At 36.5% G+C, this 113191-nt stretch carries 135 protein-coding genes and 1 tRNA gene (2 of these 136 only partly in view); 30 read left to right on the top strand and 106 right to left on the bottom strand.

Annotated features, from left to right (window positions below):
* From WBG21_RS02895 to WBG21_RS02885, 3 genes are all read left to right on the top strand, one after another.
* Positions 1-512, top strand: the 3' end of a protein-coding gene (locus WBG21_RS02895) for a branched-chain amino acid aminotransferase (RefSeq protein ID WP_340074626.1). The gene continues 556 nt to the left of window position 1, outside the view; 512 of the gene's 1068 nt are visible here — the last part of the coding sequence; its start codon lies off the left edge, out of view; its stop codon occupies positions 510-512.
* 406 nt (positions 513-918) lie between these two features.
* Entirely contained in the window at positions 919-2685 is a 1767-nt protein-coding gene (locus WBG21_RS02890) for an ATP-dependent nuclease (RefSeq protein ID WP_340074624.1), read from the top strand.
* Positions 2686-2874: 189 nt separating this feature from the next.
* The gene (locus WBG21_RS02885) at positions 2875-3831 is read left to right on the top strand and encodes a Fic family protein (RefSeq protein WP_340074622.1); all 957 of its coding nucleotides are present in this window, start codon (positions 2875-2877) and stop codon (positions 3829-3831) included.
* A gap of 104 nt (positions 3832-3935) precedes the next feature.
* On the opposite strand, the gene WBG21_RS02880 is transcribed toward WBG21_RS02885, so the two are convergent.
* Positions 3936-7379: a methylmalonyl-CoA mutase family protein gene (locus WBG21_RS02880; RefSeq protein WP_340074620.1), complete on the bottom strand. Its 3444-nt coding sequence runs from the start codon at positions 7377-7379 to the stop codon at positions 3936-3938.
* Positions 7380-7517: 138 nt separating this feature from the next.
* On the opposite strand from WBG21_RS02880, the gene WBG21_RS02875 reads away from it, so the two are divergent.
* Positions 7518-8222: a DUF4197 domain-containing protein gene (locus WBG21_RS02875; RefSeq protein WP_340074618.1), complete on the top strand. Its 705-nt coding sequence runs from the start codon at positions 7518-7520 to the stop codon at positions 8220-8222.
* A gap of 66 nt (positions 8223-8288) precedes the next feature.
* On the opposite strand, the gene WBG21_RS02870 is transcribed toward WBG21_RS02875, so the two are convergent.
* Positions 8289-8789, bottom strand: coding sequence for a hypothetical protein (locus WBG21_RS02870; protein ID WP_340074616.1), 501 nt, complete (start codon positions 8787-8789; stop codon positions 8289-8291).
* A gap of 279 nt (positions 8790-9068) precedes the next feature.
* Between WBG21_RS02870 and WBG21_RS02865 the strand changes: the two genes are divergently transcribed.
* Together WBG21_RS02865 and WBG21_RS02860 are read left to right on the top strand one after the other, a co-directional pair.
* Positions 9069-12074 (top strand): SusC/RagA family TonB-linked outer membrane protein, encoded by a 3006-nt coding sequence (locus WBG21_RS02865; protein ID WP_340074614.1) that lies wholly within the window; start codon positions 9069-9071, stop codon positions 12072-12074.
* 12 nt (positions 12075-12086) lie between these two features.
* Positions 12087-13442 (top strand): RagB/SusD family nutrient uptake outer membrane protein, encoded by a 1356-nt coding sequence (locus tag WBG21_RS02860; protein ID WP_340074612.1) that lies wholly within the window; start codon positions 12087-12089, stop codon positions 13440-13442.
* Positions 13443-13618: 176 nt separating this feature from the next.
* On the opposite strand, the gene pyrF is transcribed toward WBG21_RS02860, so the two are convergent.
* The 11 genes from pyrF to WBG21_RS02805 form a co-directional block, all read right to left on the bottom strand.
* Positions 13619-14440 (bottom strand): orotidine-5'-phosphate decarboxylase, encoded by an 822-nt coding sequence (gene pyrF, locus WBG21_RS02855; RefSeq protein ID WP_340074610.1) that lies wholly within the window; start codon positions 14438-14440, stop codon positions 13619-13621.
* A gap of 55 nt (positions 14441-14495) precedes the next feature.
* A complete protein-coding gene (prfA, locus tag WBG21_RS02850) occupies positions 14496-15572 on the bottom strand; it encodes a peptide chain release factor 1 (RefSeq protein ID WP_340074608.1) in 1077 nt (358 codons plus the stop codon).
* Positions 15573-15654: 82 nt separating this feature from the next.
* Entirely contained in the window at positions 15655-16830 is a 1176-nt protein-coding gene (locus WBG21_RS02845) for an AIR synthase related protein (RefSeq protein ID WP_340074606.1), read from the bottom strand.
* Positions 16831-16883: 53 nt separating this feature from the next.
* Positions 16884-17372 carry a DUF3237 domain-containing protein gene (locus WBG21_RS02840; RefSeq protein WP_340074604.1) on the bottom strand — a complete coding sequence of 163 codons (489 nt, stop codon included), beginning with the start codon at positions 17370-17372 and terminating at the stop codon, positions 16884-16886.
* 1 nt (position 17373) lies between these two features.
* The gene (locus WBG21_RS02835) at positions 17374-18384 is read right to left on the bottom strand and encodes a hypothetical protein (RefSeq protein ID WP_340074602.1); all 1011 of its coding nucleotides are present in this window, start codon (positions 18382-18384) and stop codon (positions 17374-17376) included.
* Between the two features lie 10 nt (positions 18385-18394).
* Positions 18395-19141 (bottom strand): alpha/beta hydrolase family protein, encoded by a 747-nt coding sequence (locus WBG21_RS02830; RefSeq protein ID WP_340074600.1) that lies wholly within the window; start codon positions 19139-19141, stop codon positions 18395-18397.
* A 4-nt stretch (positions 19142-19145) separates the two neighbouring features.
* Positions 19146-19994 carry an alpha/beta hydrolase gene (locus WBG21_RS02825; RefSeq protein ID WP_340074598.1) on the bottom strand — a complete coding sequence of 283 codons (849 nt, stop codon included), beginning with the start codon at positions 19992-19994 and terminating at the stop codon, positions 19146-19148.
* An 85-nt stretch (positions 19995-20079) separates the two neighbouring features.
* Positions 20080-20502: a lysozyme inhibitor LprI family protein gene (locus WBG21_RS02820; RefSeq protein WP_340074596.1), complete on the bottom strand. Its 423-nt coding sequence runs from the start codon at positions 20500-20502 to the stop codon at positions 20080-20082.
* A 78-nt stretch (positions 20503-20580) separates the two neighbouring features.
* Positions 20581-20946 carry a hypothetical protein gene (locus WBG21_RS02815; protein WP_340074594.1) on the bottom strand — a complete coding sequence of 122 codons (366 nt, stop codon included), beginning with the start codon at positions 20944-20946 and terminating at the stop codon, positions 20581-20583.
* Positions 20947-21041: 95 nt separating this feature from the next.
* A complete protein-coding gene (locus WBG21_RS02810; RefSeq protein ID WP_340074592.1) occupies positions 21042-23228 on the bottom strand; it encodes a glutamine synthetase III family protein in 2187 nt (728 codons plus the stop codon).
* A 273-nt stretch (positions 23229-23501) separates the two neighbouring features.
* Positions 23502-24437 (bottom strand): calcium/sodium antiporter, encoded by a 936-nt coding sequence (locus WBG21_RS02805; RefSeq protein WP_340074590.1) that lies wholly within the window; start codon positions 24435-24437, stop codon positions 23502-23504.
* A 167-nt stretch (positions 24438-24604) separates the two neighbouring features.
* Between WBG21_RS02805 and WBG21_RS02800 the strand changes: the two genes are divergently transcribed.
* From WBG21_RS02800 to WBG21_RS02785, 4 genes are all read left to right on the top strand, one after another.
* Entirely contained in the window at positions 24605-25390 is a 786-nt protein-coding gene (locus tag WBG21_RS02800) for a TlpA family protein disulfide reductase (protein WP_340074588.1), read from the top strand.
* Between the two features lie 111 nt (positions 25391-25501).
* Positions 25502-25864, top strand: coding sequence for a BlaI/MecI/CopY family transcriptional regulator (locus WBG21_RS02795; RefSeq protein ID WP_340074586.1), 363 nt, complete (start codon positions 25502-25504; stop codon positions 25862-25864).
* Entirely contained in the window at positions 25864-27402 is a 1539-nt protein-coding gene (locus WBG21_RS02790) for a M56 family metallopeptidase (protein WP_340074584.1), read from the top strand. Before WBG21_RS02795 ends, WBG21_RS02790 begins: the two co-directional genes overlap by 1 nt.
* An 86-nt stretch (positions 27403-27488) precedes the next feature.
* The gene (locus WBG21_RS02785; RefSeq protein ID WP_340074582.1) at positions 27489-27641 is read left to right on the top strand and encodes an SsrA-binding protein; all 153 of its coding nucleotides are present in this window, start codon (positions 27489-27491) and stop codon (positions 27639-27641) included.
* Here the strand turns inward: WBG21_RS02785 and WBG21_RS02780 are convergent.
* Together WBG21_RS02780 and WBG21_RS02775 are read right to left on the bottom strand one after the other, a co-directional pair.
* Positions 27638-28150, bottom strand: a complete 513-nt coding sequence (locus WBG21_RS02780) for an adenine phosphoribosyltransferase (protein WP_340074580.1) — start codon at positions 28148-28150, stop codon at positions 27638-27640. The two genes, WBG21_RS02785 and WBG21_RS02780, sit on opposite strands and share 4 nt — an antisense overlap.
* 44 nt (positions 28151-28194) lie before the next feature.
* On the bottom strand, positions 28195-28548 hold the full coding sequence (locus tag WBG21_RS02775) for a hypothetical protein (RefSeq protein ID WP_340074578.1): 354 nt from the start codon (positions 28546-28548) through the stop codon (positions 28195-28197).
* Positions 28549-28669: 121 nt separating this feature from the next.
* Here WBG21_RS02775 and WBG21_RS02770 point away from each other — a divergent pair, with 121 nt between their 5' ends.
* The 3 genes from WBG21_RS02770 (at position 28670) to WBG21_RS02760 (ending at position 30405) form a co-directional block, all read left to right on the top strand.
* Positions 28670-28936 carry a hypothetical protein gene (locus tag WBG21_RS02770; protein WP_340074576.1) on the top strand — a complete coding sequence of 89 codons (267 nt, stop codon included), beginning with the start codon at positions 28670-28672 and terminating at the stop codon, positions 28934-28936.
* 92 nt (positions 28937-29028) lie between these two features.
* Positions 29029-29102 (top strand) — tRNA-Arg (locus tag WBG21_RS02765).
* Between the two features lie 100 nt (positions 29103-29202).
* Complete coding sequence (locus tag WBG21_RS02760) at positions 29203-30405, top strand: site-specific integrase (protein ID WP_340074574.1); 1203 nt, start codon at positions 29203-29205, stop codon at positions 30403-30405.
* Here the strand turns inward: WBG21_RS02760 and WBG21_RS02755 are convergent.
* The 17 genes from WBG21_RS02755 to WBG21_RS02675 form a co-directional block, all read right to left on the bottom strand.
* Positions 30402-32588, bottom strand: coding sequence for a PKD domain-containing protein (locus WBG21_RS02755; protein ID WP_340074572.1), 2187 nt, complete (start codon positions 32586-32588; stop codon positions 30402-30404). The genes WBG21_RS02760 and WBG21_RS02755 overlap by 4 nt on opposite strands.
* Positions 32560-33630 carry a hypothetical protein gene (locus tag WBG21_RS02750; protein ID WP_340074570.1) on the bottom strand — a complete coding sequence of 357 codons (1071 nt, stop codon included), beginning with the start codon at positions 33628-33630 and terminating at the stop codon, positions 32560-32562. The genes WBG21_RS02755 and WBG21_RS02750 overlap by 29 nt, the downstream gene beginning before the upstream one ends.
* Positions 33627-36392 carry a phage tail tape measure protein gene (locus WBG21_RS02745; protein WP_340074568.1) on the bottom strand — a complete coding sequence of 922 codons (2766 nt, stop codon included), beginning with the start codon at positions 36390-36392 and terminating at the stop codon, positions 33627-33629. The genes WBG21_RS02750 and WBG21_RS02745 overlap by 4 nt, the downstream gene beginning before the upstream one ends.
* Before the next feature lie 2 nt (positions 36393-36394).
* On the bottom strand, positions 36395-36769 hold the full coding sequence (locus tag WBG21_RS02740) for a hypothetical protein (protein WP_340074566.1): 375 nt from the start codon (positions 36767-36769) through the stop codon (positions 36395-36397).
* A 166-nt stretch (positions 36770-36935) separates the two neighbouring features.
* Entirely contained in the window at positions 36936-37835 is a 900-nt protein-coding gene (locus tag WBG21_RS02735) for a hypothetical protein (RefSeq protein ID WP_340074564.1), read from the bottom strand.
* A 66-nt stretch (positions 37836-37901) separates the two neighbouring features.
* Complete coding sequence (locus WBG21_RS02730) at positions 37902-38648, bottom strand: hypothetical protein (RefSeq protein ID WP_340074562.1); 747 nt, start codon at positions 38646-38648, stop codon at positions 37902-37904.
* A 200-nt stretch (positions 38649-38848) separates the two neighbouring features.
* The gene (locus WBG21_RS02725; protein WP_340074560.1) at positions 38849-39367 is read right to left on the bottom strand and encodes a hypothetical protein; all 519 of its coding nucleotides are present in this window, start codon (positions 39365-39367) and stop codon (positions 38849-38851) included.
* Positions 39360-40103 (bottom strand): hypothetical protein, encoded by a 744-nt coding sequence (locus WBG21_RS02720; RefSeq protein ID WP_340074558.1) that lies wholly within the window; start codon positions 40101-40103, stop codon positions 39360-39362. The genes WBG21_RS02725 and WBG21_RS02720 overlap by 8 nt, the downstream gene beginning before the upstream one ends.
* A complete protein-coding gene (locus tag WBG21_RS02715; RefSeq protein ID WP_340074556.1) occupies positions 40100-40717 on the bottom strand; it encodes a hypothetical protein in 618 nt (205 codons plus the stop codon). The genes WBG21_RS02720 and WBG21_RS02715 overlap by 4 nt, the downstream gene beginning before the upstream one ends.
* 9 nt (positions 40718-40726) lie before the next feature.
* Positions 40727-41293 (bottom strand): N-acetylmuramidase family protein, encoded by a 567-nt coding sequence (locus tag WBG21_RS02710; RefSeq protein ID WP_340074554.1) that lies wholly within the window; start codon positions 41291-41293, stop codon positions 40727-40729.
* Positions 41290-41607 carry a hypothetical protein gene (locus WBG21_RS02705; protein ID WP_340074552.1) on the bottom strand — a complete coding sequence of 106 codons (318 nt, stop codon included), beginning with the start codon at positions 41605-41607 and terminating at the stop codon, positions 41290-41292. The genes WBG21_RS02710 and WBG21_RS02705 overlap by 4 nt, the downstream gene beginning before the upstream one ends.
* A gap of 1 nt (position 41608) precedes the next feature.
* Positions 41609-42145, bottom strand: a complete 537-nt coding sequence (locus WBG21_RS02700) for a hypothetical protein (RefSeq protein ID WP_340074550.1) — start codon at positions 42143-42145, stop codon at positions 41609-41611.
* Positions 42142-42759 (bottom strand): hypothetical protein, encoded by a 618-nt coding sequence (locus tag WBG21_RS02695; protein ID WP_340074548.1) that lies wholly within the window; start codon positions 42757-42759, stop codon positions 42142-42144. Before WBG21_RS02695 ends, WBG21_RS02700 begins: the two co-directional genes overlap by 4 nt.
* Before the next feature lie 163 nt (positions 42760-42922).
* Complete coding sequence (locus WBG21_RS02690; protein WP_340074546.1) at positions 42923-43867, bottom strand: DUF6712 family protein; 945 nt, start codon at positions 43865-43867, stop codon at positions 42923-42925.
* Entirely contained in the window at positions 43864-45210 is a 1347-nt protein-coding gene (locus WBG21_RS02685) for a hypothetical protein (protein WP_340074544.1), read from the bottom strand. Before WBG21_RS02685 ends, WBG21_RS02690 begins: the two co-directional genes overlap by 4 nt.
* Positions 45210-45545, bottom strand: coding sequence for a hypothetical protein (locus WBG21_RS02680; RefSeq protein ID WP_340074542.1), 336 nt, complete (start codon positions 45543-45545; stop codon positions 45210-45212). The genes WBG21_RS02685 and WBG21_RS02680 overlap by 1 nt, the downstream gene beginning before the upstream one ends.
* A gap of 89 nt (positions 45546-45634) precedes the next feature.
* Positions 45635-45880, bottom strand: a complete 246-nt coding sequence (locus WBG21_RS02675) for a hypothetical protein (protein ID WP_340074541.1) — start codon at positions 45878-45880, stop codon at positions 45635-45637.
* A 189-nt stretch (positions 45881-46069) separates the two neighbouring features.
* On the opposite strand from WBG21_RS02675, the gene WBG21_RS02670 reads away from it, so the two are divergent.
* Positions 46070-46282 (top strand): helix-turn-helix transcriptional regulator, encoded by a 213-nt coding sequence (locus tag WBG21_RS02670; RefSeq protein WP_340074539.1) that lies wholly within the window; start codon positions 46070-46072, stop codon positions 46280-46282.
* A complete protein-coding gene (locus tag WBG21_RS02665; protein ID WP_340074537.1) occupies positions 46282-46422 on the top strand; it encodes a hypothetical protein in 141 nt (46 codons plus the stop codon). The genes WBG21_RS02670 and WBG21_RS02665 overlap by 1 nt, the downstream gene beginning before the upstream one ends.
* A 251-nt stretch (positions 46423-46673) precedes the next feature.
* Here the strand turns inward: WBG21_RS02665 and WBG21_RS02660 are convergent, their stop codons facing one another.
* The 24 genes from WBG21_RS02660 to WBG21_RS02545 form a co-directional block, all read right to left on the bottom strand.
* Positions 46674-48194, bottom strand: a complete 1521-nt coding sequence (locus WBG21_RS02660; protein WP_340074535.1) for a terminase large subunit domain-containing protein — start codon at positions 48192-48194, stop codon at positions 46674-46676.
* Positions 48187-48750: a hypothetical protein gene (locus WBG21_RS02655; RefSeq protein WP_340074533.1), complete on the bottom strand. Its 564-nt coding sequence runs from the start codon at positions 48748-48750 to the stop codon at positions 48187-48189. Before WBG21_RS02655 ends, WBG21_RS02660 begins: the two co-directional genes overlap by 8 nt.
* 51 nt (positions 48751-48801) lie before the next feature.
* Positions 48802-49080: a hypothetical protein gene (locus WBG21_RS02650; protein WP_340074531.1), complete on the bottom strand. Its 279-nt coding sequence runs from the start codon at positions 49078-49080 to the stop codon at positions 48802-48804.
* Positions 49081-49198: 118 nt separating this feature from the next.
* A complete protein-coding gene (locus tag WBG21_RS02645; protein WP_340074529.1) occupies positions 49199-50479 on the bottom strand; it encodes a DNA modification methylase in 1281 nt (426 codons plus the stop codon).
* Entirely contained in the window at positions 50476-51219 is a 744-nt protein-coding gene (locus WBG21_RS02640) for a hypothetical protein (RefSeq protein ID WP_340074527.1), read from the bottom strand. Before WBG21_RS02640 ends, WBG21_RS02645 begins: the two co-directional genes overlap by 4 nt.
* A 111-nt stretch (positions 51220-51330) precedes the next feature.
* Positions 51331-51891 (bottom strand): hypothetical protein, encoded by a 561-nt coding sequence (locus tag WBG21_RS02635; RefSeq protein ID WP_340074525.1) that lies wholly within the window; start codon positions 51889-51891, stop codon positions 51331-51333.
* 1 nt (position 51892) lies between these two features.
* Positions 51893-52264, bottom strand: a complete 372-nt coding sequence (locus tag WBG21_RS02630) for a hypothetical protein (protein ID WP_340074523.1) — start codon at positions 52262-52264, stop codon at positions 51893-51895.
* A gap of 19 nt (positions 52265-52283) precedes the next feature.
* Positions 52284-53231, bottom strand: coding sequence for a hypothetical protein (locus tag WBG21_RS02625; RefSeq protein WP_340074521.1), 948 nt, complete (start codon positions 53229-53231; stop codon positions 52284-52286).
* A gap of 18 nt (positions 53232-53249) precedes the next feature.
* Positions 53250-54371, bottom strand: a complete 1122-nt coding sequence (locus WBG21_RS02620; RefSeq protein ID WP_340074519.1) for a head maturation protease, ClpP-related — start codon at positions 54369-54371, stop codon at positions 53250-53252.
* Positions 54372-54447: 76 nt separating this feature from the next.
* Complete coding sequence (locus WBG21_RS02615) at positions 54448-54921, bottom strand: hypothetical protein (protein ID WP_340074517.1); 474 nt, start codon at positions 54919-54921, stop codon at positions 54448-54450.
* 61 nt (positions 54922-54982) lie between these two features.
* A complete protein-coding gene (locus tag WBG21_RS02610; protein ID WP_340074515.1) occupies positions 54983-55498 on the bottom strand; it encodes a hypothetical protein in 516 nt (171 codons plus the stop codon).
* A gap of 52 nt (positions 55499-55550) precedes the next feature.
* Positions 55551-55796 (bottom strand): hypothetical protein, encoded by a 246-nt coding sequence (locus WBG21_RS02605; RefSeq protein ID WP_340074513.1) that lies wholly within the window; start codon positions 55794-55796, stop codon positions 55551-55553.
* 416 nt (positions 55797-56212) lie between these two features.
* Positions 56213-56446, bottom strand: a complete 234-nt coding sequence (locus tag WBG21_RS02600; protein WP_340074511.1) for a hypothetical protein — start codon at positions 56444-56446, stop codon at positions 56213-56215.
* Positions 56447-56455: 9 nt separating this feature from the next.
* Positions 56456-59683: a DNA primase gene (gene dnaG / locus WBG21_RS02595; RefSeq protein ID WP_340074509.1), complete on the bottom strand. Its 3228-nt coding sequence runs from the start codon at positions 59681-59683 to the stop codon at positions 56456-56458.
* A gap of 20 nt (positions 59684-59703) precedes the next feature.
* Positions 59704-59889: a hypothetical protein gene (locus WBG21_RS02590; RefSeq protein WP_340074508.1), complete on the bottom strand. Its 186-nt coding sequence runs from the start codon at positions 59887-59889 to the stop codon at positions 59704-59706.
* A 116-nt stretch (positions 59890-60005) separates the two neighbouring features.
* Complete coding sequence (locus WBG21_RS02585) at positions 60006-60302, bottom strand: hypothetical protein (RefSeq protein WP_340074506.1); 297 nt, start codon at positions 60300-60302, stop codon at positions 60006-60008.
* Complete coding sequence (locus WBG21_RS02580; protein WP_340074504.1) at positions 60295-61251, bottom strand: RNA-directed DNA polymerase; 957 nt, start codon at positions 61249-61251, stop codon at positions 60295-60297. Before WBG21_RS02580 ends, WBG21_RS02585 begins: the two co-directional genes overlap by 8 nt.
* Positions 61252-61452: 201 nt before the next feature.
* A complete protein-coding gene (locus WBG21_RS02575) occupies positions 61453-61842 on the bottom strand; it encodes a hypothetical protein (RefSeq protein WP_340074502.1) in 390 nt (129 codons plus the stop codon).
* 14 nt (positions 61843-61856) lie between these two features.
* Positions 61857-62321 carry a hypothetical protein gene (locus WBG21_RS02570; RefSeq protein ID WP_340074500.1) on the bottom strand — a complete coding sequence of 155 codons (465 nt, stop codon included), beginning with the start codon at positions 62319-62321 and terminating at the stop codon, positions 61857-61859.
* A gap of 5 nt (positions 62322-62326) precedes the next feature.
* Positions 62327-62722, bottom strand: coding sequence for a nucleoside triphosphate pyrophosphohydrolase family protein (locus WBG21_RS02565; protein ID WP_340074498.1), 396 nt, complete (start codon positions 62720-62722; stop codon positions 62327-62329).
* 205 nt (positions 62723-62927) lie between these two features.
* Positions 62928-63344: a hypothetical protein gene (locus WBG21_RS02560; protein ID WP_340074496.1), complete on the bottom strand. Its 417-nt coding sequence runs from the start codon at positions 63342-63344 to the stop codon at positions 62928-62930.
* Positions 63344-63556, bottom strand: a complete 213-nt coding sequence (locus tag WBG21_RS02555) for a hypothetical protein (RefSeq protein ID WP_340074494.1) — start codon at positions 63554-63556, stop codon at positions 63344-63346. The genes WBG21_RS02560 and WBG21_RS02555 overlap by 1 nt, the downstream gene beginning before the upstream one ends.
* A 132-nt stretch (positions 63557-63688) precedes the next feature.
* The gene (locus WBG21_RS02550) at positions 63689-64276 is read right to left on the bottom strand and encodes a response regulator transcription factor (RefSeq protein ID WP_340074492.1); all 588 of its coding nucleotides are present in this window, start codon (positions 64274-64276) and stop codon (positions 63689-63691) included.
* Between the two features lie 28 nt (positions 64277-64304).
* A complete protein-coding gene (locus WBG21_RS02545) occupies positions 64305-64574 on the bottom strand; it encodes a hypothetical protein (RefSeq protein WP_340074490.1) in 270 nt (89 codons plus the stop codon).
* Positions 64575-64669: 95 nt separating this feature from the next.
* Here WBG21_RS02545 and WBG21_RS02540 point away from each other — a divergent pair, with 95 nt between their 5' ends.
* From WBG21_RS02540 to WBG21_RS02520, 5 genes are all read left to right on the top strand, one after another.
* Positions 64670-65344 carry a S24 family peptidase gene (locus WBG21_RS02540; protein ID WP_340074488.1) on the top strand — a complete coding sequence of 225 codons (675 nt, stop codon included), beginning with the start codon at positions 64670-64672 and terminating at the stop codon, positions 65342-65344.
* Positions 65345-65356: 12 nt separating this feature from the next.
* Entirely contained in the window at positions 65357-65995 is a 639-nt protein-coding gene (locus WBG21_RS02535) for a DUF4468 domain-containing protein (RefSeq protein ID WP_340074486.1), read from the top strand.
* Between the two features lie 293 nt (positions 65996-66288).
* On the top strand, positions 66289-67431 hold the full coding sequence (locus WBG21_RS02530) for a hypothetical protein (protein ID WP_340074484.1): 1143 nt from the start codon (positions 66289-66291) through the stop codon (positions 67429-67431).
* A gap of 60 nt (positions 67432-67491) precedes the next feature.
* Positions 67492-67968 (top strand): hypothetical protein, encoded by a 477-nt coding sequence (locus WBG21_RS02525; RefSeq protein WP_340074482.1) that lies wholly within the window; start codon positions 67492-67494, stop codon positions 67966-67968.
* A 116-nt stretch (positions 67969-68084) separates the two neighbouring features.
* Positions 68085-68315, top strand: coding sequence for a hypothetical protein (locus WBG21_RS02520; RefSeq protein WP_340074480.1), 231 nt, complete (start codon positions 68085-68087; stop codon positions 68313-68315).
* A 37-nt stretch (positions 68316-68352) separates the two neighbouring features.
* Here WBG21_RS02520 and WBG21_RS02515 read toward each other — a convergent pair whose 3' ends face one another.
* The 7 genes from WBG21_RS02515 to WBG21_RS02485 are packed head-to-tail and all read right to left on the bottom strand — an operon-like array spanning position 68353 to position 74016.
* Positions 68353-69024 carry a lycopene cyclase domain-containing protein gene (locus tag WBG21_RS02515; RefSeq protein WP_340074478.1) on the bottom strand — a complete coding sequence of 224 codons (672 nt, stop codon included), beginning with the start codon at positions 69022-69024 and terminating at the stop codon, positions 68353-68355.
* Between the two features lie 33 nt (positions 69025-69057).
* Positions 69058-69516, bottom strand: coding sequence for a sterol desaturase family protein (locus WBG21_RS02510; protein ID WP_340074476.1), 459 nt, complete (start codon positions 69514-69516; stop codon positions 69058-69060).
* 35 nt (positions 69517-69551) lie between these two features.
* Positions 69552-70064, bottom strand: a complete 513-nt coding sequence (locus WBG21_RS02505) for a hypothetical protein (RefSeq protein ID WP_340074474.1) — start codon at positions 70062-70064, stop codon at positions 69552-69554.
* A complete protein-coding gene (locus tag WBG21_RS02500; protein ID WP_340074472.1) occupies positions 70061-70900 on the bottom strand; it encodes a phytoene/squalene synthase family protein in 840 nt (279 codons plus the stop codon). Before WBG21_RS02500 ends, WBG21_RS02505 begins: the two co-directional genes overlap by 4 nt.
* Positions 70884-72371: a phytoene desaturase family protein gene (locus tag WBG21_RS02495; RefSeq protein ID WP_340074470.1), complete on the bottom strand. Its 1488-nt coding sequence runs from the start codon at positions 72369-72371 to the stop codon at positions 70884-70886. Before WBG21_RS02495 ends, WBG21_RS02500 begins: the two co-directional genes overlap by 17 nt.
* Before the next feature lie 45 nt (positions 72372-72416).
* Entirely contained in the window at positions 72417-73316 is a 900-nt protein-coding gene (locus WBG21_RS02490; RefSeq protein ID WP_340074468.1) for a MerR family transcriptional regulator, read from the bottom strand.
* Between the two features lie 40 nt (positions 73317-73356).
* Positions 73357-74016, bottom strand: coding sequence for a TrmH family RNA methyltransferase (locus WBG21_RS02485; protein ID WP_340074466.1), 660 nt, complete (start codon positions 74014-74016; stop codon positions 73357-73359).
* A 57-nt stretch (positions 74017-74073) separates the two neighbouring features.
* On the opposite strand from WBG21_RS02485, the gene WBG21_RS02480 reads away from it, so the two are divergent.
* A complete protein-coding gene (locus WBG21_RS02480) occupies positions 74074-74760 on the top strand; it encodes an SIR2 family NAD-dependent protein deacylase (protein WP_340074464.1) in 687 nt (228 codons plus the stop codon).
* Here WBG21_RS02480 and WBG21_RS02475 read toward each other — a convergent pair.
* On the bottom strand, positions 74735-75202 hold the full coding sequence (locus tag WBG21_RS02475; RefSeq protein ID WP_340074462.1) for a heme-binding domain-containing protein: 468 nt from the start codon (positions 75200-75202) through the stop codon (positions 74735-74737). The genes WBG21_RS02480 and WBG21_RS02475 overlap by 26 nt on opposite strands.
* 37 nt (positions 75203-75239) lie before the next feature.
* Here WBG21_RS02475 and WBG21_RS02470 point away from each other — a divergent pair, with 37 nt between their 5' ends.
* Together WBG21_RS02470 and purB are read left to right on the top strand one after the other, a co-directional pair.
* Positions 75240-75803, top strand: a complete 564-nt coding sequence (locus WBG21_RS02470) for an adenylosuccinate lyase (protein ID WP_340074460.1) — start codon at positions 75240-75242, stop codon at positions 75801-75803.
* Positions 75804-75868: 65 nt separating this feature from the next.
* Positions 75869-77212: an adenylosuccinate lyase gene (gene purB, locus WBG21_RS02465; RefSeq protein WP_340074459.1), complete on the top strand. Its 1344-nt coding sequence runs from the start codon at positions 75869-75871 to the stop codon at positions 77210-77212.
* Between the two features lie 56 nt (positions 77213-77268).
* Here the strand turns inward: purB and WBG21_RS02460 are convergent, their stop codons facing one another.
* The 4 genes from WBG21_RS02460 to WBG21_RS02445 all read right to left on the bottom strand — a co-directional run bounded on the left by WBG21_RS02460 (position 77269) and on the right by WBG21_RS02445 (position 79351).
* Positions 77269-77811 (bottom strand): DUF4252 domain-containing protein, encoded by a 543-nt coding sequence (locus WBG21_RS02460; protein ID WP_340074457.1) that lies wholly within the window; start codon positions 77809-77811, stop codon positions 77269-77271.
* A 66-nt stretch (positions 77812-77877) separates the two neighbouring features.
* Positions 77878-78414: a DUF4252 domain-containing protein gene (locus WBG21_RS02455; RefSeq protein WP_340074455.1), complete on the bottom strand. Its 537-nt coding sequence runs from the start codon at positions 78412-78414 to the stop codon at positions 77878-77880.
* A 15-nt stretch (positions 78415-78429) separates the two neighbouring features.
* Entirely contained in the window at positions 78430-78855 is a 426-nt protein-coding gene (locus tag WBG21_RS02450) for a hypothetical protein (RefSeq protein WP_340074453.1), read from the bottom strand.
* Positions 78842-79351, bottom strand: a complete 510-nt coding sequence (locus WBG21_RS02445) for an RNA polymerase sigma factor (protein WP_340074451.1) — start codon at positions 79349-79351, stop codon at positions 78842-78844. Before WBG21_RS02445 ends, WBG21_RS02450 begins: the two co-directional genes overlap by 14 nt.
* Positions 79352-79496: 145 nt before the next feature.
* Between WBG21_RS02445 and WBG21_RS02440 the strand changes: the two genes are divergently transcribed.
* The 3 genes from WBG21_RS02440 to WBG21_RS02430 all read left to right on the top strand — a co-directional run bounded on the left by WBG21_RS02440 (position 79497) and on the right by WBG21_RS02430 (position 83711).
* Positions 79497-80969 (top strand): S41 family peptidase, encoded by a 1473-nt coding sequence (locus WBG21_RS02440; RefSeq protein WP_340074449.1) that lies wholly within the window; start codon positions 79497-79499, stop codon positions 80967-80969.
* Positions 80970-81114: 145 nt separating this feature from the next.
* Positions 81115-82245, top strand: a complete 1131-nt coding sequence (locus WBG21_RS02435) for a vWA domain-containing protein (protein WP_340074447.1) — start codon at positions 81115-81117, stop codon at positions 82243-82245.
* A 2-nt stretch (positions 82246-82247) separates the two neighbouring features.
* Positions 82248-83711, top strand: a complete 1464-nt coding sequence (locus tag WBG21_RS02430; RefSeq protein ID WP_340074445.1) for a magnesium chelatase — start codon at positions 82248-82250, stop codon at positions 83709-83711.
* On the opposite strand, the gene ctlX is transcribed toward WBG21_RS02430, so the two are convergent.
* A complete protein-coding gene (ctlX, locus tag WBG21_RS02425; protein WP_340074443.1) occupies positions 83712-84665 on the bottom strand; it encodes a citrulline utilization hydrolase CtlX in 954 nt (317 codons plus the stop codon).
* 93 nt (positions 84666-84758) lie between these two features.
* Here ctlX and WBG21_RS02420 point away from each other — a divergent pair, with 93 nt between their 5' ends.
* Together WBG21_RS02420 and WBG21_RS02415 are read left to right on the top strand one after the other, a co-directional pair.
* Positions 84759-85244, top strand: coding sequence for a DoxX family protein (locus WBG21_RS02420; protein WP_340074441.1), 486 nt, complete (start codon positions 84759-84761; stop codon positions 85242-85244).
* Positions 85245-85394: 150 nt separating this feature from the next.
* Positions 85395-85736 carry a hypothetical protein gene (locus tag WBG21_RS02415; RefSeq protein ID WP_340074439.1) on the top strand — a complete coding sequence of 114 codons (342 nt, stop codon included), beginning with the start codon at positions 85395-85397 and terminating at the stop codon, positions 85734-85736.
* Positions 85737-85739: 3 nt separating this feature from the next.
* Here WBG21_RS02415 and WBG21_RS02410 read toward each other — a convergent pair whose 3' ends face one another.
* The 37 genes from WBG21_RS02410 to rpsL all read right to left on the bottom strand — a co-directional run bounded on the left by WBG21_RS02410 (position 85740) and on the right by rpsL (position 108611).
* Positions 85740-86657 carry a dimethylarginine dimethylaminohydrolase family protein gene (locus WBG21_RS02410; protein ID WP_340075101.1) on the bottom strand — a complete coding sequence of 306 codons (918 nt, stop codon included), beginning with the start codon at positions 86655-86657 and terminating at the stop codon, positions 85740-85742.
* 56 nt (positions 86658-86713) lie between these two features.
* On the bottom strand, positions 86714-87997 hold the full coding sequence (locus tag WBG21_RS02405; RefSeq protein ID WP_340074437.1) for a citrate synthase: 1284 nt from the start codon (positions 87995-87997) through the stop codon (positions 86714-86716).
* Positions 87998-88162: 165 nt separating this feature from the next.
* Positions 88163-89452 carry a phosphopyruvate hydratase gene (gene eno, locus WBG21_RS02400; protein WP_340074435.1) on the bottom strand — a complete coding sequence of 430 codons (1290 nt, stop codon included), beginning with the start codon at positions 89450-89452 and terminating at the stop codon, positions 88163-88165.
* A complete protein-coding gene (gene carA, locus WBG21_RS02395) occupies positions 89449-90576 on the bottom strand; it encodes a glutamine-hydrolyzing carbamoyl-phosphate synthase small subunit (protein WP_340074433.1) in 1128 nt (375 codons plus the stop codon). Before carA ends, eno begins: the two co-directional genes overlap by 4 nt.
* A gap of 100 nt (positions 90577-90676) precedes the next feature.
* The gene (locus WBG21_RS02390; protein WP_340074431.1) at positions 90677-91393 is read right to left on the bottom strand and encodes a hypothetical protein; all 717 of its coding nucleotides are present in this window, start codon (positions 91391-91393) and stop codon (positions 90677-90679) included.
* A 114-nt stretch (positions 91394-91507) separates the two neighbouring features.
* Complete coding sequence (rplQ, locus tag WBG21_RS02385; protein WP_340074429.1) at positions 91508-92026, bottom strand: 50S ribosomal protein L17; 519 nt, start codon at positions 92024-92026, stop codon at positions 91508-91510.
* A gap of 41 nt (positions 92027-92067) precedes the next feature.
* Positions 92068-93060 carry a DNA-directed RNA polymerase subunit alpha gene (locus tag WBG21_RS02380; RefSeq protein WP_340074428.1) on the bottom strand — a complete coding sequence of 331 codons (993 nt, stop codon included), beginning with the start codon at positions 93058-93060 and terminating at the stop codon, positions 92068-92070.
* Between the two features lie 24 nt (positions 93061-93084).
* Positions 93085-93690 carry a 30S ribosomal protein S4 gene (gene rpsD, locus WBG21_RS02375; RefSeq protein WP_340074426.1) on the bottom strand — a complete coding sequence of 202 codons (606 nt, stop codon included), beginning with the start codon at positions 93688-93690 and terminating at the stop codon, positions 93085-93087.
* A 91-nt stretch (positions 93691-93781) separates the two neighbouring features.
* Complete coding sequence (rpsK, locus tag WBG21_RS02370) at positions 93782-94174, bottom strand: 30S ribosomal protein S11 (protein ID WP_340074424.1); 393 nt, start codon at positions 94172-94174, stop codon at positions 93782-93784.
* 94 nt (positions 94175-94268) lie between these two features.
* Complete coding sequence (rpsM, locus tag WBG21_RS02365; RefSeq protein ID WP_340074422.1) at positions 94269-94643, bottom strand: 30S ribosomal protein S13; 375 nt, start codon at positions 94641-94643, stop codon at positions 94269-94271.
* Positions 94644-94645: 2 nt separating this feature from the next.
* A complete protein-coding gene (ykgO, locus tag WBG21_RS02360; protein ID WP_008992256.1) occupies positions 94646-94762 on the bottom strand; it encodes a type B 50S ribosomal protein L36 in 117 nt (38 codons plus the stop codon).
* Positions 94763-94774: 12 nt separating this feature from the next.
* Positions 94775-94990 (bottom strand): translation initiation factor IF-1, encoded by a 216-nt coding sequence (infA, locus tag WBG21_RS02355; protein WP_014031991.1) that lies wholly within the window; start codon positions 94988-94990, stop codon positions 94775-94777.
* A gap of 4 nt (positions 94991-94994) precedes the next feature.
* Positions 94995-96341 carry a preprotein translocase subunit SecY gene (gene secY / locus WBG21_RS02350; RefSeq protein ID WP_340074419.1) on the bottom strand — a complete coding sequence of 449 codons (1347 nt, stop codon included), beginning with the start codon at positions 96339-96341 and terminating at the stop codon, positions 94995-94997.
* 9 nt (positions 96342-96350) lie between these two features.
* Positions 96351-96803, bottom strand: coding sequence for a 50S ribosomal protein L15 (gene rplO, locus WBG21_RS02345; RefSeq protein WP_340074417.1), 453 nt, complete (start codon positions 96801-96803; stop codon positions 96351-96353).
* 14 nt (positions 96804-96817) lie between these two features.
* Complete coding sequence (gene rpmD, locus WBG21_RS02340) at positions 96818-96997, bottom strand: 50S ribosomal protein L30 (RefSeq protein ID WP_340074415.1); 180 nt, start codon at positions 96995-96997, stop codon at positions 96818-96820.
* 21 nt (positions 96998-97018) lie between these two features.
* Complete coding sequence (gene rpsE / locus WBG21_RS02335; RefSeq protein WP_340074413.1) at positions 97019-97543, bottom strand: 30S ribosomal protein S5; 525 nt, start codon at positions 97541-97543, stop codon at positions 97019-97021.
* Between the two features lie 6 nt (positions 97544-97549).
* Positions 97550-97906, bottom strand: coding sequence for a 50S ribosomal protein L18 (gene rplR, locus WBG21_RS02330; protein WP_340074411.1), 357 nt, complete (start codon positions 97904-97906; stop codon positions 97550-97552).
* Between the two features lie 12 nt (positions 97907-97918).
* On the bottom strand, positions 97919-98461 hold the full coding sequence (rplF, locus tag WBG21_RS02325; RefSeq protein ID WP_340074409.1) for a 50S ribosomal protein L6: 543 nt from the start codon (positions 98459-98461) through the stop codon (positions 97919-97921).
* A gap of 19 nt (positions 98462-98480) precedes the next feature.
* The gene (rpsH, locus tag WBG21_RS02320; protein WP_340074407.1) at positions 98481-98879 is read right to left on the bottom strand and encodes a 30S ribosomal protein S8; all 399 of its coding nucleotides are present in this window, start codon (positions 98877-98879) and stop codon (positions 98481-98483) included.
* A 16-nt stretch (positions 98880-98895) separates the two neighbouring features.
* Positions 98896-99165, bottom strand: coding sequence for a 30S ribosomal protein S14 (gene rpsN / locus WBG21_RS02315; protein ID WP_340074405.1), 270 nt, complete (start codon positions 99163-99165; stop codon positions 98896-98898).
* Between the two features lie 3 nt (positions 99166-99168).
* A complete protein-coding gene (gene rplE, locus WBG21_RS02310; RefSeq protein ID WP_340074403.1) occupies positions 99169-99720 on the bottom strand; it encodes a 50S ribosomal protein L5 in 552 nt (183 codons plus the stop codon).
* 2 nt (positions 99721-99722) lie between these two features.
* Positions 99723-100037 carry a 50S ribosomal protein L24 gene (rplX, locus tag WBG21_RS02305; protein WP_340074401.1) on the bottom strand — a complete coding sequence of 105 codons (315 nt, stop codon included), beginning with the start codon at positions 100035-100037 and terminating at the stop codon, positions 99723-99725.
* A gap of 11 nt (positions 100038-100048) precedes the next feature.
* The gene (rplN, locus tag WBG21_RS02300) at positions 100049-100417 is read right to left on the bottom strand and encodes a 50S ribosomal protein L14 (protein WP_340074399.1); all 369 of its coding nucleotides are present in this window, start codon (positions 100415-100417) and stop codon (positions 100049-100051) included.
* Positions 100418-100419: 2 nt separating this feature from the next.
* Complete coding sequence (rpsQ, locus tag WBG21_RS02295; RefSeq protein ID WP_340074397.1) at positions 100420-100677, bottom strand: 30S ribosomal protein S17; 258 nt, start codon at positions 100675-100677, stop codon at positions 100420-100422.
* Between the two features lie 16 nt (positions 100678-100693).
* Positions 100694-100885: a 50S ribosomal protein L29 gene (rpmC, locus tag WBG21_RS02290; protein WP_340074395.1), complete on the bottom strand. Its 192-nt coding sequence runs from the start codon at positions 100883-100885 to the stop codon at positions 100694-100696.
* Positions 100886-100890: 5 nt separating this feature from the next.
* The gene (gene rplP / locus WBG21_RS02285; RefSeq protein ID WP_340074393.1) at positions 100891-101310 is read right to left on the bottom strand and encodes a 50S ribosomal protein L16; all 420 of its coding nucleotides are present in this window, start codon (positions 101308-101310) and stop codon (positions 100891-100893) included.
* Between the two features lie 20 nt (positions 101311-101330).
* Complete coding sequence (gene rpsC, locus WBG21_RS02280) at positions 101331-102050, bottom strand: 30S ribosomal protein S3 (protein WP_340074391.1); 720 nt, start codon at positions 102048-102050, stop codon at positions 101331-101333.
* A 7-nt stretch (positions 102051-102057) separates the two neighbouring features.
* Complete coding sequence (gene rplV / locus WBG21_RS02275; protein ID WP_340074389.1) at positions 102058-102465, bottom strand: 50S ribosomal protein L22; 408 nt, start codon at positions 102463-102465, stop codon at positions 102058-102060.
* A 9-nt stretch (positions 102466-102474) separates the two neighbouring features.
* Positions 102475-102753, bottom strand: coding sequence for a 30S ribosomal protein S19 (gene rpsS, locus WBG21_RS02270; RefSeq protein ID WP_340074387.1), 279 nt, complete (start codon positions 102751-102753; stop codon positions 102475-102477).
* Positions 102754-102764: 11 nt separating this feature from the next.
* Entirely contained in the window at positions 102765-103589 is an 825-nt protein-coding gene (rplB, locus tag WBG21_RS02265) for a 50S ribosomal protein L2 (RefSeq protein ID WP_340074385.1), read from the bottom strand.
* 12 nt (positions 103590-103601) lie between these two features.
* Positions 103602-103892, bottom strand: a complete 291-nt coding sequence (gene rplW / locus WBG21_RS02260; protein ID WP_340074383.1) for a 50S ribosomal protein L23 — start codon at positions 103890-103892, stop codon at positions 103602-103604.
* A gap of 10 nt (positions 103893-103902) precedes the next feature.
* Positions 103903-104529, bottom strand: a complete 627-nt coding sequence (rplD, locus tag WBG21_RS02255) for a 50S ribosomal protein L4 (RefSeq protein WP_340074381.1) — start codon at positions 104527-104529, stop codon at positions 103903-103905.
* The gene (rplC, locus tag WBG21_RS02250) at positions 104529-105146 is read right to left on the bottom strand and encodes a 50S ribosomal protein L3 (RefSeq protein WP_340074379.1); all 618 of its coding nucleotides are present in this window, start codon (positions 105144-105146) and stop codon (positions 104529-104531) included. Before rplC ends, rplD begins: the two co-directional genes overlap by 1 nt.
* Before the next feature lie 133 nt (positions 105147-105279).
* Positions 105280-105585 (bottom strand): 30S ribosomal protein S10, encoded by a 306-nt coding sequence (gene rpsJ / locus WBG21_RS02245; RefSeq protein WP_265769619.1) that lies wholly within the window; start codon positions 105583-105585, stop codon positions 105280-105282.
* Positions 105586-105596: 11 nt separating this feature from the next.
* Positions 105597-107723, bottom strand: coding sequence for an elongation factor G (gene fusA / locus WBG21_RS02240; protein WP_340074374.1), 2127 nt, complete (start codon positions 107721-107723; stop codon positions 105597-105599).
* Positions 107724-107738: 15 nt separating this feature from the next.
* Entirely contained in the window at positions 107739-108215 is a 477-nt protein-coding gene (rpsG, locus tag WBG21_RS02235) for a 30S ribosomal protein S7 (RefSeq protein ID WP_340074372.1), read from the bottom strand.
* A 21-nt stretch (positions 108216-108236) separates the two neighbouring features.
* Positions 108237-108611: a 30S ribosomal protein S12 gene (gene rpsL, locus WBG21_RS02230; protein ID WP_340074370.1), complete on the bottom strand. Its 375-nt coding sequence runs from the start codon at positions 108609-108611 to the stop codon at positions 108237-108239.
* Between the two features lie 261 nt (positions 108612-108872).
* On the opposite strand from rpsL, the gene WBG21_RS02225 reads away from it, so the two are divergent.
* Positions 108873-110495, top strand: coding sequence for a BamA/TamA family outer membrane protein (locus tag WBG21_RS02225; protein ID WP_340074368.1), 1623 nt, complete (start codon positions 108873-108875; stop codon positions 110493-110495).
* A gap of 121 nt (positions 110496-110616) precedes the next feature.
* Positions 110617-113191, top strand: partial view of a SusC/RagA family TonB-linked outer membrane protein gene (locus tag WBG21_RS02220; protein ID WP_340074366.1) — the 5' portion only. 374 nt of this gene lie beyond the right edge of the window; only the first 2575 of its 2949 coding nucleotides appear in the window; its start codon is at positions 110617-110619; its stop codon lies beyond the right edge, outside the window.

The raw sequence follows: 113191 nt of genomic DNA, 5'->3' as shown, positions 1-113191 counted from the left end.
GCCGTGCTGCCGATGGTGGTGTGGGTTTTGCCAAAGCAGCAGGAAATTATGCCGCACAGTTCTACCCTACGAGCGTGGCCAACCAAGAAGGGTTTCAACAAATGATCTGGACAGATGCCAATACACACGAGTACTTGGAAGAAGCAGGCACTATGAACGTTTTCTTCCGGGTGGGCGATACCTTGCTTACCGCTCCCAACAACGACCGCATTCTGGATGGCGTGACCCGTAAGAGTGTCATTGCCATTGCAGAAGCTAACGGAATTCAAGTAGAAGTACGGCGGGTACCCGTGGCAGAGATCATAGATGCTGCTGAAGCCGGCACACTAAAAGAAATTTTTGGTAGTGGTACCGCCGCTGTTATCAACCCGATTGCCGGGTTTGGCTATAAAGGTAAAACGTATGAGTTGCCAAAAATGGAAGACTCCTACGCCGCTTTCCTTAAAAAAGCCTTGATGGACATCCAGTACAACAAAGCCGAAGACCCTTATGGGTGGAGGTATAAGGTGTAGGTAATCCTCTTATTGGCATTTTTCCTGCTAACAATTGTCATTCCTTTAAATGATTTGTCATTCCGCATTTATTGTGGAGTCCATTGGTATTTATGCTTTGGATTCCGTGCTTAGCATGGAATGACAAAACCTCTTTCATAAAAAATTCAGGTCATTTCGATCCCGATGCGTATCGGGAGAGAAATCTCATTAAAGGAGCCAATAATATATACAGATTTCTCACCCTCGCTATTTGCAAGGGATTCAAAATAACGTTTTCTATAAAACTACGGTTTTACCGTAATAAGCTACTTTTTTTGTAGGTTTATGTAATTTTAATAGAAATAGGTTAGATTTGTGGATATATAACTAGGAATAAACTTTCTGAAGGGCTTTGTTCAATTGTTACACACAATGTACGAAATCGGTGAGTCATAAATTAACTACAATAAAAATTCAAAATTTCAAATCGATTAGAGCAATCGAATTTGAACTTTCTGAATACTCCCCATTAGTCGGATATAATAATGCAGGAAAATCTAATATTCTGGAAGCTATAAAATGGGTTTTACGTAAAAGTTCATTAAAGACAACAGATTTTAATAATATTAATGACCCTGTTATTATGACGGCAAAAATTGATGGAATCAGTGAAACTATTCTTGAGAACTTAAATGTGACTCATAGACAAAGAATTGAACCCTTTTTAAATTCGGAATCATTAACTATTAAGAGAACACAATCAGCACCAGATATGACTGTTGCTAATATCCAACTTGAAGTACTGAATCCAACAGATGGACAATGGCAAAATAACCCTACTGGAATTGATAACGCAATTAAAGATTTATTTCCCGAACCTATTCATATCGGAGCAATGGAGAACTCTGAGGAAGATGTAAGTAGATCAAGATCGGGAACTACTATTGGAAAATTACTATCAGAAATAATCGGACCAATAGAGAAAGAATATGGAGACCAACTAAGGACTGTTTTGGATGGTTTAAAAGATGTTCTAGATGCTGATGGAGACAATAGAGCAACTGAGTTAACCAAATTTGACACTCAAGTCAATGAGAAATTAGATGCATTTTTTCCTGACATCAATGTTAAAGTACACGTTCCAACACCTGAACTTAAAGAAGTTTTTAATAAGGGGACTATTAAAATTTACGAAAATCAAAGTTTAAACGGAACTGATGTATCCGCATTAGGTCACGGTGCACAACGCTCTATACAAATGACATTAATTCGTCATCTCGCAGATTTAAAAATAGCGTCTCAAGAACAGACAACAACAACTTTATTGTTGATTGACGAACCTGAACTTTATTTGCATCCACAAGCCATAGAAATTTTAAGAGTCTCTTTAAAAACACTATCAAGCCAAGGATATCAAATAATATTTACTACACACTCACCATTTATGATTACTGAAAAGGATATTGCTAACACATTACTTATTCGTAAAAACGCAACATTAGGTACTCATAAGAGAAATTCCTTAAAATCGGCAATTCCACAAGTTGAGCAAGATGCTCAACATCAATTAACTTTAATGTTTGCTTTAAGCAATTCAAGTAATATCTTGTTTTCGGAAAGAGTAGTATTATCAGAAGGCAAAACAGAAAATAGATTAATGCCTTTCTTAATTGAAAAAATATCTGGAAATTCTTTAGGTGCAAATAAATGTGCTTTAGTTCAACAAGGTGGTTCTGGAAATACTAGAAAATCTAAACAAGTACTTGAAATGATGGATTTACCTTGTAAAGCAATTGTAGATTTAGATTATGCATTTACTCAAGGAATTGAAGATGGGTTTTTGCAACCAGATGACGCTGATGTTTTAGCTTGTAGAAATGAAATGGCAAACTTGGCAGCAACCAATGGAATAAATTTAAACAATGATTGGCCAACTAAAAGACGAAGTTCAATGACAGCGGAAGAGGCTTTTGCACTACTTGCACAAAGCACTTCTGTTCAAACAAATATTCAAAATCTAAAAACTAAATTATTAGCGAATGGAATATGGATTTGGACAAAGGGAGCAATTGAAGAACACCTCAACATTCAAGGAAAAAATGAACAAGTTTGGGCTAACCTAAAAAATGAAATTGAAATCAATGGTCTTGAAGCAACTTTACCAAATGATTATCAAGAAGTTTCAGATTGCATAAATTGGTTGTTGGAGTAAAAATACTATGTGTAATAATTCCTCACTCTCGCTAGTATTCTGCTAGTGGTGAACCACCAACAGGTTACTTTCTAATACTGGTAGATGTTATACCCGACTGATAAGAAAAAAATGGCAACTACTTCGTTGTTATCTATCAAAAAATGTATATTTGATAGTATCATATGATAGTATCATTAAGTATATTCCATGAAACCACCTTATGAAATTAACAGTACCATTCTAGAGCTTATCTCATCCATTGCACAACAAATTGGGGAAATAAAAGCGGCTAGGCTCACAAGGCCCCCTACCGAGCTAAGGAAAAGAAACAGGATCCAAACTATCCAATCTTCATTAGAGATAGAAGGTAATACGCTTACCGTAGAACAAATAACGGATTTGATTAACCATAAAAGGGTTATAGCCCCTCCAAAAGATATCCTTGAGGTGAAAAATGCCATCCGTGTATATTCTAAACTGGCTGCTTTTGACGTGTTTAGTTTACGTTCTCTATGTGCCGCCCATAAGGTGCTCATGAAAGGTTTGATGGACAACCCTGGAAAATTGCGAAAAACTTCTGTGGGAATTGTCAAAGGGGCCACCATTGCACATGTTGCACCCCCGGGAGCCATGGTACACCCACTTTTAAAAAAGCTATTCAATTATTTAAAAAATGACCCTGACCTGCTATTGATAAAAAGCTGTGTTTTTCATTACGAGTTTGAGTTCATACATCCTTTTATTGATGGAAACGGACGAATGGGCAGGCTTTGGCAAACCATGATCTTAAAAGAATATTCACCGGTATTTGAGTTCCTGCCCATTGAAATGTTGGTTAAAGAACGGCAGCAAGATTATTACCATGTGCTGGGATTATCTGACCGTCAAGGCAGTTCAACAAGCTTTATTGAATTTATGTTAGAAATTATCTATTTGGCGTTGGAACATCTTTTAAAAACACAAAACATAGCAACCAAAGATGCAGATAGGGTTATCCTTTTTAAAACGATGGTAGGTGACAAGGAATTTTCCAGAAAAGATTACTTAAGGCACAATAAAGATATTTCTTCAGCTACTGCCAGCCGGGATTTAAAAAATGCTGTTGATAATGGTTTGTTGGTCAAAACAGGTGATAAAAGGCTAACAAAATATAGATTTAAGTAAAAGTACGAGCTATTATATATTGCCCTTACTACCACTAGCAGTAAACAAAAAATAAATTGATCATACCCTTATGGATTCCTTGCCAAGCACGGAATGACAGTTCACTACATATTTCTCCGGTACTGCCCGCCTACTTCAAACAACGCATGGGTAATTTGCCCTAACGAACATACTTTGGTGGCTTCCATCAGTTCTTCAAAGATGTTTTTGTTATGAATAGCGGCTTCCTGAATGGACCTTAACGCTTTTTCAGCATCCGGAGCATTCCCTTTTTGCAGGTTTTCCAAGGTTTGTATCTGGTTTTCCTTTTCTTCTTTCGTCGCTCGGATAATCTCCGCCGGAACAATGGTCGGAGAGCCCTTACTACTCAAAAAAGTATTTACCCCAATGATGGGGTACTCACCTGTATGTTTTAAGGTTTCGTAATACAAGCTTTCTTCTTGTATTTTTCCGCGTTGGTACATGGTTTCCATCGCCCCGAGGACGCCCCCGCGTTCGGTAATACGGTCAAACTCCAACAACACGGCCTCTTCTACAAGGTCAGTCAATTCTTCAATGATAAACGAGCCCTGCATCGGGTTTTCGTTCTTCGCCAAGCCCAATTCTTTGTTGATAATCAATTGTATCGCCATCGCCCTGCGCACCGACTCTTCGGTAGGGGTGGTAATGGCTTCATCATAGGCATTGGTATGCAACGAATTGCAATTATCATAAATGGCATACAATGCTTGGAGTGTGGTGCGGATATCGTTAAAATCAATTTCCTGGGCATGCAGCGACCTTCCGGAGGTTTGTATGTGGTATTTGAGCATTTGTGCCCGTTCGTTTGCTCCGTACTTTTCTTTCATGGCTTTTGCCCACAGCCTACGGGCTACACGACCTATCACCGCATATTCCGGGTCAATACCGTTGGAAAAGAAAAAGGAAAGGTTGGGCCCAAAAGCATTGATGTCCATACCCCTGCTCAAGTAATATTCCACATAGGTAAACCCGTTTGCCAGCGTGAATGCCAATTGCGAAATGGGGTTCGCTCCTGCTTCTGCAATGTGGTATCCGGAAATGGACACGGAATAAAAGTTACGGATGTTTTGCCGGATAAAATATTCCTGTACATCGCCCATGAGACGGAGCGCAAACTCCGTAGAAAAAATACAGGTATTCTGCGCCTGGTCTTCTTTTAAAATATCAGCCTGTACCGTTCCGCGTACTTGTGACAGGGTTTTTGCTTTAATTTTTTCATAGACTTCCTTGGGCAGTACTTCATCTCCGGTTACACCAAGCAGCATGAGCCCTAGTCCATTGTTCCCTTCGGGAAGTTCGCCTTGATAGGTAGGGCGTTTTACACCTTTTTCTTTATAAATCGCTTCGATTTTAGCATTTATTTGTTTCTCCAGACCTTGTTCTTTGATGTATTTTTCGCATTGCTGGTCAATGGCCGCATTCATAAAAAAGCCCAATAGCATGGGTGCTGGCCCGTTGATCGTCATACTCACCGAAGTCATTGGGTCTGCTAAGTCAAACCCGGAATACAGTTTTTTGGCATCGTCCAAACAGCAAATAGAGACTCCGGAATTTCCTACTTTCCCATAGATATCGGGGCGATACCCAGGGTCGTTACCATACAATGTTACGGAATCAAATGCGGTGGATAAGCGCTTTGCCGGCATGCCTAAACTGACATAATGGAAACGCCGGTTGGTACGCTCGGGGCCTCCTTCACCGGCAAACATACGGGTGGGGTCTTCTCCTTGTCTCTTGAATGGATAAATACCCGCTGTATAAGGGAATTCGCCCGGAACGTTTTCCTGTAACACCCATTGCAACACATCTCCCCACGCCTGATATTTTGGCAAGGCTACTTTAGGGATTTGCGTGTGGGACAGGGATTCGGTGTGTGTTTCTATGTTGATTTCTTTTCCGCGAACGGTAAAGGAATATACCGGCGCTTTGTACCTGTTGACCTTTTCTTCCCAATAGCAAATGATTTCCCAGTTATAAGGGTCTAGGTTCATTTTGACCCGGTCAAACTCAGCAACTAATAATTTTATAAAAGGTTCTTTGTCTTTTTCTTTTAGGTTTTTAAGAATTTCTTCTTGTTCAACCCCGGATTTAGTAAGAAGATCGTTTTGTTTTAGATCTATTTCAGCTACAGTAGTAATGGTTTTATACAATCCATAGAGTTTTTGTGCAACGGCTGCTTGCTCTGTAGCTGCATTATCATAGCTGCGGTTGTTTTCAGCAATTTCTGAAAGGTAACGGGTCCGGGCAGGTGGAATGATGAACTGTTTTTCAGACATTTCGCCCGTAATCTGAAAGTTACTTTCAAAATTCACCTTTGCTTTCTCGTTAATGGTTTTTATCAAATGTTGGTACAGTGCATTGGTCCCCGGATCGTTAAACTGGGAAGCTATGGTGCCGAATACTGGCATTTCATCAGTATTTGTTTCCCACAGGTTGTGGTTGCGTTGGTATTGTTTTTTTACATCACGAAGGGCATCAAGGGCACCTCGCTTATCAAATTTGTTAAGGGCTATCACATCAGCAAAATCAAGCATGTCAATTTTTTCCAGCTGTGTAGCGGCACCATATTCCGGGGTCATGACGTACAACGACGCATCGGAATGGTCTAAGATTTCCGTATCGCTCTGCCCTATTCCGGAAGTTTCCAGGATAATAAGATCATACCCGGCCACTTTTAAAATAGAAATGGCATCGTCCACATGCCTAGATAGGGCTAAATTGGCCTGTCTTGTTGCCAATGAACGCATGTACACACGCTTGTTGTTAATGGAGTTCATCCGGATACGGTCGCCCAACAAAGCACCGCCTGTTTTTCTTTTGGAAGGGTCTACAGAAACTACTGCAATGGTTTTCTCTTTAAAGTCTAGCAAATAACGGCGTACCAATTCATCTACCAAACTAGATTTCCCTGAACCTCCGGTTCCTGTAATTCCTAGTACAGGTATTTTAACCTCTTTTGCTTTTTGACGAAGCTGGCTTAGTATTTCTTTATTTTCTTCTGGAAAGTTTTCTGCCGCAGAAATAAGTCGGGCACTCGTTCCATAATCAGTTGTTTTCAACTTTTTGAAAGCTGCTACTTTTTCTCCGATAGGAAAATCTGATTTTGAAACCAAATCATTGATCATACCTTGTAATCCCATTTCTCGACCATCATCAGGATGATAAATGCGGGCAATACCATAATCCATCAACTCTTTGATCTCCTCCGGCAAAATAGTCCCTCCGCCTCCACCAAAAATTTTAATGTGTGTTGCATTGTTCTCTTTGAGCAGGTCGTACATATATTTAAAGTACTCTATGTGCCCCCCTTGGTAGGAAGTCATCGCAATGGCATTAACATCTTCTTGTATAGCGCAGTTGACCACTTCTTCCACACTACGGTCGTGCCCTAAATGAATCACTTCTACTCCGGTTGATTGAATGATACGGCGCATAATGTTGATGGCTGCATCGTGTCCATCAAAAAGGGAAGCTGCGGTAACAATCCGTATTTTATTTTTGGGCTGATAAGGTGGTATTTGTTTCATTGTCAATAAACTCCTTTTATGGAGGCCGCAATTTACGGAATTCTCAAAAAAAATAGTGGTTTGATTAAAAATATATAAAATTGAAGTTTACGGACATTTTACTGCATTTTCATATATTTAGCCTATTAAAAGAATTTTATGAAAAAGTCCCTCGTCTTAGTTGTTTTTGTTTTTTTACTGAATGCGTGTAATGAATTACAACAGGTTGTTAATCAATTCCCAAACGGAAATGGTTTGAGTAATGAACAAATAGCTTCGGGGTTACGCCAAGCTCTTAGTTTTGGTATTGATAAACGAGTAAGCAAACTAACTCAGAAAGATGGTTTTTTCAAAAATAAACTGGTAAAAATTTTATTGCCTCAAGAACTTCAAAAGGTAGATAAAACATTGCGAGATATTGGGTTAGGAAACCTAGCTGATGAAGGGCTTAAGGTATTGAATAGGGCTGCCGAAGATGCTGTGAAAGAAGCGACCCCTATTTTTGTGGATGCTGTTAAAGGGATTACGTTTTCAGATGCTAAAAATATATTGTTGGGTAATGATAATGCGGCAACACAATATTTGAAGGTGCGAACAAATACTGCTTTATACACAAAATTTAACCCGGTTATAAAACAGTCATTAGATAAGGTAGGCGCTACACAGGTATGGACAGGAATTATACAAAAGTATAATTCTTTGCCCCTAACTTCGGATGTAAACCCGAATTTACCGGATTACATTACACAAGAAGCTTTAAAAGGGGTTTATACTATGATTGCTGTGGAAGAAAAACAGATACGCACCAAGGTTTCTTCTAGGACTACTGATTTACTAAGACGTGTTTTCGCGCTTCAAGATTAATTCCTTTATTAAATAAAAAAACCTGACATAAAGATATCAGGTTTTTATCCTTTTGAAGGATATTATTTACTGTGCTTTCTTTTTGTATAAACCGTCAAACCCTGTTTTCCATTCCTTGCCGTCAGAAGAAACTTCCCAGTGTTGCCTTACACTACCATCTTCATTTGGTGTCCAGGTAATTCGGTTAATAACTATTGAACCATCAGGTTGTGTAATCGGGTCACCTTGAAGCACCATTTCATTTCCTACCAATCCCCCTTTTAGATGAAGGCTTCCTCCTTGATTGTCAATCCAAATCTGTTCCCAACGGTCATATTGTGCATTATAAAAGTTGTAACTGGTACCAGTATATTTTCCGGCTACCCAATTCTCTCTTAGAATACACTCTTCTTGTATCTTGTCTATTAAATTAGTCCCCGCTAATTTGCCGTTAGGTGTAAAAGCTTCCCAGTCACCTATCCAAAAATCAAATGCTTTATGGTTTTCTGTGCAACATTTACAATTGGTATTTTGTGCATAGGTAGTTGCCCCTACTGTTACCATAAGTAATACTATTATTTTTTTCATCAGTATTTTGTAGTTTAAATTCATTTGTTCAAATATATGAATATTTATTATTTATAACATTTAGATCATTAAATTCTATTAACTAATTTCTTTTTGTTATAATTAATGCTTATGATAAAACAAAAAAACATTAATTTATATATGGTTTTTACATATAAATATACTTTACTCTATTAATTCTACAAAATATTACGTTAATCCTATCTTTAATTGTTTATAGAAATAAAAAAAATCTTAAATTCGCCATTATATATAACACAAATAAAAACTTTAGTTAACATGAAATTAAAAAATTACTTTTTTCTAGTTATGATGGTTTTTGGAGTTGCATTAACATATGCACAACAAAAAACCATTACGGGTAAAGTTACTGATCAAGAGGGTATTCCACTCCCGGGAGTGAATATTCTTGTGAAAGAGACTTCTAATGGAACTCAATCAGATTTTGATGGCAACTATTCCATTACAGCATCTGAAGGTCAAACATTAGTCTTTACTTATTTAGGCCAAAAGACAGTAGAACAACTTGTAGGAAGTAGTTCTACTATCAATGTTCAGATGGAAGAGGACGCATCGCTTCTTGAAGAGGTTGTAGTTATCGGTTACGGTACACAATCAAAAAGAAATGTGACTGATAATATTGTATCACTAAATTCGGAACAAATCAACAATATTCCAACACCTAGTTTACAAAGTGCCTTGACTGGTAAAGCTGCCGGGGTTCGAATCACACAAATTAATGGTAAAGTGGAAGGTGGTATTAAAGTACGTGTTAGAGGTACTTCTACCATTTCGTCTTCGCAAGAACCACTATATGTCGTAGATGGTGTTCCTGTTAATAACAGTGATGAATCCATTAATGGTTCTCCTATAAACCCATTGGTATCTATCAATCCCAATGATATTGAATCTATACAAATACTAAAAGATGCTTCTTCTGCAGCAATCTATGGGGCACGGGGATCTAATGGTGTGGTGCTTATTACCACTAAAAAAGGTAAACAGGGAAAAACAAAGGTTACTGTAAACTCTTCTTACGGATGGAGTACTGCCACTAACAAAAGAGATTGGCTAAATGCTGCCGAGTATGTAGAAGTTTTTAATGAAGCTGCTACGAATTCTGGATTTCCTGCGGGAGCATTGGACGGTACTTATGATTTCTTTGCCGGAGGAACTGATTGGAGAAATGGAGAAGTAGATACCGATTGGCAAGATATAGCCTTGGTAGATGGTTCTGTAGAGGATTACTCTGTAGCTGTTTCTGGTGGAAGTGAAAAAACCCGTTTTTTTCTATCAACTGCCTATAACAAGACTGATGGTATTACAAGAGGTAACACTTTAGAGCGGTATTCGGTTAGAACTAATGTAGACCACAATATATCTAGCAAATTTAATGTAGGTATTAACTTGGGTATTACGAAGAGTAAAATAGACCGTTTAGCAAACGATAATGCTTTTGCTACGCCTATCCAAGCAATAGCACAGGTACCTTTATCTCCCGCTTACTTAGAAGATGGAGTTACTCCAAACGATCAAACCCTATACTATAACTTCTTGTTTGAGGAGTTTAACGCTAATTTCCAAACTAATATATGGAGGGTACTAGGAAATGTATATGGTCAATATCAAATAACCCCTGAATTAAGTTTCCGATCAGAATTTGGATACGATTACAGCACACAAGTAGCAGAACGTTTTAATGGTAGTTTAACAGAATCTGCATCCGTAGGAGGGTTCGGAACAGCCAATTCAACTACTACAGAAAGGTATAATTTGAACAACTATTTCACTTATAATAAAGTGTTTAATGATATTTACGACTTTGAATTTACCGGAGGGATGAGTTTTGAAGAAACCAACAGAAGAAATCAATTTGTTCAAGGTCAAGGATTTCCATCAGACAATTTACAAACTGTTGACAGTGCTGCAGAAATTGTAGATGGTGGCTCTAACAGGACAGCTTTTAATTTCCTTTCCTATTTTGGTCGGGCCTCCTTAGTCATAAACAATAAATATTTGTTCAAAGGAAGTATCCGTTATGATGGCTCTTCAAGGTTTGGTGAAGATAATAGATATGGATGGTTCCCTGCCGGTTCTGTGGGATGGATACTTTCTGAGGAAGATTTCCTTAAAGAGTCTGCCTTAATCTCTTCTTTAAAGTTAAGAGGTAGTTGGGGTGTCACAGGTAATGCGGGTATTGGGAACTTTGCTAGCTTAAGTTTATTCCAAGGATCTTCATATAACCAACGTTCTGGTCTAGCCCCTGTTCAGCTTGGCGATCCCAGTATACAATGGGAAAGAACCACACAATATGATATTGGTATTGATTATGGCCTTTTCGATAATCGTATTTCCGGAGAGATCGATTACTTCGTTAAAACCACTAAAGATTTAATTCTAAACGAACCTGTCCCCGGAACTTCTGGTTTCACTACTATCACAAGAAATGTAGGAGAGTTAGAAAACAAAGGTTTTGAATTTGTCCTTAATACAAGGAACATTGTAAAAGATGATTTTAGTTGGAGTACTTCATTTAATATCGCAACCCTTGACAATGAAATTAAAGACTTACCAGGGGGCGATGTTATTGTAGGGCAGAACCTTGTAAGAGAAGGAGAGAGTATTTCTTCATTCTTCTTAGTAGAGTTTGCCGGCGCGGACCCTGATAACGGAGATGCTTTATTTGTAAGAAACACATTAAATCCTGATGGCACACGAGATCGTTCCACCACTAATAATTTTAGTGAAGCCGAGCGGGTTATTACAGGAAGCCCATTCCCTGATTTAACAGCAGGCCTTACCAATACCATTAATTATAAGAATTTTGATCTCTCATTTACGTTCCAAGGCGAATGGGGGGCTTCCATATACAATGGAGGAGGAAGATTCCAATCTGCTAGTGGAGACTTTTTTGACAACCAATCGAAAGATCAACTCAACAGATGGCAAAACCCGGGTGACATCACCAATGTACCCCAATTGCGTTTATTTGGAGCAAACGGGACACAACAGAGTACCCGGTATTTACAAGAATCTGACTTTATACGATTACGAAATCTGACGCTAGGCTATACACTACCGAGTGACCTTACACAAAAATTCTTCATAGAGAAGTTACGTGTATACTTTACAGGATTTAACCTATTGACTATTACAGATTATGATGGCTATGACCCTGAATCTACCGCAGATTTCAATGGAAATGCCTCCATTGCATCTGGTATTGACTTTTATTCAGCGCCTGCAGCAAAAACATATACATTTGGAGTTACAATTGACTTATAAAAAACATAAATTATGAAAACAATATATAGATATTCATCCTTTTTTCTATTTGCCACATTATTACTTATAGGGTGTGCAGATAATTTGGATATAGAGCCTGAACAGAGCTTATCTCCAGACGTAGCTACTTCAACGCCTGAAAATGTTCAGAGAATACTCATAGGGACATATGATGAAGCAGGACAAACTACTAATTATGGAGGGCGCATCAATTTGGCTTCAGAATTATTAGCCAATAGTGGTGATTTAGCATGGAGAGGGACTTTTGCCCAACCCTTTGAAATGAATTTTAAAGCTATTACAGTAAACAATACCTTTGTTGCATCTTATTGGACAGGGGGATATGAGATCATCAATCAAGCTAATATTGTATTGGCCAGTTTGAATGTATTTGAAGACCCATCTGAAAGCGACCGTGTTGAAGGGGAAGCTAAGTTTTTAAGAGGTTTAACATATTTTGATCTTGCTCGCTTATTTGGTCAAAACTATGTTCCAGGCCAACAAAACAATCAGTTAGCAGTACCATTAGTATTAGAAGCAGTAACTGATGCTTCTCAGATAACCTTCCCTTCAAGGAACACGGTAGAAGAAATTTATGCACAAGTTATTAGCGATTTAACGGATGCTATGAATTTATTGCCCTCAAGTAATGCAGAGTTCGCCGATAGTTTCTCAGCAGAGGCTTTGCTGGCCAGAGTTTATTTACAAATGGGTGATTATGCCAATGCGAGAGATGCCGCTAATAATGTAATTCAAAATAGCGGGCATACACTTGCAGGAAGTTTTGCAGGTGCGTTTAATAATGATTCAGATTCTGTTGAAGATCTTTTTGCCTGGCAAATTACCTCTCAGGATGGCACCAATAATATGAATACGTTTTGGGCAGGAAACGGTTTTGGTGGAAGAATTGGAAATCCAGATGTGGCTATTAATGCTTCTCATTTTAGTATCTATGATGACCCAAACAATGATGAAAGAGCTTCATTTTTCTATGTACCGGGTGGAACTGCAACTACAAAATGGATATCTCAATTTGCCAATATACCACATTTACGCCTCGCTGAAATGTATTTAATACGTGCCGAAAGTAATTTTAGGCTGGGAACAAACATTGGTGCGACTCCATTGGCAGACGTAAATACATTAAGAAACCGATCCGGAGCAACTGCATTAGGAACTGTAGTACTACAGGATATTATTGATGAAAGAAGACGGGAGCTGTCTTTTGAAGGTTTCGCGCTTCACGATATCAAACGCCTAGGGGAAAATGTAGGGGCTTTACCTCCTACCAGCGATGCACTAGTATTGCCTGTACCGCAACGGGAAAGGGATGCAAACCCAAATCTGGATCAAAATCCAGGATATTAAATAGATTAGTTAACTATTTGTTAATCAGTTATAAACAAATAAATTTATTTAATAAATTGCTAATGATAAATTAACCTTGTAAAGGATCGATTATCAGAAGTTTGCAGTGTTTAAGATTAAATAAAATAATTGAGTTAGCTAGTTAAACAATGCCGGTTTGTAAACCGGCATTGTTTTTATTGTTTTTCAGAAAGTAGTTTTTGCATTTGTTTTTGTAGGTCCTTAGCTTTTCCCTGTGCAGCTTCTGTATAGTCTTCTTGATTAGAAGCATAAATAATCCCTCTAGAAGAATTAACCAATAAACCAACTTGTTTATTTGCTCCGTATTGAAAAACGTCTTCTAAGTTGCCTCCTTGTGCACCTACTCCAGGCACCAATAGAAAACTGTCTGGTATTATTTTTCTTATCTCACTTAGATGTGCAACTTTAGTAGCTCCCACCACATACATTAAATTCTCATTATTCTTCCACTCTTTTGAAATTTCCAAAACTTCGGCATATAATTCTTTTCCTCCTATCATTTTTGTTTGAAAATCATAAGCCCCTTTATTAGAGGTTAAGGCTAATAAAATTGTGTGCTTGTCTTTAAACTCTAAAAATGGCTCTATAGAATCTTTTCCCATGTATGGAGCTACTGTAATGGAATCAAAATTAAGGTCTTCAAAAAAGGCTTTGGCATACATTGCACTTGTGTTCCCTATATCACCTCGTTTTGCGTCGGCAATGGTAAATATTTCAGGGTAATGGGTATTTAAATAATCTATTGTTTTTTTTAAAGAACCCCATCCTTTTACACCATGTGCTTCATAAAAAGCAATATTGGGTTTATAAGCTACCGTTAAATGGTGTGTGACATCAATAATCGCTTTGTTGAATGCAAAAATGGGGTCTTCTTCTTGCAATAAATGTTTGGGTATTTTATTTAGATCTACATCCAAGCCTATACACAAAAACGATTGTTTTTTTTGTATTTGATCTATGAGTTGTTTTGTAGTCATGAATGTATTTAGAGTTTAAAAGTTGAAAGCCTGTGAGTTTCTATATTTAGTTCAATTAAATAAGTTCATTGGCCTCTTTTAATTTTTCTGCATTTTCTGCCATTTTCAACTCTTCTATAATTTTATCTATGTCACCATTGATGATATTATCTAGATCGTATAATGTCAGACCAATTCTATGGTCTGTAACCCTACTTTGTGGATAATTATAAGTCCGTATTTTTGCACTCCTATCCCCTGATGAAACCATACTTTTACGTTTTGCAGCATCTGCTTCTTGTTTCTTGGCCAACTCTACTTCGTATAAGCGTGAACGTAATACACGAATAGCTTTTTCTAGGTTTTTATGCTGTGATTTTTCATCTTGACAACGTGCTTCGATGCCTGTTGGATTGTGTATCAGATGGATGGCCGAATAGGTTGTGTTTACACTTTGCCCTCCCGGCCCTGTAGAGGTGGTTCTAATTATTTTTACATCATTCATATCTAGATCAACATCAAATTCTTCTGCCTCAGGCAGTACCATTACAGTGGCTGCCGAAGTGTGTACCCTACCTTGGGTTTCCGTTTGTGGCACGCGTTGTACACGGTGTACCCCGGCTTCAAATTTGAGTGTTCCATAAACATCCTCACCGGTAACTTCAAAAATGACCTCTTTAAAGCCTCCGGAAGTACCTTCATTAAAGGAGATGGTAGCTGTTTTCCATCCTTTGCGTTCACAATATTTTGCATACATCCGGTATAAATCACCTGCAAAAATGCTTGCTTCATCTCCGCCGGTACCGGCACGAATTTCCATTACTGCATTTTTTGTGTCTTCCGGGTCTTTTGGGATGAGTAATATTTTTATTTCTTCTTCTAGTGGAGCAAGTGCTGCTTCGGCTTCTTCCATCTGCATTTTTGCCATTTCTACCATTTCAGCATCGTTGCCGTCAGCTAAAATTTCTTTAGCTTCCGCAATATTATCAGTAAGGGTTATGTATTCGGAACGTTTGTCGACTAATAGTTTTAAATCTTTATACTCCTTATTGAGCTGCACATATTGCTTTTGATCAGCAATGATATCGGGTTGTATGATGAGATCTGAAATCTCATCAAATCGTTGTTTTACTATATTTAACTTGTCTAGCATATGCTTCTTCCTGATTTCGTGCGCAAATTTACGATAATTTCCAAGGATTGTTTCTTTTATAAATCTACCTCTAAGAGGGAAGTTAGTATTCAAAAATACCATACTCACTTTTTATGGTAAGCTTTTTATGATCGGAAGCTTCTACCCTTCCTATAATTTGAGCGTCTACATTAAATTTCTTGGATATGTTTATGATATTTTCTGCTACTTCCTCATCCACATAAAGTTCCATTCGGTGCCCACAATTAAATACCTGGTACATTTCTTTCCAATTTGTTTTTGACTGTTCTTGAATCAACTTGAATAATGGAGGTATTTCAAAAAGGTTATCCTTTATTACATGGAGGTTGTCTATAAAATGAAGGATTTTTGTTTGTGCACCTCCACTACAATGTACCATTCCATGGATATCTTTTGAGTTATATTTTTCCAAAACTTTTTTAATGATGGGGGCGTAGGTTCTTGTTGGTGATAATACAAGTTTCCCTGCATCTATGGATGTATTTTTCACAGAGTCAGTAAGCTTCATACTTCCAGAATACACTAAATCTTCCGGAACAGCTGCATCATAACTTTCCGGATATGTATGGGCTAGATATTTTGAGAATACATCATGACGGGCAGAAGTAAGGCCATTACTGCCCATTCCTCCATTATATTCACTTTCATAAGTTGCCTGTCCAAAAGAAGCTAAACCAACAATGACATCGCCTGCTTTGATATTTGCATTATCAATTACGTCACTACGTTTCATTCTAGCAGTTACTGTTGAATCTACAATAATGGTTCTTACCAAATCACCTACATCAGCGGTTTCTCCTCCTGTAGAATAGATATTTACTCCATATGAACGAAGCTCTTCAATCAATTCTTCAGTTCCGTTGATAATAGCGGCAATAACTTCTCCCGGAATTAGGTTTTTATTCCTGCCTATGGTAGAGGAAAGCATAATGTTATCTGTTGCACCTACGCACAGCAAGTCATCAATATTCATAATAAGGGCATCTTGTGCTATCCCTTTCCATACAGAGAGATCACCAGTTTCCTTCCAGTACATATATGCCAAAGATGATTTTGTTCCGGCACCATCAGCATGCATAATGAGACAATGGGAATCGTCATTTGTTAAATAATCAGGAACTATTTTGCAAAAGGCGTTAGGGAATAATCCTTTGTCTATAGCTTTTATAGCGTTGTGAACATCTTCCTTAGATGCGGAAACACCGCGTTTGCCATATCGTTGACTAGACGAACTCATTTTTCATTTTTCATTGATGTGTAAAAATAAGAAGTTTTAACAGACTTTTGCTTTTATTTTATAGCATAGATTTTGTAAGCCACGCCCCCTTCTGTAAAACGGCCTTTACCAACTGCTACGGTATGATTGAGCCATGCATATTTTTCAACGCTGGTTTCAAACAATGGTAGTATCCGTACATAAAAACTATTGTCAGGGTTTTTATGGATGTAACCTGTATAGGTCATATAGATCAATGCGCCATCCTCTGTTTCAACTACTGCCTTTACATCTAGTTTTGATGTGTTTTCATCTAGTGAAAGCATCCAATCACCTCCATTTGGGAGTATTTTCCCTTTTATTTCAGGTCCTTCAAACGTCCCTCCTTTTATAGGATAAATTGTCCTAGTACCTTTAAGTGTTTTTCCAACAGGGATAGGGGTGTCAATAGCTATTTGAAGCTCAAAAAGAAATTCACTTTCAAGTTCTTGGGCGTATATAGGATGTTGTATATATATTAAACTTAAAGCTATAAGTATATAGTATATAATTTTTTTAGGCATATTATTTTTCTTTTAATTTTTGTATTCTCTCTATAAATTTATTTTTATCATCTATTTGGAACAATAAGATATCACATTCTTTTTTTATACCATATATTTTCGTGATCTTTTGCCTTTTAGAAAAATAAATGGCTATGTTATGAGGTTCCATATCTTTCAAAATGGCTAGCTTTTCAACTTTTAAATCCTTCTCTCGAATATCATTAGATAGTAGTTCTATTCTATCAATATCATCTATGTTAATCCGAGCATTCCCAAATAATCCATATTTGAGGTAAATTTGATCGGATGTAATCGATGAATATCTATGGTGTATTGCTTTTAAATGTCCTAATAATTGCAATGCTGCATAAATGCTAGTTCCTGTTAATATCCATGCAGCAATATTATTCCATTTCATTATTAAAATATGAAAGACATACGTTTCTATTCCTATAATAGATACGATTGCGAGAAATATTGCTGTAATGCCACTTTCTTTGTAGATGGTAAATTCATTTTCTTTTGGTTTTTTCTTTTTCCAGAGAAAAAGACCATAATAGATCATTGCAATCTCTGCAGTAGCTATTTCTGCAATTTTAGGATTTTTTAAAACCTCATTAGTACTGTTTTTTAAAGTTGTTAGAAAATCTGTATCTCCCTGTGCATTATGTTTATATGCTTTTATCCCTTTGTATACCTTATGAAGTATAATTAATATAACTAACAACTCTATAATTGGCAACAAATATGTTTTGATAATAGCTACGTGTTGTTGCTGTGATTCTGGTAATAGAAAAGTTGCAAGGATAAGCCCTAGTACAAATACAGGAACTACCGTAATTTTAGGGATTGGCTTTTTTCTGATAATCAAGAAGTATAGCAATGGAGCAGTAATAGTTAAGTCATATGTTATACCAATGGCAATATCTGGATGTGTTTTTATAAGTGGGCTTATTGCCAATCCTATAGCTGTTATTATAACCAAGAATGGAAGCGTATATACTAATGCCCTGTATTTTACTGTTTCCATAATATAATTTTTATTTTAGCGTATTTTCAAACCAATATACGATAGCTTCTTGTAATCTTTTTTCTTTTCTTAAAATAAACGATCCGTGTTTATCTCCGGAGGCTATCTCTACTTTTCTCTCTCCTTTTGTTTTTCCATACAATTCATTGGACCATTCTTTCCTAAGTCCATTTTGCTCTTCTTTTGAAGCGATATAAAACACATTTTTAGGTACAATAGGCTCCTTTTGACCACTAAGGTTTTGAGCTGCTGAGGTTTTTGCAGATAATGATACCGCTGATTTTATAGCATACTCCCTAGACGAAGCTGCCACACAAGCTAAATTCCCCCCTATAGAGGCTCCAATAATCCCTATCCGTTCAACATCAATATGTTTATCTTTTTTTAAAAACTCAATAGCAGCTAACAGATCGAGTGGAGCTCTATTCGGATTGTTAAACAAATCGTATATATCGCCTGTATCTTTAGCTGATTTTCCATGCTGGCGGAGGTCAATTGCTAGTAGCGCATAGCCTGCTGCTTTCAAATCGTTCCATAAAGGCAAGTCTAACCATTCTTCTCTGGAAGAGCCTCCTTGATGTATCAAAATAATTGCCGGAATTGTACTTTTATTGATCTCAGGATATTCATATGTGGCACTTATTTTTATGCTGTCTTTTGTATAAAAAGCAATTTCTTTTATAGGATTAAAGGCATACATGTCTATACAACCCCATAAACATGCAACAATTATAAATATAGTTATACTTTTTTTCATAATATCATTTATGATTTGACCCCATCCACTCCAAGATATCTTTTTCAAATAGCTTGTCTTCTTCATGAAATGCCCAGTGGGAACTATTTTCATAAATCTTATACGTCAGGTTAGGTATTTTTGACAATTGGTCATCCCACACCGAATAATGAACTAAATAATCATGTTTCCCCAAAGCTAGATAAACAGGAGGTTCAATGAGGTTTCCTTCACTAATATCATAATCAACTGTCAGCTTACTAAAAATATGGTTCCATACCTCCATATTCCAGTAGGTGTTCTTAAAAAGTTTTGTCGCATCAAAGTTATAATCATGCCATATCATAGGACCATCTAATATATATACTTGCTTTCCATCTTCACTTGTGCCGCTTTTTACGAATGAATCACGAGATGCTCCTTTCCAATTTTTCAACCATGCTTCTTTTCTCGTTTCAGATGCAAATTCATTCCATTTTGCAGTACTTATACCAATTAAATCAGCATTCATATATGGTGGGGTTCCATTCATAATGACATGTGAAGTATGCTCCGGATACTTTCTGGCATATTCCAGGGCTATTAAACCGGATATAGACTGCCCAAAAACAAAGACCTTTTCAACTCCAACTTTTCGGCGGACTTCTTCTACATCTTCCACAAACGTATCAAAAGACATCTTGGTAACATCCCCGGGGTTTTTTATATTCATTTTCGCATTTACATATATGAATTTGAAGTGTTTTTTTAAGCTTTCAGGCATTGCGTTGGATACGACTTCTCCTTCAGTTACTACAATACAGGGGTATCCTTCTCCTTCCATAAAATAATTAACACCATTATCCAATGTTGTATAAGAAATACCATTTTTCATCTTTATTTCATTCTTTTTCTTGTTGCATGCTATTATTGAACATACTATCAAAACAATTGTTATAATTATTGAATTTCGCATTTTTTTATTCATCAAGTACCGCTTCATAATCATTTTTGAGTTGTACCGCTCTCGCTTTTAATAGTTCTTTCTTTTTTGTAATTAAAGCAAGTCGCATTAAGGTTCCTCCTTCATACAACTCATTGTAATACATGCCATAAAAAGCCAGTTCTTCTTTAAAATAAGCCTCCCATTGTTTTTGTGTGTCATTTAATATTTTTTGACCCGTTGCTGATAGTTCATCCGACAACAACTTATGATACGCATACAACGCTTGTTCCCATGCTTCAACTGCAACAGTTTCACAAGCTATGGCTGCTTGCGTAGTGGGAATACTGTTTTCATGGCATTTTTGATTTTGAATGTCAATAGCATGTAGTTGTACTTCTTGAGAAACAACAGTTTGAAGGGTTGAAAAGCAAAACAAAAAGAATAAAGGGCATTTCATACCTGAAGTGTATTTTCTATCGTGGCTGCAAGATACAAAAGTAACCTTATTTGATGCTATCCGTCTCCGGAAAAGAGATCACTTTTTAATAGCTCTGAGAATGTTTAAGTTTTTAATAAGCTTCGCCTTTCCTTTTTCCCAGGAAGGCTTCCATTCAGGTTGGGAATTGGCAATTATTTCTACAATCAGGTCAAAGCCTTCGGTACCAATTGAAAAATCCTCTACAATATCCATAATCTGTATGCTGGCTATCATTTTATCAGAGCCTGTTTCGTCTGTTCGCAATAACCGTATAAATTCCACCTCAAATTGATACTCCTCATATTTTGCCAAAAACCTAGTATCAACTTCTACGCATTCCCATATAAGTATGCCTTCTGAAGTTAAACTACTAATTTCATAGAGTATGGATAGTTTTACCTTATGTAAAGATTCATTTTTCATAATTCTCAATAAATATCTGTCAACATTTAAACAAAATAATAAAAAATCCCGTCAAAATATGAACGGGATTTTTAAAAGGGTATAAATTCATACTATTATCTTGTAAACAGTAACTCCCTGTATTTCGTTAATGGCCATAGCGCATCGTCCACTAAAAGTTCCAATTTGTCGCAATGGTAACGTATTTCCTCAAAATACGGCTTTACTGTATTGCAGTAGGCTTCTGCCTTTAGTTGCGCACCCTCTATAGTATTGGCTTTTTTACGGGCTTCTACCATAGCATTCACGTTAGAATTAATTTCTGCAATATGATTAGATACTTCTTCTATTAAATCCAACTGTTCGGAGGCTAATTTTTTAAAATCGTTTCCATAAACTTCTTTTAACCCACGTACATTTTCAATTAGTGTGTTCTGGTAACGCACCGCTGTCGGGATTACATGGTTCTTAGCAATATCGCCCAACACCCTTCCTTCTATTTGCAGACGCATCGTGTATTCTTCCAGTTCAATTTCATGCCGGGCTTCCACTTCTATTTTACTCATCACATCCAGCTCCTCAAAAAGTGAAATGGCTTTTTTACTTACCATTGCTTTTAGTGCTTCCGGAGTAGTTTTGTTATTGCTCAGCCCTCTTTTAGCAGCTTCTTTCTCCCATGCTTGGCTGTAACCGTCCCCTTCAAACCGGATTTTTTTAGAGGCTTTAATATATTCCCGAAGCACATTGAAGATCGCTTCGTCTTTCTTAAGGTCTTTTTTAGCAATTAAAGCATCTACTTCTACCTTAAACGCCCTAAGTTGCTTGGCTACAATAGCATTTAGTACCGCCATGGGCTTGGCACAATTGGCTTTAGAGCCTACCGCCCTAAATTCAAATTTGTTGCCCGTAAATGCGAAAGGGGATGTCCGGTTACGATCAGTATTGTCCAATAACACATCCGGTATCTTACCCACTACATTTAATTTAAGGTCTGTTTTTTCTTCCGGTGACAGTTTCCCTTTGGAAACATTTTCAAGGCCATCCAAGACTTTTGTCAACTGTGCCCCTATAAATACTGAAATGATGGCCGGCGGTGCTTCATTTGCCCCCAACCGGTGATCATTACTTGCCGAAGCAATGGAAGCCCGAAGCAATTCCTCATAATCCTGTACCGCTTTAATAGTGTTGATGAAGAAAGTTAAAAACTGTAAGTTTTTCATCGGCGTGCTTCCGGGCCCTAAAAGGTTGATACCCGTATTGGTTGCCAACGACCAGTTATTGTGCTTTCCAGAACCATTAATCCCCGCAAATGGTTTTTCATGAAAAAGGATTTTGAAATTATGGCGGTCTGCTACTTTCTCCATCACATCCATAATTAAGGAGTTGTGGTCTACTGCAAGGTTTGCTTCTTCAAAAATAGGTGCCAACTCAAACTGGTTGGGTGCTACTTCATTGTGCCGTGTTTTTACAGGAATACCTAATTTCATACATTCCTGCTCCAAATCGCGCATAAAACTCATTACCCTGCTCGGTATCGATCCAAAATAATGGTCGTCCAATTGTTGGCCTTTTGCCGGGGAATGCCCTAAAAGCGCGCGCCCTGCTAATAATATATCCGGACGGGAATACGCCAGTGCTTTATCTATTAAAAAATATTCTTGCTCCCATCCCAGTGTTGCGTTTACTTTGGTTACGTTTTTATCAAAATACTTGGCTACTGCCGTAGCTGCTTGGTCTACTGCTTGTAACGACCGCAACAAGGGTGTTTTATTGTCCAATGCTTCTCCTGTGTAGGATACAAATACGGTAGGGATACATAACGTGGTACCATATATAAAAGCCGGAGAAGTTGGGTCCCATGCCGTATAGCCTCTTGCTTCAAAAGTGTTCCGGATACCACCGCTTGGAAAACTTGACGCATCGGGTTCTTGTTGTACTAGTTGGCTTCCATCAAACTTTTCCATGGCCAACCCCCCTCCAATAGGTTCAAAAAAAGCATCATGCTTTTCTGCCGTAGCCCCTGTTAAAGGTTGAAACCAATGTGTGTAATGAGTTGCATCTTTAGACAATGCCCAATCTTTCATAGCAGCAGCTATCTGATCGGCGATTTTCCTATCTATCTTAGTACCAAACTCAATAGCATTCTGTACACTTTTAAAAGCTTCTTTGGTCATGAATTGGCGCATAGAAGTTTCATTGAACACATTTTCTCCAAAAAGTTCTGAACGTTTTTTTGGTTCTTCAATAACTAATGGTTTTCGGTTGAAGGTTTCTTGAATTGCAGAAGATCTAATTGTAGCCATAATTTTTTGATGTGATTTATTTTATGCAAATATAAAAATTATACTATCAAAAAATACATAAAAATAAATTTACCCTTATTTTTTTAGGGGGTCTAAATCATAAATACGAGTTTATAAGACTTAATACCCTGCTTTTTTACATATTAAAATAAAAATATCTTATTTTTAAGATATGGTTTATAAAAATTCAATTTTTGTAGAAATACGGTTTTTGTTTGGATTTATACTATTCACAGGCTAAAAAACAACTAGCAACGGGTAACTGCTTTTACTTTATATTACAGTTAAGTAGATGAAGACAATATAGGTAGTCAGCAATACAATACCATCCCTCCAACCCAATCGAAGCCCCCGGGGAAGAAACACTAACGGGAAAATAACGAAGGATATCCCCAGCATCCAAAAAATGTCATTGGTAAGCAATCCCTGGTCTTTAATGGGGATGGGTGTAATCATAGAAGTAATTCCCAATACTGCTAATATATTGAATACGTTGGAACCTATTAAGTTCCCTAAAGAAATGGCTTTTTCCTTTTTGAGCACTGCAATAACAGATGCTGCCAATTCCGGAATACTGGTCCCTATAGATACTACTGTAATGGCAATGACCCGTTCGCTAACGCCAAATAGCGTTGCCATGCCAACAGCCCCTTTAATAAGCAATTCAGAACCACCCCATAAAGCTATGCCCCCTAAAAGGAGGAACAATACAATTTTGTACAACGGCAAAGGGATATCATCTTCTGCCAAATCATCGGTAACAGCAAGTTTCTGAAAGCGCAAAAGGTAGATCAAAAAAATCAACAAAAAAGAAAATAGGATGATACCTTCATAGCGCTCCAACAATCCATCAAAAGCAATAAATATATATAACAACGCTGAAGCTATCATCATTACCGGCCAATCGGTTTTATAAAAGCTACGCTCTACATTAATGCTTGATAGTATAATGGTAATAGCCAGTACTAAGGCCAAGTTAGCAATATTAGACCCCACTACATTGCCCATTGCAATATCCGGAAACCCATCTAGTGCCGATTTCACACTGACGATCAATTCTGGGGCAGACGTGGCAAAAGAAACCACCGTCATCCCTATCACAATTTTGGGGATTTCTAGCTTCAATGAAAGGGCTACAGCAGCTTTTAACAGCCAATTACCTCCCATTATTAAAAGTACTAACCCTAAAACAACAAAAACACTGTTCATTGTACTACAATTGTTGCGAAGATAGCAGAAGATTTAGGATATGAAAAGCATTCGACAGGTTTTTAGGGGTTCTTTAAAAACTAAAAATTTCGTTAAAAAACTATTTTTTTAGTTGTATAACTATTTTTTTAGTTTATCTTTGGATTTAATTTGATAATTAAATCCCTATGAAAAAAATATTTATTCTATTGCTTATACTTGTTTCATATTCGTCGTTTGCGCAAAAGGTAACTGCCAAAAAACCTCAACATGTAACTATTATTAATAACGAAATCGTCTCCAAAGAAACTGTTGAGAAATATGCCAAAGAAGGATATATAAAAGCTGTACATATGGGAGTAACTGATAAAGTTTGGGATGAATTGGCAAAAAAACATGGTGATAAAATTGGAGATAAAGAATTCATTGTCATAGTTTCTCTACTTTCAGAAGATGAACGGCTAGAAAATTTAAAAAATCCAAGCACTGTCAAGACACTATCCATAGAAGAAAGAACTAGAAATGAGTTTAAACTAAAAATAAATGACCTTGCAAAAGATTTCAATGTACAGATGATAGATGGAAAGAATATTAAACTCTCAGATTTAAAAGGGAAAGTTGTCCTTTTGAATTTCTGGGCTACTTGGTGTGCTCCTTGTCTAATGGAATTTTATGATATTCCAGATAAAATCCTTGAACCCTTTAAAAATTATGAGTTTGTTTTTATACCTGTTTCCATAGGAGAAAACAAAGAAAAAGTGTTACAAAAAATGCTAAAACTAAAAAAGGACGGAATTGACTTTAATGTAGCTATCGATCCAAACAGAAAAGTATGGAGTCAATATGCAACTGGAACTATCCCTAAAAACTTTTTGATTGACCAAAATGGTATTATCAAATTCACTTCAGCCGGAAACACAGAGGATAGTATAGATAAAATAGCGGTTGAAATTGAAAAGCTTTTAAGTAAATAGTGTTCAGTGGATTATTCTGTTCTTAATATACCTGAAATACTAAACAATTGTTAATCATTCGATTATGTGATATAAAAACATTATATATTGTCCAATTAAAGACATATCAGTATGCAAAAACTCACAAACAAAGAAGAAGAAATAATGAAAGTATTGTGGAAGCTAGAAAAAGCTTTTGTAAAAGAAGTTGTAGCTGAATTTAAAGAAGCGCAACCGCATTACAACACACTTTCTACCATTATCCGTAACCTAGAAGAAAAGGGCTATGTAGCCCATGAAGCTTTTGGGAATTCACATCGCTATTACCCTATCGTGAGCAAAGAGGCATATCGGAAAAAGTTTATCAACGGTGCTATTGAAGATTATTTCAATAATTCATATAAAAACCTCGTTTCCTTTTTTGCCAACGAGAAAAAGATCAGCGTAGAAGAACTTCAGGAAATTATTAAACTCATTGAAAAAAACAACGCTTAATGGAACCTTTTTTTATTTACTTTATAAAGTCTGCAACTGTTTTGACTGTTTTTCATGCTTGTTACTATTTCTTTCTCCGAAAAGAAACATTTTTCACAAGTAACAGGCTATTTATGCTTGGTGGCATCTTAGTAGCACTCTTGTTGCCCTTTTGGGTGATTAAAAAAGTAGTTATAATAGACACCCTGCTTCCATTAACGGCTGTACCAACAACAGGCAGTACAGAAAGCACCGTTGTAACACCTTTTATTAATTGGCCGCAAACACTATTCTATATATATCTTATGGGTATGGGTATTTTTGCTGCCCGGTTCACAATGCAACTTATCTCTCTATTCCGTTTGATCCATAAAAACAAAATAGTAAAAAGAGATGGGTTTCATTTAATTGCTGCTACCGATGTTACAACTCCTTTTTCATTTTTTAAATACATTGTATATAATCCTGAAGCATACACTAAAGCAGAACTCGATATTATTATTGCACATGAAAAAGTACATGCCCGGCAATGGCACTCTATTGATATGGTTTTAAGTCATTTGTTGTGCATTTTCCAATGGATAAACCCTTTGGCATGGAGCTACAAAAACAGTATTGCCCAAAACCTTGAGTATTTAGCCGACAAGGAAACACAAGAAAATATGGTTTCCCGTAAAGCATATCAATATCTAATGCTCAAGACTACTGTTGGCAATCATCAACTGTCTATTACAAATACATTTTTTAATTCATTAATCAAAAAACGAATCGTTATGTTAAACACACACAAATCTCAACAAAGAAAGGCATGGAAATATGCTATTGCACTACCGCTACTCGCCTTATTTATGCTTACTGCTAACACTAAAACTGTTGCTCAAGTAAAAAAAATAAAGATGGTAGAAGCTAAAGAAGGCCGTACGGTTATAGAAGTCATTTTAGACAAGGACACTTCGGATGAAGAACTAAAAAAAGAGACTGAAAATTTTAAAAAAGAAGGTCTTTCGCTTACTTTCTCTAAAGTAAAAAGGAATAAGGATAATGAAATCACCTCTATAAATGTTGAATTGAAAAGCACAGGAGGTTATGTAAGCAACTACTCTATTAGCAATTCAGAACCCATAGAGCCTTTTATGGTACATGCTGCATTTGATGAAAAAGGAAATGGCAAAGGATATGTAGCTACTGTAGGTTATGGAGGTACTAAACATGTAGTTGTAGAGGAAATCCATGAAATGGAACCCGGAGATAAAAAAGGTAAAAAAGTAGAAAAGAAAGTCTATGAATATACAACATCTGATGAAGAAGTAAATGAGGAAAAACATATAAAGGTTAGTGTTAATGATACGAATGGTGTAAATGTGGTATTCTCTGGAGATACAGATGGCAACCCATTGATTATAATCGACGGGAAAGAAGCTTCTGAAGCAGCCATGAAAAAATTAAAGTCTAATCAAATAGAAACCGTAAATGTAAGGAACGATCCAAAATATGTAAAAAAGTATGGTGAAAAAGCCAAAGATGGCGTTATAGAGATTACTTTGAAGAAAGAGCAGTAGTAAAAAAAGCCTCACGGGTTTTAAAAAAACCTGTGGGGTTTAAGTTTTTGTTTTTTTTAAAATACCTTTGCAGCAAACTAAAAATAGTGAAAAAGGTATTTTTTAAATTTTTGGCAAAGGTTAACAAAGTCCTTCTACCCTCTTTTTCTAAAAGAAGGCTTGATCTTGCCAAAGCTTCCAAATGGCAACTAGCTATCATCGGATGGCGGTGGTATGTTACAAAAAATATATTGGATTAGTACGTCAACAACGATTTTGCCTCTATGCCTTCTAATTGATTTCTTCCGTTTAAAGCAACCAGTTCTATTAAAAAATTGCATTGTACAATTTCGCCACCTAACCGCTCTACTAATTTGCATGTAGCTTTGGCCGTTCCTCCGGTGGCAAGCACATCATCATGGATCAATATTTTATCACCGGGACTGATAGCATCTGCATGGATTTCCAACGTATCGGTACCATATTCCAGTGCATAGGTTTCCTGAATGGTCTTTGAAGGTAGTTTGTTAGGTTTCCGAACCGGTACAAAACCGGCATTTAACTCCTGCGCCATTAAAGTTGCAAAGAAAAAACCACGTGTTTCCATGCCCACTACTTTATCCACTTGTTTATTCCCTACTAAGTTAAGCAATGAAATTGTAGTGTATTTAAACGCTAACGGGTTTTTTAATAGTGGTGTAATGTCTTTAAATACAATTCCTTGCTTGGGAAAGTCTTGTATATCTCTGATGTAATTCTCAATATTCATATTGCAAATTAACACTTTTGACGAAACGCCAAAAATGTGAAGTCTTATTCTTCTGCAAGGCGGGCGTCTATAATTTCCTTGATCCGTTCAACTATTTTCGGGTGGTCTAAATAGAGTAGTAACGTTTTTTCAAAAGTATCCGGTGTATGGTAAATAGCACTTGCTTCTTGTACCATATTGCGTGTATAGAGCATATCGCCTTCCCCTTTTAAAAGCCATATAGGATTGAGTTCCGGATATGCATCTATAATACGTTCCAGCACATCCCCTCCCACAGAAGCATTCGTTTTTATCTGACGGCTCATGTAGCCTTTACTCATGCCAATAGACTCGTCAAAACGACGCATACTGATATTTCTATGATCAATGAATAGCTTAATTCTGTCAACTATTTTCATAAAAAGTCGAAATAAATCGATGAAAATCTTTATTTTATCGATTATAATTTATATATTTGCCTTGTAATTATCTCGCAATTTAGTAATTAAAATATAATCTGTTAACGTATTTTCTTAAAAAATGATTACACCTGAACAAAAAACTGAATTAAAGAAGCTTTTAAAGGGCGATTATATAGCCGATGTAAAACAAATTCTCCAAGAAAACAACGTACTTACCAAAAAAGGAGTGCCCTATAGTGATAAAATGATAAGCCATGTGTTTAATGGCCGGTACCACAACCCCAAGATTGAATCGGCGATTATGCAGGTCTATATAGAACGAAAACAAATCCACGATGAAGATCAGCAGTTTAAAAACAAAATTTTAGGATTGCAGCACCTATAAAAAACACAAGGCTGGTTTCAACTATCTTCTTTCTAAAATGTTGCAAAAAGGTGTAAAATAAGATATATTTGCACCCGAAAATACCAACACATGGCCTCGTGGCGCAACTGAATAGCGCATCTGATTACGGCTCAGAAGGTTGCAGGTTTGAATCCTGCCGAGGTCACAAAAGAAAGAAATCTCAAAAATAATAGGGTTTTGTCAAAACAGGCGAAACCCTTACTCTCGAAGCGTTTGCGCTTACTTTTAATAAATTCATTAAAAGTATGCAAACTGAATTTTTTACATTTTACTTCCCAGAAAACTTCCCAAAGAAAATGAGTGGGAAGTTAACACACAAAATCATCATTAAGGATGATTATGTCAGAACCGATGGAACATGTGCTTTGTATGTTCAGATTTTTCTTAATGGAAAAATGAAAAGGTTACCGTTGAATATTTCTGTTGCGCCTGAAAAATTTGATAAAAAAAACCAAAGGGTAAAGGGAAAATCACAATTGGCTAAGGACTACAATTTGATCATTTCAAAAACATTGGCCGACATCAATAAGATTGCTGTTACATATAGGTTGAGCGGCAACTATCTAACCATGGACAGGCTGTTAGAAGATTTATACAACCCAACAGCAAAAATCGACTTTCTGAAATTCTATGAGTACTACTTAGAAAAACAAAAAGGAATATTAAAACACGGTACTTATCGACAGCAGAAAGCTACCCTTACCAAAATCAAACAGTTTAGGGAACGCATTTATTTCTACGAGATTACCGAGGACTTAATTAACCAGCTCATTGACTACATGAAAAACACATTAAAAAATAAACAAACAACAATAGCTACTACTATGAAGAATTTTAAAAAATATCTACATCTGGCAAATAAAGAAGGAATAAGTACACCTCTAAGCTATACCGACATCCACGTAAAATCCTTTAAAGGCAATAGAACATTCCTTTCCGGAGATGAAATTAGCCGCATATATGCCTATAGAAATTCAGCGTATATATCAGAAAGCCACAAAGATATTATTGACCGGTTTTTGTTCGCTTGCTTTACAGGATTGCGTATTTCCGATGTTTTGAGCATTACACAAGAAAACATACTGGGAGATTATCTCGTTTTCACAGCCTCAAAAACAGGTAAGTTTCAAAGAATCATGCTCAACAACTCTGCAAAAAATTTTATTACTGGCCAGGGGCCTCTATTTAAAGGAAATTACACCCCTGAGCATATCAACAGAGAATTAAAATTTATCGCTAAAGTGTGTAATATAAAAAAACATCTGACGTTTCACGTTTCCCGGCACACGTTCGCAACCAACTTTCTAATGAAAGGAGGAAGAGTAGAAGTCCTTCAAAAACTCCTGGGACATTCCAATATAAGAGAAACCATGGTTTATGTTCATATTGCCGAATCCTTAATGGACAATCAAATTACAAACATGGACACCATTATTGATTTAATTTAACTCACCGTTACAGTAACGTCAATGGTATCAGAAAGCCCTACTGAATTAACCACCGTCAATCGTATAACGTAGTTCCCTGCCAGATTGATGTAACCGCTATTCGAAAATCGGGTTACCGAGTGCTCAGGGTTTTGTGCCTGAAATATTCCCGAGGCATTCCCGTCGGGGCTGCTTATTACTTCCCAACTAAAAGATAATGGCAGCCCTTGAGGATCAGACGAATGATTACCCGGTATATCCACATAAAAAGAAGACGGCCCGCCAAACGGACTTGACTGAATAGTAGCTGAATACTGTGTAGCAGGTGTATTAACAGCTGCTGATATTGTTGTTACAGCAACAGGAGGTTCATATGTCGTCCCCCCGCCCGAATTACCTCCGCCCGGATCAGTAATCACCAAGTTAAACGTTGGGACATTTTTCAACTTAAACAATCGCAAACTTATCGTTTCAAACAACGAACTAATAGTTGACCGCTTAAGGCTGCGTACAATGAAGTAATTATTATATAGCCACACCTTGCTATCCGCGTTGAGTTTTGAAGAAATATATATAGGTAAATTCAGAGTAAGATTGTATTCTTCCGAATTCAAATTCTGATAATACCAGTTCCTTAGAAATGTGTGTACAAAACCTAATCGAGAATATGAAATGTTCCCGTCAATTACTAACGGGTTGGCATCAGAATTACTTTGAAAAAATAGTACCGAAAGCCCATCCTGATGCTTTACACCGGCCTCTCCATCAATATATACAACCGGCAAAGGCTCTAACGGAGGCTTTTCTTCAGTAAACCCAATTTCTTCCGTAACAAACTCCCCCTCCCTGCTAAGATTTAAAACCTCTCCGTCCGAAAACGGAATTTTATACCCAACAGATTTATTAAAGCTTCTCGGAACAACATCCATAGCAAACTTAGACAAATCAAGTACCGATTGGCCATCAACAAAAGAGGTAAAAAAATCAAACCGTACCGTTTGTGTTGCCGGATCAAAAACAGTCGCCATATTAAAACTCTCTTTAACGGCATTGATAAAACCCTCAACCGTAATATCCGGAACCAAGTCTTTAATCGAAATATAACTTCGGTACAAAGGGCGTAACGTTCCTGTAATTTCAAACTCCCCGGAAATTGTCGCTTTGGTAGCATCTGTCGCAATTACCCTAATTTCAAAAGCATTCCCTGTTTCGCTAACCCCCACATTAAAATCAAAAGAAAACTCCCTTGTAAAATCCCCTGCATCCCGAGCAATAGCAGTAGCCAGCAGGGTGTTATTAAAATAGCACCGTATATAGCATTCCTCGCCGGCAGCCTGAATATCCCCCTCTACAGACACTTTTACTTTATACGTTCCATACGAATTCATTACAATAGCATGGGCATATTCATTATATGTAAGATAGTTTGGCGTATAGCCCGAAACATTCGCCTGTAAAAGCGTTAATATCAGATTTTCGCCCCTCTCATAATCATTGTTCGTATAAAAAATCGGGTTGTCATGATACAATAAACACTTATTAATAGAAGCATTCGTCATAAGATCGCCCGTTACCGTGTAGCCTATCTGGCTAAAAATAAACTGTACAACCTCCTTCAAATACAAAAACGGGCGCATCTCATTCATTCTGGCAAATGAAATCCCAAAAACCTCATACACCGTGTCCTGGAACACCCCATTTACATTATGATTAATAAACCCCGCATACTGTCCGTTTCCAAACTCATAATCCTTATACCTGTCCGGCGCATACACTTCCACAAAATTAACAGGCGTATCCGGATAATCCTTTAACACCGTTTGCGCCGCAAATGTGTGAATATCATTTCCCGCTTCAATAGTCCCCCACGGAAGGCTCCTCAGGCTACTACCCATAATATCCAGCTTATAAGTATTGTAATAAATAACAACCTCCAGCCCTTTAGACACTCCCGTAATGAGCAACTCAGCATCATAATACCTATCATTGCGAAACAACGTCCCCTTTACATACCTGTTAGATTCTATGCTATTATGATCACTAATAAATTGAAAAAAAGGAATAAAGCTCCGTTCGCGGGGGATTTTAAAAGGAAACGAATACTGCTTTATCAAGCCCTTTTCAAAAAATGAGTTTTCTTCAGAGAACTTAATTTTCAAGTGCGATAAATCCAGCTTAAAAGATTCCGTAATGAATATCGTCATTTTTCGAGAGTTTAAACTTTAACGTTTCATTATTCAAATAATAGTTCGACCTATACGGGTTCAGCTTTTGAGTACGATTTACAATCATTTTTTTCAACCCCTCTTCAAGATGTATAAAAACATTAAACGATTTTAGAAGGCTATAGAGCATTTCATACTTAGCAACATCTAGCAGGTATCCCGTATTCACCGAATACCCATTTTGAGTATCAATAGCCGTAGTATTTAAAGAAACCACATTACCATCAACAAATTCGTATTCATCTGTTTTGTATTGTTTTTCAATTTCCAGTTCTCCTGTAAATTCTATTATAGAAAGAGCGCCGAATAAGTTTTGATAAGCAAAAACAGTATGGCCTATGCCTCCATCAATAATGTTGAACGTGCCTAATTCTATAACAAATCCCGTAGAGAATTTTAAAGACAAGGCCAACGATGCAGAAACCCCGCTCACAACCTTTTTTACAGGAATCGTTAATGTGTGAAGATATGCTGTTGTTGCCGTGGCCGGGAGGGTAATTTCACTTTCCGTAACCCCGTCATCAACAACAAGCACATCAGGCAGCGTAGTAGACAAAAAACTAAACGAAAGCAATCCCTGTTCAGTTAAAAAAGAAGTGTTCTTTACAGGGAGAAGCCGCTTTACGCCACTAGTTAAAAAATCCATACTCAACGCATCATACCTGCCCAGGATCATAAAGAAGTCATGCTCCAGCTCACTAAGAAGGGTGTTTTGCTGCATTTCCTTTAGTTTCATATTGATGCTGGCCAAACCGAACGCATAAAACTGATAATCCTCCATAGTAATACCAGCCAATTCAAATTTTTGGGTAATAATGCTATGCACATAGTTTTCAAAATAAAGCTCGGCTTCATCATTAAAAAAAGGCGCCTCAAAAGTGTGTGTCCATACATCACCATTAAAAGTTACCGTTAGCTCACACAATAAAAAAGTAGCCCCGTCTACTGTTTGCACTACCGCCTTATGATTATTTGAAGTGCCATAAATATTGTTGCTGTAATATTCACCCTGATAGGTCATGACCTTGTATTATTTAATATTTGCTGATGTTCCTCATCAATCTCCCTGTGTCTTAAAAATTCTTCATAATCCCTTACAGAATATGCCCTTATTCCTGCCGCTAATGTTGTTTTTAAATCCTGAATCATATCAATTAACAAAGTGTTTGTGGTATTGGACTCAAAAGGAGTTTCTGCTTTTTCATCAACTGTAATAGACGAAGAGTCCACATGTCCTCCATCCTTAAACCCTCTCCCTAATGCTTTTAAACGCTCCTTTTCCAACCAGTTAATCACCGGCGCATACCGGGGGCTTTCCGTCATAAATTTAGGAGCCACCCACTCATCCGTATGCACCACTCCGGTAACGGCACCTTGTCCATCATGGTAAATAGGAACATTTCCTGTGTGCCCTCCCTGTTTAAACCCTTTTATAGAAGTAGCTAATATCGAAGCTATCTGAATTCCAGCATTTATTTTTGTTGCCAATGCCTGTTTTGTAGCAATTGCTGTATTTATACCTACAAAAGGTTGCCCTCCTGTTAATGGAGAAGCAGCAACAGCCTTGGCATTGGCAATAGCAGTATTCGCTGTTATCTGAGCTAAAGACTTTGAAGCATTGGTTATAACATCTGATACTGCCAACGCCTTTTCAAGAGCAAAGAGGCCTTTATATATAGCCGTCTTTTCACCAAAAACTGATTTCAACGTTTGAATACCAAATACCAACGCATTTTTCTTTGCTTCTTCAAGTTGAAACTCAGCATCGGCCAACCGCTTATGATGCTTTTTTAATTCCTTCTCAAACGCCTTATCAGCTTTTTTCTTCTCAACCAATCGTTTGTCGGTATATTTTTTTCTAATAGCCGCTATTTCCTGTTCTTTAGCTTCTTCAAGCCGAGCCTTCAATTCCCTGTCAGCCTCTGCCAGTTCTTCCTCTTTGACAGCTGTAAGGCCGGCTTCTTCTTCCATCTTAGCAAACTTGGCTTCAAGTTTTAATACCTCCTCTTCTTCAGCACGTTGGGATTCCTCCAACTTTTCTAATTCTTTTTGGAGTTTTCGGTCAGCCTCCCATTGATCCAAAAATTCAGCCAGCTTTTTTTTAGATTCTATAATCCGTTTATCCTCCTGGGTAAGCTCTGAATTACTGTTATCCGTATTCGAAAACAAATCATCAGCCGTTGTATTGGTATCATCAGTAGTTAAAAAGTCATCCAGCGATACCTTTTCAAGTTTATTATTTCCATTCCACGCATCTTGTATATCCTTAAAGTCACTTAACGCTTTGTTTTTCACATCATTAAAAAAACCTAAAGTAGCTGCTGTGGTTTTAACAAACCCCTGCTTTACCTTTTCACTATCCAAAGTAAATACACCTTCAATAATATCTCCCAACCCTCTAAAGGACATACCAGCATTTTCAATAGCCAATATTATTATTTCAAATTGGGCAAAAACAATTTTTCCAATAGTAGCAAGAACAGCAGAAAAAGTGCGGCTTTCATTATTCAACTCTACTATCCAGTTATACAGGTCAACGCCGCCTTTAAGGATTTTAATCAATGTCTGTGTGGCAAACAGTTTCCCTCTTTGTATCCACAGATTGAACCCTTTAGAGCCCGAAGAAAACAATTGGGTATATAGACTGTTAAGTTCTTTATTGGTCGCTAGCTGTTCTTTCTGAATCTGCTGTATTTCCGTAAGCGGCTTCTTTTGCTTATTAAGCGCGATGTTTACCGCTTCAAATATTTTTAAAGCGCCCCCAGCATCCTCTCCGGCCCCTTTAAACAAATCGGCAGTTAATAATTGAGCCTGTTGCGAGTTCAACCCTATTCGTTCTGCCTCTGCCGAAATTAAGGCCAAGGCATCTTTTGTAGTTACGGCCCCGGTTCTTAAGTCCCGAAGAAGTTTCTTGGTAAACTTTTCGCCAAAAGCATTAATCAATGCATCCCTGGCTGCATCGGTTTGTTCAGTAATAGCCAGGTTAAACTCTTTTATGGCATCCGGCAGCTTATCTGAATAAATCGATAAATCAATCCCTGTGCCTACAATATTGGCGAAATCCTGTGCAGAAAACCCGGCATTTCTAAACTGAACGGGATATTCTTTTAAACTATCTAAATACTCATTGTTTTTTAACTTTCCCCGGATGGCCCCATCCTCAATAATATCAAATGCCTCATTATAGGAGATGCCAAAACTTTTCACCAGGCTCTTGGCGCTTTCTACGCTTTGGTTTATGTCAACTTCAAAAGTTTTTTGAAGTACTTCCGCACGAATCCGGATAATATCCACCGCCCGGCCTGTTTCCTGCGTTAAGTCCCGGATTAGCTGGTTGGTTTTTTCTATCTCTATATTATAATCGATCCACTTCTTTACACCAAACCCAACAGCCGCAACAATAGCCAACGCTGCTCCAAAAGGGGTGGCTATAAACGCTAATGCTGCTTTGGTAATTCCCTTTATATTCCCTGCAATCCCCTTTAATCCTGCTTGTACTTGCTTTAGGTTACCGCTTAAAAATCCTGATGAAAGATTGTCCCAATGCCCGCGTGCTTCTTTTAAAACCTCATTGGTACCATGGATTTCCTCTTTTACTTTACCATATTTTTTACGAAGCCCATCTAATTCTCCCTTATATTTCTTAATGTCAGTAGGGTCATTAGCCTCTTTAAGCTTTGCCTTTACCTTGGCAATTTCACGCCCTATACCCCCAAGGCTGTTTTTAACCTCTTTACCATTAATAAAAATGGATAACTGCCGTGTTATTTTCTTATTCGCCATCGTTAGAAGTTAATTTTTGCAGTTACTTCATCCGCACGGATATCCCCAATCTCAGTAGCAAGAGCTTCCAAAGCATTCGTAGCATGTATTGCCTCATTTAAAAACCCAACATGGCTGTGTAACCGAAGTTTTACCCCATTGGATTTTACTCCTTCAAAACCAAAATGATTTTTAAAGCCATAATGGGGCATTTTAATAACAAGGCGCTGAAGCTCACCAGCCTTCATTTTACTCAATACAGTACTACGAAGAAGCTCACTGTTCCCTTGCGTGGTTTCAAATCCTAGCTTTATAACTCCTCTTAGTGATTGCCGAAGTTTTAATGTTGCCTTTTGGGCCGCCTGTTTTTCTAATTGTGTAGAAGATGCCCCTCCCATACCAAAAATTTATGGCAATTTAGGCGTGTATGGTGATTTAAAATAGGACAGGAAACAGCCTCCATAGAAGTCCGGTTATTATCATTAATTTACATCTCATTACCCCTCCTCACCACTTCATTTTGACCTTGGTAGACTTAGACCTCAAAAGTCATAATAATTTCTATTACTTGATACGCTCATAATAAATTCTTCTTGGACTTACTAAGACATTATGAAATCCTAAATAATAAACAGATGTAAAACTAGTTTCAATAAACTGTTTTTTCAGCTGTTCAACAATTAGGCTAGTTATATTCATGAAGTGATTCTCATCACCCCAAATAACTAAAATTTCCGAATCACCTTTATTTTTATTATTATAGATTTTTTCTGCAGTTTCTATAATATCTTCTTTGAAAATAATAATATTATCAAAGCCATAATCGATATAAACATTATCATTTCCATAATAACTTGATTGATATCCCGTCGGTACAGGATATAATCGATAAGATTCAGCAATTGTCTTGAAATCACTTTTACTTAAATCAAAATACAAATCGTTATTGTTTCTTGTTTTCAAGTTTTCGATATTCTCTGAAATATTGTCGGCGATTATTTTTGATAGTCTTTTGTATAATTTACTAGAACCCATAGGAATTTCATCACTATCCCAGGGAGTACATATTTCAATGTTTATCTTAATTGGCGGTTTATAATGATTACTGATAAGACCAGATAATTTTTCACATATCCTCTTAGCTTGATTATATCGTGATAAATAGTCTCGAATTACAAACTGCGTCACTTGTACACCCACTTGCCTACCTTCTAATTGAATGAATAAATCTGGTTTTTTATGATCATCTGTTGAATTAAATCTCAAAAAACATGCCCTCTTTCTTTTATTTTTACACAAATAATCAACAAAGAGAGAACCAATTAGAAATTCAACTTCTTTTGTCTTGTTTTCGTCTACCCATTTTCTTTTTTTGTGAAAGGGTTCATTTCGACCGTAACCAATTTTAAAATTCCCAATAACCTGTGTTTTATCTCTATTTAAATCTTTATTAAGTTTAAGCATTTCTGTTTTTAATAATTGTAAGCAACCTCCGTACGAAGTGTAGCCTATCTTATTGTTCTCAAATTTTTAATTATGATTTTTCATTTTCTCGATCAATGGCATAGGAGGCATACACACAGTATTAGAAAATGGGATTCCCAATCCTTCTTTTTCATTAATATACCTTTGAGAAAACTCTTCCCAAATTTCTTCAACGGCTATGATTAGAAGTTCAGTAGAAAATCCTGAAGAATTCTCTAGGGAAAGCTTTTTCTCTTCATTCTTAAATATATCAACCATTATTATTGGTGGGCTGATAATAGTTAAATTTTCAAAGCCATGATCCTTCAATAATTCCAAAGGGTTGACTCTTTCACATTTACTTATTAAAAGTAAGGAAAAGTATTTCAGATTTTTTACGTCAATGAAGCCGATACCAGATTTGGCTTCTTCATCGAAATCTACTTTTTTGAACCTTTTTTCAATTGATAAAATGTCTGTTAAGTTAAAACTTTCTACAAGAATTGGCAAAAAACCACCTCTATTTAAGTTAAAGACATTCAATCCCGGGTTTATTTTGTTAATATATATTTTTTTCTTGTTTCCATCTCTAGATTTTGAATGAATGTTCCCATTATTATGAAAGGAAATATGATCATTTAAATATCCATCTAAAAGTTCCTTTTTACCTATATGACCATATTTGGATTTAGTTCTACTACCCCATGGATAATGATAGAACAGTTCAGCTTTCGAATGAATAGCCCTAATTGTTACACCATGATAGACCTCTTTATTAATCTTAAAAAATATGTCAAATTTGGAATTAAGCATTTTTTTAATCAAACATAATGCATTTGTGAAACATGTATTAATCATGGATGAATATATGAAAATAATTCAATCTATAATTAAATAATTTCGCAGCATGAACGAATTTGAATGGTGGTACATTCCTATTATGAGTTTGATTTGGCTAGCAGGCCTATGGTTCAATACTTTTATTCGCAAGAACAAGTATAAAAAATAAAGCTTTACAAGTCTGCCCACTTAGCCCCATCAGGCGCCATGCCCACCTGGTTCTTTAAAGATAGCTCACATCGGTACCCATAAAGCCCCTCAGAAAACAACGGGCCTACCTTAAAGTGGTGAAAACTGTTCTTATCTACCAATCCGTATAACCAGCTTTTATTACCGTTGGCGTCCTTTACATTTTCTGAATCATATAAGATGCGTTGCTCTAAATCAAAACAAATTTGCTGACAGTAATCCAGCGTTTCGTTTTGCGCCTCGTACTGGTCTAAATTACCTGTACGTGTATTGGGTTTTCCTAATATGGTAAAAGCGGTGCTATTAATATGCAGGGTTTTAGTATTATCGCCCAAGGTTTGAGTTTCTACAGCATCAATAAGCATTACGGGTAGCTCAATACCCGAGCGCAATGCGCCGGATATTTCCGATACGTTCCAACGATACGCCGTTTTAACATCCACATGATTTGCCACAAGCTGCTCCAAATAATTAATAACATCCAAAAAAGATACCCTAGGCATACGGTTTTCGCTTTAATTGTTCCTCAAATTCCCCCAAAAAAGTATATACATTCGTATTTTTAGTTTCATTATGAGTCCCAAACTTACCGCCCGAAGCATGCAATACCAACTTCCCAAAACCACTGCTTTTAGGCAATTTCACATTCCCTTTAGGCTTCGGGAACACCAAAGGGAATTGCGCGGTCAAATATGCCCTGCATCCCTGGTAACTCAATAAAATTGCCAACAATGTGCACCTATCGGTTTTGCGCAAAGCATTGGCGCGGGCATCCAGTTCCGTTTTATCAAAAGGCATCCGCTTTCCATCTTTATCAGGCTCCCTATACAGTACCGCCGCCAGGTAATACAGATACTCAATGTCTTTACTATTGAACCACCCAAAGAACAAATCCTCAGCCACCGCAAACTCCTCTACTGTTAAATTGGTAATTCGGGCTGCCGGAGCCAGGAAAATTTTACCTTTTGCTTTTATCGCCGGAATAAATGTGGTCAGGCTCAAAGTGTTTTGCAGCCAGCTATAATGCTTTTTCAATTCCGAAAGCCCCACATGGTTAATGGTTTTAAGCGCTTTATACTTTTTCCACAACTCCCACCAACGAACATCCAACAAAGCAACAAACACCAAACAATCCATCAATACCCCCGATATGCCCGAATGAAAATAACCGGCAATCTTTTTCAACTGCCTCGCATTCAAATCATTCCATTGCTCAGGGATGGTTAAGTTAATGGTCATTTTCTCTTATTAATTACAAAAGTTTCAGTCCGCCCACAATCATCCTTTATAATAACCGTTGCCTTTTTGCGGCCAAACAGACGGGTTTTAATTCCTAAAAAACTCCACTTATTGCGCTCCCAATAAGCCATTACATCGCTTTTGTTTTTGAATTTCCGATCAGTAATATTCAAACTAAGTGTGTCATTTTCAAAGGCTACATACCCTTTAATGATCATACAACTGGTACTATCAACCACAGGCACTTTAACAGCCTTCTCTTTCTTTATCGCATCCAGTATCGGCTGTAGATTAACATTCCGGATAGTGGTGTCCCTGTAATTCAACTGTTGCGTAATAATCTGTTCTATGCGTCTGGTGGCTATATTGTGCTGTTTTAAAAACGCCTGCAAATCCTGTCGGTTGTATTCAAGATATTCGTCCAGTTCCTTTTTAGTATATGTTTGGGCTGCAAAACGAAGGCTGTCCATCATACGAATACTCTCTATATTTTCAGACTGGCGTTTATTTTCCTCCTTTTGAAACCGGTAATCCTTAAAAAACCATATAGCTACCATAGCAGCCACAACTATTAAATATGTTTTAAGATTATCAATGCCAAATAATTGCTTCATAGCTTCTTTTTATAAGTACTTTAAATAGGCTTTTTCCAACTTCACATCATACTTGTTGGCGCGGTATCCACTGCCATTATAGTAATAGGCAAACCTTGACCAGTTTTTATCCCTCAACTCATCATCTAGCCTACGGTTCTTTATATAATTAACAAACGCCTGAAGCTGCGCCCCCTCACTTTCATACATGGCATTCACAAATTCCTGTACCGTGCGGAACCCGCATTTATCATAATTAAATCCCATGATTTGAAACTTCCCCCAGGAACAACTTTTCAATGCTGCCTCCCTGTCTAAGGAAGCTGCTAAAGACAATCGCTTCTTTTCAATAGTTTGATTTCCATAAAAAACTCTTGTCCAGCGAGGATAAGAAATCGATCTGTATTTCCATATTCCTGTAAACTTTCCATCTGTGAATTTATGAAACCAGTGCCCTTCAAAAAGTGTTTTGGGTGTACCATCACGATTAAAACCACTCCCCCGGCTTTCCACATCAGCAACGGCCTTTATTACGGCCACTTCACAATCCAAAATTTGAGCAGCTCTTATATAGTCCTGTTCCGTTATTCTTTTCATGAATGTTTTTTTTTATAGTTCTCAAATTCATTTTTTAAAAGACTATTTTTTCTTTTTTCATTGTTCAATTGAGTTTTAACATCGACTAATTTCTTTTTTAAATCATCTATTTCCTCCCGCAAATCTTTATACCGAATCAGCGAATCTTCCATAAACTTATCGTAAGCTTCCTGCATCTTTGACAGCGCATCAGCAGTTAATTGTTTCTCTTCTATTTTTCGTTTTTTGCGCTCTGTTATGTAGGCAAAAAAAGAACCGCCTCCAAATAAAGCAGTTATAATAGAAAACATATTATCCAAAAGCCATTGCTCCATATTATTCAAAATTGAACTGAACCCCTATATTTTCTCCAAAAAAACCAATAGGCCGTCCATTTTTATCTTTTCCTTCTAAAATGAAAAGTGTTGCCAGCTTTTGATATAAAGCTTCTAAAGCAGGGTTAATTATAAGTTTATCTCCCAAATTGTCTTTCACAAAGTATTTTTGTGCGGAAGCATAGGTTGGATAGCCAACTAGTATCTCTTCATCTCCTTGTAATTGTCCCCCTCCTTCTAAATATTGAAATAAATTCACTTGATTATTGTCAATAGTTACCATAGTAGGGCGTTCAAACGAATCAAAAACCAACACAGTCTCTGCAATGGTTTCCGTTTTTTCTACCTGAATTTTAGATGGATTTTCTCCCGAAAAATCAATTTCATAAACCAATTTTTTGTGTTGGAGCCGAAGCGAAACCTCTAATCTTTTATTATCAGGATCATCCTTTAAAAATCCGTCTGTGATAAATACATTCTCAAAAGCTTGACCACTTATAGGGTTTAAATAATTATTATGTAATGTTATAAATTTCATTGTGCTACAATTAAATTGTTAGTTTTTATCTGTGTTACATTTTGAAAAGAATTGGTTTCTAATGAAATATTCCAACCCGTTAACCATTTATCAGAACTGTTACTATTAAAAGAAAAAATGCCTTTAGTAACCACAACTGTAGGGTTCCAACTGCTGTTCAATTCACCAATATATATACAACACTTAGATCCATCATGTCCAAACCTTACTGGATAATTTCTATCAGCTAAAGAAGCAAGAACTTGAACAGTTGTAAAAAGCCATTCTGAATTAGCAAGATAATTATAACCCGAAATTATTAATTCCACAGACTCACTTGATTCTCTGTCGAATATGCTGATAAACAACGTAATCCTTGTAGACGTGTATGATTGCGGCAATGTAATCTTTATAGCTCCAACAGACTCAACGTTATTAAAAAATCTAGCATCCAATGGTGTCAATTGAGTAATTGAGCCATTGCTCACAACTCCTGGCGTACTGTTGGCAAACGCATCAACCTGGGCTTTCAAATAGTTATCATTCTCTATCAACTTGCCCATATTGGTACGCAAGCCGGCGCCCTGCCCATCGTTGGGGGTTGATCCTAAGCCGATTGTTGGGTTAAATGCCATAGTTAATCAATATCACAGGTTATGTCTTCGCGATCACAGGTAATGGTTTCCGAATCGCATGTAAAAAAAGCGACTACATTGTTAACCCCTTGCTGCAACACACTAAAAATTCGTATCATGATTCAAATATCCGTTGCCTTTTATTTTTAAAATAGGACAGTATTTATAGCCCTACAATAGATTTTGTTTTGGTTAGGTTTATATAATTGGGGGCAACTTTTTCCACATATTCTGTAAATTCTGCCGGTTGCTCTTTTATAATTTGCAACACCATTTTTAAATATTCCTCACCTTCAACCTGTTTATTGGCTTTGGTACGAATTAAGAAGTCATTAATCTTAAGGTTCAGGTTGGTTATTGTCTTTTCATACGGAAGCTCATCGAAGCGAAGGTGTATTCCCTTTGCATCCAATACAAACAGCCCGTTATCCACGGTCTTCATAATCGTAAAAGCTACAACAGACTGCTGCAGCAATTTCTTCACTTCTTTTCGGTATGTGTTACTCTGATTGGTTTTTAACGCAGCAAGCAGTCCCTCGCCAATAACAGGTTTTATAAATTGGTCTTCTACCACTTTAATAGTAGGCCGCAGAGCCACAAACGTCTGCCGGCTGTTAAATATATGGTAATAAGTATTGAAGGTGGATGTTTTGTTAACCAGTAAATCTTTATAAACCGTATAACTTTCCGATTGAAACCACTCAGTAAATTTATCAGCGCTCAACTCCATAAAAGCCAAGAGCTCATCCAAAGCCTCATGCGCGGCTACTTTAAAGGAACGTTGCAACTCCTTAAACTGCTTATCAGAAGCCGGGCGGGTTTGCTCATTTTCCATTACATGAATTCCACTATCGGTTATTTGTACGGCCCCGATAGGCAGATACAAATAATATCCATAATTAGCTACCGCTTCCTGTGCCAATTCCTGTGCCCCCTTAACAATAGCGTCGGTAACCGCCTCGTCAAAAACAGCTAACTGGGCGGCCCCGATAAGCGGCTTCAAAAAAGTTCGTTCGGCTTTTATCAAATAAGGGGCAACATTATCATGGTCAACTGAACCATTGACCGACAAAAACTTCCGGAGGGTGGCCGTATCTTTTATAATCATAACTGCGCTGCTTTTTGGGTTCCTGTAGGATTCTTATCTAAGGTTGTTAACACCGTATCTTCAAAGCCACCAATAAGATCAGGCGGCCAGCCATTGTATTGTTGAATAAACTCAAAAGGTTCCAGCGTGGTCTCCCTGTTCGTCTTCATAAGCGCTGATAAAATAAACCATGCTTCGCGCTTATCCGAACCGGAACCGGCCCCCAATTTACCACCGGGTATCCCTGCGCCAATCAACGATGGGTCAACCCCAATAGCCGTTAAAATTTCTTGATTACCCGCAGATGTATCCTGCAAGTACGCCCCGTCCTTTAACTTATTATCAACAGCTGTAACCTTTAACCCAGGCAACGGGTTCCCATTATCATCCTTATACACCACAGACATGATGCTTTTTCCCGCGTTGGCAGTGTCACGTAAAGCCTCATCCAGCTCCTCCACAAATTGTACCCGTATCTCCTGCCGTTTTTCCGCAGTAAAAGAAACCCAGTCCTCTTTATACTTTCGGTCAAAATACTCTTCCGACACCTCGATCAAAAACTTAACATTCAACTGGTTTTCAATAAACGCTTTTTTAAATTTCGGTATCGAGTTGGCCACATCCAACCAACCACTATTAATCGCCGAATGCCATTCCGCCTTCGGATAATAATTCTCATCCACTAAAGGATAAAAGATGGGCCTTATAAAATTATATATCTTGTTTTTTTTGCAATATTCTTTTACTTCCTCTGCCCCCCAATAACTATCTATCAACGGAACCTTCGAAACAAACTTCGATACCGCATCAACCCCCTCGGCCCATTTGGCAGAGAGATAGACATTTTGTACAGAACGTGTGCCATCGTCCATAACCTCAAAACGGCAATCGGCAGTTTTCTGGCGCTTGATCCGGTTGATGGTTTTAAAATCCTTTGACAAGACATACTCAGGAAAAGCAATCGCAAAATATTCCAAATCAGTAATGGTTTCTTTCCAAAAACGTTTCATTTGGTTCTTAACCCAAAATGTTTTGATATAGGAAAACTCATTAATGCTCTTTGGAACTATACTGCGTTTACCATCTTCGTACTTCTCCTCGGCGAGAATAAACCCGGAACCATAATGCGCTTTACGTGAAACGCGAAGACCGGAAAGCGCAGCACCATTGAGCCTGATTTTTTTTAGCAACTTCTGAGGAAAATCATTATTTTTCCCCCAGGCAGCAATTTTGCCCGTACTCTCCTCCGTATGCAAAAGCACACTCGTTACATTACTATCCGTACTTTTAGCAGAAGAAAAAGAAACCAGCGCTTTTGTATTCTGTCCTGTAATTGCAATATCTCCATGAAATACTGTACTCATCAATAAATAACTTTTTGGCCGTTAATGGATATAATTAACCGAATATGAATTTTTTTTATGTCTCCGTTTTGCAAGACTAAATTTCGCGTCCGGTTATGAAAGTGATTAGGGTTCCGCTTTATAATCTCCGCCGTCTGAACAGTTTTTATGCTGAGATGTTTGTTGCTTTTTTCGGAACGAAACTTCCTTGCCTGTTTGTATTCATAAAATTTTCCACCGGTTTTGGAATTTCTTTGCAACGACCGGAAGGCAATATCAAAAGGAACCGCCTTTCCTGCCCCGTCTACTTTATCAATAATAGCAATGGCTCCGTTTAAAGAAATTGCTTTTTTCATATTGCTAAATTCGGAGCATAAGAGTTTTTAAAATAGGACAATAAAAAAGCCCATTAATAACGGGCGAAAAGAAAACTAAAATAATGCTTTCAATGATCGTGATAGTTCATAAAGGTTTCAACTTCTCTTTCGTTCTCTTTTAAAATAAAGGATAATGAAAGGCAGGCATGCAGAATATCCTTAGTAATTTTAATTTCTTCGGCAGTAAGCGTGTCTTCTTCTATCCGTAAAATCGCATCATGAATCAGCCGTTGTGAAGCTGTATGCCGCTCCATTATATCTTTAAACCGAATAAGTGTATCAGCAATTTGGGACTCTATTTTTATCTTACTCATAGATTCAGGCTTTATTTCGGTGGCTAATATAATGTATAATTTGTTCGGTAAATCGAAAGTAATTGATTTCTAAATAGTTGCATATTAACAGTAAATTAATTATGGTTTTTACGTAATTTTCAACGAATTTTTCATTCCTGTTAACGATTATAACTATTATGAGCCAGCATAGGTTCGTATCTTTCAATTATGAAGTTTGAAAAGAAAATGAAGGTGATTATAGAAAAAGAAGAACTTAATCAGTCTCAAATGGCTGAACGGCTAAATTGTTCCCGATCATATATAAGCGAGTTGCTTATCGGACGATATTACCCTTCGTACCAATTTCTTATAAAAATAAAAAGAGCCTTCCCAAATATTACAAACGACTTTCTATTGAATGAAAATGTAAACGATTACTAATGGATTTTGAAAAAAAAATAAAGAAACTGGAGGATGAAGTTGAAGAAGTAAAATCTGAATTAGAATATGCCAATAAAAAAATTAAACTAATCGCCATGAACATAGATAGAATCATAAAACTCAACAACCTTGAGTATTAATATAATCCAAGAAAAAACTTTATAAAACTCCATAATTCAGGGTAGTTTTTCATCAAAAACAAGGTTTATGCTGCCTTTTTGTGCTGTTTTTAATAGCCTAATCTCATTTTTAAAAACTCAACTTGTTTATTATCAATTAATTAAAATCAAAAAAAATCCTTTAAAATCTATTTTTTGAAGCAAAACTACGCCGCATCCTTTGAAAAATGACAATTGCCATGTTGATTTTTTCAGGAAATATGAAGTTTAAGTTACAGCGTCATTGGTAAATCCCAATGTTCGCGTTCGGGCTTGAGTAAATGTTTATAGATAGCATAGATGGGGATATCAAAGGCGTCAGGCAGGTGGGTAGTATGTTCCTGCCTCATGCTTATATTGCGCTCATCTTTTTTAACCTTTTGGATTCCATTCTTCCCCTCTGCAGCTTCTGCACGTTCCAGGCCAATGATAAGATCAGCATTGTTATGCTCATTAATCTCAATCCCCGGGTAACGCGATCGGCTCCCCTTCAACATCATATTGATGAGTATATACTTATCATTATGCGGTGCCACAGGCTTTCCTTTGCTTTTATCATATACTGTCCAACCTTTTGCCTGTAGCAGGCGCACCAACATATCACCGTAGGTTTCATTGGTTCCTCTGCGCACCCTGGCATTCCCGTCATGGCCATAATACAGATGTACTGCCTTAGTAGGTAACGGTTCGTAATACGCTGCAAAATCGTTGACCAAATCCTCCAAGTCCTGCGACTCTGACGACTGACTGGCCCACATCGATTTTAGCACACGATACTTATTAGGCAACTGTTGACTGATCACCGCCGACAGGAAAGTCCCCCAATCTATAGATAATATCAGTGGCCGCTGCTTATCAATATCATTATCTTGCAGGCAGTTAAAAGATGCTTTCGTATAATTACCTGTAATACTTTCAAGATACTCATTGTTGTAATCTGTGTAGTAATGCCTGTCCGGGTTCAGTTGCGGGTAAAACCCATTCAATATCTCCCGGGGCCTTATGTTTAAGATTTCCGCATTGTAGATAAGGTCAGAAGGGCTTTCATCTTTCATCTCCTCAAACCAGTCGGCGCGAAGGTTCATTTTATTAACCAGGGCAGACGCTTTAATAAAAGCATACTTATTAGGCTTCCGTTTCGCTACTTCTTCCATATCGGTAAACCACCGCCCCTTTTTGGTAAGTGGCGTGGAAGAGGCATATATTTCAGCCCCTAACAATGTAGCATTCTCAAACCGGGCTTCCTTAGCGCGGTTGGTTGTCTTTACATTATTGAACAATTTTTCCGGGTCAAATAAAGAAGCCTCATCTCCTATAATACCAAAAGAATTTAGCCCGCGCCCACTATTCGGGTTATCTAAAGACACCAGTTGAAATACTGCCCCGTTTGAAAAGTGGATTACATTATCCCATTTGTCCGGCGAATATATAGGCGAGGCAAAACCGTATTTAGCGCCGTTCTTTCCAACCACATAATCATACCCCTCATAAATCCCCAAATCTGCCAAGCCTCTTTTTGTAGAAGGCAATGTCCGCGACAAAATTTGCTGATAGGTAGAGCCTACCAGTGCAAAAGAAGCTCCGGGCATTTGCTCTACCATCTTCTTCATAAAGAACGCCAGGATAAACGACTTACCGGTTCCCCTGCCCCATTCTAAAAAAATCTTGGTCTTCTTTAATATAGTTACCGCCAACACAGCCGCCAATTGAGCGGCATTCAAAACAACTTCCCTAAAACGGCCCGGCCTACTCATCTTCTACTTCCTCATGTTCCACATCTATCGCAAAATCATTAAAATCCACAGTCCCTTTGGACAATGCCTTTACAATGGCCTGCGATACCTCTTTTGGCACACTCACCTTAATAGGCTTGTCCTCCAGCTTTTCCGGATTAAAATTAATGGCAGTTTCCCTATCAATCTCGGAATACCTGCCCATTAGCTCCAGGGCCTTTCCAATAGCCTTTAAATCTTTGGCTTTTACAGCCATCAGCAAATATTTGTGGGAGTATTCATAGAGAATAGCCAGCGAGCCGTCTCGGTCGGCCTTCATTATATTTCCAAACAGCCGTTCGGCATCCTTTAAATCCCGATACGCCTGTGCACGGCTAATATCATACTTTTCCATCAGCACATTGGAAGCCTGTTCTCTTGAGTGGAAATTTTGTCGTAGTGCAAACGCCGCCAGCCAACGCTCCTTCAATTCCGTTTGTTTTTTTGTTAGCGGATATTTCGAAGGGTCTTTGTAATACGCATAAATTTTATCAAAGGTAGAGTCGCCGGTTTTTATGATAGGGAATTGTATTGCCATGGTGTAAAAATGGCAATTGTCAAAAAGTTAGAATAGGACAGGAAAATATGGTTATACAACCTCTTTTAAACACCAAACAAATTCCTTAATCCCTCTCTTTTTGGGAGCATAGCCTAAGCGCGTTAAAATGTCATGCAAATCGTAATCATCAATACATCCAACCGGAAAAATTTGAAACAACATATCCAAAACCTCTATTGTAGATAGTTGTAGTTCTTTATTAGTATCCAGTAGCGTACCGGGAGTATAATGCGCCTTTAAAAAAGAAGTTATTTCGGCAGTTTTGTCAATCATGGCTGTATAAAGTAAGGCAGGCGTTGTCGGGTTCACTCAAACCAAATAGGCAGGATATAAACCCCGGGGCATTGCTGCGTACCGACACCTGCCTATATTTTAGATAAAAAATAGCCATCCTTTTTTGTTTGAGTGATTCGACATTTCAAAGATACTACTTATCTATGTATCTTTTCCATTCATAAGTATCCAATATTTTACCATTTTTTTTAATTTCAAAATCCAATCCATTGTCCAGCATGTATTGAACCCATCTTCTAACATCTACATCCACATAAACAGGGTCGAGTTCCAGCCCATAACAATTGCGCCAGGTTTGCTCACAGGCAATTAGGGTAGAACCCCCTCCTAAAAATAAATCGCCGACAACATCCTTTTGCTTCGAGCTGTTCTTTATCAAATAACTGATAATATCAACAGGCTTCATGGTAGGATGGTCGGCATTACGAACAGGCCTGTCAAATTCCAACACCGTTGTCTGCTTTCGGTCAGAATACCACGGGTGGGCCACTCCTTCTTTCCAGCCATATAAAATAGGCTCATGCTTCCAATGGTAATCCTGCCGGCCCATCACCATACTGTTCTTAACCCACACCAAACATTGTGCAAATTTATATCCGGCATCCTTCAAAGCACTTCTGAAATTCGCCCCTTCACTATCGGCATGAAAGACATAGACAGGAGCGCCGGCACAGGAGTTGAAAAATGCTTCCTGATAAAACAAGTACAAAAACGTGTAAAAAGAATCACTGTCCATTTTATCATTTTTAATCTTCAACTTGTCTTTTGTGCCTCCCTGATAATCGACATTGTATGGCGGATCGGTAACCACTAAATTAAATTGCCGGCCATCAAGCAACTTCTTATAATCCGAAGCCTGCGTGCTGTCCCCACACACCACTTTATGCTGTAACCCTTTTTGCTTGCTCGTCAGGTCATATACATCACCAAAAACAGTAATTGGTATTTCAGGAGGTGTAAGATCGGTTTCACTTTCCTCTTCTTGCCTTAATTCTTCAGGCAGCATATCTTCAGGCAACTCAATCGCATTAATATCCAAACCAAGTTCAAGCAGGTCAATATCCGCAAAACACTCCTCCAAGATATCAACATCCCAGTACCCCACAGAAACGTTAGAAGCTACATTGTATTCCTTAAACTCCTGTTCCGTCAGCGTTCTGTTAGGCACGCGTACATCAATCACATCATCGCCACGTCCCAATTCCATTAAAACCTTTACGCGCTGATGGCCGGCAATGATCACCTTATCAGTATTTACCGCAGGAATTTCCGCCAGGTTGTACTTTTCAAGGCTCGTTTTTAATTTCTCCAACCGTTCCGGAGTTATCTTTCGGGGGTTATAGTCATAAGGAACCAAATCCTTAACCGGTATTTTTTCAGTGCGCCATTCCAAAGGAGCTAGTATTGTACTCATGGTATTTTTATTAGTTCATTCAACTGTTGCAGTTCTATCTCATGTTGAAGCAGCTTCCGGTGGATCTTCTCTAGTTGTGTTTTCAACTTTGTCTTTTTAGCCGTTGGCATCTCATTAGCCAGTTGCTTTTTATAGCCGGCTATCCGGCCCTTTAACTTGGCAATAGCAGCACGCTTATTATTTCGGCGTTGCAACAACTGCGCAGGCGTTAAATCCGAAAAACTCATAGGCTCCAGGTTCAGTACCACCTTATGCATTACATAGTGCGACAATACCTTTTGAGCCGATTCAATCGCGTCAAACAAATCTTCTATCTGAAGGCACAACTTAAGCGCTTCGCCTTCTTCTTCAGGATGTAGTTCATTTAATCGCAGTTTGGCCGCAATTGCCGTCTGGAAATCATTACGCTGCTTTATAGCCAGTTGGTGGAGGCCGGGGTGTAATTGGTTCAACCGGTAAAAGTAATTAGCTGGCAGGTGGGGCGGGTTTATAACAGCTTCTTTTATTGCCGGAGACACCCCCCGGGGGGCTTTCTTTTTAGCTTCTTTATCAGCAGTAGAGTGCCTTTTAGGCCTTTGCCGGTGCTTGCCCAGCTCATACTTTAATTTTTCCTCATTTCGCAGCGTTTGGCCTCGTAAAAACAAGCGCACCAAATTAGGGCTGTGCCCTTTTAAGGAAGCATAAACAGTAATGCCTTCCTGATAATTGCACCCATTTTCAAACCACGTGTTGACATCCATGATGTAAAAATGGCAATTGTCAAAAATTTAGAGTAGGACATAAAAAAGCCACCCCTTTTACAGAGTGGCTTCACTGATTAAACATAAAATGCAACTAACTTATGAAGAATATTAAGGTGTCTGCAATGTTATGAGCCCCTGATAAATAGGAGCGTCGTATTTTTGTTTGTCCTGAAATACCAGTGTAGCGGCATTTTCACCTTCCACAGTAGCTTCAATCTTAGTACTGGATTCCAACAGCCTTCCTGCAAATTTGGCAGAACCTATCTGCCGTACATTCCCACTCGCAAATTCCGTGGCCAGCACTATCAGATCGCGGCCTTTTACAAGACGCTTAAAACCTAATATAGCAGCCTCCGAGCCTAACATCTGAATGGTCAGCTTATTCTCATTAACAGGCGATTTATTGGCATCCCCTATCTGAGTAGTTTCCAATAATACGGATTCCTTTATAGCTTTAATTTTGGTAAATCCAAAACCAAGATTAAATGTATGGTCGGCAGTAATGGCAACTAGTTCCTCTAATGTAAGAGCCGCGCTAGCTCCTTCCCGTTCTTTAGGCTCGCTCAAAGAGGCAAAGTTTTCTAAAAACCCCACATACACCTCTGTATGTGAGAACCCTCCGGATACCTCACTAAGTGTCTCTCCTATTTTTTCTACATTAATAGCCATATCATGCCTTTTTTAAGTGAACAAATTTTGCTGCTATCAATTCATCCATCAAGGCTTCATCTTTCACAGCTTCTTCAGCCTTATACTTTTGCCCTTTATATCGGAACGACTTCACTTTAAGCTCATATACGCCATCGGTAGTTTTGTAAACAGCTCCCTTTTCTGTTTCCGAAGTTGAAGCTATTTTATTATTAGCTAAATCATCATACGCTTTCCGTAATGATGCCAGTTCAGCATTTGCAGTAGCCAAATCAGCAACAAGCTGAGGATGCTCGGCAATTTTGATGAGATTACTTATTTCTTTATTTGTAGCTCCCTCAGGAACCTCAATCTGAAGTTCCTGGGCACGGGCCAATAATTGATCTTTTTTCATTTGTACTAATTTTTATAATTTATAACCAAGTTGAAACGTACACCAGTTCATTATAACCAAAGCCTAGGCCTTCCCACCAGTCCATCATCAAATAAACCTCCCTTTTGCTTTCTTCCACTCTTGGTTTTTTCATGCCGTTTTCCCTTCTTAGGTACAAGAAGTTATCAGCCGGAGTGGCCCAAAAGTATTTCTCGCCTGCCATAGATGGAAGCCCTACCAATTCACAGGTAGAAAAGTCTACTACCGGTTTTGCAGGATCATAATTAACATCAGCACCATGTGTATTACGCTTATCACGATGATACCAACGCAAAATTTTAGGGTCCATATACACTCGCATTTTAGTGCCTTCCAACAGCGGATCAAAGCTATCCACAAACTCCTCCACCAAATCAAAAGCATTTGCTTGCGTTACCGAAGCAGATAATGCCACACTTTGCATGGACGAGTCAAGTACCCCGGCATCCAGTAATTTTTTAACCCCGTCAATTGTTTGCCCGGTGCTTCCTGCAGTGCCAACCGTAGGAGCTACATAACTCCCTTTAAAGTAGGCTTTTAATTCCATATCATGATGGAGTTGCGGAATCACTTCTTTTTCAAGAAGGTAGCGTACAATAGGCCAATTTTTACGTTCCTGATCATCCATAGACTGAAGAAATCCAAGCCAGGAACCTTTCACATCATCAGGATAAAGTGATAAATCAGTCTTAATGTTTCTTAATCGAATCTCGTTTGGTTTAAAAGTAGCATCCCCTTTTGGTGTAAACTGCTTTTGAAACTGTTGTACAATTTCAGTCAATTGTACATTACTGAACCTATATACTTCCCCATCATGGATAATTGTTTTTGCATATTGCGTAGTAACTGTCTTTTGGCGTACTGCGCTTAGGAGTCTGTTTTCGTTTTGTCCTTCAGGAATATAGAAGTCTCCAAACTGGGTAACTAAATCGGTGGTAGCTATAGCCATTGTATCTGTTTTTTTAAGTTAATTATTCATTGCTGCTGAAATATCCATCCCACCAACCACGTTAGGTTTATCGTCATAGTTATCATCTGTACCTCTTAGCGGTTTGGTTCCCTCAACGCCATCCTGCGAGCCATACTCGGCAATTAAATTGGAGAGTGCAGTAATGCCTTCCTCATTGCTCATAGCTTCTGTCCCTTCAACTTCTGCTGTTTTAAGTGCTTTTTGTATCGCCGTGGTAAGCGTTTCACGGGTAGCTTTAAAATTGCTTATCTTAGTGTTTTGCTTTTTTATATTCTCATTGGTCTTTGAAATTGTTTTATCATTTTCCGATAACCTGTTTTCAATCGCCATGGCCTGCTCATCGGTAAGGATGATACCGTTTTCATTTTCGCCTTCAGAAAAAGAAGCACCGAGGACAGCTTCAATTAAAGGCACATTTAATTTGCTCATTGTTTCTCTGTTTTTTGTTTGTTGTTTTAATGAAGAAAAATTCAGCGTAGCGTAATGCTTAAAGACATCCATTGGAGACATTTTAGTAATATCCTCAGGAACATCAACTTCTTCCGATGTAATTATTTCATCAAAAAAACCTAGCTCTTTTGCTTTCTTTCCGACAAAATAATTATCCGAATAATTCAAATATTTCTCTTTTACTTCTTTCGATGTGATTTTTAGCTTTTCTTCAATTATAGAACCCAATGCCTCATCATACTGGTCTAATGTAGCCGCCTCTTCTCTCATGGCCTTTGCGTTACCGAAAGAATATGTGCTGCCGTTATGAAACATTAGCATGCTATTATTGTACCCATATACAGTATCTCCAGCCAACGCTATAAGGGAGGCCATAGAATAGGCAATGCCGTCCACATAGGTATATATTGTCTTTTTTGAATTCTTTAATGTATTGTAGATAGGTAAGCCGTCCCATACATTCCCTCCCGGGGAATTTATCTTTACATGAATAGTATCAGCTTCTTTTTCAACTACCTGGAAGTCTTTTACAAATTTATCCGCAGTATTTATAGGCTTCCATTCTTCAAAATCCCAACCTCCTATAATACCATAGATATGGATAGTTGCTTCCTTTGATGAAGCACTTTTCACAATATTGTAATAACCCTTGTAATTACCTTTATTCATTTATAACATGCCTTTTGCACATTACAAACTTAATTTCGGATTGATTTTTAAAATAGGACAGAAAAACAGGAACCCGTCAATCATTAATAAACACAGGCTTTTGAGGGATTTTGCCCGTTACCGTAACACGTATGCTGTTGCCGTCTTCATACTTTTGTCCGTTAACGGGATCATAAGAAAACTCCAGGGGAAATTTTTTTGAGCCGTATAATTTTTGTTGCCCGTAACGCTTAATAGCGAACAAGACAACTTTTTTATTGATACAATCATTAAAATACGTGTCGAGAGCCTTTGACTGGTATGGAATTTCAAACTCTCCTTTAATGGTATATATAATCCCCGACTTTGTTTTGTCAATCGATTCATTAATTCTTATACTCTCGGCAACAGGCAGTATATCCAGCCCGTTTGAAGCCGGCGTAACAACAACAGAGCCGGCATTTTCATTGGTCAATACATCCGGGCAAAAGGTTAATTCATCTGTAGTAGCAATTTGCACATTAAACCATCCCCCGGGTTGTTCTTTCAAAGCTGTATTCACCGTCTCCATTATATATTATTTAGGACATAAAAAAGATTTCCGAAAACTGTCTTATTAATAAACGCACTGTTTATACGGCATTCCTAACCTTATATTTTATATCATGAAGGCTTTTGTCACTTTTTCGGTATCTGTAAAAGGTTCTGTATAGCGAATCAATGCTGACTTCATCTTCTGCAATCTCATAAAACTTTAAAAACTGAACAATCGCCTGCATTGTATTCTGTTTATTAATAGAATCATATTCTTTATTTAAAAACTTTAGCCGGCTGCCAACCGAAATTTCAATATAACTATACAAATCATTTAGAAATACCTTCTGGATCATTTCTTCAAGATATTTCATTTTTACAGCCGAAATATTAAATCCTACTTCCTTTACAATCGTCGGAGGGACACTGATGGTATAAAATGAATCCTTACTGATATCAACTTTTGCCTTTCGGTACTGCTTATCTAAAATACTGATAAGGTATTTACCCAACCACGAACGGCGGCTCACATAGTGTGTGTCGCCATATTTTTGGATCAGGTATTTTTTAAGATAGGTCTTTAACGGAATATTAAGCGTTATGGTTCCGGGCATATTTATCACTATAAATGTTTACTATAAAAATACTAAATTATATAAATAAAAACTATAATTTAATTGTTTTTATCTCATAATTTTTTCCCGACAGGGTCTTTGTATATATCCTTTTTAAGCCTGCTGCATTATCATCAACTTCAAAATGGGCTATGCCTTTTTTTTGAAGGTAGTGGATGGTTTTCTTCACGCCTTCCTCGGTGTCGTCCGTTTTAACCTCTTTTCGTTCTGTAACAGGTTTTCCTTTTACTTTCTTCAAAATCCGCTCGTAAACAGTTATTGATTTTTTTGTTGCCATATCTGTGTTATTTTACATAAAACAAACTTACATGACAAATAATCATAAAAATAGGACATCTATATTCATAATTTAATGTTTTTAGGCCTAACAGTTCAACATATTAAAAATCAAATAGTTAAGCTGTTGAACCTGTTGGAACCACCTCTTTTTTGTAGGAACCTAAAAAATCAGGTTCAACAGGTTCCTACAAAAATCACAACAAAATATAATTATTTAAAATACTGATAATCAAATAATTATAATGCATAATATACATTTTGTAGGAACTGTTGAACTGTTGAACCATATTTACCTCTCTAATTTGTAACCGCCTAATTTTTATTAAAGGGGGCGCGGGGGATTTTTATAAAAAAAGCCCTCAGAAATACTGAGAGCTTAAAAAACGCTATTCAAAAATGTACACTAACCAGTCATTACTCTTCAATAGTTACGTTATTATCCAAGGGAGTTACCGGGACATAAATCATATTGTTTTCCAGCCAGTTCTTTATGTCGTAAGGATCGGTGTCTTCCGTAATTTGATAAACACCTTCCGGTTTCCCTGTTAGCTTACTCACAAGAAAAAACAGTTGCCCTATCCTCATTTGATAAGGGCTAATTTTCATGTCGTCTCTAGTGGCCGGTCGGATGTCAAAAAATGCTTTCATATTTAAGTTTTAATAAGGTAATTTGTCTTTGCTTTCATTACTGTTGCCCGGCATCGGGACGTTCTCTTTATCTAAGTTTAAAATGCCTTGTTTTTTCATCATATCATAATTAAACAGGTAACAGCTTTTTACCCCGTCATTGAACCTATGGCCGGATTTTGGGCCAATAAAATACTTCTTGCTTTTAAAGTAGTTGCGAATAGTGCTTTCGCCTATAACATCTACCCCGTCACGTTTGCTAACTTCTTTGTGGTATTCCTGGTGCACACTATTAAGCCGTAAAAACAGAATTGGATGCCGCTCTGCGTTTTTATAAGTTTCTTTAGTTTCCTTTTTCGGGTTGACAGTTACATCGATGGGTTTATCAATAACAAAATCAAAACCTTCTCTAATAATGTTGTGCTTAAACAGGTGCTCCAGTACTTTCCAAAACTCTGCAATACCTTCACTCTCAATAATCAGTTCGCTGTTGTCTATAATACCATTGAGGCATTGTTTGTAAAATTCTTCTATCGTAAATGGGAAATCAAAATAGCTTTGAAGAATGGAAACCGGTGTATATATGGCATTATAATTCATTAACATGCGTTCCTGATACTCAAACTCCAAAAGGTCGTTTTTAAAACGCTGCATATTACTGGAAAAAGCTTTATGAAAATTCTGCTCAATAAGGTTCCTATGCTTCAGGATGTCCAACACAAAACTGCTCAGGCCCTGCTCCTCCCATGACTTTAACAGGTCATAATTTCCAACTTCTTCATTGGTGAAGTTTTCGGAAGGTTTGATAAAATGATTGATAATGGAGCGGGAGGTTAGCGAGTTGTCATCCCGGCTGGATAAGTACTGGCCGGCTATTATACAGCTGCTATTAATTTTTGAGATGGTGGTTCGGTTATCGCTGGTAATATTTCCTTTCTCGCGGCCACGGCCATCATATGCTGCCTTTAATGACTGAAACATCCTGTCGTCTATCTTGTCATGGAATTCTTCAAAAAACACCGGAATGTTTTTTATTCGTGCCAACCTCCGGTAAAACCCCACCAATGTTCCCGAGTTCAAATCAAACGGGGCCAGTTTGTAGGTAAACACATTGGCAATACTATCCCCGAATTTTGATTTCCCCGATCCTTTTTCTCCTGATAGAAATAAATGTGGAAAAAAGGAGTGCCTGCTTATAATATAATCTCTAAAAACCGAAGCGATAGCAAACGCAATAGCGATATTCCCTTTATCTTTATACACCAAGCACATTTGCTTCATCCAGGTTGAAAAACTAACCGGAGCCTGCTTGTACACAAAACTACGGTCATTTTCATAAGGGTCGTCATCTTCCCGGGAAGCCTTATAAATTTCTGAAAATGCCGGGGAGTAAAAGTGTTTTACTTCTTCAGTATATTCACTCGCTACATTTTCTGACGTTTCAACTTGTATAATTCCATATTTGTTCACTTCCTGAAAATGCCCACTATGGAAAACCCCATCGGCAAAGGCAAAGAACCTCTCCTTTTGCCATCCCAGGGTCTTTAACTCGTATGCCATTATAAAGTCGTTCAGTATCTTTTGGGCTACAAGCTTAAAATGGATATTTTGAGTATTCGGCAGCCAAACAAAATACCCTTCCTCAATCAGCTTTTCCTGAATCTTAGTAAAGTTTATAAAATCCTTGCTTTCAAAATCAACCAGCCGTTTATGGCCAAGCTCATTAACCACCTCGCAAAGCCTTTTATTATCAGCCCTGCCATAAATGTGAAACAGGGGAGTTATTTTAAAATTTGTCCCCTTAAAAAACCCATTATTGCCTTGAAAAAAATAGGTGTTTCCACAAACAGCAAAACGGTCTTTTACAAACTGATCCTTATCGGCCCCCTTCGGTAATCCAAGATGCTGTTCAAAATCAAGCTCCCCATTACGCTCCGCCTTCTTTAATGCGGCTGCTTCCTGTTCGGCAATCAATGTTTTAACAGATTTTTCAATAGTACGGGGGCTTTGCTTATATAAGCTCCCTATTCTTTTTACATATTCTTTTCGTACTACCTCACTCTTAATAACTGTTAAAGAAGCTATCAGTTTATCTAAACTCTTGGCTTTATCTGTAGGATCATCATTAGCAACATCCAACAACAGGGCTGCTTTCCATAAAAGTGCATCCTCATGATTCTCATTGATGTATGCAACAATATCCATTTCGGGCAACCTACACATGCTGTCAGGGTCTTCGTCATCCATGGCCACACAAACAGATACTTTTAACCCGACACTTAATAAGGTGTCAATATCCCCGTTTTCCTTTAAAATAGCATTCATGCCTGCTTTGTCGCCATCCCTTAAAATAATAATATGTTCGCAAAGGTGGGCCAACTGTTTGGCATGTGAAAAGGTAAGGGCAGTGCCACAGGTGGCCACCGCAGTTGTACAGTTGTGCTGGTGAAGGGTAATAACATCTGTATAGCCCTCTACAAGAACCGCATAATTGCTTTTGGCTATCGAACGTTGCGCCTGATACAAACCATAGAGTGTTTTGCTTTTATTATAAATAACACTCTCTGAAGTGTTTAAATATTTGGCATATTGGGCAACATCCTCTTCATCACTTCGCCTTCCTCCAAAGGCTATAACCTGGCCATGTTTGTTGTGTATCGGGAAAATGATGCGCTCTTTGAAGAAGTCATAAGAAGTCCCAGCGCTGGTTTTGACTAACCCTGTTTCTTTAGCAAGTTCAAGTGTACCGTTTTTTACAACTGCTTTGCTTACTAAATTGCCCGGAGCATAACCAAGCTGGAACTCAATGATGGCATCATTATCATAGCCGCGATCCTGCAGGAGTTTTTTTGCCCAATGCGTATGTGGCAGGTGTTGCAATTGCTTTGCATACGCTTTCGCCACATTGTCATTCAGAGCCTTTAATGATTGTGCTGTTTTTATTTGGCTTTTCCGTTCCTCGCTTAACTCTTCCTCCTCAAGCAGAATGTTACAAATACCGGCTATTGCCTTAACGGCCTCAATAAAACTGAGATTCTTATATAACTTTACGAACTTAATAGCATCCCCTCCCTGGCCGGTAGAAAAACATTTGAATATTTGCTTAACCGGGGAAACAACAAAGCTGGGCGTTTTCTCATCAACAAACGGCGACTTTGCCTTATAGTTAGCCCCTTCTTTTTTTAGTGTTATGAAGTGGCCAACAACCTGAACGATATCTGCCTCTCGTACCTTGTCTATGCTATTTTGTGTGTACATTTATGCTTTTTTTATTTAAGTTACTGAACAGATTTTCTATCCATTTTTTGTTTATTAAATATTCTTATAGCTTCTTCTGCTCTAACTATTTTGCCATCTGTAAATTGAATATAAGCCTGTTTAACATCCCCATGCCCACAACATGCATTCATCACTCCCGAAAGTGTTCCAATACAACCGTCATGTCCTTCCTCGGTGAAACCCATTCCACAATGTCCGCAATGACGATCCTTCCATATTTCAGATGTTAATTCTCCGGTATCAGAATAGACCCACTTGTCATTCCTTATCTCTATCTTATGACCTCTTAACTTATACACTATTAAGTGAATTCATAGTAATCATTATCTCCTTTTATGGTCGTTATAAAAGGAAATTTATCTTCCGGTACTTTTCTTATCATTTGAATAAGCACTGTTGAACCGGTAAACACTACTCTTTTTTCGCCCCTTTTTTCAATTTGGAGGGTTAAAAGCTCTGTTCCTTCTTTCTTTTTTGAAGGTTCTATTTTAAAGTCCAATATTTTAATTGGTATATTAAAAAGCCTTAAAACCTGAATTTTTTCACCAACAAAAGTTGCTGTTTTTGGTTTTATATTGAAGTCTTTAAAATTATTCATTTAGTAATAGTTTTTTAGTTAAGTGTTTTGCGTTACAATGTTGCAACCAACCTAAATAAGAAGGTGTTGAAGGTGTGTTTGGGTTTCTCTTTAACTTTCTTGCAAAATTTTGTTTTATGCGTTTTCGTAATAAAATATGAGTATGATAGAACACATATCCAACAAAGTCTATTCCTCTTGATTCAACCGGAAATATTTGGTGATTACCTTTTATTTCAAGAGCTAAATTGCTGTTCAAATACTCTTTAATCTTGTATAGTGTTGCATGTAATTGAGATTTGTTGTTATGTAGTATCACAATATCATCGGCATACCTAAAGTAATCCTTAATTTTTAACTCTTCTTTTATCCAATGGTCGAAATAAGTGAGATAGAAGTTAGCAAAGTATTGACTTAAATAATTTCCGATAGGTACTCCTTTTGCACTATCGATTATCTCATCTAACAGCCATAAAAGGTCGTTGTCTTTAAATTTTCTTCTTAATAATTGCTTTAATATATCGTGATTGATGTTTGGGTAAAACTTTTTAATATCAATTTTTAAGCAATAGGTAGTCTCTTCTTCATTTTTTAAAGCCTTTTTCAACTTTCTTAATAGCAAATGAATACCTCTACTTTTTATGCAACTATATGTATCACTCGTAAAAGTTGATACAAAAATTGGCTCAAGAATATTCATAATGGCGTGATGTGTAATTCTGTCCGGGAAATAAGGTAATCGATAGACTTCTCGTTCTTTTGGTTCGTACACGTTGAAAACGTCATACTTCGAGGTTTTGTATTCTTTGCTTTTTAGTAATTGATGAAGCCTTAAAATATTATCCTCTCTATTTTTGTTATGAACATGAACTCCGTACTGTTTTGATTTTCCTTTCTGTGCTTTTTTGTCTGCTTCAGTAAGGTTTTCAATACTTATAATTTTACTGTATAAATTTCCTATTCGTTTCATGCCTTTGCTTTTAAAAAGTCGCCTTCTATAGTTGTACCAGCGCCTTTATTAGTTCTGTGATTTTTTGCAATGTTTGCAAGGTCTGTGATGTAAATATTTTGCATAGGTGAGAGCTGACATTCGAATTCGTATTCCAGTTATCGTAGTCGTTGTAACGAAAGCTCGAAGAACTCGGCTCGTTATATCACACAACCTTTATTTTTACAAGAAATATTCTTTGTACAATTCAATAAATTGTTTTCCTATATACTCACATACTTCTCTTGAAATAAAGCAAAGGCGAGAGCCGACAACCGAACCCGTAGTCCAGAAAGCGTAGTCGTAGAAACGAAAGCCCGAAGAACCCCCACTTAAATCAAACCAAGCCTCGTATTTATATTCATTATAGTTTGTGAAGTCGGGAATCCATTCTTTACCGTCATTAGCTAACTGATTCGCTGCTCTAACAATAATTACAAGTTTTGCATGAGCAATCATTGAAACTCTGTCTTTTTCAGGATAACAAGAGAAATCGGGAATTACATTGTTAGGGTCTAATGCTAATACTTTACAAGCATCTTCAAAAGTTTTTAAATCTGTATATTTTTTCATTGTTTTAAGTGTTATTAGATTATCATAAATTTTCTGTACACATCGGTAAATTGCTCCCCTGCGTATCTTGCCAACTTTGTACTTTTAAAGCAAAGGCGAGAGCCGACAAACGAAAACGTACCCCAGTAATCGCAGCCGTCGTAACGAAAGCCCGAAGAACTCATTTTGAACCAAGGGAAGTATTTATTGTAATTTCCGTCCTCCCAATCGGGTGTCCATTCTTCATTTAAAGATTTACATAATAATTCAGCGATATACTGATACTTTAAATGTTCAGGCGCATTGGCGAACATTTTATCCAATTCTTCTTGGGTAATGCAGTTGTCTTTCAAAACGTCCTCAATGGTTTTAATTCGTTCAGTTACTTCCTTTAGAAAGGTTTTCTTTCCTAATAAGTTTTCAAGTAATTCTTTACCTGATTTTTTTGCATTTCTATGAGCTTTTAAAGCATCATCTTTTTTAATTTGTAGTGTTTCCATGTTACTTATTCTTTTGGGTTACTATGATATTTAAGTTCATTCCTGTCTAAGCTTTCCACAATAGCCACAGCCACAGCTGCCACCTGTATAACCTCCTTTCTCATTTCTGTATAACCTCCATTTTCCGGGTAGTTAAAATATGTTTCAAGACATGCTTTGTTAACCTCTCCAACTTCCTCGCCAAGAATGCTCAGCCATTCCATTGGCCGATGGTTCTGCTCTCCCCATTTTGTGTCTTGAGATAACCGCTCATCAATCACTTCACTTATTACTTTTGTTCCCTTGCGTTCCATATCATGGAATTCATAAAAACCCTTCATTTCTTTCCATAACACATCTATGTCGTCCCATGAAAACCCTTTGTTTAAGAGTTTCTTATTTACTTTTTCTACTATTCCCATTTGTTTCTAATGTATCTTTTAAGTGTATTATTTTCCTTCTTATAATACCATATACAGATTAGGAGATGTATCACTAACACAACTAAATATGCTATTATTAGTGATATTGTTTCATGGTTGTCTATATATTCAAAAAAGGGCTTCATGTTTTTGCTTAATGATGTTAATATTGTAATAGTCTTTTATTGTGTCTGCCGGCAACAGTTCATTTCCTAAAGAAAGTTCCTCTAATTTCAACTTTCTCTCTATCTTGTTCTCCTCCGGGGTGGAGAACTTCTGCATCAACAGCGATATTTTTAATAAGCGCTGTTTTTGAATCAGTGTAATCTGTAAGCTTGTTTTCATAATAGGTTCTCAATTCATTACGTTCTTTTTCTGAAATGTGTTTATTATCAGCCAGATACAGAAGCTGTTTCTTTAACTCGTCTATCTTCTCGTCTAATTCTGTTATCTGTGTCATTTTGTTCTCCTTAAAACTTACCTGCATCCGGGTTTCATCCGGATATATAATTGTATAGTCCATTTTCATTCCTCTCAAAAAAGCCTCATAAACCCTTAAACTTTCGTATGAATCACACTTAACCCCGAGCATTCCACTTCTATGAAAAATGGTATAGCCCATTAGCCTTTAAAGGTCATTATAAGCCGAGGCCTGTTCCCGTCAACAGCAATCTTTTTATAGTTGCTCCATGCCCTTAGCTCAGCAGTTGTAAGTTCTTCCCTTGCCACCCAGCTACCTTCCATGTCCTGATAAACTTCTTTGCCATTCACCGTATAGGCGCTTGTTTCTGTTGGTTGTATTCGTATGGCCATCTCTTGTATGTTTTTATTCATATTATATTTTAAAAGCCCGCCCCACTTTAATCAGAACGGGCCAAGAAATCTCGAAGCATTTGTGCTTACACTAATTAAAAAAGAAAGGAGTTAACCTGTTGGTTATCTTTATAAATGTTCTATCAGTATCCATTAGCTTATAATTTTGTGTCGAATAGCCAACCTCAAAAGCCCCGTTTTAGTATGCACCCCTACGGCTCTAAACAAATTTGCTTTATGAAAATCCAGGGTTTTATGAGATACTCCCAAAGCCGCTGCAATAGCCTTGTCGGGCAAATCGCCTATAAGGTCTATGATAACCAACTGCCGGGGAGTTAGGCTATAATTGCCTATGCGAATGTTCTTTGAATTCCACAAAAGGCTTGGGCAATCCCTTTTGTCACGAAAGTTTTCAGAAGGCGAAAGCTTGTCATTCATAATATCCGGAGTAGCATCCAGCTCTCCATACATATAATAGGTGTATAGCTCCACTTGCCTGTGCTGGTCGTCTGTAACTCCGGAAAGAAACTCAACCGCTTTATGATCTTTTAGGTAAGCTTCTTTTAAAAGTTCATAATACCTGGCAGGCAAATCTGTAAAGTAGTGGTTGCTCCCGTTTTGAAGCCAAAGCACATGCTTTGTTTTTCTTACGCCCACAAACTCTATATTAGAATCGTTAGGCATTACCCCTGCAATTTGGGGGTGCTTGTTAAAAGTTGTAATTTTGCTCGTGTTAATCATCGCTTAAAATTTTAGTGATTAATAATATTTAAGAGTCCGTAGTTGCCGCTACGGATTTTTTTGTTAGTATTTCCTCTCTGAGTTCCAAATTTTTTAATTTTCTCTCAACAGCACTAAATATTGCTTCTTCAATAATGTCATGATGCTTTCCATTCATTACATTGATTATCATTGTAGAAGAATGCTCTTCACCATTTTTATTAAGAATATTGGCTAATTTCAACTCCTCCTTAATTGCAGCAACATAGTGGCCGCCCAATATCTTCTTAATCTGTTTTTTTTGCTTTATAGTAATCATAGAAAGACCCTATTTGTTTATTTAATAAATGGTGCTATCTTGGTGACGATTTAATGATGCTAAGATAGAGAAAAAAGTTTCGATTTTGCAAATTAATGGTGAAAAAAGTTTCTAACATAAAAGAAAGGATAAGAAAAATAGCTGAAAACACTGGGCTTACAAAAGAAGTCTTTTTTAGAAAAATTGGTGCCACCTCGGCTAATTTTAGAGGAAAAAAGTTAGAAACTGGTGTTAATTCCGAGTTGATAGAGAAAATAGTTTCGCTTTATCCTAACATAAACTTGCATTGGTTGTTAACCGGAGTAGGGGATATGGAGCAGCAAACTTTAAATGAGCCATCTGAAACATATTTAAATTCATACATAAACCCTATTCCGTTAATTCCTATTGATGCTGTTGCCGGCCTGGGTAATGGTGAAATTCAGATTCAACAGGAAGACATTATTGACAATTATATTATTCCCGAGTTTCACAGAAAGGGAGTTGAATATATCATTAGGGTGGGGGGAAATAGTATGTCTCCAACTTATGATAGCGGAAACCTGATTGGATGCAAAACAATAAACGACCGGAGTTTTTTTCAATGGGGAAGGGTTTATGTTTTAGATACAGACCAGGGAGTAATGGTAAAACGGTTGTTTCCTGTTAAAGATCGTGATGATGTTGTGGAGTGCCGTTCGGATAATAAAGAAAACTATCCTCCTTTTATTATCAATAAAGATTCAATTTATAAAATAGCCATTGTTGTAGGCGCTCTTAAGATAGAATAAATTATGAGAAACATGCATAAGTTATTTGGATTTGCATTTTTACTGATATCAAGTTTTAGTTTTGCCCAATTCAAAATTGATTCATTAAATGGAAACGTAAAGTTTATAAAGGTTTACACAGTAGCAGATACTTCTAAAAAAGCTATATACCAAAAATGTAAAGAGTGGGTAGCAATTAACTTTAAAGATTCCAACTCCGTAATAAAATTAGATACCAAAGATAAAATTTTAGTAAAAGGACTGTTTGACATTAATTACATAAGCAACGGCTACCCCATAACCTCAAATGTTGATTTTGTGATGTCTGTTTCTTTTAAAGATGGTAGATATAAATTACAAATGGATAATTTTATTATTGTTAACAATGTTAATGGACAGATAGTTAAAACCCCAATAAATAACTATAATCCCTCCATGTCGTATGAAGAATACAAAGAACGTCTCTTGAAACAAGCGGAGGAACAAACAGACGAGTTTATCAAAAAAGCAACCTACAAAATACTTCAAAATGAAAAACAATTAAGAAAATCCTATGATGAAACAGTAGAGGTTAGCAAAAATATATTAGGGGAAGTAAAAACTGAAATTGAGAATACATTTGTTTCTCTAAACAATTATGTAAACAAAAATTCAGATGATGAAGATTGGTAGTATTAAATTAACTTTTAAGCTAACTGACACCAAAAATAAAGGGCTGTCTGCTGATATATATAAACTATTAAAATGCGACAACTTCCCAAAAACTTCCCAAAAGAGAATTAAAAGTATTGATTATCAGTACAATAAATATGTAAAATGAATCCTGCCGAGGTCACAAAATAAATAATTTAATCAGAAAAACGCCGAGATTACTCGAGCGTTTTTTCATTTTAAAAAGTTATCCCTTCCTATTAATTTTTTAAATTCAGTATCTTTCCACATCAAAAAATCCTTTGCTAAAGTTCATGAAATATCTATTTCTCTTTTTTCTTATTTTCTTATCTATAAATTGTAAAAACAAAACAACTACAACAGAAAATAATCCTTCGATTTCTAAAGAAGTTGTCAGCAGTGACCATACAGACATTATTTTTGACCCTTCACTAACTCCAGATGAATGGATTTACACAATATGGCTCAATCAATTTGGGGAACACCCTGAGGAACTATTAGGTTTTGTAAACCTTGCATCACTAGGTGAGGATGCATACGAATTGTTTTTTGTTATTAAAAACATTGAAAAAACCAGCTATTATACGCTCATCAGAAATGACAGTGGCACTTATGATCTAAGCGAAATCCCAACCGCTGCCAATTCATGGATCAATACTTATGGGCAATCTTCATTTGCTAACGTGTATATATATGAGTTAATTGAGAAAGATATAAATTTTGATGGTATCAAAGAACTTTTGGTAGCCACTGAAATAAACGGTATGACAGAGGCTGCTGATGGCATGCGCCCTTTTAAAAAAGTTCAATTTGATGTGTTTTCGGTAGCACAGAACAAGGTTACACATAACGAAGCTTTGACTACTGAGTTTAATGAGATAAATGGCGTGAAAATCAATGAGGATTCAAACCTGAGTGTTCATGAGTTCTTGAGTCAAAAATATTATATGCCTATCAGTACTGATTATGAACAAGAAAAAATAGAAATGCTTTTGAACGATATGGATGTTCTTACACAAAACATGAACAATCTTGAAAATGAATTTCAACCCGTACGGAAAAAAAGTGATGGAAAATTCGTTGTTGATTTAGGATTGAATTTTTATGAGTGCTATTTTATCCCTCATAAAAACAACTTTGAAATATATGAATTGGATTCATATGACTATCCTATTTTTTACCGTTCTGATCATGGAATTGAGGTCTCCCGTATTCTCAATATTAAAGTTGAAGGTGTACAGGTTGCAATAAACCTAGAGAAAATTTATCATCAAGATGAACATACAAATGCATACGATACAGAACCAGAACCTTCTTTTTATTTATATTTCCAACATATTGCCGGCAAATGGGTTTTACAGTATGAAAAAAACTATTTGATGATGAAAAAAGATTCTGAGAGTTTGATGGTCATTGACTCTAATGAAGGGCAATAATTATTATTTATGCAAGTTTATTATACTCTATAAACAGATTTATAATTGGAATACAAACTAATGAAATATTTATTTTTTGTCCTTTCGGTAATCTCATATGCTTCAATCTATTCACAAGAACTCATTAAGCTCTCTGAAAATAATCTACAATTTAGAACTCCGAAAACAATAATGGCCTACGATACCGGGGAAGAAAATGTATATGGTTATGAAAATGATTTTTACTCAGTGGATATTGAGGCGATCCCTTTTCATGAATCGTCTGAAGAGTTTATAGCTGATATTAGGTACGCTGCTTATGAAGTTGCCGCCCTCATGGGAATTAATAATATACAGGAAGGTGGTTTTATCCCTAGTATAGCAAATGGGTTTTATATTATAGGTGAAGACATTGATATAGATGGCAGTAACTATCCTATTATTGTTTTAGTTATTATGGACATCTCTAAAAAGATTGCTTATGAGATTACCATCGATTGCTACGATAAAAATATTGATACTGGTATTGCAATTGTCCAAAGCTTCCAATTCTATTGAAAATTACTTTAAAAAAATTCATCCCTAATACGAAGGTTCTTATCCCTAAATAGTTATCATATTGCATTCCTTATTTCTTTTCATCCGATTTTTGAAAAAATTTAATTCATCAAATCATGAAAAGCTTCTTTTTTAAATCCAACAAATACAAAAACAACATCTTAGGACTATTCATCATAGTACTTTTCAATTTCTATGCGACAGAAGTAACTGCTCAAAAAGAAGAGGTTAAAGTTATCTTGGAAAGCTTTGTAGAAAGTTATAAGACAGACCCTATGGCACTTACTGCAACATTCGGTATCCAAATTGGAGATGATTGGTGGCACGTAAAAGCGAAGAGAAAATAGGAGATTTATCTTTATAAAGATCTTAAAAAGTATTCATTTATTTTTCGGCTTTCTTCTTAACTCTCTCATAAGCCCATACTACCATCAAAAGCATTAATAAATTATAAATACTATCTTCAATCGGGATGGTAAACACTCGAAGGCCTATAAACTCTTCCGGATTATAATTAACCACCGCTTCTGAAGTATGACCGCCTGTAAGCACACCATTCACTAATAAAAATGGGAACCATATAATGAGGTACATCAATAAAAACCTGCCTTTCCATAGAGGGTTTTTATAGATGAAAAATAATAGTACAATTGCTGTAGCTATAGATGTAACGAATGTATATAACTGTTGATGGTAAACAGATGCCAAAAGAATCAAAAAACTACTTAGCAATAAAAAAAATGGACGAGCTGCTTTATTTAAAAAGTCTTTTTTTATGGTATAGTTCAGAACTTCATAAACAAAAACACAGCAAAAAGGGATAATAATAAAAAATAGCCATTCCTCTATGGGCAACAAAAAGAATTTATAACCAGAGATATACTTGTCATTAAACCACCAAACACCTTCATGTGTAAACCATACATCCCAGGGGATAAAAATGGCCATCATAAACACAATGGCAGTGAACAATGGTTTCCATTTTTTATAAAAGGATATTCTGTGTTCAAAGCTTTGAATCAAAGGGCCTGCTAAAGAAGCTAGCAACAATCCCAAGTACAGGTATTTGCTCTCTAAAAAACCGATAGTTTACTTTTTATGTTCCTTCATTTCGTTTGCAAAAAACCGCATTGGAACGAGTAACATCCCAAAACATTCCCCGTCTTCTTTTCCCAAGTGCTTGTGGTGCACTTTGTGTGCCCTTCGAATAGCGCGAAAATAGAAGTTATCTGTTTTCCGAAGCCATTTAAACCGTTGATGTATAAACACATCATGTACCAAAAAGTAACAAAATCCATAAACAGTGATGCCAACTCCTACAGGCAGCACATAAGCAACTCCAAAAAGAGTACCTAATAAAATGCATACCATCCCAGGAATGGCAAAAATGAGAAAAAATGCATCATTCTTTTCAAAAAAAGAGGTGTTGGTATGAGTGTGGTGATCCTCATGCAATAACCACAAAAACCCATGCATGATATATTTATGTGTAAACCAAGCTACAAATTCCATAAAGAAAAAAGTGGCTATAAAAATTAAAATAAACATGGTATTTATGTTTTTATATTTACTATTTAGTTAATTTACTTCAAATGCCTGTCTATTGCTTCCAGATCCATACGTTGTTCATCAGACAAATACTTGCCTGCAATCAGGTTATTTATAAACGTATGTTTCCATTGTATTGTTATTTCTCGGTCATCTATATGTTCCATAAAAAATTGAATGTCTTCCGATATATTTTTATGATATCCTAATATAGGAGGCACATTTAATTGCACTAATAATCTAAGATAGCGGAGCTCTATATTTCCAGAATCCATTGAAATAGCCTTTTCAATCTTTAATTTTCCCCGCTTAAAATGATTTAACTTGGCAGTAGGGAAAAAAACATGTTTCGCTAACATAGCCTCACTTACCCCTTTATACCCCATAGTAACAAAATCATCCGAATCTGAATTTAGAGAGACTATCGCCTCAAGTTTTTCTTCCGAAGACATCCCTTGATGAAAAAGTGTCCGGACATCCTCTTTTTTAATAGTATAGCTGTTCATGAGCAGTACACCAATGATAGTATAATATAGGGCTGATTTCATACAAGGTTGAGCTTTATATTGAAGTAAGATTTGACTAAAAGGCTTAATTTAATAGGGTTACTTACCCGAATGCGTGAATCCATAATATGCTCTGTTGGGGTTCTTTTTAGTTTATGGAGCAATTTCTTATAATATATAAATGCTGTATATACGCCAAATTTAGAGCTTTTTGGCAACTTTACGATTCCTTTATAGGCTTCTCTAAAATCTTCTTCAATTTCAGCTATAATTACCTGTTTTGACTCAAAGCTCAAATTATTCAAGTCTACATTCGGAAAATAGCTTCTGTTTAATATTTCAATATCACTTTTAAGATCCCTCAAAAAGTTTACTTTTTGAAATGCCGAACCCAAACGCATAGCACTCTCTTTTAATGCTTCATATTTTTCAGCATCGCCATTTACAAAAACTTTTAAACACATCAAGCCTACTACATCTGCAGAACCGTAAATATAGGTTTCATAATCTGACCTGTTTACATAATCTCCTTGAACTAAATCCATTCGCATGCTCTTTAGAAAAGCATCCACCAAATGACGGTCAATATGGTATTCTTTTACAGTTTGTTGAAACGAATTGAGAATCGGGTTCAAACTAATGCCCATTTCCAATGCTTCATAAAAATCCTCTTCAAATTTGTCAAGTAAATATTTCTTGTCCCATTCGTGAAAGGTGTCTACAATTTCATCTGCAAAACGGACAAATCCATATATATTATGAATAGCTTGGCGTATTGATGGTGCCAGCATACGAACTGCTAATGAGAACGATGTGCTATAGGTAGCGGTTACTTTTTTGCTACATGCATGTGATATTTTATTATACAACGGATCCATATGCTTTAATATTGGTTTCTTGTTTAATTATCAGCTCTGCGGTTATTTTTCCTGATATCAATGCAGGAGGAACTCCCGGACCGGGAACAGTAAGTTGCCCTGTGAAAAATAAATTCTTCACCTTTTTACTTTTAATCTTAGGCCTTAGAAAGGCTGTTTGCCTTAATGTATTTGCCATACCATATGCATTACCTTTATATGAGTTATAATCCCGCTTAAAATCGGTAACGCAATAGGACTCTTTAAAAATAATATGTTCTTTTAATGACTGCTTTGTGTGTTTTTCCAATCGATTCATTACCATATCAAAATACATGGTACGCTTCTCTTCACTATCCGTTAAATCGGGTGCCAGTGGTATAAGAAAACATGCGCACTCTTTTCCTTCCGGAGCAACCATAGCATCTGTCATGCTAGGGAAACTTGTATAAAACAATGGATCAGATGGCCATTCAGGCGTGTCATATATTTCTTTGGCGTGGACATCAAAATCCTTATCAAAGAATAAATTATGGTGCTGTAAATTTTCTAGTTTTTTATCAAACCCTACATAATACAATAGCGCTGAAGGTGCAAAAGTTCTATTGTCCCAATATTTTTCTGAATATCCCCGTAAATTTTTAGGCAGTAAGGTTTCTGTATGATGATAATCTGCACCGCTCAACACTACATCAGTATATACTTCCTCTCCATTAACTTTTATCCCTACCGCTGTATTACCATCTACCAGTATTTCATCAATATTAGAATCTACTTCATACTTTACACCTAGTTCTTCTCCCAGCGCATGCATGGCTTTTACCACTTCGTACATGCCCCCTATAGGATACCATGTTCCCAGCACTAAATCAGCATAATTCATGAAGTTGTAAAAAGCAGGGGTATCTTGTGGTTTAGCACCTAAGAACAATACCGGAAACTCTAATATTTTTATCAGCCGTTTACTTTTAAAACGCCTTCGTACCTCTCTTCGGATGTTAGTAAAAAACTGTCCAACATTCACAATTGTTTTGGGCGTAATGAGCTCAACAGGAGACACTCCAGGTTTATATACAAGGTCCTTTATAGCTACTTCGTAGTTATAATGTGCTTCTTTTATAAAAGAAGTTAATTTTTTAGCACTTCCCTTCTCTTCTTTTTCAAAAAGGGCAGTAATAGCCTCTATAGAATCAGGGATTTCGATAGGAGCTCCTTCATCAAAAAAAACTTTATAAGCAGGATTTAATCTAACTAGGTGATAATAGTCTTTGGGCGATTTTCCGAAATCGTTAAAAAACCGCTCGAAAACATCAGGCATCCAATACCAACTAGGACCCATATCAAACCGAAATCCTTCTTTTTCTAATATTCTAGCACGTCCTCCCAGGGTTTTGTTTTTCTCATAAACAGTTATTTCATTACCCTTTTTGGCAAGATAACATGCAGCAGCGAGTGAAGAAAACCCAGACCCTATGATTGCTATTTTTTTCATTTTGTTTAAACAAATTAAATGTAATTTAAACGAATAAGCAATTTTTTATACTTTATTTAGCAAATCCTGTATAGCATTAAATTTGGTGATATACTTCCAATCGGGGGGCATAACAATGTTTTCTGTTTTTCTTCCCAATATCCAAAGCTCATTATTGGCAGGCAACAGAAGCTCCTCATTCATTTCTTTTAAATATACTAAAATATCCTCTAATATGGGCTGAACAGTAAAATAACTTATAAAACATATTCTTTTATGGCTATCTTGCACAGTCTTCAAATTGTCTATAGGCACACTTGGCCCTAAATAGATAGAGCGATATCCTTTTACCAATAATTCATAATGAATGTATAACAGTCCTAGTTCATGTGTTTCATTTACGGGAAGATATAGCACATATGTTTTGTCGGTATGCACAGGAGCTATTTTTTGCGCCCTTTCAATATTCACATGTAGTTTTTGCATGATAAGGTTCGTGATGAACCGCTCATGAGCAGGAATAATAGCGTCTGACTGCCATTGCAACCCTATATTGTGTAAAATTGGAACGAACACCTCCAGAAAAACAGTCCTGAAAGAAGTATCTGCTACTAATTGATTGTAGGTCTGCTCAAAAAGGGACTGATCAAAATTGAGCATTGCCATCTTAAGCAACGCAACCGAATGATCAGGGTTCTCATTTTTTGACACGTGCTCTCTAACCTTGGATTGCAACTCATGCTTATCATATTTTGCAATCTTTGAGATTTTAACCCCTGCATTATACAAAAGTGTCACGTTTAAAAGTTTTTGCAAGCTTTTAACGTCATAGTACCTGATATTTGAATCCGTTCTGCTTGGAGTAAGTATATTGTACCGTTTTTCCCATATCCGGATCGTATGTGCTTTTATGCCGGAAAGGTTTTCTAAGTCTTTTATAGAGAATTTCGTGATTATATTGTTCAAAATAATTTAAATAATATTAAACAAATATAATTATTTTGATTTAATTTATAGAATCAAGATATCGAGAAAGTATTTGATCAATACTTTTTATAGATTTTTTTGTCCAGTCCAATTGTTTTTCAAATTGTTCTGTTTCAGAAAGCTGCCAATCTATGTCCGACTTTCTTAGTTTTACAGTCAATGTATGCAAGATAACTGCTACGCAAACGGATATGTTAAGACTTTCTGTAAATCCGACCATTGGTATTTTTAAAAACCCATCGGCTGTTTTGATAATTTCTTTAGATAATCCTTCCTTTTCTGTCCCGAAGAAAAAAGCACTTCTTTCAGTTTCATCAAAATCATCCAACATGCAGAAATCTGTATGGGGAGTTGTTGCAATAATTTGATAATCCTTTTCTTTTAAAGAAGCAATACAATCAGCTGTTGATGGATATCTATAGACGTCTACCCATTGTTGAGCTCCCATGGCTATGTTTTTGTCCAAACGCTTTCCATACCGGGCTTCTACAATATGCACATCCTGAATACCAAAAACATCACAACTTCTAATAACAGCACTCGTGTTGTGTAGTTGATATACATCTTCCATAGCTACTGTAAAATGACGTGTCCTTTGTGAAAGAACATCTACAAATTTTTGCTTACGTCCTTCTGTAATAAAATCTTCCAGGTATGTTAACAGCTTCTTATCGTCCATTTAAAAGCTTCATTTATTCAAAGATAGACGTTATCTTGCGTTTGCAAAAACGTATTTATGGAACATGTCGTAGTACTTAGTGGAGCCGGAATCAGTGCTGAGAGTGGCCTTAAAACTTTTAGGGATGCCGATGGATTATGGGAAGGACATGATATTATGGAGGTAGCTTCTCCTATAGGTTGGCAAAAAAATCCCGAATTGGTACTCGATTTTTACAATCAACGAAGGCGACAGTTATTAAAAGTTACTCCTAATAAGGCACATACTGCCTTGGCGCAGCTCCAAGAACAATACAACGTAACCGTCATTACACAAAATGTAGATGATCTGCATGAGCGTGCAGGGAGCAATCATGTGCTACACTTACACGGGGAACTACTGAAAGCCAGAAGTTCCTATAATGAAAGCTTAATTTATGAATGGCAGAAAGATATTTGCTTAGGGGATGTATGCGAACAAAACCATCAATTGCGACCGCACATTGTATGGTTTGGAGAAGCGGTGCCCATGCTAGAAGTGGCTGCCGAGATAGTTGAAAAAGCTTCTGTTTTAATTATTGTGGGCACTTCCATGCAGGTATACCCTGCTGCCAGTTTAGTACATTATACCAAAAATGACATCCCTATTTATTTTGTAGACCCTAAGCCTTCAGTAAATGAGCAAGATTTTCCTAACCTTCACATTATTCCTGACGTAGCTACCAAAGGCGTCCCAAAAGCTATTGCACATCTATCTGATAAATAAAACGAAGGTTGGCAGCCCAATCTGTAAGTGCTTTTATTTGCACATCGGTCAGTTTAGACTCTTGGTGCATCCATAGATATGAACTCAAAGGCATTTCATGTACTTTTACCTCCTCAATCAATTCTTCCATTTTATGTGCTTTTCTTTTGGGTGAATAGGTTCCCCATTCTGAAAAGTTCAAATGTTTTTTACCGTCCTTAACATGATCGGCTAACCAATAAGAAACCGGGGCAATATTGTTGTACCAAGGATAATTGGTATGATTGGAGTGGCAATCATAACAAGAAGTTCTTAATATAGACTGGATATTAGCCGGTGGCTTTGTACTTATAATGATATCTGTTGCCGGCATCACATCACTTATGTTTTTTTCCGGACGGATGAATTGCATCCCGATAAAAACTATTAATAATCCGATCAATACTTTTTTAATAACCTGCATCTCTTTAAATTTAATACGCTAAAAATACTAAAAAAGAATGACCGTTGCAGCGTTTTACAAAGAGCTTGAATCTTTAAAAGCTTATCGGGAAACAAGACTAAGGCTTGCCAATACTGTTCTTAATAATAGCGCACTGTTTGCTCCTTTATTAGATAAATGTTATGATTTTGATGACCCTATCTCCAGCAGGGCATGCTGGATATTGGAGTTTGTATGCAATGAGGGGTTGGACTGGCTAATTCCTTGTCTCGACACGTTTACCAAAAACCTTGTTTCTTTCAAATTGGACTCTTCCATACGCCCTATGGCAAAAATCTGTCAAATGCTCATCAAAAGTTATTTTAGTAAAACTCCTTCTATGTTAAAGCAACGATTGACAGAAAAACACCTAGAAAAAATCACCGAAGCATGTTTCGATTGGCTTATCAATGACGAAAAAGTAGCTGCTAAAGCCTACTCCATTTATGCTTTATACGAATTGGGCAAAAAATATGATTGGATCCATCCCGAACTACAAATTGTACTCGAACAAAATATAACGGAGCATTCACCTGCTTACAAAACCGCTGCAAAAAAAGTATTGAAACAGCTTGTTAAATAATCCATTACCACCTTTCCTTTTTAATTATAGATACGGTATCTTTGAGGTTTTTAAAACACGGTACGATGTCACTCACTACGTTAAATGCCATTTCTCCAATTGATGGGCGTTATAGAAACAAAACACAATCACTTGCTGCTTATTTTTCGGAAGAAGCGCTTATAAAATATCGTGTCCGTGTAGAAGTAGAATACTTTATCGCTTTGTGCCAAGTTCCCTTACCACAACTGGAAACATTTGACACCAACTTGTTTGAAGGTTTAAGGGCTTTGTACCTGCATTTCACTACAGAAGATGCCCTAGTCATTAAAGAAATTGAAAAAACAACCAATCACGATGTAAAAGCGGTAGAGTATTTTATAAAAGACAAGTTTGATGCTTTAAACATCCCTAAATATAAAGAGTTTATCCACTTTGGACTTACCTCACAAGACATTAATAACACAGCGGTTCCATTATCGCTAAAAGAAAGTATCCAACAGGTGTACCTTCCTGCGTTGGACACACTTATCGAAAAGTTAAAAATACTGGCTGTAAATTGGACAACTGTCCCTATGCTTGCAAGAACACATGGCCAACCTGCTTCGCCCACCCGGTTAGGAAAGGAGTTAGAAGTTTTTGTAACGCGTATTGAAGAGCAATTGAAATTACTGCAACAAATTCCATATGCGGCAAAATTCGGCGGGGCTACCGGAAATTTTAATGCCCATAAAGTAGCCTATCCTTCTGTATATTGGCGAATGTTTGGAAAACAATTCGTAGAAGAACAATTAGGTTTGCATCATTCTTTCCCTACCACACAAATTGAGCATTATGATCATTTAGCAGCCATTTTTGATACCATGAAACGTATCAATACAATTCTTATTGACCTTGATCGTGATTTTTGGACCTATATTTCCATGGATTATTTCAAGCAAAAAATCAAAAAGGGTGAAGTAGGCTCCTCGGCAATGCCCCATAAAGTAAACCCTATCGATTTTGAAAACTCGGAAGGTAACTTAGGAATTGCCAATGCTATTTTTGAACATTTATCAGCGAAACTCCCTGTTTCTCGATTGCAACGTGATTTGACAGATAGTACGGTATTACGAAACATTGGTGTGCCTATCGGTCATTCTATAATTGGTTTCGAAGCTACACTTAAAGGTTTAAATAAGTTATTACTAAACGAACCCCAAATTCAAAAGGACCTGGAAAATAATTGGGCCGTAGTAGCTGAAGCCATCCAGACAATTTTGCGAAGGGAAGGCTATCCGGAACCATACGAGGCTTTAAAAGGGCTTACCCGGACGAATGAAAAAATCACCAAACAATCTATTGCTGCTTTCATTGATACACTGGAAGTTTCTGATGCTGTAAGGATGGAGCTTAAAAACATTACCCCAAGCAATTATACTGGAGTATAAATAAAAACGCTGCTCCATATGGAGCAGCGTTTTGCCATTCTTTCCGTATATCATTTTTACATTCCGAGAAAACCTTTTATCTCATTTAACCCTTCTCCATCTACATTTGCCTTGTCTAATGCTTGTACTAAGGCAACAATATTTTCAGGTTTCATTTTATTGCCCAATACCCTCACTACTGCAAAGCCATATTGATTATCGCTCCCATAAACAATTACCTCATCAATAGCATCTTCTTTTCCAAGATATTTTACCGTTGCTTTAGCAGTTCCGCTATTGAACTTCATTAAATCCTGATACTTTGGGTTTTTAAGGATTTCTTTGATTTTTGTTTTTTCTGCTTCATAATCAGCTTTGTTATCCTCTTGAACCCTAAAAGCAAGAATATTCATTTTTTTAATAGACTCGTAGGCTTCTTTTTGACCTTCATTAAGATCAACTTCTGAAAGATTTAGCAAACTGGCCGGAACATCAATGACCAAGAAATCTTTGTCTTCTGAATTTTCCACAAAATACTCCTGAAGGCTCTGTCCGCCATTACAAGAAGTCAAAAACAGTGCCGCAATCAGTACACTGAAAAAATACGCTAATGATTTCATCTTTAATACTTTTTAGGTTAGGAAAATGTTTGCCATGTACATGGCAAACATTTTTCATTTTAAGGTTTATTTATTGCTTTTATCAACCTTCTCAAGGTCAGAAGGTAGGTTCATTTTCTTCGTAAGGGTGCTTATTTTATTCAGGTCTATATCACCTGTAAGCGTAAGCAGCACTGTTTCTATTTTTCTGCCATTTGCTTCTACCTCTTTCATACCACTAACAAACATCAACAGTTCGCTTACATGGTCTTCATCTTTCCCCTCTTTGATATAGAACTTTACATTGGCCTCTTTGTCTTTCACCCTCATCAACTCTTGTAAAGAAGAGCCTTTCAAGTATTTATCTACTGTTTGTTGCATATCAGCTGCAACCGCTTTATTTTCTGTTATAAATACTTTAAGGTCTTTAAGGGATTTTACCATTTCCATGAATTCCTTTGCCTCAGGATCATCAGATTCTATTCTGGAAAACAATTTAAACATGTTCTGGTTTATCACCACGGTTGTTACATTGTCTGAGTCTTCAAATTTGTCAAAAATTGACTGGCTAAAAGACATAAGGGGTAAGACTACAGCTAATACTATTAAAACTATTTTTTTCATGATTTCTAAGATTTACTATTCGTTAATTAAGATTTTGTTTTTTGCATTTTCAAATTCACTTAAATAAGTTACTTTTTCAGCACCTCGGTTTAAGTTTTGGGCAATCAATTCAAAGGCTTTTTGAGTTTCCTCATAAGCATACATTGCCTGTTTTTGTTTTTGGTTTTCCGTACCAAAATAAACCCCAAGTGATAGAACGGCTACAGCTGCCACAGAAATCCACCGGTAATAAATGCTTCTTCGCGTAGTGTTTAATGGAACGTGTTTGGTATACTGTTCTTCCCTGGATATGGAAAAGTATTGGAACATTGGCTTGTACTCCTCCAAGTGAGGTGCTACCTCCTCTTGTGAAAAATAAGCCTCTAATTGCTGCTCTTCTGCTACAGTTGTTGTAGCTTCGAAATACTTCTCCAGTAATTTTTCTATTTTAACTAATTCCATAGTTGTGTTTTTTTATAAGTTCTTCTCTTACAGCTTTTCTGGCTCTTGACAAAGCTACTCTTATAGCCGTTGGGTTCATATCAAGCATATCGCTTATCTCTTCATACTCATACTGCTCTATATCTCTTAGTTGCAATACTAGTTTTTGTTGCTCAGGCAAAGATTTCATTATCTTGTTCATCCAACTAACACTGTCTTCTACCTCTAGTTGCCGTTGTAACGAAACATTACCATCTTCATAATTACTATGTACCAATTTTAAGTTTCCGGCCTGTTTAGACTTTAACCTATCTAAACAATAGTTCTTTGTCATGGTCATGGAAAATGCTTCTATATTTTTATAGCCTTCCATTTTATCTTTGTTTGCCCATAACTTTAAAAGAACTTCCTGTGTAGCATCCTCTGCTTCTTCACTAGACACTAACAACCTTTTAGCAAGACGGTACAACTTGTCTTTGAACGGCATTACAATATTTATAAAATCAACCTGTTGCATTTTCTGGTCGTTACTGTAACGTATTTATTTTTGTGTTACATAAGGAAGACGAAGCATCTCCAATTTTGTTACAAAAAATTTTAAATTAACAATAATCTCAGTAATTTAGTGTTTTTATTTTGCAATGATGATAAATATTCAAACCATGAAAAAACTGTTTTTTTTACTTTTTAGCTTCTTTCTTATAGTAAGCTGTAATGACAATGATGACAATGTATCAATAACCGACCCTAGAGGGGGTATCCCCGCTAACTTAGATGTTCAAGATTTTATATGGAAAGGATTGAATTTCTATTACTTCTGGCAGGGAGATGTCCCAAATTTGGCAGATGACCGTTTTGCTACAGAAGAAGAATATATTACTTATCTGAGTAACTTTTCAAATCCAGAATCTTTTTTTTCAGATGAACTATTATTTTCTGAAGACCGGTTTAGTTTCATTACTAGTGACTATAATGAACTACTTGATTCTCAACAGGGTGTTTTTAAATCCAATGGTGTAGAATTTGGCTTGGTTAAATTTTCAAACAGTGATGATGTTTTCGGATATGTCCGTTATATTGTCCCAGGTTCTGACGCTGCTACGAAAAATATTCAGAGGGGCGATATTTTTGTTGGTGTTGACGGACAAACATTAAACGTCAATAATTTCTCCGATTTATTGTTTGGGGAAAGTGATGTTTATACGCTAAATATGGCTGATATAGCAAACAATACTATTACTGCAAATAATCAAGAAGTTACTCTAACTAAAACAGAACTTACTGAAAACCCTGTTTTTATTAGTAAAACCATTGATATCAATGGAGCAAAAATTGGGTATCTTATGTACAATGGTTTTACCCGAACTTTTGATCAACAGTTAAATGATGCTTTTGGGCAATTTAAAGCTGATGGGATTACTGATCTGGTTTTAGATTTACGATATAACCCAGGCGGTTCAGTAAGTACTGCCATTGCTTTATCTAGTATGATTACTGGGCAGTTTAATGGAGATTTGTTCTCTAAAGAGCGCTGGAATTCGCGTTTACAAGCTATGCTAGGTGATCAAAACGTAAGTAATTTTTTTACAAATCAATTAGATGATGGCACCCCTATTAACAACCTTAACCTAAATAAAGTTTATGTTATCGCTTTAGGAAGTAGTGCTTCAGCGAGCGAATTAGTCATCAACGCATTAAATCCATACATTAATGTTATTCATATCGGAGAACGGACTCGTGGTAAAAATGAAGCATCTATTACATTGTTAGATGATTTTGGCAGGGGATCCCCTTTCCCGTATATTGACAGAACAATATCTAATCTAAATCCTAATCACACCTATGGCATGCAACCATTAGTATTACGCTCTGAAAATGCTGTTGGCTTCTTCGATTACACAGATGGACTTGTTCCGGATGTAGCGATCAGTGAAGATTTAGAAAACTTAGGTGTACTGGGAGAAACTAATGAACCCCTCCTATCAAGGGCTATTTTTGAAATAACAGGTGTTTTTGGAAAAACAGCACTAAGAGAACCCCTAATGCCAATAAAAGCTATGACAGACTCTAAAATGTTCTTGCCAACCAGAGACAATATGTATGTAGATTTAGAAAAGATGACTACACAAAATTAGCTTCTTGTAAAAATATTTTTCGCCCTCATTAATTAAGAAGCAACCCTAGACTGGGTTGCTTCTTACAGTTTTTATAAGAATTTTTGTGACTTTTTAACTTCTTACATTCAGAAAATATAGATATAAAATAGTAATTTTATAAGCTATGAGAGAGCATCTTCTAAAAAATGGTTTTCGATTTCAAAAGTATATTGCTCCTAAGCAAGACCCTTTCAACAAACTTTTTGACGTCTTTAAAGAGCTTATAACACACACATCAGGAGATGTAGAGGAAGCTATTAACTGGCTTAGAGAATTGGATGAGGAATATCAGCTCACTGATGAAAACTATACCATTGATGATTTTATTGAAGAACTCAAAAAAAGAGGATATTTGAAAGAAGAGCCAGATGAAGATGGTAATGGAACTGGAATAACTATTACTCCTAAAACAGAAAAAGCTATCCGGCAAATGGCTCTTGACCAGGTATTTGGAAAGTTAAAACGTAGCGGAGCAGGCAATCATATAACTAAATACACAGGACATAGTAATGAACAAACCGGAACTTTTCGCGAATATCAATATGGAGATAACCTACAGCAGATTTCAATAACTGAAAGCCTCAGAAATGCGCAAATCAATAATGGTATTGATGCTTTTGAATTGCACGAAAATGACCTTGTCGTAAATGAAACTACCTTCAATACGCAAATGAGCACAGTGCTTATGCTTGACATAAGCCATAGTATGATTTTGTACGGAGAAGACCGCATCACCCCTGCCAAAAAAGTAGCAATGGCATTGGCAGAACTCATTATAACCCGATATCCGAAAGATACCTTAGATATTTTAGTTTTCGGGGATGATGCCTGGCCCATTGCCATTGAAGACCTTCCTTATCTCAAAGTAGGGCCTTATCACACCAATACTGTAGCAGGGCTACAATTAGCCATGGATATGCTACGCAGAAAACGAAATACCAACAAACAAATTTTTATGATTACCGATGGTAAACCTAGTTGTATCCGTAAGAAAGATGGCTCTTACTACATGAATAGTGTTGGTCTAGATGATTATATTGTTGACAAATGTTATAATATGGCTCAACAAGCCCGAAAACTACACATTCCCATTACTACTTTTATGATTGCACAAGACCCTTATCTTAAGCGTTTTGTGGCAGAATTTACGAAGGCAAATCAAGGAAAAGCTTTTTATACCGGCATAAAAGGACTGGGTGAAATGATATTTGAAGATTATGAGCAAAACAGAAAAAAACACATACGAGGATATTAATTATGGACTATAAAAATATCACCACATTAGGCGCGTTAAAAGCATCCGGTTATAAAAGCTTAAAAATAAAAGATGAGCTCCGAAAAAATCTCCGTGAAAAACTCAAGAACAGAGAGCGTACGTTCGAGGGCATCTATGGTTATGAGCAAACAGTAATACCCGATTTGGAGCGTGCTATTCTTTCAGGCCATAACATCAATTTACTAGGACTAAGAGGGCAAGCAAAAACAAGACTTGCCCGATCGATGGTGAATTTATTAGATGAATGGATCCCGATAGTTGCTGAATCTGAGATTAATGACGATCCTTTTCTTCCCATTTCCCGACATGCAAAACAACTCATCAATGAAAAAGGAGACGAAACCCCTATTGAATGGTTACACCGAAAAGAACGGTTTGCTGAAAAGCTAGCGACCCCAGATGTAACGGTTGCTGACCTTATTGGAGATATAGACCCAATAAAAGCTGCTAATCTTAAATTGTCATATGCTGATGACAGGGTTATCCATTATGGAATGATCCCTAGGGCGAATAGGAGTATTTTTGTAATCAATGAGCTACCCGATTTACAAGCACGTATCCAGGTAGCTTTGTTTAATATTCTTCAGGAAGGTGATATACAAATAAGAAGCTTTAAACTACGAATGCCATTAGATATCCAATTTGTTTTCACTGCCAACCCAGAAGATTATACCAACAGAGGAAGTATTGTCACACCTCTCAAGGACCGCATTGGTTCGCAAATACTCACACATTATCCAGAAACAATTGAAATTGCTAAAAAAATTACTGAGCAGGAAGCCGCTATTGAAGAAAAGCAGAAAAAAGGTGTTTACATTCCTGAATTAGCAAAGGATTTATTGGAGCAAATTAGTTTTGAAGCACGAAAAAGTGACTATGTTGATCCTAAAAGTGGTGTGAGTGCACGAATGACAATTACTGCCCTGGAAAATTTAATCAGTGCCGCAGAACGACGGGCTTTAATAAATGGATCTGACACTACTTCCATCAGGTTTAGTGATTTTATGGGTATTATCCCTGCCATCACCGGTAAGGTAGAATTGGTTTATGAAGGTGAGCAGGAAGGAGCAGCTGCCATTGCAGAAATACTGATTGAAAATGCTGTAAAAACCCTTTTTTCAAATTATTTTCCAAGAATAGAAAAACTGGAAAAACAAAACGAAAAAGGGCCTTATCAAGATTTAATTGATTGGTTTTTTGAAGAAACAGGGTTTGAATTGTATGATGGCCTCTCTGAAAAAGAATATCAAAAGAAGTTAGACTCTATATCTCCTCTCAACCAGCTTATTGACAAATACCAACCCGATATATCTAAAAATGATTCTTTTTTTATGAAAGAATTCCTTCTTTGGGGATTAGTAGTGCATAAAAAGCTAAGTAAACACCGCATTGGAGAAGGATATCAGCTTAAAGATATATATGGCAGCTATATTCGAGGACTATAATTATCCCTCTAAGAACGCTCCTTTAACCTCTGGTAAAAATACCTCTGCCATCATACACCGGGCACTTCCCCCTCCACAGGTTTCTATCGTATCTAATGGACTATAAATCAACTCACCATGTTTTTTTAGCCTATTGAGCTGCTTAGTTGTTAAGCTTTCATATGCTGCAGTGCTCATCACAATATATTTTTCCCCCTGAATATTTACAACTTGAAGCATATTACCTGCAAAATGATGCATCTGCAATTCGGTAATAGAAATGACCTCTTTTTTGTCTTCTTTAAGATGTGCTATTACATTTTTCTGCTCTTTCTTATCATCTATACTATCAAGACAAATTATAGAAAAAGTTTCTCCTAGACACATCATCACATTCGTATGGTAAATAGGCTTACGTTCATTTTCTACGGTCTGGTATGCGGTAAAGACAACCGGAGTATATTCAAAGTCTTCACAAAATTCAATAAAAAGCGCTTCGTCTGCACGCTCAGAAAGCGCACAATAGGCCTTTCTGTTTATCCTGTCTAAAATAATACTGCCCGTGCCCTCCAGGAATATATTCTCCTCTTCAGCAGTAGTATAATCAACGATATGTTCTATATGAAACCCTCTTTTTTCTACTGCCTTTAAAATTGCCTCGCTTCGTTCTAACCTCCGGTTTTCTGCAAACATTGGATAAAGGACGGCTGTGCCATCTTCATGGAAAGAAATCCAGTTATTGGGAAAAATGGAATCGGGCGTATCAGGCTCTTTAGTGTCTTGTACAACAATGACATTGATCCCTGCTTTTTTAAGCTTTTCCACAAAAGCATCAAATTCTTCCTGCGCCCGAAAATTGATTTCTTGGTTTTTTATGGTTAAGTCCTCTTGAAAATAATTATTAACAGCCGTTTGTTCGTTCATCCTGAAGGCAACAGGACGGATCATTAGAATAGTATTAGTTATCTGATTCATTGTTTTAAAATCTCAATACAATTAATGTATAAAATTAGTAAATTTAAATCCGGTAAATTTTATGTTTTTTTGTAAAAACATTGGTTTTGATATATGAAACAAAAGACACTAATCATAGTAAAAAAGTTCTTGAAACTAGCTAAGGGTTACTTGAGTTCCCTAAAACATATTATCAAAAAAGACAAGGACACAACCATTACAAATGTTTTATCTATTATAGCTGCGATTATTTTATTACAAACATTGTATTTTAAGTTCACTGCACACCCGGATAGTGTGTATGTTTTCACCCTTTTGGGGCTTGAACCATATGGCCGTGTAGGATTAGGGATTATTGAACTTATTACAGCTGGAATGCTCATATATCCAAAAACTACTACCTATGGTAGTATTATAGGGGTTGTGATATTATCCGGGGCTATAGCATCACACTTAACAGTTCTGGGCATTGTTGTTAGAGATGACCATGGCATACTATTTGTTTTAGCTTTGATTGCTTTTATATGCTGTGTAGCTATTTTATGGATAAAAAGACAAGAAGTATTAAATATAATTGCTATCCTACTAAACAAAAAATAATTATTCATTATGAAAACACCCATATTTATCAGACTTAACATGTGGCAAAAAATATTGTTGGTTATTTTTACTTGCTTCCTTATTTCAACTTCAAGCAATGCACAAAAGTCAAAATATATGCCTGAAATTGTAAAAAATTTATATTTAGGCATGTCGAAAGATAGAGCCTTAAAAAAGCGGCCAAATGCTAAGATTTCCAATAAAGAATCTTTCAGGGAAGTCTATTTGGAAAACATCAATGATGAAGAAATCGAATACATTGTATATTACTTTGATGATAAGGCTCCAAATGTGCTTTATGAAGTTATTATCAATTACACATCTCCTAAGTACCGCAATACTGAAGCAGCAAAATATTTAGGCCCTGTTAATTATAAAGAGAAAGAATGGCTTTTTCACAGCGATGATGGTTTTAAAATTAACTGTTGGACTTATAAAAACAAGCTGATTATAGCCGGAATGATAAAGGGTACTGAATGGGAGGAAGAGTAAGGTTTAACCTTCCCTGATCAATGGCATGGTAGAGCAACGAAGCAACCCCCCTTGCTTGGATATTTCGGAATAAGGGACTTTCTCTACTGTAAATCCATTATTCCTTAGCCAATTATTTAAGCGTGTAAACTTTTGTTCTGAAATAACAACGTTTGGGGTTATGGAAAACACATTACAAAACATACGTGCCATCTCATCTGCTGTAATCTCAAACATATTTTCTTTTCCAAAATAATTATATAGCCATTCATAGTCTTCCTCAAGCAGAAAGCCAGCTTTACATATAATCGCTTTATCTTTTCCTATCGGCTGAAAGCAACAATCCAGATGCAATGCATTCTCCTTGGGGTTTGTATTTGATTTTCTGAGTTCAAATGATTTTACTTTTTTTTCAGGGAAAAGCTCTTGCAAAAAATGGACTGCGGCTTTGTTTGTCCGGGCTGTTATATAACTAGGGTAATCAACTCCGGTATAAGTCCCCACAAAAATATAATTGTTCCAAGGCATTACATCCCCTCCTTCTACATGTACATTTTTAGGAGGTTTTATTACTTTATCAGGGCTTATTTCATCAATGATATATTGAATAGCTTTAAGTTCCTGATCCCTGTCAGGTAGTATGTTGGATTTTATAAAAAAATCATCAATTACAAATGCAATGTCCCTTGCAAATATCTGATTACAGTCTTTTATTATTTCAGGCCGAAATACCTTGATGTTATATTTTTTAAAAACATTCTCTAATACTGCCATCTCCTTTACCATATCTTTTTCAACAGGGTATGTTCCTGCCATGATATGCTCAAGCGATGTCGGGTCATAAGCATCTTCAGCTTTTGGCGTCGGGCCATTGCTTATAGCTGTGCCTAAAACTACTGCTTTAAGAGGCGCTATTTCATTTTTTACATTAAGCTGTAACATCATTAAATATTAAAAAGCAACCTGAAGGTTGCTTTTTAAGAATCAAATTAATTTTATTATCTATTTTTTAAGGCTTTAAAAGGTCTTAAATTTGCACCGATATATACTTGCCTTGGTCGACCGATAGGCTCATTTCGCAATCGCATTTCACGCCATTGTGCAATCCATCCGGGCAATCTCCCTAAAGCAAACATTACCGTGAACATTTCTGTTGGTATTCCCAGTGCGCGGTATATGATCCCTGAGTAAAAATCAACATTCGGATATAACTTTCTGTCCACGAAATACGGATCTTCTAATGCCTCTTTCTCTAATCCTTTAGCAATATCCAATACAGGATCATCTATTCCTAAATCTCCTAATACTTCGTCTGCGGATTTTTTAATAATCCTGGCACGAGGGTCAAAATTTTTATACACCCGATGTCCAAACCCCATCAAACGGAATGGATCATTTTTATCTTTGGCTTTGGCCATGTATTTTTTGGTATCCCCTCCATCTTCTTTAATAGCTTCCAACATTTCTATTACTGCTTGATTGGCACCACCATGTAATGGCCCCCATAATGCTGAAATCCCGGCAGAAAGTGAGGTAAAAAGCCCTGCATGCGATGAACCCACAATGCGAACCGTTGATGTGGAGCAGTTTTGCTCATGATCAGCATGAAGAATGAGCAGCTTATCCAATGCATCAACCATAATAGGATTCTTTTTGTAATCTCTATTAGGCTTTTTGAACATCATTTTTACAATGTTCTCCACATATCCTAGAGAATCATCACCATAATCAAGGGGCAAACCTTCTCTTTTACGTAAAGTCCATGCTACCAATACAGGGAATTTACCTAGTATCCTTACAATCGACTTATACATGGCTTCCTCTGAGCTCACATTAACTGAAGAAGGGTTAAATGCAATTAATGCACTGGTTAACGATGATAGTACACCCATTGGATGTGCTGCTTTTGGAAATCCATCCAATATTTTTTTAACGTCTTCATCTACATGGGATTCTGCTTTAATATCTGTGTCAAATTTTTCTAACTGTTCTTTCGTAGGTAATTCTCCAAATATCAATAAATAAGCTACTTCTAGAAAGTCTGCTTTTTCAGCCAATTCTTCTATAGAATATCCTCGATATCTCAAGATACCTTTCTCTCCATCTAAAAAAGTAATAGCACTTTCGCAAGATCCGGTATTTTTATAACCTGGGTCTAGCGTTATCATTCCTGTAGTTGAACGAAGTGTTTTTATATCAATTGCTAATTCTTTTTCTGTTCCTTCTATAACAGGAAAATCAAATTTTCTCCCTTTGTATTCTAACGTAGCTTTATCTGACATTTTTTGTATCGTGATTTTTGTTTTAGAACTTATCTTTAAAGTGTTGCGAATTTACAAAATAAACTGTTAAAATTGGGTTAAGGTTTGTAGGTTTTGAAACATTGTAATACAAAAAAGCAGTACTTTTTTATAAAATACTGCTTATAAAAAAACATTGTTTTTAAATTACTTTACTTTGAAGGCTTTTTCCTGTGGATAGTATGCTACGCTTCCTAATTCCTCTTCAATTCGAAGTAACTGATTGTATTTTGCCATACGGTCAGAGCGTGAAGCTGATCCTGTTTTTATTTGGCCTGTATTGAGTGCCACAGCTAAATCTGCAATAGTATTATCCTCTGTTTCTCCGGAACGGTGTGACATAACAGACGTATAACCTGCGTTATGTGCCATATTTACAGCGGCTATCGTTTCAGTAAGCGTCCCTATTTGATTTACTTTAATCAAGATAGAGTTTGCTATATTGTTCTCTATCCCTTTAGAAAGCCGTTCTACATTGGTCACAAAAAGATCGTCTCCTACTAGTTGGACTTTATCACCAACCTTTTCTGTTAAGTATTTCCACCCTTCCCAATCATTTTCGTCCATTCCATCTTCAATAGAAATAATAGGGTATTTTGAGGTAAGCTCTGCCAAGTATAATGCCTGCTCTTCTGATGTCCTTACTGCTCCTTTATCACCTTCAAACTTTGTATAGTCATACTTTCCATCAATATAAAACTCTGCAGAAGCACAATCCAAAGCAATCATTACTTCATCACCGGGTTTATATCCTGTTTTTTCAATTGATTTTATAATTGTATCCAATGCATCTTCTGTACCTTCCAACGTTGGGGCAAACCCTCCTTCATCTCCCACTGCCGTACTTAACCCCCTATCATGCAATACTTTTTTAAGATTATGGAAAATCTCTGTTCCCATTTGCATGGCATGTGTAAAATTTTTGGCTTTAACAGGCATAATCATAAATTCCTGAAAGGCAATGGGTGCATCTGAATGCGAACCACCATTGATAATGTTCATCATGGGCACCGGTAATGTATTGGCACTTACGCCCCCTACATATCGATATAATGGCATCCCTAACTCGTTTGCTGCAGCTTTGGCAACTGCAAGGGAAGCACCTAAAATGGCATTTGCCCCTAGTTTTGATTTATTGGGTGTACCGTCTAATTGTATCATGGTTTGGTCAATCAGGTTTTGTTCAAAAACTGACATCCCTATAATTTCTCCTGCAATAGCACTATTCACATTGTCAACTGCTCTTAATACTGCTTTCCCCATATATGCACCTCCCCCGTCTCTAAGCTCTACGGCTTCGTGTTCTCCTGTGGAAGCTCCTGAAGGAACTGCTGCACGGCCTAAAATACCATTTTCGGTTACTACATCCACTTCTACGGTAGGGTTTCCTCTTGAGTCTAAAATTTGTCTTGCATGTATATTAATGATAATACTCATACTGTTTCTAATTTATATTTTTTAATATTTTCTATAAATTGATCAAATAAATATGAAGCATCATGAGGGCCTGGACTAGCTTCGGGATGGTATTGAACAGAAAAGCAGTTTTTGTGCTTCATTCGTATTCCTGCTACAGTACCATCGTTCAAGTGGACATGTGTTATCTCAACATCGGGATGTACTTCTGTTTCTTCCTTACTAATAGCAAAGCCATGGTTTTGTGAGGTGATTTCCCCTTTTCCTGTTAACAAGTTTTTCACTGGATGGTTAATTCCTCTATGCCCATTGTGCATTTTGTACGTGGCAATTCCATTTGCTATCGCTATAACTTGATGTCCAAGGCATATTCCAAATAAAGGAAGGTCTTTGGAGATAATTTCTTTTGCTAACTGTTGTGCTTCTTTTAAAGGCTGAGGATCTCCAGGTCCATTAGATATAAAGAATCCATCTGGGTTCCAAGCGCTCATCTCTTCAAACGTAGTGTTGTATGGGAATACCTTTATATATGTATCTCGGTTTGCCAGGTTCCGAAGTATGTTTTCTTTTATACCTAAATCTAATGCTGCTATTTTATATTTCGCATTATCATTTCCATAATGATAAGGCTCTTTTGTTGATACTTTAGAAGCTAGCTCAAGCCCGTTCATGCTAGGAACTTCAGCTAACTTTTCCTTTAATTCATCAATCCTACCAATCTCTGTAGAAATAACTGCATTCATTGCTCCATGATCTCTTATATAACTGACCAATGCACGAGTGTCTACATCAGAAATTGCAAAAAGATCATTTTTTTTAAGAAAGTTTTCCAAGGAATCATCTGCTGCTACTCTTGAATAATTATAGCTAAAGTTTTTACAGATCAATCCGGCTATTTTAATGGAACTTGATTCTACTTCTTCATTATTCACCCCATAATTTCCAATATGTGCATTAGTAGTTACCATGAGTTGGCCATAATAAGACGGGTCTGTGAAAATCTCCTGATATCCTGTCATCCCTGTATTAAAACAGACTTCTCCATAAACACTTGTCATATTATCAGGATTTCCTACCGCTTTTCCATAAAAGATGGTGCCATCGGCTAAGAGTATCAATGCTTTTTTTCGTGTGTAGTATTTCATTGATGGTTTTGCTTAAAGGTTTGACAAAAATAACAATAAAAAAAGGATAAACGTTTAGTATATCCTTTTATAACTTTTTAATACTATATAATATAGAAACTCATAATGAATCATAATACTCGAGTATTCTAATGATATCTTTTTCTTTTTTATAAGACAGGTTATTACTTTTTACATATTTATTTATTAATTCTATTTTATTTCCTAAAAATTTATTAATAGTTTTCTCTTTTAATATTATTTCTTTTACTTGATCAACTTTTTGAATATAATAATCATAATATAAATAATATTTATCAGGATCTACAATACCATTTAAAGGATTCATTTTCCCTTTCACAAGCCTAACATTATGCTTTTTTAGTAATGACAATTTATTTCCTTTATAAACAATTTCATAATACCCTTCTAAATTATTAACACTTTTATCATATTTCTTATATAAAACATCATTCACATCTACATAATCTATATAATTAGGTGCTATAACAAAAACCGAGTCCTTTGCAACTTTAATTTCAAAACGATCATTCTTAACATTATAATTTATTCCTAATATTTTATATTTTTTCCCTGTCTTGGAATATAATTCTGCATCCTCCCACTTAGAAAATAAATACACATCTCCTTCTGTAACACGCTTAGGTTCTTTATATGATACTGAAGATAGATTCAAATTACCTGCATCTGTATCAATTCCTCCATCAAAATATAAGGTAACGTTTTGTTTTCCCATATCTGAAGAATTATTAACTTGAGCACTTATTTGATATAAAAGAGAAAACGCTATTGGTATATAAACAATTATTTTTTTCATACAATATACTCTTTTAGTAAATATATCAATTAATTATATATTTCATTATGTTTATAATAAAAAAAGGATGATCATATGATCATCCTTTCACATATATTAATTTCCTGCTTATTACTACTTCGCTTCTTTTGAAGGCTCTTTCTCCTCAACTTCAGGTGTTTCTCCTTCCGAGGCAGCTACTTCTTTTACCTTTTCTGCTGTTGATTCTTTCTTCACCTTTCCTCCTCTTCTGGTCGACTTCTTTTTAGCGACTTTCTTAGCAGGGGTATAAGTGTCGTTATAGTCTACTAATTCTATCATGGCCATGTCAGCATTGTCTCCAAGACGATTCCCTAGCTTTATGATTCTGGTGTACCCTCCGGGACGATCTCCTACCTTTGCAGCTACATTTCTAAAAAGTTCTGTGACAGCTTCTTTGTTTCTTAAATATCTAAAAACAATTCTTCGATTGTGCGTTGTATCATTTTTAGATTTAGTCACTAAAGGTTCCACATATTGCTTTAATGCCTTTGCTTTAGCAACTGTTGTGTTAATACGCTTATGTTCAATTAAGGAAGAAGCCATATTTGCCAACATCGCTTTTCTATGTGCTGATTTTCTTCCTAAGTGATTAAATTTTTTCCCGTGTCTCATCGTTTCAAATATTGCTTCTGTTCCACAGAAGACATATGTGATTAGTCTTTATCTAATTTGTATTTTGATAGATCCATTCCAAAACTAAGCCCCTTAACATTCACCAATTCTTCCAGTTCTGTTAACGACTTTTTGCCAAAGTTTCGGAATTTCATCAAATCATTCTTATTATAGGATACTAAGTCGCCTAGAGTATCTACTTCCGCAGCTTTTAAACAGTTCAGTGCACGAACTGAAAGATCCATATCAACAAGCTTTGTTTTTAAAAGTTGTCTCATATGAAGTGACTCTTCATCGTAGGTCTCTGTTTGCGCTATTTCATCTGCTTCAAGTGTAATCCGCTCATCTGAAAATAGCATAAAATGGTGAATAAGTGTCTTGGCAGCTTCCGTCAATGCATCTTTGGGATGAATAGAACCATCAGTAACTATTTCAAAGACTAATTTTTCATAATCTGTTTTTTGTTCTACACGAAAGTTCTCAATGCTGTATTTTACATTCTTGATCGGTGTATATATAGCATCTGTAGCAATGGTGCCAATAGGTGCATTTGCTTTCTTATTTTCCTCTGCAGGAACATACCCACGGCCTTTCTCCACAACAAGCTCCATGTCAATATTTACATCTGGTTCCATATTGCAGATGACCAAGTCGGCGTTCAGAATCTGAAATCCGGATATAAAGTTCTGAAGATCGCCGGCAGTTAATTGTTTTTTACCCGATACAGAAACAGAAATTGTTTCATTATCGATATCTTCTATTTGTCTTTTAAAACGAACTTGTTTTAAATTGAGAATAATTTCTGTAACATCTTCTACTACTCCCGGAATAGTGGAAAATTCGTGTTCTACTTTATCTATTCGCACTGATGTAATAGCAAAGCCTTCTAATGAAGACAGAAGAACTCTTCTTAATGCATTACCAATGGTCAATCCATATCCAGGTTCTAAAGGGCGGAATTCGAATTTCCCTTCAAAATCTGAAGAATCAATCATTATAACTTTATCGGGTTTTTGAAAATTAAATATTGCCATAATACGGACTACTATCTGGATTATTTATTTAGAGTATAATTCAACTATTAATTGTTCTTTGATATTCTCTGGAATCTGAATTCGTTCCGGAACAGAAACAAATGTTCCTTCTTTCTTTTCAGCATTCCAAGTGATCCATTCATATACAGAGCTATTAGTTGTTAAAGAATCTTCAATAACACCTAATGACTTTGATTTCTCTCTTACACCAATAATATCGCCTGGTTTTAATGAATATGAAGGAATATTTACAATATCTCCATTTACTGTAATATGTCTATGGGATACTAATTGGCGTGCTCCTCTTCTGGTAGGTGAAATACCCATTCGGTACACTACATTGTCAAGTCTTACTTCACATAGTTGAAGAAGCACTTCTCCGGTAACTCCCTTGCTACGCGTTGCTTTTTCAAATAGATTTCTGAACTGACGTTCTAAAACACCATAAGTATATTTTGCTTTTTGCTTTTCCATTAACTGGATAGCATACTCTGATTTCTTACCTCTTCGTCTATTGTTTCCATGTTGACCTGGAGGGTAATTCTTTTTTTCAAAAGATTTATCGTCCCCAAAAATTGCTTCGCCAAATTTTCGTGCAATCTTAGTTTTTGGACCTCTGTATCTTGCCATACTTTTTAAAAAATTAGTGGGATTGACTATGAATTAAGGCTGTCCTTCGATAGTCATCAACATCCCAGTGGTTAATGATTATAACAAATTATTAAACTCTTCTTCTCTTTGGCGGACGGCATCCATTATGTGGCAATGGTGTAACATCCACTATTTCTGTAACTTCTATCCCTGCATTATGTATAGATCTAATAGCTGATTCTCTACCATTCCCAGGTCCTTTTACATATACTTTCACTTTTCTAAGACCTGCTTCTTGTGCAGTTTTAGCAGCATCTTCTGCTGCTAATTGAGCTGCATAGGGCGTATTCTTCTTAGATCCTCTAAATCCCATTTTACCAGCAGATGACCATGAGACCACATCTCCCTTTTTATTAGTCAAGGATATAATAATATTATTGAAAGTTGCAGAAATGTGCGCCTCTCCAATTGCATCTACTACAACTTTTCTCTTCTTAGAAGTTTTTGTACTTGATTTTGCCATATTTTTTCTAGCATTTAGATTTAGTTATTAGCTGTTAGATATAAAGTATTATTAAAAACCTAACCCCTAATACTAATTACTATTTACTTAATTATTACTTAGTTGCTTTTTTCTTATTTGCAACTGTTTTTCTTTTACCTTTTCTGGTTCTGGAATTGTTTTTAGTCCGTTGTCCGCGTAAAGGAAGTCCTGACCTATGACGAATTCCTCTGTAACATCCAATATCCATTAGACGTTTGATGCTCAATTGAACTTCAGAACGTAACTCTCCTTCAATTTTGTAGGAAGAAACTGCTTCACGAATACGACCTATTTCTTCATCATTCCAATCAGATACTTTTGTATCTTCATTAACTTGAGCTTTTTCTAAAATTTCTTTAGCTCTGCTTTTTCCAACACCAAAAATGTAGGTTAATGCAATAACTCCTCTTTTTTGTTTTGGTATATCTACTCCTGCGATTCTTGCCATAACTATCCTTGTCTTTGTTTAAATCTAGGATTCTTTTTATTTATTACATACAATCTCCCTTTACGACGCACAATTTTGCACTCGGGACTTCTTTTTTTTACTGATGCTCTTACTTTCATCTGTTTATACTTTTAGTATCTATAAGTAATTCTCGCTTTAGTTAGGTCATATGGGCTCATTTCCAACTTCACTTTATCTCCCGGCAATAATTTAATATAATGCATTCGCATCTTCCCTGAGATATGAGCTGTAACCACATGTCCATTTTCTAATTCAACTCTAAACATTGCATTAGATAATGCTTCTATGATGGTACCGTCTTGTTCTATTGCTGGTTGCTTAGCCATAAAATTATGCTACTATTTTCCTGTTTTTTCCTGTTTTCATCAAACCGTCATAGTGCCTGTTCAGCAGATATGAGTTTACTTGCTGCATTGTATCAATCGCTACACCCACCATAATTAGTAATGACGTACCTCCATAAAATAAGGCCCATCCTTGTTGAATCCCTACTATTTTAACAACTACGGCTGGCAATACTGCTATAATTGCAAGGAATATGGATCCTGGAAAAGTAATTAACGACATAATTCTGTCTAAATAATCAGCTGTTTCTTTTCCTGGCCTAATCCCTGGAATAAAACCATTGCTGCGTTTTAGGTCATCTGCCATCTTATTGGTTGGTACTGTAATTGCCGTATAGAAATATGTAAACACTATAATAAGTAGTGCAAAAACTAAATTGTACCAGAATCCAAATATATCTCCAAATGCTGCTCTTATAGATTGCGCTGTTTCAGAATCAGATAAGCTAGCTAATGCGCTTGGGACAAACATGATTGCTTGTGCAAAAATAATAGGCATTACTCCTGATGCATTTAGTTTCAACGGTATATATTGTCTGGATCCAAAAACATTTTTTTCATATCCTCCCGAAGCCGTTCTCCTTGCATATTGCACCGGTATCTGACGTGTTGCCATCACTAACATCACACTTGCTAAAATCACTACGAACCAAATAATAAGCTCTATAAGTATCAACATCAACCCACCATTATTCTCTGAAACTCTTGATACAAACTCTTGAACGAATGACAAAGGTAGTTGTGCAATGATACCTACCATAATTAAAAGCGATATCCCATTACCAATTCCTTTATCTGTGATTTTCTCTCCCAGCCACATGGCAAATATGGTGCCTGTAACCAGAATAATTACTGAAGGAATTATAAAATCTAAACCTTTCCCTAAAAGAAAAGCACTATCGGGCACTCCTAATGCACCTAGCCCATACAAATATGCCGGTGCCTGCACAATACATATACCTATAGTTAACCATCTGGTAATTTGGTTAATTGTTCTTCTTCCACTTTCTCCTTCTTTTTGTAATTTCTGCAAGTAAGGAACGGCAATCCCCATTAATTGAACAACAATCGAGGCTGAGATATATGGCATGATCCCTAGTGCAAATACAGAGGCATTTGCAAATGCACCTCCTGTAAACGCATTCAAAATTCCTAATAATCCACCTCCATCAGTCCTACTGGTTAATTCTTCTAACTGAACAGAATCAATTCCGGGAAGTACTACATGTGCTCCAAACCGATAAACCAATAGCAATCCTAAGGTAACTACTATTCTACCTTTTAGCTCATCTATTTTCCAAATATTACTAAGTGTTTCGAAAAACTTCTTCATGCGTTATTTTTACAATGTTACTGCTTCTCCTCCGGCTGCTTCAATGGCTGCTTTTGCAGAGGCAGTAAATTTATGTACAGATACTTTCAGTTTAGATTTTAATTCTCCTCCCCCTAATATCTTGACCAAATCACTTCTTTTAACTACTTTATTGTTAATTAATACATCCATATCAACAGTATCCTTAACAAGGCCTTTATCTGCCATTGCTTGGAGCTTATCTAAATTGATACCTACATATTCTTTACGGTTAATATTATTAAACCCAAATTTAGGGACACGTCTTTGAAGTGGCATCTGTCCTCCTTCAAATCCAATTTTCTTAGAATATCCTGAGCGAGACTTAGCTCCTTTATGTCCTCGGGTAGCTGTTCCCCCTTTTCCTGATCCTTGTCCTCTTCCTACTCTTTTTCCGTCTTTATGAACTGACCCAGCTGCAGGTTTTAAGTTATTTAAACTCATAACAATATATCTTATTATACTTCTTCTACAGAAACTAAATGTTTAACTTTATTTACCATACCAAGGATATTGGGGGTTGCTTCATGTTCCACTACCTGTCCAATGCCTTTAAGGCCTAATGCCTCTAACGTCCTCTTTTGATTTTGAGGGCGTTTGATATTACTTTTTACTTGTGTGACTTTAATCTTTCCCATTATATACTCCCTTAGTATAAATTAACCATTAAATACTTTCTCTACAGAAACACCTCGTTGTTTTGCAATTGTTTCAGCACTTCTTAATCGTAATAGTGCATCAAAAGTAGCCTTTACAACATTATGTGGATTAGAGGACCCTTGTGATTTTGAAAGTACATCATGTACTCCTACTGCTTCTAACACTGCTCTAACAGCACCTCCTGCTATTACTCCCGTACCATGAGAAGCCGGTTGTAGATATACACGGGCACCTCCATATTTTCCTTTTTGCTCATGTGGCAATGTACCTTTGTTCAAAGGGATACGGACAAGGTTTTTCTTGGCATCTTCAACAGCTTTAGAAATTGCATCTGATACTTCTTTAGACTTTCCCAAACCATGGCCTACTACACCATTCTCGTCACCTACAACTACAATAGCGGAAAAACCAAAAGCCCTTCCTCCTTTTGTAACTTTTGTAACTCTTTGAACACCAACAAGCCTGTCTTTTAATTCAAGTCCTCCCGGTTTAACTGTCTCTACATTTTTATAGTTCTGATACATATTTTCTTAGAATTTTAGTCCTGCTTCCCTAGCTCCTTCTGCTAATGATTTTACTCTCCCATGATATAAATACCCGCCTCGGTCAAAAGATATAGTCTCTATTCCGGCTTTTAAGGCTTTTTCTGCAATTGCTTTTCCTACAAGACTTGCGATTGCTACTTTAGTGTTTTTCTCTTTACTAATATCTTTATCCCTAGATGAAGCAGCTACTACCGTTGCGCCTGTAGTATCATCTATTATTTGAGCATAAATCTCTTTATTGCTTCTGTAAACAGCCAATCTTGGTCTTCCGGAAGTTCCGGAAATAACCTTTCTAATTCTGTTTCTAATTCGTTGTCTTCTTTCAGTCTTTGATAATGCCATGATTGCTACTTATTAAGCTGATTTACCTGCTTTTCTTCTTAATTGTTCTCCAACAAACTTAATTCCTTTTCCTTTGTAAGGTTCGGGTTTACGGAAAGAGCGTATTTTAGCTGCGACCTGTCCAACTAACTGCTTGTCATGAGAGGTTAATTTAACAATTGGGTTTTTCCCTTTTTCTGAAATAGCCTCTACCTTAACCTCAGGTGCCAAATCAAGTATAATATTGTGAGAATAACCTAATGCCAAATCTAACCTTTGTCCTTGATTGCTAGCTCTATAACCGACCCCTACCAATTCTAACTCTTTCGTGAATCCTTCAGATACTCCAAGTACCATATTGTTAATTAATGCCCTGTACAGACCATGCTTAGCTTTTTGGTGTTTAGTATCATCTGTGGTTTCTAATACTAACTGCCCTTCTTCCTGTTTTACAGTAATGTCTTTGACTTCTTGGGTTAATTCTCCAAGCTTGCCTTTTACAGTAACTAAGCTATTTTCTATAGTTATGCTTACTCCTTCAGGAACATTTATTGGGTTTTTACCTATTCTTGACATTTTTCTTGTCTTTATAATTTTAGTAAACGTAACATAATACTTCGCCTCCTACATTGTCTTTTTTAGCTTGTTTACTGGTCATCACACCATGTGAAGTAGAAACAATTGCTATTCCGAGGCCATTTAATACTCTGGGCAAATCACCTGAACCAGCATATTTACGTAACCCTGGTTTACTAACCCGTTGAATTTTTCTAATAACAGGTTCTTTAGTGATTTTATCATATTTTAATGCTATTTTGATACTCCCTTGCGGGCCATTTTCATCAAACTTATAGCTAAGTATATATCCTTGATCAAAAAGGATTTTAGTAATTTCTTTTTTAAGATTAGAAGCCGGAATTTCAACTATCCTGTGCCCTGCGCTGTTGGCATTTCTAATTCTTGTTAAATAATCTGCTATAGGATCTGTATACATTTTATTGTCCTTTATATTACCAACTTGCTTTTTTAACTCCCGGAATTAATCCTTGATTGGCCATTTCTCTAAAAGTAACACGAGAAATTCCGAATGTCCGCATGTATCCTCGAGGTCTTCCTGTTAATTTACATCTGTTGTGTAAACGAACCGGGGAAGCATTTTTTGGAAGCTTTTGTAACGCTTCATAATCTCCTGCTTCTTTCAGGGTTTTTCTTTTAGCGGCATATTTTGCTACTAATTTTTGTCTTTTTACCTCACGGGCTTTCATTGATTCTTTAGCCATGTCTTAATTCTTTTTAAAAGGTAATCCCAATTCGTTTAATAATGATTTCGCTTCTTTGTCTGTATTAGCAGAAGTTACAAATGTAATATCCATCCCCGATATCCTGTTTACTTTATCAATGTCAATTTCAGGGAATATAATTTGTTCTGTAACACCTAAATTATAATTTCCTCTACCATCAAAACCTCCTGCATTAACCCCATTGAAATCTCTTACTCTAGGCAATGCCGTAGTAATCAGTCTATCTAAAAACTCATACATCTTTTCTCCTCGTAAAGTTACTTTTGCTCCTATTGGCATTCCTTTACGCAATTTAAAAGATGCTACATCTTTTTTAGATATTGTTGCAATTGCTTTTTGACCGGATATTTTTGTTAATTCATCTACAGCATAGTCTATTAATTTCTTATCTGCTACAGCAGCTCCTACACCTCGACTAATAACAATTTTCTCTAATTTAGGTACTTGCATTACATTCTTGTATCCAAACTCATCTCTTAGAGCAGTTATTACTCTTTCTCTATATTCTGTTTTTAATCTTGGAATGTACCCCATAACTATACTACTTCATTAGATTTTTTAGACACTCTAACTTTTTTCCCATCTCTCTCTTCAAAACCTACTCTTGTTACCTCTTTTGTTTTAGGATCAATCAAAGAAAGGTTTGAAATATGGACAGGAGCTTCTTTTTTAACAATACCACCTTGAGGGTTTTTCGCACTTGGTTTTTCATGTTTTGAAACCATGTTAAGCCCTTCTACTATTGCTTTATTTTTTTCACGAAAAACTCGGAGTACTTTTCCTTCTGAACCTTTATGGTCTCCGGCTATTACTCTTACTGTATCCCCTGATTTTATCTTCAGCTTTATCATTTTTTAATGTTTTAAAGCACTTCCGGTGCTAATGAAACAATTTTCATAAACTGTTTGTCTCGTAACTCTCTGGCTACTGGCCCAAATACACGGGTTCCTCTCATTTCTCCTGTAGGGTTCAATAATACACATGCATTGTCATCAAAACGTATATACGAACCGTCTGGTCTTCTTACTTCTTTTTTGGTACGAACAACTACTGCGGTAGAGACTGTCCCTTTTTTAACATTACCATTAGGAGTAGCTTCTTTTACAGTAACAACTATTTTATCACCTACGGAAGCATATCTTCTTTTTGTTCCCCCTAAAACACGAATGGTCAAAACTTCTTTTGCTCCCGTGTTATCAGCTACTTTTAATCGACTCTCTTGTTGTACCATAATTATTTAGCTCTTTCAATGATTTCAACTAATCTCCAACGTTTAGATTTACTTAAAGGTCTAGTTTCCATGATCTTTACAGTATCTCCAATATTGCAGTCGTTTTCTTCGTCGTGTGCAACATATTTTTTTGTTTTTAACACGAATTTACCATACATAGGATGTTTTACCCTTTTTACTTCAGAAACCACAATTGATTTCTGCATTTTGTTACTGGTAACAACTCCTATTCTTTCTTTTCTTAAATTTCTTTTTTCCATCTTTAGCAGAATCGAATTATTGTAATTCTCTTTTTGACAGCTCAGTTGCTACTCTAGCTATTGTTCTTCGTACTGTTCTAAGTTGAAGCGGATTTTCTAATGGGGTGACAGTATGTGCCATTTTCAAATCTGCATAACTTTTTTTAAGTTCTCCAAGTTTTTCTTGTAACTCGGTACTGGATAATTCTTTTACTTCTGATTGTCTCATAATAATTATGCTTCAAAATCCCTTGCTACAACAAACTTTGTTTTTACAGGAAGTTTTTGAGCTGCTAAACGCAACGCTTCCTTGGCTATATCTAGTGGAACCCCTCCTACTTCAAACATAACTCTACCTGGTTTCACCACAGCAGCCCAATATTCCGGGGCTCCTTTTCCTTTACCCATACGAACCTCTAAAGGTTTCTTAGTAATAGGCTTATCCGGAAATATTTTTATCCATAATTGCCCCTGTCTTTTCATATAACGCGTAGCAGCAATACGTGCCGCTTCTATTTGGCGGGCAGTGATGAATGAGGAATCCATAGATTTAATGCCAAACATACCATTTGAAAGTTGGTGACCTCGTTGTGAGTTCCCTTTCATACGGCCTTTCTGCATTTTACGATACTTCGTCCTTTTTGGCTGTAACATGTTTCTTTTTCTTTAAAAAATTACTTTCTTCTACGAGCTTTTTTGGCTCCATTGGATCCGGAAGCACCTTTTCCTTGTTTTTTAGACATTCCGACTAATGGAGATAATTCCCTTTTCCCATATACTTCTCCTTTCATTATCCATACTTTTATCCCTAATCTACCATATGTGGTATGGGCTTCTAATATAGCATAGTCAATATCAGCTCTAAAAGTGGATAGCGGAATTCTTCCGTCTTTGTATGATTCAGACCTTGCCATCTCAGCGCCATTTAAACGTCCTGAAATTTGTATTTTAATACCTTCTGCATTCATCCGCATCGCCGCTGCAATTGCCATTTTAATAGCGCGTCTGTATGAAATCCTACTTTCTATTTGACGTGCTACGCTCGCTGCAACCAAATTTGCATCTAATTCGGGTCTTTTAATTTCAAAGATGTTGATCTGAACTTCTTTATTTGTAATCTTTTTAAGCTCTTCTTTTAACTTGTCTACTTCCTGACCGCCTTTACCAATAATAATTCCGGGGCGTGCCGTGGTGATAGTAACGGTTACAAGTTTTAAAGTGCGTTCAATTATTACCCTTGAAACGCTTGCTTTGGATAGACGTGCACGAACATATTTTCTTACCTTATCGTCTTCGGCAAGTTTATCGCCATAATCATTCCCTCCATACCAGTTAGATTCCCATCCTCTGATAATACCAAGGCGATTTCCGATTGGATTTGTTTTTTGTCCCATACTATCTTTAGCTTTGTGTATTATTGCTTGATCCCAACACTAATGTCACATGGTTGGAACGTTTTCTGATTCTGTGTGCTCTTCCTTGAGGTGCCGGACGAAGTCTTTTCAACATACTCCCTCCGTCTACCTTTATTTCTTTGATGAATAAATCTGCTTCTTCTATTGCAGCATCCTCATTTTTAGCTTGCCAGTTAGCTATTGCAGAAAGCAATAGTTTTTCTAAACGGCGTGAAGCTTCTTTCTCATTAAATTTTAAAATAGCAAGTGCCTTTTCTACTTTTTCACCTCTAATTAAGTTTGCTACTATACGCATCTTTCTTGGTGATGTAGGGCAGTTGTTCAATTTTGCAAATGATAAGCTTTTTTTAGCTTCTTTTATCTGTTCTGCTCTTTCTCTTTTACGAACTCCCATGACTTACTATTATTTTTTTCCTTTATTTTTTGCACCTGCATGGCCTCTGAATGACCTTGTTGGTGAAAATTCTCCTAATTTGTGACCTACCATGTTTTCTGTTATATAAACAGGAACAAACTGACGGCCATTATGAACCGCTATGGTTTGACCTACAAAATCCGGTGTGATCATTGAAGCCCTAGACCAAGTCTTTATAACTGATTTTTTACCAGATTCTACATTCTGTTGAATCTTCTTTTCTAAACTATAATGAACGTAAGGTCCTTTTTTTAGTGAACGTGCCATGTTTTATCCTTTTATTTCTTTCTACGTTCTATGATATATTTGTTGCTAGATTTGGTTTTAGAACGGGTTCTGTAACCTTTAGCCGGAATTCCATTTCTGGATCGTGGATGCCCTCCTGAAGCTCTTCCTTCACCACCGCCCATCGGGTGGTCTACAGGGTTCATTGCTACCGGTCTTGTTCTCGGTCTTCTACCTAACCATCTTGTTCTACCAGCTTTACCTGATACTATCAATTGATGATCCGAATTTGAGACAGCTCCTATAGTTGCCATACAATTAATGAGTATCATTCGTGTTTCCCCCGATGGAAGTTTTATTGTAGCATATTTACCTTCTTTCGCCATTAATTGTGCAAAAGCACCCGCACTTCGTGCCATAACGGCACCTTGCCCGGGATGTAATTCGATGCATGAAATAATAGTTCCTAAAGGAATATCACTCAAAGGTAAAGCATTACCTATTTCCGGGGGTGACCCTGTTCCGGAAACAACTATTTGACCAACCTGCATACCATTTTGAGCTATGATATAATTCTTCTCCCCGTCAGTATATTTTATTAATGCAATAAATGCCGTACGGTTTGGGTCATATTGTATAGATTCTACAGTTGCTTCTATACCTGTCTTGTTTCTTTTGAAATCAATAATACGGTATTTTCTTTTATGACCTCCCCCTCTATATCGGGTAGTCATCTTTCCTTGACTGTTTCTACCTCCTGTCTTTTTTAACGGAGCAAGCAAGCTTTTTTCCGGCTTATCAGTAGTAATCGCGTCAAATCCGTTTACTACTCTAAATCGCTGTCCAGGGGTTATTGGTTTTAATTTTCTAACTGACATTTTAGTCTTTTCTTATATATTACTATAGAAATCAATGGAATCTCCTTCTGTTACTTGTATAATAGCTTTTTTGTATCCACTGATTTTTCCATTTTGTATTCCGGTTCTTGTATATCGAACTCTCCTTTTTGGAGCATAATTCATTGTACGAACTTTCTCTACTGAAACACCGTACGAACTCTCTACTGCAGTCTTAATTTCTATTTTGTTTGCATTAGAGTTAACAATGAAACCATAGCGGTTGTTCAACTCACCATCTGAGGTCATTTTTTCCGTAATAATAGGTTTTATTAACACACTCATGATTTCTTATTTACTTTAAGTTCGATTCAATCCCTTCTATAGATCCTTCCAAAAGGACTATATTGTTAGCATTTAATATTTTGTAAGTGCTTAATTCTGAGTTAGTTATAACTTCAGATGTTTTCAAATTACGCGACGACAAATATACATTATTATTTGAATCACCCAATACAAATAAAGATTTTTTGTTTTCTAACCCTAAAGTCTTTAAAACATTTGTAAAATCTTTTGTCTTTGGTGCTTCAAAAGAAAAGTCTTCCATTACCATAATAGACTTTTCTTTAGCCTTCATACTTAAAGCCGACTTACGTGCTAACCGTTTTACATTCTTATTGAGTTTTTGGGTATAATCTTTTGGTCTTGGACCAAAAACCCTACCTCCTCCTTTGAATAATGGATTTTTAATACTCCCTGCTCTGGCAGTACCAGTCCCTTTTTGTTTCTTTATCTTTCTTGTGCTACCTGTTATTTCTGCTCTTTCCTTAGCCTTATGCGTTCCTTGTCGCTGATTGGCCAAATATCGCTTTACATCTAAATAAACAGCATGTTCATTAGGATCTATAGCAAAGATGTCATCGGAAAGCGTTACTTTTCTTCCCGTCTCTTTTCCGTTTATGTCTATTACTGCTACTTTCATTACTTCTGAACGATTACGTAAGCGTTTTTATGGCCGGGCACACATCCTTTTATAACTAAAAGATTCTTGTCTGCTACCACTTTCAACACTTTTAAGTTTTGAACTGTTACTTTTTCTGCGCCCATTCTTCCTGCCATTCGCATTCCTTTGAATACTCTTGACGGGTATGACGATGCACCTATGGATCCTGGAGCTCTAAGACGGTTGTGCTGTCCGTGAGTAGCTTGTCCTACCCCTCCAAAGCCATGTCTTTTAACAACTCCTTGGAATCCTTTTCCTTTTGATGTTCCTGAAACATCAACAAATTCTCCTTCTACAAAATGTTCTACCGTAATGGTATCCCCTAATTTAAATTCTCCTTCAAAATCTTGAAATTCAACAACTTTTTTCTTTGGAGAAACACCTGCTTTTTTATAATGCCCTTGTTCGGCTTTATTTGCACGTTTTTCTGCCTTGTCATCGAAACCAAGCTGAAGGGCTTCGTACCCGTCTACCTCTTTGGTTCTGACTTGGGTAACTACGCATGGTCCAGCTTCTATGACAGTACATGGAATATTTTTTCCATTCTCATCAAAAATGCTGGTCATACCTACTTTCTTTCCTATTAACCCAGACATAATTATTATTTATTTTAATTTAAAAAATTCAGGGTTAAAAACACCTTCAACCCTGAATGTATTTTTTCCCGTTTTTCCTTTGCAAAATGCTCCGGACATGTTTTTATATGGAAGGGCATCCCTTCCAGGTGTATCACACTTTGATTTCTACTTCTACACCACTTGGCAATTCGAGCTTCATTAATGCATCGATTGTTTTTGATGATGAACTATAGATATCTAATAATCTTTTATATGAACTCAACTGAAATTGTTCTCTTGACTTTTTGTTTACGTGCGGAGAACGTAAAACAGTAAATAGTTTCTTGTGTGTTGGTAATGGGATAGGGCCTGTTACTACAGCTCCTGTACTTTTTACCGTTTTTACGATTTTTTCAGCTGACTTATCAACTAAATTATGATCGTATGATTTTAATTTTATTCTAATTTTTTGACTCATCTCCTAAAACTTTAAGCGGTTACTCCTTTTGCTGCTTTTATCACTTCTTCTGCAATGTTTGCAGGTGTTTCTGCATAATGGGAAAACTCCATTGTTGAAGTTGCCCTACCAGAAGATAATGTTCTTAATGATGTTACATATCCAAACATTTCTGAAAGTGGCACTTCAGCTTTGATTACTTTAGAACCTGCCCTATCATCCATGTTGTTTACCTGTCCACGGCGACGGTTAAGGTCTCCTACAATATCTCCCATGTTTTCTTCAGGAGTAAGCACTTCTAATTTCATGATAGGCTCCATTAATACAGCACGTGCCGATTTAGCCGCTTCTTTATATCCCAGTTTAGCTGCCAATTCAAATGAAAGTGAATCGGAGTCAACAGGGTGGAACGAACCATCCTTAAGGGTAATTTTCATGGAATCCATCTCGAATCCGGCTAGAGGTCCATTTTTCATAGCTTCTCTAAACCCTTTCTCTACAGACGGGATATATTCCTTTGGAATATTACCTCCTTTTATCCCGTTTACAAATTCAAGACCTGATTTTCCTTCCTCAGCAGGTTCCATAGTAAATACGATATCTGCAAATTTACCACGCCCACCTGTTTGTTTTTTATAAACTTCTCTATGATCAGCTCTTCCTGTTATGGCTTCTTTATATTCTACCTGTGGCTGACCTTGGTTAACGTCCACTTTAAACTCACGTCTCAAACGATCTACAATAATATCTAAGTGAAGTTCGCCCATTCCTGAGATAATCGTTTGTCCTGAAGCTTCATCTGTTTTCACTTGAAAAGTTGGGTCTTCCTCTGCTAGTTTAGCTAGAGACATTCCCAATTTATCAACGTCTGCCTTTGTTTTTGGCTCAACAGCGATACCAATTACAGGATCCGGAAATATCATACTTTCTAACACAATAGGATGTTTCTCATCACATAAAGTATCTCCGGTCTTAATTTCTTTAAACCCTACTGCTGCACCAATATCTCCTGCTTCAATATATTCGATTGCATTCTGCTTATTGGAATGCATTTGATATATACGTGAAATACGTTCTTTTTTACCTGAGCGAGTATTTAAAACATAGGATCCGGCATCTAACCTTCCAGAATATGCACGGAAAAATGCCAATCTCCCTACGAATGGATCCGTCGCAATCTTAAATGCCAACGCTGAAAAAGGATCATTTACCGATGGCTTTCTGGAAATTTCATCACCTGTATCAGGATCTGTTCCAATAATAGCATCCTTATCTATCGGAGATGGCAAATACCTGCATACAGCATCTAACAAAAATTGCACTCCTTTATTCTTAAAGGAAGAACCACAAATCATTGGTATGATACTCATATCCATAACTGCAGCTCTTAACGCCGTGTGGATTTCATCTTCCGTAATGGAGTTTTCATCTTCAAAAAACTTCTCCATTAATGCTTCATCGTATTCAGCAACTGCCTCAATGAGTGCTACTCTATGCTCATTTACTTCATCTTGCATCTCTGCAGGAATATCAATTACATCAAATGTAGACCCAAAATTATCTTCGTGCCATACAATAGCCCTGTTCTTAACTAGATCTACTATTCCCTTAAAATCAGCTTCATCTCCAATAGGCAACACAATAGGTACTGCATTAGACCCTAACATCTCCCTAACTTGCTTGCAAACATTCAAGAAGTTGGAGCCTTGCCGGTCCATTTTATTTACAAAGCCCATACGTGGTACCTTGTAATTATCTGCCAGTCTCCAGTTAGTTTCTGACTGAGGTTCTACTCCGTCAACAGCACTAAATAAGAAAACCAATCCATCAAGAACCCTTAAAGATCGGTTTACCTCTACTGTAAAATCAACGTGACCGGGTGTATCAATGATATTAAAATGATATCCTTCTGTGCCTGAAGTTGGTTTTCCATTCTCTGTCGGAAAGTTCCATGTACATGTAGTTGCTGCAGAAGTAATAGTGATCCCACGCTCTTGTTCTTGCTCCATCCAGTCCATTGTAGCCGCACCGTCATGTACCTCTCCTATCTTATGGCTAACCCCTGTATAAAAAAGTATCCGCTCTGTAGTAGTAGTTTTACCTGCATCAATGTGAGCTGCAATACCTATATTTCTTGTATATTTTAAATCTCTTCCCATTTCTTTTTATAGTGATTAGAATCTAAAATGTGAAAATGCTTTATTAGCTTCTGCCATTTTATGCGTGTCTACTCTTTTCTTCACTGCGGCACCTTCTTCTTTTGCAGCTGCTAAAATTTCAGCTGCTAATTTCTGGGCCATGGCCTTTTCATTTCGCTTACGCGCGAAACTAATAAGCCATTTCATCGCCATTGATACCTTTCTGTCCGGACGTATCTGCATAGGTATTTGAAAAGTTGCCCCTCCTACCCGACGGCTTCTTACTTCCACATGTGGCATCACATTAGATAGTGCATCTTTCCAAAGTTCCAATGCTGTTTTTTCGTCGTCTTGTTTCTTTTGGTCTACAATATCAATAGCATCGTAGAATACTTTATATGCTATAGACTTTTTACCATCCCACATAAGGTTATTCACAAAGCGGGTTACCAATTGATCATTAAATCGGGGATCTGGTAATAATGGTCTTTTCTTTGCTTGTCTTTTTCTCATTACTGTTCTTTAAAAAGTTAGTTACTTTTTAGGGCGCTTGGTTCCGTATTTAGATCTTCTTTGCGTCCTACCTTGAACACCAGCAGTATCCAAAGCTCCACGAACGATATGATATCTAACCCCCGGCAAATCTTTAACCCTTCCGCCTCTTACTAATACTATCGAGTGCTCTTGGAGGTTGTGACCTTCTCCGGGGATGTATGCGTTTACTTCATTGCCATTGGTAAGCCTAACCCTTGCTACTTTACGCATTGCAGAGTTTGGTTTTTTAGGCGTTGTTGTGTAAACTCGCGTACACACCCCTCTTCGTTGAGGGCACGAATCCAAAGCAGCCGATTTACTCTTCTTAGTAATTTTGACCCTTCCTTTTCGTACTAATTGTGAAATTGTTGGCATAATTTACGTTACAATAATTATGATTTTTATATAAATCCCTCTTTTTAGAGGGTCGCAAAGGTAGAAATATTTTCCAATTTTTCAAACGTTCACATATTTATTTTCAGCTAATATCACTTTTTTTGTCCCCATGAAACAACTCCTCATTATATTTTATGTTATTTTACAAAAAATAAAACTGTTTTGAGAGCATTTTTTTTCTGCTTGTTTACCTTAATATTTATACTTACATCATATAATATATATGGGCAAAAAATTAAAGTGCACATAAAAGGGAAAAGCAAAAGCGAAAACATCATTATTGACAGTATTGGTTACCAACAAGAACATATTGATATTAAGAGCCTTTATGAAACACTGAACTCATTTCATGAACAATTACATCGTATTGGTTATTTAGAAAGTGCGTTGATTTCACTCAAGAAAGAAAATGACACTCTATATATTGCTAATTGGGTTCTTAATAAAAAAATAATATCTGCGTCTATAACGTATGATGAAGAAAAAATCCCAAGAACAGCACTTATTAATATTTTACCTACCAATTCTAAAATCAATAAAAACTCCTTTAAAATAGACTTCAAACAAACAGCAAATGTTCTAGAAAAAATAACCACCTTCTTCGAGAAAAAGGGAGATCCTTTTATAGAGGCCAATCTTGAAAACTTAAAAGTACGGAACGACACTCTAATGGCTAAGCTTATTATTTCTACAACTAAAAACAGAACGCTTGATAAAATTATTGTAAAAGGTTATAAAAAATTCCCAAAAGCTTTTTTAAAAAACAACCAAATACTTAAAAAAGGGAAGGTCTTCTATAAAGATGATTTCATTAAAAACACCTTGACAATTAATTCTCTTCCTTTTATTGAAGAAATTAAGCCCCCTGAAGTACTCTTCGAAAAAGACAGCACTACTGTTTTCTTATATTTAAAAAAAAGATCGGCAAATTCATTTGATGGTTTTTTAGGATTTGGCACAGACCAAAGCAATAGTAACATAAATCTCAATGGTTATATTGATTTAAAATTATTAAACAATCTAAATAAAGGAGAAGAATTTGTCTTAAACTGGAAAAACAACGGTAATAAACAAACTACTTTTAAGACAGCACTTACTATCCCTTATATATTTAATACTCCCATTGGATTAAATACTGAACTTAACATATTACGCCAAGACTCTATATTTAGCAACACGTCCACTGTTTTTAATTTAGAGTATGCTTTGAATACAAATTCGCTCATGAGAATCGGCATTGAGAACTTAAACACTAATAGCACATCTGAAGTCATAACTGATAACATATTAAAAGACCTTTCTTCTATTTTCTATACTATTGGTTTTCAAAAAAAAGTTAATAGCTCAAACAACTCTTTACTTAAAGAAAAGTTCCTCATAGATATACGATTCGGACATGGCTATCGCAAAACAGATCAGCAAAAAACAGATCAGCAAAAAATCAATACATCTATAAGCTACCGCTGGGATTTAGACAGAAGAAACAAAATTTACCTAAAAAACACCTTTCAGTCATTATTCTCTGATGATTATTTTTTAAGCGAAAAAATACGCTATGGAGGAATTAATTCAATAAGAGGCTTCAATGAAAACACTATTGAAGCTACATTATATAATGTGATTAATACAGAATATCAGGTATTTCTATCTAATGATACATACATCCACTCTATTATAGATATCGGGTATACCGAAGACAAACTAGTAGGCAGTAAAAATAATTTATACGGTTTTGGTTTTGGTTTTTCTACAAAAACGGCAGGTGGAATTTTAAAATTCAACTATGCAGTTGGCAAGACCAATGACTCCAGCATTAAACTATCAGAATCTAAAATACATGTCAGCTTTTCCTCCTTTTTTTAATCCTTTGGAGTTTGATTTTTATGGAAAAACAGTACTCCAAAAGTTTTTTTATGAAAAAAAAGTTGGATAATTAACGTTAATTTAAGATTTTTGGCACTAGCTAATTCAAATAATTTAAAAAATGAGAACAAAGTTTAGTGGAATTTTAACGCTATTACTGGCGTTTATTGTGCAGCTAACGTTTGCACAACAAAAGACAGTCTCAGGTACAATAACTGACCAAAATGGTTTACCGTTACCTGGAGTTAATGTCATAGTAAAAGGTACAACTAATGGAACCCAATCAGATTTTGACGGAAATTATTCTATTTCTGCAGCGGTTGGACAGACTTTAGTCTTTACCTATTTAGGACAACGAACAGAAGAACGTGCAATTGGTGCTTCTAACACGATCAACGTACAGATGGTTGAAGATGCTCAAGCGCTTGAAGAGGTGGTAGTAGTTGGTTACGGTCAACAAAGTGAACGAAAGATTATTCAAAATGTTTCCTTGGTAAAACAAGAAGATATTGAGAATATTCAAGCTACATCTCCGCAAGATTTATTGCAAGGACAATCTTCAGGGGTAGCCGTTACAGGAGCCTCAGGAGTATTAGGTTCTGCTTCTGTAATTCGTGTGCGAGGCGTTAACTCATTAACAGGAGGGTCAAATCCATTAATTGTTATTGATGGTGTACCAATTGATGATCAAAACCAAACATTATCAAACGGAAGTAATACTGGATTAAATCCCTTGTCATATGTTAATACAGAGGACATTGAAAGTTTTACGGTTTTAAAAGATGCTGCTGCAACATCCTTATATGGTACTAGAGGGTCCAATGGTGTCATATTAATTACTACAAAAAGAGGTAAATTGGGTGATAAGCCAAAAGTAACCATTGGTTATTCTGCCTCTATAAATGAAGCTACTTTTGTTGAAGATATGATGAACATTCAACAATTTACTGAGTTCAGAAACATTTTAAATGGCACTAACAATCCTGTTCCTGAAGGTTTTGACTGGTTATCTGCAGTTGACAGACAAGGGGTAACTACCAATCAAGACATAAGTGTTTCAGGAGGAAGTGAGAAATCCACTTATTATTTTGGTTTAAATCATTCTGACGCTGAAGGGTTTATCATTGGTAATTCTTTAGAAAAGACAAGTGCCCGTATTAATGTAAATACACAAGCGACTGATTGGTTAAATGCTGGTATGAATTTGGCTGTAACTACAACACTCAACGATCGGATTTCTGCCGAAAATTCTACATTTTCACCGTGGACAGTAGGATTTCTTCAAAGACCTGATGTACTTCCTAGAGATAGTGAAGGAGATTTTGTAAATACTGGTTTTATTGCTAATGTCTTGGCTATTGAGGCTTTAGATTTGAATCAAGTTCAGACAACTAAAATTACAGGGAACACTTATATAGAAGCAGAACTTTACGAAGGCTTAAAAGCTAAAATTGATTTTGGTGTAGACCGAACACAAATTGAAGAAACAAATAGGAGCTTAGAAGTGAACTCTCCTGGGGGGTTTGCTGGCAACAGAGTTGTGTTTATTAATAGACATCTTATCACAGGGACTCTGAATTATAACAAATCATTTGGCGATCATACAGTGTCTGCGCTTGTAGGTACTTCCTATGAAGAAACCAGAACAAATGTTACAAGAGCACAAGGTACTGGCTTTTTATCTGATCAGTTGAGAAATATTACAAGTGCATCAATATTTCCTCTTACATTTAGCTCTAGAACACAATTCAGGTTATATGGACAAATATTCTCGCGGATAAACTATGACTACAAAGGGAAATATTTGTTAGAAGGATCTTTCAGAAGAGATGGCTCCAGTCGATTCGGAGCTAATAAGAAATTTGGTAATTTCTGGGCAGTTGCTGGTGGATGGATTGTTTCTGATGAAGCATTTATGCAAGATAGTTTTTTTGATTTCTTGAGCATTCGAGCTAGTTATGGAACTACCGGAAATGACCGCATAGGAAACTTCCCTTCTTTAGGTACATTTGCATCTTCAAACTATAACAATATCCCTGGTATAATTCCTTCTTCAGCTGAAAACGTAGATTTACAATGGGAAGAGACTGCAACATTTGATGTAGGCATAAAAACTGGTTTCTTTGGTAATCGAGTTAGATTTAATGCAAACTATTATATCAAACGTACTGATAATTTATTATTGAATGTTCCGCTACCATCGCAAACTGGTCTTAATTCAGTTGCAAGAAACGCAGGGGAGATTGAAAATAGAGGTTTTGAGTTCGATTTAAGTACTGTAAACATTAGAACAGAAGATTTTGAGTGGACTACCAAAATAAACTTATCAACTATAGATAATGAAGTTATTTCACTACCAGGTGCTAATCTTGATAATCAAGGAAGAGAGTTTATATCAGGATCCGGAAATCAAAGAGCTGTTGTAGGTGAGTCTGCAAATAGTTTTTACATGATTCGCTATGTAGGAGTAAACCCTCAGACAGGTGATGCTGAATGGTTAGATTTTGACGGCAATATTACTACATCTCCAACTCCAGATGATCGAAGAATTGTAGGGGATGCCCAGCCAGACTTTTATGGTGGTATTACCAATACCTTTAAATACAAAAATTTTGATTTAAATATCTTTATGAACTATACTTATGGAAATGATATTTTAATAGGAGGTATTCGGTTTACTGATGCTCCTATTGGTT

The sequence above is a fragment of the Leptobacterium meishanense genome, from assembly GCF_037645805.1.
Taxonomy (GTDB): Bacteria; Bacteroidota; Bacteroidia; order Flavobacteriales; family Flavobacteriaceae; genus Leptobacterium_A; species Leptobacterium_A meishanense.
The sequence above is the reverse complement of the archived record's forward strand: the minus strand, read 5'-3'. Positions and strand labels throughout refer to the sequence as shown.

Coding starts and splice junctions, on each gene's coding strand:
- WBG21_RS02885 (WP_340074622.1), top strand. CDS start 2,875: ATGAAACCACCTTATGAAATTAACAGTACCATTCTAGAGCTTATCTCA.
- WBG21_RS02880 (WP_340074620.1), bottom strand. CDS start 7,379: ATGAAACAAATACCACCTTATCAGCCCAAAAATAAAATACGGATTGTT.
- WBG21_RS02875 (WP_340074618.1), top strand. CDS start 7,518: ATGAAAAAGTCCCTCGTCTTAGTTGTTTTTGTTTTTTTACTGAATGCG.
- WBG21_RS02870 (WP_340074616.1), bottom strand. CDS start 8,789: ATGAAAAAAATAATAGTATTACTTATGGTAACAGTAGGGGCAACTACC.
- WBG21_RS02865 (WP_340074614.1), top strand. CDS start 9,069: ATGAAATTAAAAAATTACTTTTTTCTAGTTATGATGGTTTTTGGAGTT.
- WBG21_RS02860 (WP_340074612.1), top strand. CDS start 12,087: ATGAAAACAATATATAGATATTCATCCTTTTTTCTATTTGCCACATTA.
- pyrF (WP_340074610.1), bottom strand. CDS start 14,440: ATGACTACAAAACAACTCATAGATCAAATACAAAAAAAACAATCGTTT.
- prfA (WP_340074608.1), bottom strand. CDS start 15,572: ATGCTAGACAAGTTAAATATAGTAAAACAACGATTTGATGAGATTTCA.
- WBG21_RS02845 (WP_340074606.1), bottom strand. CDS start 16,830: ATGAGTTCGTCTAGTCAACGATATGGCAAACGCGGTGTTTCCGCATCT.
- WBG21_RS02840 (WP_340074604.1), bottom strand. CDS start 17,372: ATGCCTAAAAAAATTATATACTATATACTTATAGCTTTAAGTTTAATA.
- WBG21_RS02835 (WP_340074602.1), bottom strand. CDS start 18,384: ATGGAAACAGTAAAATACAGGGCATTAGTATATACGCTTCCATTCTTG.
- WBG21_RS02830 (WP_340074600.1), bottom strand. CDS start 19,141: ATGAAAAAAAGTATAACTATATTTATAATTGTTGCATGTTTATGGGGT.
- WBG21_RS02825 (WP_340074598.1), bottom strand. CDS start 19,994: ATGAAAAATGGTATTTCTTATACAACATTGGATAATGGTGTTAATTAT.
- WBG21_RS02820 (WP_340074596.1), bottom strand. CDS start 20,502: ATGAAATGCCCTTTATTCTTTTTGTTTTGCTTTTCAACCCTTCAAACT.
- WBG21_RS02815 (WP_340074594.1), bottom strand. CDS start 20,946: ATGAAAAATGAATCTTTACATAAGGTAAAACTATCCATACTCTATGAA.
- WBG21_RS02810 (WP_340074592.1), bottom strand. CDS start 23,228: ATGGCTACAATTAGATCTTCTGCAATTCAAGAAACCTTCAACCGAAAA.
- WBG21_RS02805 (WP_340074590.1), bottom strand. CDS start 24,437: ATGAACAGTGTTTTTGTTGTTTTAGGGTTAGTACTTTTAATAATGGGA.
- WBG21_RS02800 (WP_340074588.1), top strand. CDS start 24,605: ATGAAAAAAATATTTATTCTATTGCTTATACTTGTTTCATATTCGTCG.
- WBG21_RS02795 (WP_340074586.1), top strand. CDS start 25,502: ATGCAAAAACTCACAAACAAAGAAGAAGAAATAATGAAAGTATTGTGG.
- WBG21_RS02790 (WP_340074584.1), top strand. CDS start 25,864: ATGGAACCTTTTTTTATTTACTTTATAAAGTCTGCAACTGTTTTGACT.
- WBG21_RS02780 (WP_340074580.1), bottom strand. CDS start 28,150: ATGAATATTGAGAATTACATCAGAGATATACAAGACTTTCCCAAGCAA.
- WBG21_RS02775 (WP_340074578.1), bottom strand. CDS start 28,548: ATGAAAATAGTTGACAGAATTAAGCTATTCATTGATCATAGAAATATC.
- WBG21_RS02770 (WP_340074576.1), top strand. CDS start 28,670: ATGATTACACCTGAACAAAAAACTGAATTAAAGAAGCTTTTAAAGGGC.
- WBG21_RS02760 (WP_340074574.1), top strand. CDS start 29,203: ATGCAAACTGAATTTTTTACATTTTACTTCCCAGAAAACTTCCCAAAG.
- WBG21_RS02755 (WP_340074572.1), bottom strand. CDS start 32,588: ATGACGATATTCATTACGGAATCTTTTAAGCTGGATTTATCGCACTTG.
- WBG21_RS02750 (WP_340074570.1), bottom strand. CDS start 33,630: ATGACCTATCAGGGTGAATATTACAGCAACAATATTTATGGCACTTCA.
- WBG21_RS02745 (WP_340074568.1), bottom strand. CDS start 36,392: ATGGCGAATAAGAAAATAACACGGCAGTTATCCATTTTTATTAATGGT.
- WBG21_RS02740 (WP_340074566.1), bottom strand. CDS start 36,769: ATGGGAGGGGCATCTTCTACACAATTAGAAAAACAGGCGGCCCAAAAG.
- WBG21_RS02735 (WP_340074564.1), bottom strand. CDS start 37,835: ATGCTTAAACTTAATAAAGATTTAAATAGAGATAAAACACAGGTTATT.
- WBG21_RS02730 (WP_340074562.1), bottom strand. CDS start 38,648: ATGCTTAATTCCAAATTTGACATATTTTTTAAGATTAATAAAGAGGTC.
- WBG21_RS02725 (WP_340074560.1), bottom strand. CDS start 39,367: ATGCCTAGGGTATCTTTTTTGGATGTTATTAATTATTTGGAGCAGCTT.
- WBG21_RS02720 (WP_340074558.1), bottom strand. CDS start 40,103: ATGACCATTAACTTAACCATCCCTGAGCAATGGAATGATTTGAATGCG.
- WBG21_RS02715 (WP_340074556.1), bottom strand. CDS start 40,717: ATGAAGCAATTATTTGGCATTGATAATCTTAAAACATATTTAATAGTT.
- WBG21_RS02710 (WP_340074554.1), bottom strand. CDS start 41,293: ATGAAAAGAATAACGGAACAGGACTATATAAGAGCTGCTCAAATTTTG.
- WBG21_RS02705 (WP_340074552.1), bottom strand. CDS start 41,607: ATGGAGCAATGGCTTTTGGATAATATGTTTTCTATTATAACTGCTTTA.
- WBG21_RS02700 (WP_340074550.1), bottom strand. CDS start 42,145: ATGAAATTTATAACATTACATAATAATTATTTAAACCCTATAAGTGGT.
- WBG21_RS02695 (WP_340074548.1), bottom strand. CDS start 42,759: ATGGCATTTAACCCAACAATCGGCTTAGGATCAACCCCCAACGATGGG.
- WBG21_RS02690 (WP_340074546.1), bottom strand. CDS start 43,867: ATGATTATAAAAGATACGGCCACCCTCCGGAAGTTTTTGTCGGTCAAT.
- WBG21_RS02685 (WP_340074544.1), bottom strand. CDS start 45,210: ATGAGTACAGTATTTCATGGAGATATTGCAATTACAGGACAGAATACA.
- WBG21_RS02680 (WP_340074542.1), bottom strand. CDS start 45,545: ATGAAAAAAGCAATTTCTTTAAACGGAGCCATTGCTATTATTGATAAA.
- WBG21_RS02675 (WP_340074541.1), bottom strand. CDS start 45,880: ATGAGTAAGATAAAAATAGAGTCCCAAATTGCTGATACACTTATTCGG.
- WBG21_RS02670 (WP_340074539.1), top strand. CDS start 46,070: ATGAAGTTTGAAAAGAAAATGAAGGTGATTATAGAAAAAGAAGAACTT.
- WBG21_RS02665 (WP_340074537.1), top strand. CDS start 46,282: ATGGATTTTGAAAAAAAAATAAAGAAACTGGAGGATGAAGTTGAAGAA.
- WBG21_RS02660 (WP_340074535.1), bottom strand. CDS start 48,194: ATGAGTAGGCCGGGCCGTTTTAGGGAAGTTGTTTTGAATGCCGCTCAA.
- WBG21_RS02655 (WP_340074533.1), bottom strand. CDS start 48,750: ATGGCAATACAATTCCCTATCATAAAAACCGGCGACTCTACCTTTGAT.
- WBG21_RS02645 (WP_340074529.1), bottom strand. CDS start 50,479: ATGAGTACAATACTAGCTCCTTTGGAATGGCGCACTGAAAAAATACCG.
- WBG21_RS02640 (WP_340074527.1), bottom strand. CDS start 51,219: ATGGATGTCAACACGTGGTTTGAAAATGGGTGCAATTATCAGGAAGGC.
- WBG21_RS02635 (WP_340074525.1), bottom strand. CDS start 51,891: ATGGCTATTAATGTAGAAAAAATAGGAGAGACACTTAGTGAGGTATCC.
- WBG21_RS02630 (WP_340074523.1), bottom strand. CDS start 52,264: ATGAAAAAAGATCAATTATTGGCCCGTGCCCAGGAACTTCAGATTGAG.
- WBG21_RS02625 (WP_340074521.1), bottom strand. CDS start 53,231: ATGGCTATAGCTACCACCGATTTAGTTACCCAGTTTGGAGACTTCTAT.
- WBG21_RS02620 (WP_340074519.1), bottom strand. CDS start 54,371: ATGAATAAAGGTAATTACAAGGGTTATTACAATATTGTGAAAAGTGCT.
- WBG21_RS02615 (WP_340074517.1), bottom strand. CDS start 54,921: ATGGAGACGGTGAATACAGCTTTGAAAGAACAACCCGGGGGATGGTTT.
- WBG21_RS02610 (WP_340074515.1), bottom strand. CDS start 55,498: ATGCCCGGAACCATAACGCTTAATATTCCGTTAAAGACCTATCTTAAA.
- WBG21_RS02605 (WP_340074513.1), bottom strand. CDS start 55,796: ATGGCAACAAAAAAATCAATAACTGTTTACGAGCGGATTTTGAAGAAA.
- WBG21_RS02600 (WP_340074511.1), bottom strand. CDS start 56,446: ATGAAAGCATTTTTTGACATCCGACCGGCCACTAGAGACGACATGAAA.
- dnaG (WP_340074509.1), bottom strand. CDS start 59,683: ATGTACACACAAAATAGCATAGACAAGGTACGAGAGGCAGATATCGTT.
- WBG21_RS02590 (WP_340074508.1), bottom strand. CDS start 59,889: ATGGGTTTCACCGAGGAAGGACATGACGGTTGTATTGGAACACTTTCG.
- WBG21_RS02585 (WP_340074506.1), bottom strand. CDS start 60,302: ATGAATAATTTTAAAGACTTCAATATAAAACCAAAAACAGCAACTTTT.
- WBG21_RS02580 (WP_340074504.1), bottom strand. CDS start 61,251: ATGAAACGAATAGGAAATTTATACAGTAAAATTATAAGTATTGAAAAC.
- WBG21_RS02575 (WP_340074502.1), bottom strand. CDS start 61,842: ATGAAAAAATATACAGATTTAAAAACTTTTGAAGATGCTTGTAAAGTA.
- WBG21_RS02570 (WP_340074500.1), bottom strand. CDS start 62,321: ATGGAAACACTACAAATTAAAAAAGATGATGCTTTAAAAGCTCATAGA.
- WBG21_RS02565 (WP_340074498.1), bottom strand. CDS start 62,722: ATGGGAATAGTAGAAAAAGTAAATAAGAAACTCTTAAACAAAGGGTTT.
- WBG21_RS02560 (WP_340074496.1), bottom strand. CDS start 63,344: ATGGGCTATACCATTTTTCATAGAAGTGGAATGCTCGGGGTTAAGTGT.
- WBG21_RS02555 (WP_340074494.1), bottom strand. CDS start 63,556: ATGAATAAAAACATACAAGAGATGGCCATACGAATACAACCAACAGAA.
- WBG21_RS02550 (WP_340074492.1), bottom strand. CDS start 64,276: ATGATTAACACGAGCAAAATTACAACTTTTAACAAGCACCCCCAAATT.
- WBG21_RS02545 (WP_340074490.1), bottom strand. CDS start 64,574: ATGATTACTATAAAGCAAAAAAAACAGATTAAGAAGATATTGGGCGGC.
- WBG21_RS02540 (WP_340074488.1), top strand. CDS start 64,670: ATGGTGAAAAAAGTTTCTAACATAAAAGAAAGGATAAGAAAAATAGCT.
- WBG21_RS02535 (WP_340074486.1), top strand. CDS start 65,357: ATGCATAAGTTATTTGGATTTGCATTTTTACTGATATCAAGTTTTAGT.
- WBG21_RS02530 (WP_340074484.1), top strand. CDS start 66,289: ATGAAATATCTATTTCTCTTTTTTCTTATTTTCTTATCTATAAATTGT.
- WBG21_RS02525 (WP_340074482.1), top strand. CDS start 67,492: ATGAAATATTTATTTTTTGTCCTTTCGGTAATCTCATATGCTTCAATC.
- WBG21_RS02520 (WP_340074480.1), top strand. CDS start 68,085: ATGAAAAGCTTCTTTTTTAAATCCAACAAATACAAAAACAACATCTTA.
- WBG21_RS02510 (WP_340074476.1), bottom strand. CDS start 69,516: ATGTTTATTTTAATTTTTATAGCCACTTTTTTCTTTATGGAATTTGTA.
- WBG21_RS02505 (WP_340074474.1), bottom strand. CDS start 70,064: ATGAAATCAGCCCTATATTATACTATCATTGGTGTACTGCTCATGAAC.
- WBG21_RS02500 (WP_340074472.1), bottom strand. CDS start 70,900: ATGGATCCGTTGTATAATAAAATATCACATGCATGTAGCAAAAAAGTA.
- WBG21_RS02495 (WP_340074470.1), bottom strand. CDS start 72,371: ATGAAAAAAATAGCAATCATAGGGTCTGGGTTTTCTTCACTCGCTGCT.
- WBG21_RS02485 (WP_340074466.1), bottom strand. CDS start 74,016: ATGGACGATAAGAAGCTGTTAACATACCTGGAAGATTTTATTACAGAA.
- WBG21_RS02480 (WP_340074464.1), top strand. CDS start 74,074: ATGGAACATGTCGTAGTACTTAGTGGAGCCGGAATCAGTGCTGAGAGT.
- WBG21_RS02475 (WP_340074462.1), bottom strand. CDS start 75,202: ATGCAGGTTATTAAAAAAGTATTGATCGGATTATTAATAGTTTTTATC.
- WBG21_RS02470 (WP_340074460.1), top strand. CDS start 75,240: ATGACCGTTGCAGCGTTTTACAAAGAGCTTGAATCTTTAAAAGCTTAT.
- purB (WP_340074459.1), top strand. CDS start 75,869: ATGTCACTCACTACGTTAAATGCCATTTCTCCAATTGATGGGCGTTAT.
- WBG21_RS02460 (WP_340074457.1), bottom strand. CDS start 77,811: ATGAAATCATTAGCGTATTTTTTCAGTGTACTGATTGCGGCACTGTTT.
- WBG21_RS02455 (WP_340074455.1), bottom strand. CDS start 78,414: ATGAAAAAAATAGTTTTAATAGTATTAGCTGTAGTCTTACCCCTTATG.
- WBG21_RS02450 (WP_340074453.1), bottom strand. CDS start 78,855: ATGGAATTAGTTAAAATAGAAAAATTACTGGAGAAGTATTTCGAAGCT.
- WBG21_RS02445 (WP_340074451.1), bottom strand. CDS start 79,351: ATGCAACAGGTTGATTTTATAAATATTGTAATGCCGTTCAAAGACAAG.
- WBG21_RS02440 (WP_340074449.1), top strand. CDS start 79,497: ATGAAAAAACTGTTTTTTTTACTTTTTAGCTTCTTTCTTATAGTAAGC.
- WBG21_RS02435 (WP_340074447.1), top strand. CDS start 81,115: ATGAGAGAGCATCTTCTAAAAAATGGTTTTCGATTTCAAAAGTATATT.
- WBG21_RS02430 (WP_340074445.1), top strand. CDS start 82,248: ATGGACTATAAAAATATCACCACATTAGGCGCGTTAAAAGCATCCGGT.
- ctlX (WP_340074443.1), bottom strand. CDS start 84,665: ATGAATCAGATAACTAATACTATTCTAATGATCCGTCCTGTTGCCTTC.
- WBG21_RS02420 (WP_340074441.1), top strand. CDS start 84,759: ATGAAACAAAAGACACTAATCATAGTAAAAAAGTTCTTGAAACTAGCT.
- WBG21_RS02415 (WP_340074439.1), top strand. CDS start 85,395: ATGTCGAAAGATAGAGCCTTAAAAAAGCGGCCAAATGCTAAGATTTCC.
- WBG21_RS02410 (WP_340075101.1), bottom strand. CDS start 86,657: ATGTTACAGCTTAATGTAAAAAATGAAATAGCGCCTCTTAAAGCAGTA.
- WBG21_RS02405 (WP_340074437.1), bottom strand. CDS start 87,997: ATGTCAGATAAAGCTACGTTAGAATACAAAGGGAGAAAATTTGATTTT.
- eno (WP_340074435.1), bottom strand. CDS start 89,452: ATGAGTATTATCATTAATATACATGCAAGACAAATTTTAGACTCAAGA.
- carA (WP_340074433.1), bottom strand. CDS start 90,576: ATGAAATACTACACACGAAAAAAAGCATTGATACTCTTAGCCGATGGC.
- WBG21_RS02390 (WP_340074431.1), bottom strand. CDS start 91,393: ATGAAAAAAATAATTGTTTATATACCAATAGCGTTTTCTCTTTTATAT.
- rplQ (WP_340074429.1), bottom strand. CDS start 92,026: ATGAGACACGGGAAAAAATTTAATCACTTAGGAAGAAAATCAGCACAT.
- WBG21_RS02380 (WP_340074428.1), bottom strand. CDS start 93,060: ATGGCAATATTTAATTTTCAAAAACCCGATAAAGTTATAATGATTGAT.
- rpsD (WP_340074426.1), bottom strand. CDS start 93,690: ATGGCAAGATACAGAGGTCCAAAAACTAAGATTGCACGAAAATTTGGC.
- rpsK (WP_340074424.1), bottom strand. CDS start 94,174: ATGGCAAAATCAAGTACAAAAACTTCTAAGAAGAGAAAAGTTGTAGTA.
- rpsM (WP_340074422.1), bottom strand. CDS start 94,643: ATGGCAAGAATCGCAGGAGTAGATATACCAAAACAAAAAAGAGGAGTT.
- ykgO (WP_008992256.1), bottom strand. CDS start 94,762: ATGAAAGTAAGAGCATCAGTAAAAAAAAGAAGTCCCGAGTGCAAAATT.
- infA (WP_014031991.1), bottom strand. CDS start 94,990: ATGGCTAAGCAACCAGCAATAGAACAAGACGGTACCATCATAGAAGCA.
- secY (WP_340074419.1), bottom strand. CDS start 96,341: ATGAAGAAGTTTTTCGAAACACTTAGTAATATTTGGAAAATAGATGAG.
- rplO (WP_340074417.1), bottom strand. CDS start 96,803: ATGAGTTTAAATAACTTAAAACCTGCAGCTGGGTCAGTTCATAAAGAC.
- rpmD (WP_340074415.1), bottom strand. CDS start 96,997: ATGGGAAAGATTAAAGTCACACAAGTAAAAAGTAATATCAAACGCCCT.
- rpsE (WP_340074413.1), bottom strand. CDS start 97,543: ATGTATCAGAACTATAAAAATGTAGAGACAGTTAAACCGGGAGGACTT.
- rplR (WP_340074411.1), bottom strand. CDS start 97,906: ATGGCATTATCAAAGACTGAAAGAAGACAACGAATTAGAAACAGAATT.
- rplF (WP_340074409.1), bottom strand. CDS start 98,461: ATGTCAAGAATAGGTAAAAACCCAATAAATGTTCCTGAAGGAGTAAGC.
- rpsH (WP_340074407.1), bottom strand. CDS start 98,879: ATGTATACAGATCCTATAGCAGATTATTTAACAAGAATTAGAAATGCC.
- rpsN (WP_340074405.1), bottom strand. CDS start 99,165: ATGGCTAAAGAATCAATGAAAGCCCGTGAGGTAAAAAGACAAAAATTA.
- rplE (WP_340074403.1), bottom strand. CDS start 99,720: ATGGGGTACATTCCAAGATTAAAAACAGAATATAGAGAAAGAGTAATA.
- rplX (WP_340074401.1), bottom strand. CDS start 100,037: ATGATAAAGCTGAAGATAAAATCAGGGGATACAGTAAGAGTAATAGCC.
- rplN (WP_340074399.1), bottom strand. CDS start 100,417: ATGGTACAACAAGAGAGTCGATTAAAAGTAGCTGATAACACGGGAGCA.
- rpsQ (WP_340074397.1), bottom strand. CDS start 100,677: ATGGAAAAAAGAAATTTAAGAAAAGAAAGAATAGGAGTTGTTACCAGT.
- rpmC (WP_340074395.1), bottom strand. CDS start 100,885: ATGAGACAATCAGAAGTAAAAGAATTATCCAGTACCGAGTTACAAGAA.
- rplP (WP_340074393.1), bottom strand. CDS start 101,310: ATGTTACAGCCAAAAAGGACGAAGTATCGTAAAATGCAGAAAGGCCGT.
- rpsC (WP_340074391.1), bottom strand. CDS start 102,050: ATGGGACAAAAAACAAATCCAATCGGAAATCGCCTTGGTATTATCAGA.
- rplV (WP_340074389.1), bottom strand. CDS start 102,465: ATGGGAGTTCGTAAAAGAGAAAGAGCAGAACAGATAAAAGAAGCTAAA.
- rpsS (WP_340074387.1), bottom strand. CDS start 102,753: ATGGCACGTTCACTAAAAAAAGGACCTTACGTTCATTATAGTTTAGAA.
- rplB (WP_340074385.1), bottom strand. CDS start 103,589: ATGTCAGTTAGAAAATTAAAACCAATAACCCCTGGACAGCGATTTAGA.
- rplW (WP_340074383.1), bottom strand. CDS start 103,892: ATGAGTGTGTTAATAAAACCTATTATTACGGAAAAAATGACCTCAGAT.
- rplD (WP_340074381.1), bottom strand. CDS start 104,529: ATGAAAGTAGCAGTAATAGACATAAACGGAAAAGAGACGGGAAGAAAA.
- rplC (WP_340074379.1), bottom strand. CDS start 105,146: ATGTCTGGGTTAATAGGAAAGAAAGTAGGTATGACCAGCATTTTTGAT.
- rpsJ (WP_265769619.1), bottom strand. CDS start 105,585: ATGAGTCAAAAAATTAGAATAAAATTAAAATCATACGATCATAATTTA.
- fusA (WP_340074374.1), bottom strand. CDS start 107,723: ATGGGAAGAGATTTAAAATATACAAGAAATATAGGTATTGCAGCTCAC.
- rpsG (WP_340074372.1), bottom strand. CDS start 108,215: ATGAGAAAAAGACAAGCAAAGAAAAGACCATTATTACCAGATCCCCGA.
- rpsL (WP_340074370.1), bottom strand. CDS start 108,611: ATGCCAACAATTTCACAATTAGTACGAAAAGGAAGGGTCAAAATTACT.